Annotated in this window: 101 protein-coding genes and 3 pseudogenes (1 of these 104 running past the window's edge); 48 read left to right on the top strand and 56 right to left on the bottom strand. The window is 71.3% G+C overall.

The window, feature by feature from the left end; genetic code table 11:
• Together Srubr_RS20855 and Srubr_RS20850 are read left to right on the top strand one after the other, a co-directional pair.
• Positions 1–546: the final stretch of an 8-oxoguanine deaminase gene (locus tag Srubr_RS20855; protein WP_189990385.1), read on the top strand. 840 nt of this gene lie to the left of the window's left edge; only the last 546 of its 1,386 coding nucleotides appear in the window; the start codon falls outside the window, past its left edge; it ends in the stop codon at positions 544–546.
• Positions 547–841: 295 nt separating this feature from the next.
• A complete protein-coding gene (locus Srubr_RS20850) occupies positions 842–2,209 on the top strand; it encodes a nucleobase:cation symporter-2 family protein (protein WP_189990387.1) in 1,368 nt (455 codons plus the stop codon).
• A gap of 93 nt (positions 2,210–2,302) precedes the next feature.
• Here Srubr_RS20850 and Srubr_RS20845 read toward each other — a convergent pair whose 3' ends face one another.
• From Srubr_RS20845 to Srubr_RS20820, 6 genes are all read right to left on the bottom strand, one after another.
• The gene (locus tag Srubr_RS20845) at positions 2,303–2,725 is read right to left on the bottom strand and encodes an acyl-CoA thioesterase (RefSeq protein ID WP_189990389.1); all 423 of its coding nucleotides are present in this window, start codon (positions 2,723–2,725) and stop codon (positions 2,303–2,305) included.
• Between the two features lie 146 nt (positions 2,726–2,871).
• Entirely contained in the window at positions 2,872–3,492 is a 621-nt protein-coding gene (locus Srubr_RS20840) for a hypothetical protein (protein ID WP_189990391.1), read from the bottom strand.
• Positions 3,493–3,792: 300 nt separating this feature from the next.
• Positions 3,793–4,392: a histidine phosphatase family protein gene (locus Srubr_RS20835; RefSeq protein WP_189990392.1), complete on the bottom strand. Its 600-nt coding sequence runs from the start codon at positions 4,390–4,392 to the stop codon at positions 3,793–3,795.
• A 78-nt stretch (positions 4,393–4,470) separates the two neighbouring features.
• Positions 4,471–5,076, bottom strand: a complete 606-nt coding sequence (locus Srubr_RS20830) for a DUF4232 domain-containing protein (RefSeq protein WP_189990394.1) — start codon at positions 5,074–5,076, stop codon at positions 4,471–4,473.
• 28 nt (positions 5,077–5,104) lie between these two features.
• Complete coding sequence (locus Srubr_RS20825; protein ID WP_229926452.1) at positions 5,105–6,937, bottom strand: trypsin-like serine peptidase; 1,833 nt, start codon at positions 6,935–6,937, stop codon at positions 5,105–5,107.
• 274 nt (positions 6,938–7,211) lie between these two features.
• Positions 7,212–8,420: a pyridoxal phosphate-dependent aminotransferase gene (locus tag Srubr_RS20820; protein ID WP_189990396.1), complete on the bottom strand. Its 1,209-nt coding sequence runs from the start codon at positions 8,418–8,420 to the stop codon at positions 7,212–7,214.
• 81 nt (positions 8,421–8,501) lie between these two features.
• On the opposite strand from Srubr_RS20820, the gene Srubr_RS20815 reads away from it, so the two are divergent.
• Positions 8,502–9,128, top strand: coding sequence for a winged helix-turn-helix transcriptional regulator (locus Srubr_RS20815; protein WP_189990398.1), 627 nt, complete (start codon positions 8,502–8,504; stop codon positions 9,126–9,128).
• Positions 9,129–9,210: 82 nt separating this feature from the next.
• On the opposite strand, the gene Srubr_RS20810 is transcribed toward Srubr_RS20815, so the two are convergent.
• The 3 genes from Srubr_RS20810 to Srubr_RS20800 form a co-directional block, all read right to left on the bottom strand.
• Entirely contained in the window at positions 9,211–10,008 is a 798-nt protein-coding gene (locus Srubr_RS20810; RefSeq protein WP_189990400.1) for a hypothetical protein, read from the bottom strand.
• Complete coding sequence (locus tag Srubr_RS20805) at positions 10,008–11,270, bottom strand: VWA domain-containing protein (RefSeq protein ID WP_189990402.1); 1,263 nt, start codon at positions 11,268–11,270, stop codon at positions 10,008–10,010. Before Srubr_RS20805 ends, Srubr_RS20810 begins: the two co-directional genes overlap by 1 nt.
• A gap of 256 nt (positions 11,271–11,526) precedes the next feature.
• Positions 11,527–13,098, bottom strand: coding sequence for an IucA/IucC family protein (locus tag Srubr_RS20800; protein WP_189990405.1), 1,572 nt, complete (start codon positions 13,096–13,098; stop codon positions 11,527–11,529).
• Between the two features lie 261 nt (positions 13,099–13,359).
• On the opposite strand from Srubr_RS20800, the gene Srubr_RS20795 reads away from it, so the two are divergent.
• Together Srubr_RS20795 and Srubr_RS20790 are read left to right on the top strand one after the other, a co-directional pair.
• Positions 13,360–15,057 (top strand): IucA/IucC family protein, encoded by a 1,698-nt coding sequence (locus Srubr_RS20795; RefSeq protein ID WP_373313356.1) that lies wholly within the window; start codon positions 13,360–13,362, stop codon positions 15,055–15,057.
• Positions 15,058–15,167: 110 nt separating this feature from the next.
• On the top strand, positions 15,168–17,606 hold the full coding sequence (locus tag Srubr_RS20790) for a DUF6185 family protein (RefSeq protein WP_189990407.1): 2,439 nt from the start codon (positions 15,168–15,170) through the stop codon (positions 17,604–17,606).
• 45 nt (positions 17,607–17,651) lie between these two features.
• Here the strand turns inward: Srubr_RS20790 and Srubr_RS20785 are convergent, their stop codons facing one another.
• Positions 17,652–18,065, bottom strand: coding sequence for a MerR family transcriptional regulator (locus Srubr_RS20785; protein ID WP_189990409.1), 414 nt, complete (start codon positions 18,063–18,065; stop codon positions 17,652–17,654).
• Between the two features lie 405 nt (positions 18,066–18,470).
• On the opposite strand from Srubr_RS20785, the gene Srubr_RS20780 reads away from it, so the two are divergent.
• From Srubr_RS20780 to Srubr_RS20730, 11 genes are all read left to right on the top strand, one after another.
• Positions 18,471–19,964 (top strand): SulP family inorganic anion transporter, encoded by a 1,494-nt coding sequence (locus Srubr_RS20780; protein ID WP_189990410.1) that lies wholly within the window; start codon positions 18,471–18,473, stop codon positions 19,962–19,964.
• Between the two features lie 119 nt (positions 19,965–20,083).
• Positions 20,084–21,358: an MFS transporter gene (locus tag Srubr_RS20775; RefSeq protein ID WP_189990413.1), complete on the top strand. Its 1,275-nt coding sequence runs from the start codon at positions 20,084–20,086 to the stop codon at positions 21,356–21,358.
• Positions 21,359–21,747: 389 nt separating this feature from the next.
• Entirely contained in the window at positions 21,748–22,677 is a 930-nt protein-coding gene (locus tag Srubr_RS20770) for a zinc-binding dehydrogenase (RefSeq protein ID WP_308439877.1), read from the top strand.
• A 12-nt stretch (positions 22,678–22,689) separates the two neighbouring features.
• Positions 22,690–24,090 carry an MFS transporter gene (locus Srubr_RS20765; protein WP_203855044.1) on the top strand — a complete coding sequence of 467 codons (1,401 nt, stop codon included), beginning with the start codon at positions 22,690–22,692 and terminating at the stop codon, positions 24,088–24,090.
• Between the two features lie 56 nt (positions 24,091–24,146).
• Entirely contained in the window at positions 24,147–25,175 is a 1,029-nt protein-coding gene (locus Srubr_RS20760) for an AvrD family protein (RefSeq protein WP_189990415.1), read from the top strand.
• Between the two features lie 10 nt (positions 25,176–25,185).
• Positions 25,186–25,881: an ATP/GTP-binding protein gene (locus Srubr_RS20755; protein WP_308439878.1), complete on the top strand. Its 696-nt coding sequence runs from the start codon at positions 25,186–25,188 to the stop codon at positions 25,879–25,881.
• 57 nt (positions 25,882–25,938) lie between these two features.
• Positions 25,939–27,066, top strand: a complete 1,128-nt coding sequence (locus Srubr_RS20750) for an NADH:flavin oxidoreductase (RefSeq protein WP_189990416.1) — start codon at positions 25,939–25,941, stop codon at positions 27,064–27,066.
• A gap of 52 nt (positions 27,067–27,118) precedes the next feature.
• Positions 27,119–27,652, top strand: coding sequence for a hypothetical protein (locus Srubr_RS20745; RefSeq protein ID WP_189990418.1), 534 nt, complete (start codon positions 27,119–27,121; stop codon positions 27,650–27,652).
• A complete protein-coding gene (locus tag Srubr_RS20740) occupies positions 27,642–28,394 on the top strand; it encodes an SDR family NAD(P)-dependent oxidoreductase (RefSeq protein WP_189990419.1) in 753 nt (250 codons plus the stop codon). Before Srubr_RS20745 ends, Srubr_RS20740 begins: the two co-directional genes overlap by 11 nt.
• Before the next feature lie 45 nt (positions 28,395–28,439).
• Positions 28,440–29,390 (top strand): alpha/beta hydrolase, encoded by a 951-nt coding sequence (locus Srubr_RS20735; protein ID WP_189990421.1) that lies wholly within the window; start codon positions 28,440–28,442, stop codon positions 29,388–29,390.
• A complete protein-coding gene (locus Srubr_RS20730) occupies positions 29,387–30,382 on the top strand; it encodes a beta-ketoacyl-ACP synthase 3 (RefSeq protein ID WP_229926454.1) in 996 nt (331 codons plus the stop codon). The genes Srubr_RS20735 and Srubr_RS20730 overlap by 4 nt, the downstream gene beginning before the upstream one ends.
• On the opposite strand, the gene Srubr_RS20725 is transcribed toward Srubr_RS20730, so the two are convergent.
• From Srubr_RS20725 to Srubr_RS20695, 7 genes are all read right to left on the bottom strand, one after another.
• The gene (locus Srubr_RS20725; protein WP_189990423.1) at positions 30,334–30,630 is read right to left on the bottom strand and encodes a hypothetical protein; all 297 of its coding nucleotides are present in this window, start codon (positions 30,628–30,630) and stop codon (positions 30,334–30,336) included. The genes Srubr_RS20730 and Srubr_RS20725 overlap by 49 nt on opposite strands.
• Positions 30,627–31,277, bottom strand: a complete 651-nt coding sequence (locus tag Srubr_RS20720) for a SigE family RNA polymerase sigma factor (protein ID WP_229926455.1) — start codon at positions 31,275–31,277, stop codon at positions 30,627–30,629. Before Srubr_RS20720 ends, Srubr_RS20725 begins: the two co-directional genes overlap by 4 nt.
• 44 nt (positions 31,278–31,321) lie before the next feature.
• Positions 31,322–32,881, bottom strand: a complete 1,560-nt coding sequence (locus tag Srubr_RS20715) for a sodium:solute symporter family protein (RefSeq protein ID WP_189990425.1) — start codon at positions 32,879–32,881, stop codon at positions 31,322–31,324.
• 83 nt (positions 32,882–32,964) lie between these two features.
• Positions 32,965–33,150 carry a hypothetical protein gene (locus Srubr_RS20710; protein WP_189990427.1) on the bottom strand — a complete coding sequence of 62 codons (186 nt, stop codon included), beginning with the start codon at positions 33,148–33,150 and terminating at the stop codon, positions 32,965–32,967.
• Positions 33,147–35,258 (bottom strand): carbon starvation CstA family protein, encoded by a 2,112-nt coding sequence (locus Srubr_RS20705; RefSeq protein ID WP_189990429.1) that lies wholly within the window; start codon positions 35,256–35,258, stop codon positions 33,147–33,149. Before Srubr_RS20705 ends, Srubr_RS20710 begins: the two co-directional genes overlap by 4 nt.
• A 35-nt stretch (positions 35,259–35,293) precedes the next feature.
• Entirely contained in the window at positions 35,294–36,736 is a 1,443-nt protein-coding gene (locus Srubr_RS20700) for an FAD/NAD(P)-binding protein (RefSeq protein ID WP_189990431.1), read from the bottom strand.
• An 88-nt stretch (positions 36,737–36,824) separates the two neighbouring features.
• Positions 36,825–37,832 carry an AfsR/SARP family transcriptional regulator gene (locus Srubr_RS20695; protein ID WP_189990434.1) on the bottom strand — a complete coding sequence of 336 codons (1,008 nt, stop codon included), beginning with the start codon at positions 37,830–37,832 and terminating at the stop codon, positions 36,825–36,827.
• A gap of 139 nt (positions 37,833–37,971) precedes the next feature.
• On the opposite strand from Srubr_RS20695, the gene Srubr_RS20690 reads away from it, so the two are divergent.
• Together Srubr_RS20690 and Srubr_RS20685 are read left to right on the top strand one after the other, a co-directional pair.
• A complete protein-coding gene (locus Srubr_RS20690; RefSeq protein WP_229926456.1) occupies positions 37,972–38,304 on the top strand; it encodes a tyrosinase cofactor in 333 nt (110 codons plus the stop codon).
• Position 38,305: 1 nt separating this feature from the next.
• Positions 38,306–39,616 (top strand): tyrosinase family protein, encoded by a 1,311-nt coding sequence (locus Srubr_RS20685; protein ID WP_189990437.1) that lies wholly within the window; start codon positions 38,306–38,308, stop codon positions 39,614–39,616.
• A gap of 31 nt (positions 39,617–39,647) precedes the next feature.
• On the opposite strand, the gene Srubr_RS20680 is transcribed toward Srubr_RS20685, so the two are convergent.
• Positions 39,648–40,616, bottom strand: a complete 969-nt coding sequence (locus Srubr_RS20680; RefSeq protein ID WP_189990439.1) for a DMT family transporter — start codon at positions 40,614–40,616, stop codon at positions 39,648–39,650.
• Positions 40,617–40,739: 123 nt separating this feature from the next.
• Here Srubr_RS20680 and Srubr_RS20675 point away from each other — a divergent pair, with 123 nt between their 5' ends.
• The 3 genes from Srubr_RS20675 to Srubr_RS20665 all read left to right on the top strand — a co-directional run bounded on the left by Srubr_RS20675 (position 40,740) and on the right by Srubr_RS20665 (position 43,915).
• Positions 40,740–41,717 (top strand): LysR family transcriptional regulator, encoded by a 978-nt coding sequence (locus Srubr_RS20675; RefSeq protein ID WP_189990441.1) that lies wholly within the window; start codon positions 40,740–40,742, stop codon positions 41,715–41,717.
• 166 nt (positions 41,718–41,883) lie between these two features.
• Positions 41,884–42,702 (top strand): 2-amino-3,7-dideoxy-D-threo-hept-6-ulosonate synthase, encoded by an 819-nt coding sequence (locus Srubr_RS20670; protein ID WP_373313358.1) that lies wholly within the window; start codon positions 41,884–41,886, stop codon positions 42,700–42,702.
• 106 nt (positions 42,703–42,808) lie between these two features.
• Positions 42,809–43,915 (top strand): 3-dehydroquinate synthase II family protein, encoded by a 1,107-nt coding sequence (locus Srubr_RS20665; RefSeq protein ID WP_189990445.1) that lies wholly within the window; start codon positions 42,809–42,811, stop codon positions 43,913–43,915.
• A 180-nt stretch (positions 43,916–44,095) separates the two neighbouring features.
• Here the strand turns inward: Srubr_RS20665 and Srubr_RS20660 are convergent, their stop codons facing one another.
• The gene (locus Srubr_RS20660; RefSeq protein ID WP_189990447.1) at positions 44,096–44,497 is read right to left on the bottom strand and encodes a nuclear transport factor 2 family protein; all 402 of its coding nucleotides are present in this window, start codon (positions 44,495–44,497) and stop codon (positions 44,096–44,098) included.
• Positions 44,498–44,619: 122 nt separating this feature from the next.
• Between Srubr_RS20660 and Srubr_RS20655 the strand changes: the two genes are divergently transcribed.
• Complete coding sequence (locus Srubr_RS20655; RefSeq protein ID WP_189990449.1) at positions 44,620–45,213, top strand: PadR family transcriptional regulator; 594 nt, start codon at positions 44,620–44,622, stop codon at positions 45,211–45,213.
• Between the two features lie 234 nt (positions 45,214–45,447).
• Positions 45,448–46,362, top strand: coding sequence for a HipA family kinase (locus Srubr_RS20650; RefSeq protein WP_189990451.1), 915 nt, complete (start codon positions 45,448–45,450; stop codon positions 46,360–46,362).
• A 57-nt stretch (positions 46,363–46,419) separates the two neighbouring features.
• Here the strand turns inward: Srubr_RS20650 and aceB are convergent, their stop codons facing one another.
• Entirely contained in the window at positions 46,420–48,045 is a 1,626-nt protein-coding gene (aceB, locus tag Srubr_RS20645) for a malate synthase A (RefSeq protein WP_189990453.1), read from the bottom strand.
• A 185-nt stretch (positions 48,046–48,230) separates the two neighbouring features.
• On the bottom strand, positions 48,231–48,839 hold the full coding sequence (locus Srubr_RS20640) for a nucleotidyltransferase family protein (protein WP_189990455.1): 609 nt from the start codon (positions 48,837–48,839) through the stop codon (positions 48,231–48,233).
• 204 nt (positions 48,840–49,043) lie between these two features.
• On the opposite strand from Srubr_RS20640, the gene Srubr_RS20635 reads away from it, so the two are divergent.
• Positions 49,044–49,370, top strand: a complete 327-nt coding sequence (locus tag Srubr_RS20635) for a DUF5955 family protein (protein WP_189990457.1) — start codon at positions 49,044–49,046, stop codon at positions 49,368–49,370.
• A 298-nt stretch (positions 49,371–49,668) separates the two neighbouring features.
• Here Srubr_RS20635 and Srubr_RS20630 read toward each other — a convergent pair whose 3' ends face one another.
• A complete protein-coding gene (locus Srubr_RS20630; protein ID WP_189990459.1) occupies positions 49,669–50,466 on the bottom strand; it encodes an IclR family transcriptional regulator in 798 nt (265 codons plus the stop codon).
• A gap of 291 nt (positions 50,467–50,757) precedes the next feature.
• Here Srubr_RS20630 and allB point away from each other — a divergent pair, with 291 nt between their 5' ends.
• From allB to Srubr_RS20615, 3 genes are all read left to right on the top strand, one after another.
• Positions 50,758–52,095: an allantoinase AllB gene (gene allB / locus Srubr_RS20625; protein ID WP_189990461.1), complete on the top strand. Its 1,338-nt coding sequence runs from the start codon at positions 50,758–50,760 to the stop codon at positions 52,093–52,095.
• 39 nt (positions 52,096–52,134) lie between these two features.
• Positions 52,135–53,250 carry an allantoicase gene (gene alc / locus Srubr_RS20620; protein WP_189990463.1) on the top strand — a complete coding sequence of 372 codons (1,116 nt, stop codon included), beginning with the start codon at positions 52,135–52,137 and terminating at the stop codon, positions 53,248–53,250.
• Positions 53,251–53,373: 123 nt separating this feature from the next.
• A complete protein-coding gene (locus Srubr_RS20615; RefSeq protein ID WP_189990465.1) occupies positions 53,374–54,186 on the top strand; it encodes an AIM24 family protein in 813 nt (270 codons plus the stop codon).
• A gap of 86 nt (positions 54,187–54,272) precedes the next feature.
• Here Srubr_RS20615 and Srubr_RS20610 read toward each other — a convergent pair whose 3' ends face one another.
• Together Srubr_RS20610 and Srubr_RS20605 are read right to left on the bottom strand one after the other, a co-directional pair.
• A complete protein-coding gene (locus Srubr_RS20610) occupies positions 54,273–54,668 on the bottom strand; it encodes a guanyl-specific ribonuclease (protein WP_189990467.1) in 396 nt (131 codons plus the stop codon).
• Between the two features lie 90 nt (positions 54,669–54,758).
• The gene (locus tag Srubr_RS20605; protein ID WP_189990469.1) at positions 54,759–54,959 is read right to left on the bottom strand and encodes a hypothetical protein; all 201 of its coding nucleotides are present in this window, start codon (positions 54,957–54,959) and stop codon (positions 54,759–54,761) included.
• Positions 54,960–55,161: 202 nt separating this feature from the next.
• Here Srubr_RS20605 and Srubr_RS20600 point away from each other — a divergent pair, with 202 nt between their 5' ends.
• From Srubr_RS20600 to Srubr_RS40915, 10 genes are all read left to right on the top strand, one after another.
• On the top strand, positions 55,162–56,424 hold the full coding sequence (locus tag Srubr_RS20600) for a sensor histidine kinase (RefSeq protein ID WP_229926457.1): 1,263 nt from the start codon (positions 55,162–55,164) through the stop codon (positions 56,422–56,424).
• 208 nt (positions 56,425–56,632) lie between these two features.
• Positions 56,633–57,349 (top strand): response regulator, encoded by a 717-nt coding sequence (locus Srubr_RS20595; RefSeq protein WP_189990473.1) that lies wholly within the window; start codon positions 56,633–56,635, stop codon positions 57,347–57,349.
• 197 nt (positions 57,350–57,546) lie between these two features.
• Positions 57,547–58,296: a GntR family transcriptional regulator gene (locus tag Srubr_RS20590; protein WP_189990893.1), complete on the top strand. Its 750-nt coding sequence runs from the start codon at positions 57,547–57,549 to the stop codon at positions 58,294–58,296.
• Between the two features lie 197 nt (positions 58,297–58,493).
• The gene (locus Srubr_RS20585; RefSeq protein WP_189990475.1) at positions 58,494–59,498 is read left to right on the top strand and encodes a sugar ABC transporter substrate-binding protein; all 1,005 of its coding nucleotides are present in this window, start codon (positions 58,494–58,496) and stop codon (positions 59,496–59,498) included.
• Positions 59,495–60,538, top strand: a complete 1,044-nt coding sequence (locus tag Srubr_RS20580) for an ABC transporter permease (protein ID WP_189990478.1) — start codon at positions 59,495–59,497, stop codon at positions 60,536–60,538. The genes Srubr_RS20585 and Srubr_RS20580 overlap by 4 nt, the downstream gene beginning before the upstream one ends.
• On the top strand, positions 60,535–61,305 hold the full coding sequence (locus tag Srubr_RS20575) for an ATP-binding cassette domain-containing protein (protein ID WP_189990480.1): 771 nt from the start codon (positions 60,535–60,537) through the stop codon (positions 61,303–61,305). The genes Srubr_RS20580 and Srubr_RS20575 overlap by 4 nt, the downstream gene beginning before the upstream one ends.
• Positions 61,306–61,376: 71 nt before the next feature.
• A complete protein-coding gene (locus tag Srubr_RS20570) occupies positions 61,377–62,522 on the top strand; it encodes an ROK family glucokinase (protein WP_189990482.1) in 1,146 nt (381 codons plus the stop codon).
• A complete protein-coding gene (locus tag Srubr_RS20565) occupies positions 62,519–63,100 on the top strand; it encodes a sugar kinase (RefSeq protein ID WP_189990484.1) in 582 nt (193 codons plus the stop codon). The genes Srubr_RS20570 and Srubr_RS20565 overlap by 4 nt, the downstream gene beginning before the upstream one ends.
• 95 nt (positions 63,101–63,195) lie before the next feature.
• Positions 63,196–66,081 carry a DEAD/DEAH box helicase gene (locus Srubr_RS20560; protein ID WP_189990486.1) on the top strand — a complete coding sequence of 962 codons (2,886 nt, stop codon included), beginning with the start codon at positions 63,196–63,198 and terminating at the stop codon, positions 66,079–66,081.
• Entirely contained in the window at positions 66,078–68,405 is a 2,328-nt protein-coding gene (locus tag Srubr_RS40915; RefSeq protein ID WP_229926458.1) for an SWIM zinc finger family protein, read from the top strand. The genes Srubr_RS20560 and Srubr_RS40915 overlap by 4 nt, the downstream gene beginning before the upstream one ends.
• A gap of 120 nt (positions 68,406–68,525) precedes the next feature.
• Here the strand turns inward: Srubr_RS40915 and Srubr_RS20550 are convergent, their stop codons facing one another.
• Positions 68,526–69,488: a ScbA/BarX family gamma-butyrolactone biosynthesis protein gene (locus Srubr_RS20550; RefSeq protein WP_229926459.1), complete on the bottom strand. Its 963-nt coding sequence runs from the start codon at positions 69,486–69,488 to the stop codon at positions 68,526–68,528.
• A gap of 583 nt (positions 69,489–70,071) precedes the next feature.
• Here Srubr_RS20550 and Srubr_RS20545 point away from each other — a divergent pair.
• From Srubr_RS20545 to Srubr_RS20535, 3 genes are all read left to right on the top strand, one after another.
• Entirely contained in the window at positions 70,072–70,791 is a 720-nt protein-coding gene (locus Srubr_RS20545; protein ID WP_189990487.1) for an HAD family hydrolase, read from the top strand.
• The gene (locus tag Srubr_RS20540; RefSeq protein ID WP_229926460.1) at positions 70,788–71,561 is read left to right on the top strand and encodes a glucose 1-dehydrogenase; all 774 of its coding nucleotides are present in this window, start codon (positions 70,788–70,790) and stop codon (positions 71,559–71,561) included. Before Srubr_RS20545 ends, Srubr_RS20540 begins: the two co-directional genes overlap by 4 nt.
• A 155-nt stretch (positions 71,562–71,716) precedes the next feature.
• Positions 71,717–72,388: a ScbR family autoregulator-binding transcription factor gene (locus tag Srubr_RS20535; RefSeq protein WP_189990489.1), complete on the top strand. Its 672-nt coding sequence runs from the start codon at positions 71,717–71,719 to the stop codon at positions 72,386–72,388.
• Between the two features lie 139 nt (positions 72,389–72,527).
• On the opposite strand, the gene Srubr_RS20530 is transcribed toward Srubr_RS20535, so the two are convergent.
• Positions 72,528–73,133, bottom strand: a complete 606-nt coding sequence (locus Srubr_RS20530) for a TetR/AcrR family transcriptional regulator (protein ID WP_189990491.1) — start codon at positions 73,131–73,133, stop codon at positions 72,528–72,530.
• Positions 73,134–73,538: 405 nt separating this feature from the next.
• On the opposite strand from Srubr_RS20530, the gene Srubr_RS20525 reads away from it, so the two are divergent.
• Entirely contained in the window at positions 73,539–74,282 is a 744-nt protein-coding gene (locus Srubr_RS20525; RefSeq protein ID WP_189990493.1) for a class I SAM-dependent methyltransferase, read from the top strand.
• Between the two features lie 117 nt (positions 74,283–74,399).
• On the opposite strand, the gene Srubr_RS20520 is transcribed toward Srubr_RS20525, so the two are convergent.
• Entirely contained in the window at positions 74,400–75,674 is a 1,275-nt protein-coding gene (locus tag Srubr_RS20520; RefSeq protein WP_189990495.1) for a glycoside hydrolase family 6 protein, read from the bottom strand.
• Between the two features lie 47 nt (positions 75,675–75,721).
• Entirely contained in the window at positions 75,722–76,687 is a 966-nt protein-coding gene (locus Srubr_RS20515) for a glycoside hydrolase family 6 protein (RefSeq protein WP_189990497.1), read from the bottom strand.
• 362 nt (positions 76,688–77,049) lie between these two features.
• On the opposite strand from Srubr_RS20515, the gene Srubr_RS20510 reads away from it, so the two are divergent.
• Entirely contained in the window at positions 77,050–78,063 is a 1,014-nt protein-coding gene (locus tag Srubr_RS20510) for a LacI family DNA-binding transcriptional regulator (RefSeq protein ID WP_189990498.1), read from the top strand.
• Positions 78,064–78,090: 27 nt separating this feature from the next.
• On the opposite strand, the gene Srubr_RS20505 is transcribed toward Srubr_RS20510, so the two are convergent.
• The 3 genes from Srubr_RS20505 to Srubr_RS20495 all read right to left on the bottom strand — a co-directional run bounded on the left by Srubr_RS20505 (position 78,091) and on the right by Srubr_RS20495 (position 80,587).
• Positions 78,091–79,725: a glycoside hydrolase family 43 protein gene (locus tag Srubr_RS20505; protein ID WP_189990500.1), complete on the bottom strand. Its 1,635-nt coding sequence runs from the start codon at positions 79,723–79,725 to the stop codon at positions 78,091–78,093.
• A 308-nt stretch (positions 79,726–80,033) separates the two neighbouring features.
• Positions 80,034–80,243: a hypothetical protein gene (locus tag Srubr_RS20500; protein ID WP_189990501.1), complete on the bottom strand. Its 210-nt coding sequence runs from the start codon at positions 80,241–80,243 to the stop codon at positions 80,034–80,036.
• Positions 80,240–80,587: an ATP-binding protein gene (locus tag Srubr_RS20495; protein ID WP_373313360.1), complete on the bottom strand. Its 348-nt coding sequence runs from the start codon at positions 80,585–80,587 to the stop codon at positions 80,240–80,242. Before Srubr_RS20495 ends, Srubr_RS20500 begins: the two co-directional genes overlap by 4 nt.
• 218 nt (positions 80,588–80,805) lie before the next feature.
• Here Srubr_RS20495 and Srubr_RS20490 point away from each other — a divergent pair, with 218 nt between their 5' ends.
• From Srubr_RS20490 to Srubr_RS20480, 3 genes are all read left to right on the top strand, one after another.
• On the top strand, positions 80,806–81,048 hold the full coding sequence (locus Srubr_RS20490; RefSeq protein ID WP_229926461.1) for a hypothetical protein: 243 nt from the start codon (positions 80,806–80,808) through the stop codon (positions 81,046–81,048).
• Positions 81,049–81,102: 54 nt separating this feature from the next.
• A complete protein-coding gene (locus Srubr_RS20485) occupies positions 81,103–81,612 on the top strand; it encodes a hypothetical protein (protein WP_189990505.1) in 510 nt (169 codons plus the stop codon).
• Positions 81,613–81,975: 363 nt separating this feature from the next.
• A complete protein-coding gene (locus tag Srubr_RS20480) occupies positions 81,976–82,134 on the top strand; it encodes a hypothetical protein (protein WP_189990923.1) in 159 nt (52 codons plus the stop codon).
• A gap of 12 nt (positions 82,135–82,146) precedes the next feature.
• On the opposite strand, the gene ccsB is transcribed toward Srubr_RS20480, so the two are convergent.
• The 7 genes from ccsB to Srubr_RS20450 form a co-directional block, all read right to left on the bottom strand.
• The gene (gene ccsB, locus Srubr_RS20475; protein ID WP_189990507.1) at positions 82,147–83,259 is read right to left on the bottom strand and encodes a c-type cytochrome biogenesis protein CcsB; all 1,113 of its coding nucleotides are present in this window, start codon (positions 83,257–83,259) and stop codon (positions 82,147–82,149) included.
• Positions 83,256–83,459 (bottom strand): hypothetical protein, encoded by a 204-nt coding sequence (locus tag Srubr_RS41705; protein WP_308439880.1) that lies wholly within the window; start codon positions 83,457–83,459, stop codon positions 83,256–83,258. Before Srubr_RS41705 ends, ccsB begins: the two co-directional genes overlap by 4 nt.
• A complete protein-coding gene (locus Srubr_RS42075; RefSeq protein WP_373319229.1) occupies positions 83,460–83,729 on the bottom strand; it encodes a cytochrome c biogenesis protein ResB in 270 nt (89 codons plus the stop codon).
• A 275-nt stretch (positions 83,730–84,004) separates the two neighbouring features.
• The gene (locus tag Srubr_RS20465; RefSeq protein ID WP_189990510.1) at positions 84,005–85,369 is read right to left on the bottom strand and encodes an NAD(P)/FAD-dependent oxidoreductase; all 1,365 of its coding nucleotides are present in this window, start codon (positions 85,367–85,369) and stop codon (positions 84,005–84,007) included.
• 172 nt (positions 85,370–85,541) lie between these two features.
• Positions 85,542–86,504 carry a dihydrodipicolinate reductase gene (locus Srubr_RS20460; protein WP_229926462.1) on the bottom strand — a complete coding sequence of 321 codons (963 nt, stop codon included), beginning with the start codon at positions 86,502–86,504 and terminating at the stop codon, positions 85,542–85,544.
• A gap of 466 nt (positions 86,505–86,970) precedes the next feature.
• On the bottom strand, positions 86,971–88,368 hold the full coding sequence (locus tag Srubr_RS20455; RefSeq protein WP_189990514.1) for a flavin monoamine oxidase family protein: 1,398 nt from the start codon (positions 88,366–88,368) through the stop codon (positions 86,971–86,973).
• 434 nt (positions 88,369–88,802) lie between these two features.
• On the bottom strand, positions 88,803–89,864 hold the full coding sequence (locus Srubr_RS20450) for a zinc-binding dehydrogenase (protein WP_189990517.1): 1,062 nt from the start codon (positions 89,862–89,864) through the stop codon (positions 88,803–88,805).
• A gap of 249 nt (positions 89,865–90,113) precedes the next feature.
• Here Srubr_RS20450 and Srubr_RS20445 point away from each other — a divergent pair, with 249 nt between their 5' ends.
• Positions 90,114–93,329 carry a bifunctional cytochrome P450/NADPH--P450 reductase gene (locus Srubr_RS20445; RefSeq protein WP_189990519.1) on the top strand — a complete coding sequence of 1,072 codons (3,216 nt, stop codon included), beginning with the start codon at positions 90,114–90,116 and terminating at the stop codon, positions 93,327–93,329.
• Positions 93,330–93,399: 70 nt separating this feature from the next.
• On the opposite strand, the gene Srubr_RS20440 is transcribed toward Srubr_RS20445, so the two are convergent.
• Positions 93,400–94,026, bottom strand: coding sequence for a TetR/AcrR family transcriptional regulator (locus tag Srubr_RS20440; RefSeq protein WP_189990521.1), 627 nt, complete (start codon positions 94,024–94,026; stop codon positions 93,400–93,402).
• Between the two features lie 124 nt (positions 94,027–94,150).
• Positions 94,151–94,756, bottom strand: a pseudogene (locus tag Srubr_RS20435) (ATP-binding protein); the annotation flags it as partial.
• A 303-nt stretch (positions 94,757–95,059) separates the two neighbouring features.
• Here Srubr_RS20435 and Srubr_RS20430 point away from each other — a divergent pair.
• A complete protein-coding gene (locus Srubr_RS20430; RefSeq protein WP_189990901.1) occupies positions 95,060–96,451 on the top strand; it encodes a diacylglycerol/lipid kinase family protein in 1,392 nt (463 codons plus the stop codon).
• Between the two features lie 127 nt (positions 96,452–96,578).
• On the opposite strand, the gene Srubr_RS20425 is transcribed toward Srubr_RS20430, so the two are convergent.
• The 15 genes and pseudogenes from Srubr_RS20425 to Srubr_RS20365 form a co-directional block, all read right to left on the bottom strand.
• Positions 96,579–97,445: a phytanoyl-CoA dioxygenase family protein gene (locus Srubr_RS20425; RefSeq protein WP_189990525.1), complete on the bottom strand. Its 867-nt coding sequence runs from the start codon at positions 97,443–97,445 to the stop codon at positions 96,579–96,581.
• A gap of 373 nt (positions 97,446–97,818) precedes the next feature.
• A pseudogene (locus tag Srubr_RS20420) lies at positions 97,819–98,937 on the bottom strand (sodium:solute symporter family transporter); the annotation flags it as partial.
• Between the two features lie 191 nt (positions 98,938–99,128).
• Complete coding sequence (locus Srubr_RS20415; protein ID WP_189990526.1) at positions 99,129–99,362, bottom strand: hypothetical protein; 234 nt, start codon at positions 99,360–99,362, stop codon at positions 99,129–99,131.
• A gap of 265 nt (positions 99,363–99,627) precedes the next feature.
• A complete protein-coding gene (locus tag Srubr_RS20410; protein ID WP_308439882.1) occupies positions 99,628–100,572 on the bottom strand; it encodes an acyl-CoA dehydrogenase family protein in 945 nt (314 codons plus the stop codon).
• Positions 100,542–100,865 carry an acyl-CoA dehydrogenase family protein gene (locus tag Srubr_RS41695; protein ID WP_308439883.1) on the bottom strand — a complete coding sequence of 108 codons (324 nt, stop codon included), beginning with the start codon at positions 100,863–100,865 and terminating at the stop codon, positions 100,542–100,544. Before Srubr_RS41695 ends, Srubr_RS20410 begins: the two co-directional genes overlap by 31 nt.
• 86 nt (positions 100,866–100,951) lie before the next feature.
• Complete coding sequence (locus Srubr_RS20405; RefSeq protein ID WP_229926464.1) at positions 100,952–102,529, bottom strand: class I adenylate-forming enzyme family protein; 1,578 nt, start codon at positions 102,527–102,529, stop codon at positions 100,952–100,954.
• Between the two features lie 144 nt (positions 102,530–102,673).
• On the bottom strand, positions 102,674–104,212 hold the full coding sequence (locus Srubr_RS20400) for a long-chain-fatty-acid--CoA ligase (protein ID WP_308439884.1): 1,539 nt from the start codon (positions 104,210–104,212) through the stop codon (positions 102,674–102,676).
• A 110-nt stretch (positions 104,213–104,322) separates the two neighbouring features.
• Positions 104,323–105,579 carry an aspartate aminotransferase family protein gene (locus tag Srubr_RS20395; RefSeq protein ID WP_189990534.1) on the bottom strand — a complete coding sequence of 419 codons (1,257 nt, stop codon included), beginning with the start codon at positions 105,577–105,579 and terminating at the stop codon, positions 104,323–104,325.
• Between the two features lie 17 nt (positions 105,580–105,596).
• Complete coding sequence (locus tag Srubr_RS40910; RefSeq protein WP_229926488.1) at positions 105,597–106,208, bottom strand: zinc-binding dehydrogenase; 612 nt, start codon at positions 106,206–106,208, stop codon at positions 105,597–105,599.
• Positions 106,209–106,296: 88 nt separating this feature from the next.
• A pseudogene (locus tag Srubr_RS40905) lies at positions 106,297–106,713 on the bottom strand (alcohol dehydrogenase catalytic domain-containing protein); the annotation flags it as partial.
• Between the two features lie 29 nt (positions 106,714–106,742).
• Positions 106,743–108,101, bottom strand: a complete 1,359-nt coding sequence (locus tag Srubr_RS20385) for an NAD-dependent succinate-semialdehyde dehydrogenase (protein ID WP_189990535.1) — start codon at positions 108,099–108,101, stop codon at positions 106,743–106,745.
• A 26-nt stretch (positions 108,102–108,127) separates the two neighbouring features.
• Entirely contained in the window at positions 108,128–108,832 is a 705-nt protein-coding gene (locus Srubr_RS20380; RefSeq protein WP_189990537.1) for a transporter, read from the bottom strand.
• Entirely contained in the window at positions 108,829–110,223 is a 1,395-nt protein-coding gene (locus tag Srubr_RS20375; protein ID WP_189990539.1) for a flavin monoamine oxidase family protein, read from the bottom strand. Before Srubr_RS20375 ends, Srubr_RS20380 begins: the two co-directional genes overlap by 4 nt.
• A complete protein-coding gene (locus Srubr_RS20370; protein ID WP_189990541.1) occupies positions 110,207–111,142 on the bottom strand; it encodes an alpha/beta fold hydrolase in 936 nt (311 codons plus the stop codon). Before Srubr_RS20370 ends, Srubr_RS20375 begins: the two co-directional genes overlap by 17 nt.
• Entirely contained in the window at positions 111,135–112,670 is a 1,536-nt protein-coding gene (locus Srubr_RS20365; RefSeq protein ID WP_189990543.1) for a flavin-containing monooxygenase, read from the bottom strand. Before Srubr_RS20365 ends, Srubr_RS20370 begins: the two co-directional genes overlap by 8 nt.
• Positions 112,671–113,279: 609 nt before the next feature.
• Between Srubr_RS20365 and Srubr_RS20360 the strand changes: the two genes are divergently transcribed.
• Positions 113,280–114,566 carry an APC family permease gene (locus tag Srubr_RS20360; RefSeq protein WP_189990545.1) on the top strand — a complete coding sequence of 429 codons (1,287 nt, stop codon included), beginning with the start codon at positions 113,280–113,282 and terminating at the stop codon, positions 114,564–114,566.
• Here the strand turns inward: Srubr_RS20360 and Srubr_RS20355 are convergent.
• Positions 114,563–115,168: a helix-turn-helix domain-containing protein gene (locus Srubr_RS20355; protein ID WP_189990547.1), complete on the bottom strand. Its 606-nt coding sequence runs from the start codon at positions 115,166–115,168 to the stop codon at positions 114,563–114,565. The genes Srubr_RS20360 and Srubr_RS20355 overlap by 4 nt on opposite strands.
• Between the last annotated feature and the right edge of the window lie 175 nt (positions 115,169–115,343).

Genomic DNA, 115,343 nt, shown 5'->3' with positions numbered 1-115,343 from the left:
GACTCCGACATCGCCGCCTTCGCCCGCACGAAGACCGGTGTCGCCCACTGCCCCTCGTCCAACGCCCGCCTCGCCGCCGGCATCGCCCGCGTACCCGACATGCTGAAGGCCGGCGTCCCGGTCGGCCTGGGTGTCGACGGCACCGCCTCCAACGAGTCCGGCGAACTCCACACCGAGCTGCGCAACGCCCTGCTGATCAACCGGCTCGGCGCGCACCGCGAGGCCGCGCTGAACGCCCGTCAGGCGCTGCGCCTGGGCACCTACGGCGGCGCCCAGGTCCTCGGCCGGGCCGCGCAGATCGGCTCGTTGGAGCCCGGCAAACTGGCCGACGTGGTGCTGTGGAGGATGGACACCCTCGCGCACGCCTCCATCACCGACCTGGTGACCGCGCTGGTCTTCGGCGCGCCCGCCCCGGTCACCGCGTCCTTCGTCAACGGCCGGCAGATCGTGGCGGACGGCCGCCTGCTGACCGCCGACGAGGACGCCATCGCCGTCAGCACCCGCGAGGAGGCCAGGCGCCTGGCCCGGATCGCCGCTCAGGACTGAGCAGCGGGCCACCCCCAAGACTCCGGCCGGGAGGGACGGCTCCCGGCCGGGACCCGTGGATCCGAGCGGGATCCACGGTCATGCCGTCTCCGGGGCGCGTGTGGACGCACGCCCCCGGAGACGGTCCGCCCCCACAGATCCCGTCACGCCCGACACACCCCCACGCCGCCCCACACCCCCACACACTCGTCACCGCTCATCTTCGCCACCCCCCTGCGAGGGTCCCGCACGACCCCGCACCACCTCCATGAAACCCACGTCGACGATGACGTGTCACCCGCCCGGAGGAGCCGCCGTGGCCGCCCATCCCGTAGACGAGAAACTCCCCGCCCTGAAAATGGCGACCAGCGGACTGCAGCACGTGGCCGCCATGTACGCCGGTGTCGTCGCACCCCCGCTCATCGTCGGCGCGGCCATCGGCCTCAGCGCGACCGAGCTGACCTTTCTCACCGGCGCCTGCCTGTTCACCGCCGGCCTCGCCACCTTCCTCCAGACGCTCGGCATCTGGAAGATCGGCGCCCGGCTGCCGTTCGTCAACGGCGTCACCTTCGCCGGTGTCGCCCCCATGACCGCGGTCGTCGCCGCCACCGAGGACAAGTCCGACGCCCTGCCCATCATCTTCGGCGCGGTCATCGTCGCCGGCCTCCTCGGCTTCGTCGCCGCTCCCTTCTTCAGCAAGGCGATCCGCTTCTTCCCGCCGGTCGTCACCGGCACCGTCATCACCCTGATCGGTGTCTCCCTGCTCCCCGTCGCCTTCGGCTGGGCCCAGGGGCCCGATCCCCAGGCCGACGACTACGGTTCGACCACCTACCTCACCCTGGCCGGCCTCACCCTGCTGATCGTCCTGCTGCTGCGCCGCTTCACCCGGGGCTTCGTCAAGCAGATCGCCGTGCTGATCGGCCTGGTCGTCGGCACGCTCCTCGCGATCCCGTTCGGTGTCACGGACTTCGGCCCGGTCGCCGACGCCGACGTGGTCGGCTTCCCCACCCCGTTCCACTTCGGCGCCCCCCAGTTCCAGCTCGCCGCGATCCTCTCCCTGTGCGTGGTCATGGTGGTCTCGATGACCGAGTCGACCGCCGACATGCTGGCCCTCGGCGAGATCGTCGAACGGCCCGCCGACGAGAAGACCATCGCGGCCGGCCTGCGCGCCGACACCCTCGGCTCCGCGCTCAGCCCGCTGTTCAACGGCTTCATGTGCAGCGCCTTCGCCCAGAACATCGGGCTGGTCGCGATGACCCGCATCCGCAGCCGGTACGTCGTCGCGACCGGCGGCGGCTTCCTGGTCCTGATGGGCCTGTGTCCGATGGCCGCCTCGCTCATCGCGGTCGTGCCCCGGCCGGTCCTCGGCGGCGCCGGCGTCGTGCTGTTCGGCTCGGTCGCCGCGAGCGGCATCCAGACCCTGGTCCGGGCCGGCCTGGACAAGGACAACAACGTGCTGATCGTGGCCGTGTCCCTGGCGGTCGGCATCATCCCGATCACCGCGCCGGAGTTCTACCACTCCTTCCCGGAGACCGCGAAGATCGTCCTGGACTCGGGCATCTCCACCGGCTGTGTCACGGCCGTGGTGCTCAACCTCCTCTTCAACCACCTCGGCAAGGGCCGCGAGGCGCAGGACGTCACCCATCCCATGGAGTCGGGGGAGGAGATCGCCGCCGTCCGCTGACACCGGGCGCCCGGGCTGCCACCGGCACCGGCGCCGGCCCGGCCGGGGGAGACGGGGACACCGTCACCCCCGGCCCCCTTTCCATGCCCGGGGCTACAGGCCGAACAGGCCGGGGTCCGTCGTCAGTTCCTTGAGCACCGCGCGCGGGTCGGCGACCAGCTTGCGCTCGGTGAGGTCCAGGATGCCGCTCACCGCGGTGATCTCGGCCGCGAGCGTGCCGTCGGTCTTGCGTATCTCCTGCCGGATGCGGAACGTCTTGCCGTCGCCCCACTCGAAGGCGCACGTCACGTCGACCTCGTCGCCGGCGAGCAGCTCCCGCCGGAAGCCGATGGTCGTCTCCAGGGCCACCGGGCCCACGCCCTGGCCCACCAGCCGGGCCTGGCTGATCCCGGCGGCCTGGAGCAACGACCAGCGGGCGTGCTCGGCGTAGTTGAGGTATACCGCCTGGTTGAGATGGCCCTGGGTGTCGGTCTCGTAGCCGCGGACGGTCACCCGGACGGAAAACGGTTCGGCCACTGCGTGCCCTTCTCGTGTTCGGTGCTGCGGTCGTTGGGTTCCTGCGGTCGTTCGGTGTCGCGTCGTTCGGTGCTGCGGTCGTTCGGTTCCGCGCCGTTCGGTTCCGCGCCGTTCGGTTCTGTGGTCCACCGATCTTGACACGCCGGTCACACCCGGCGAGGCGAGGCCAGCAGGAAGCGGGTCCTCGTCCTGGGCTCGGTGTACTCGCCCGCCTGCCAGCCGGCCTCCCGAAGCGTCGCCGCGCAGGCCGCAAGCGCCGCGGGGTCCGGCGCGTACACCGCGACCGCCTCCGGCTGCGGGGTCGCCCGGACCCGGTACCCGTCCGTGTCCCCGCCCGCCGGACGGTGCCCGCCCGCCTCCAGCGCCAGCGCCGCGGCCCGCACCAGATGCGTCCGCTCCCAGCCGCACGGCCGGTCCACGGCACCGTCCGGATTCGTCATCCTGCGCAGCTCCAGCAGCCCCTGCCAGGCGCTGTGCACCTCGCGGAGCCGGCCCGGTCCGGACACCGGTGGTTCCTCCTCGCCGCCGACCCGGGCCGTGAACACCCCCGCGTCCGGCGCGGACTCCGCCCGCGGCTCGGGTATCGCCTCCCGGACGCGATGGCCGGCCGGGGTGAGGAAGTGGTCGTGCGGCGGCCGGGGGTGCCGGAAGGCCAGGCCCCGCTTCACCAGCGCCGCGAGCTGGGCCGGCGTACCGCGCAGCCGGCCGGTGACCGGATCGGCGGCCTCGATCACCCGCCGCTGAGCGGCGGTCGGCGGTCGGGTCACGGGCAGCTCCTTCCGGCACCGCTGACTGGGCGGCCCCGCCCGCACGGACGGCCGCAGGGCCCGTCATACGGCCCCAGTCGAAGAGTACGGCCGGGGTCTGACAACGGCCGGTCAGCGGTGGATCACCGCCGGTGGCATGCGGAGGGATGCCACCCGGGACGCGCCCCTTCGCCGCCGCCCGCGGGGGCGCCGGATCGCCGACCGGGACGCCCCCTCACCGGGCCGGTATCCGTGCGTCGTCCGGCCCCCGTCACGAGCCGAGGCGTGCCGGGACCGTCACCCCGTCTCCGCACGCCGTCGCTACTCCGGAGGCCGGATGTTCCAGCCCGCCAGGACGGGGCGGCCGTGTTCCGTGCCGAGGCGGCACAGCGCTCCCGTCGCGAGCTGGAAGAGGGCGCCGTGCCGGGGCGACAGGCCTAGGCGGCGGGCGGTGAGGACGCGCAGGAAGTGGCCGTGCGCGATCAGCACGACGACCCCCTCGGTGTTGGCGAGCGCGGCGTCGGCCTTGGCCAGCATCCGGTCGGCGCGCTCCCCGACCTGCTCGGGACTCTCGCCCGGACGGCCCGGGGGACCGGGCGCGACCCCGTCGGTGAACAGGAACCAGCCCGGCCGGCTCCGCTGGATCTCCGGCGTGGTCACGCCCTCGTACCCGCCGTAGTCCCACTCGCACAGGTCGGCGTCGACCCGCGCGTCCGGGATGCCGATCAGCTCGGCGGTCTCGCGCGCCCGCTGGAGGGGGCTGACGAAGGCCGCTCCGATCCGGTGCGAGCGGATCAGCGGGACCAGCCGGCGCGCCTCGTCCCGCCCGCGCTCGGTGAGCGGCACGTCGGTCCGGCCGGTGTGCCGCCCGGACCGCGACCACTCGGTCTCCCCGTGCCGGACGAGAAAGAGGTCACCCATGACGGCACGGTGCCACAGGGCCGCCGCCGCCCGCAGGACGGACTGCGCCAGACGGCGTTCCCCGGTGTCCCGCCGCCGTCAGGTTCCGGCCCCCGTACGGCGTGGCGGGGCCATGGCGATGGTCTCCCCGCATGCGTCGAGCACGGCCGCCTTCCCGTGCGCGTCGGTGACCGGGACGACCGTGCCGTGGGTGTCGTGCGGCGCCGTGACGGCGGCCTCGTGCTGCCGTACGCACCAGGTGCCCGCGCCCGGCGTGCCGCGTCGGGTGTAGCGGAGGTCCACGCTGACGGCCGCGTGGCCGGGCAGGGCGACGGCCGCGGGCCGTCCGGAACCGGCGCCCTCGATGCCGTCCGCCTTGCCGTTGTGGATCGCCAGGCCCGGGTACCCCGCGAACAGGCAGGCCCCTGAGCCCTTGTTGACGGCGGTGAGGCGCGCCCCGGACCGGTCGCCTCCCCGCTCGGCGCCGTCGGCACCATGGACACCGTCGCCGTCGAGCAGCGACAGCGTCCAGGTCAGCGCGGCGGTCCGGCAGGGCGGTGCGGTGGCGTCCGGTGTGGCGGTCGTGGCGGTGCCCGGTGTGGCGGTCGTGGTGGTGTCGCAGGCCGTCAGCGTCAGGCCGGCGGCGAGCGTGAGGCCGGCCGTGAGCGCGGCGAGGCCGCCGGCCGGTCGGGTGGTGGCGGGCATCGTTCCCCCTGGAAGTGCCGTGGTGTGGTCAGGTGCCGGGGTGGACCAGCGTGTACTCGGTGCCGAGGGCCTTGGTGCCGGTGTCGGCGTACAGCGTGACTTCCCCGTCGGACCAGCACACGACGAGGTCGTCGGCCGGGCCGTCGTGGCGGAAGGCACCGGCGGTCAGCACCCGCGCCCGCTGCCACAGGCTGTTCGGACCGCGCACCCGGTACTTGGTGCTGGGTCCCGCGGCCGAGGTGCCGGCGTACGTGTCGAGCGCGCCGTCCGCCCAGCGCACCAGCAGGTCCCCGGCGGCCGTACCGCCGAAGTCGCCGCCGGTCAGCAGGGCCGCCTTGGTCCAGGCGCCGCCCGCGGGAAGGAGCCGGGTGCCGGTGCCGAGGCCGTCGGCGCCCACCCGGGGGTACAGGGAGAGCCCGCCGTCGGCCCAGCGGACCAGCAGGCCGGTGCCGCCGTCGTCGCGGAACGCCCCGGCGGTGAACTGGGCGGCGTTCTTCCATACGGAGCCGGGCGCCGCCATCCGGATCTCCCGGCCGAGGCCCGAGGGGCCGGGCTGCGGGTAGAGGGTGACCTCGCCGTCGGACCAGCGCACCAGCAGCCCCGCCCGCCGGCCACCGCCGAAGGTGCCCCCGGCCACGGTACGGGCGTGGGTCCAGGTGGAGTTGGCCGGCCGCAGTCGCTTCTCCGCCCCGAAGCCGCCCTTGCCGTCACCCGGGTACAGGGTGACTCCGCCGTCGGACCACACCACCAGCAGATCGCCGTGCCGGTCGCCGGTGTACTCGCCCGACGCCGTGAACGCGGCCTTGCGCCAGCGCCCCGCGCCGCCCGGCAGGCTGCCGCTCAGGCCCCGGTACGGGGGCAGGTCGGCGGGCGGGGCCTTGTCGGCGACGGCGCGGGCGAGGAGGTTCGCGGCGTCGGCGCCGAACGCGGTGGCGTAGCTGATGTAGTCCACGTTGGCGTCGTTGCCGCCGCCGTTGTAGCCGCCGAGGTTGCCGATGACGTGGCCGGTGCGGGCGTCGTCCTTGTAGTCGGTGATCCACGGGCTGCCGGACACCCCGCCGTAGTAGCCGCCGCAGGTCATCGACAGCTGCCGGTAGCCGCGCAACTGGCTGGTGGACACGGTGCACTTGACCGCGCGTCCGGCGCCGTTGTGCCGGTGGGAGGGGTAGCCGACGACGGTGACGCCCCGGTGGGTGTAGCCGGCGGGCCGGGTGAGGGTCAGTCCGCCGCCCACCGCGTCCTGGAGGGACTTGCCCCACTGGTTGGCCGACACCCGGGCGAACGCGGTGTCCAGGTCGGACGCCGCCTTCTTGGTGGTGGACGAGCCCCGGTCGGGCACGTACCGCGGGTCGACGAAGATCCGCTGGATGTGGAAGATGCCGTACGGCTGCCGGTCCGGGGCCGCGCCCTTCACGAACTTCGGGACGAAGACGAAGTCGCCCTTCATGCCCCGCGCGCAGTGGGCCGCGGTGAGCACGATGTTCCGGGCCTTGGTGTCGATGACGCTGCCGGTGCAGTGCCAGGTGGTGCCGCGCGGCCCGTCGGAGCCGAAGAACGTGCCGACCAGCCGGGTGCCCTGGAACAGGGTGCCCTTCGGCCGGGCCGCGGCGGCCGCCGCGGACGACGGCGCCGTCCGCGCCTGCCGCAGCGCGTCGAGCGGTTGGGCGGCGGCCATGCGCTCGGCGGTCCAGAAGCGTGCCGCCTGCCGCGCTTCCTGCCCGGCGGCGGGCGCGGGCGCCGCGGCGGCCCGTGCCTCCGGCCCTGCGGCCGGTCCGGGGGCTCCGGCCCGCGCGGCGGGTACCGCGATCGCGGTCAGCGCCGCGCAGAGCAGGGCGACGACCGCCCCGCGATCGCCGCGCACGGAGGCTCTTTTGGGCGAGTCCGGTCTTTTGGGCGAGTCCGGATGTCCGCAGGAATCCGGGTTTCGGTACGAGAACACTGCTGCTTCCCCCTGGTCGATGGAGCGGACCGGGGCGCGGCGGTGCGGTGTGCCGCGGTGCGGCGCTGGTCGGGCGCGCACCGAGGGCTCGTCGCGGAAGGCCCCCGATCATGCGCGGTGATCTTCGCACAAGCGAGCGAAACGGGCCAACTCTCCCGCCCGGAACGGCTTTCTGCTGTCGCTCCTGACCGGCTTCCTACTGCCGGTACCCGGCGAGGAACCTGCCGATCCGGCCGATGGCCGCCTCCAGGTCCTCCGCATGCGGCAGGGTCAGGATGCGGAAGTGGTCGGGGGCGGGCCAGTTGAAGCCGGTGCCCTGGACCACCTGGATCTTCTCGCGCAGCAGCAGGTCCAGCACGAACTTCTCGTCGTCGTGGATCGGGTGCACCTTGGGGTCGATGCGCGGGAAGGCATACAGCGCGCCCTTGGGCTTGACGCAGGACACGCCGGGGATCTCGTTGAGCTTCTCCCAGGCCACGGTCCGCTGCTCGTGCAACCGGCCGCCGGGCCGGGTCAGTTCGCGGATGGACTGGCGTCCGCCGAGTGCGGCCTGGATGGCGTACTGCGCGGGCGCGTTGGCGCACAGCCGCATGGAGGCCAGCATGGTCAGGCCCTCCAGGTAGTCCTTGGCGTGCTGCTTGGGGCCGGTGACGACCAGCCAGCCGGAGCGGAAACCCGCCACCCGGTAGGTCTTGGACAGCCCGCAGAAGGTGAGGACGACCAGGTCGGGGGCGAGCGCGGCGGCCGAGTGGTGCACGGCGTCGTCGTAGAGGATCTGGTCGTAGATCTCGTCGGCGAACACCATCAGGCCGTGCCGGCGGGCGAGGTCGAGGATGCCCTCGACGATCTCCTTCGGATAGACCGCGCCCGTCGGGTTGTTGGGATTGATGATGACCACGGCCTTGGTGCGGTCGGTGATCTTCGCCGCCATGTCGGCCAGGTCGGGGTTCCAGTCGGCCTGTTCGTCGCACAGGTAGTGCACGGCCTTGCCGCCGGCCAGTGTGGTGGTGGCCGTCCACAGCGGGAAGTCCGGCGCGGGGATCAGGATCTCGTCGCCGTCCTCCACCAGCGCCTGGACGGCCATGGAGACCAGTTCCGAGACGCCGTTGCCCAGGAAGACGTCGTCCACGTCGACGTCCAGGCCCAGGGTCTGGTAGCGCTGGGCGACCGCGCGGCGGGCGGAGAGGACGCCCCGGGAGTCGGTGTAGCCGTGCGCCCGCGGCAGCATCCGGATCATGTCCTGGAGGATCTCCTCCGGCGCCTCGAAGCCGAAGGCCGCGGGGTTGCCGGTGTTCAGGCGCAGCACGCTGTGCCCCGCCTCCTCCAGCGCGTTGGCGTGCTCGATCACCGGGCCGCGGATCTCGTAGCACACCTCGCTGAGCTTGTTGGACTGCCGGAACTCCATGGGCCCCTCCGGAAACTCGTGTTGCTTGGTTTTACCAAGTGAGAGCTTGGAAAGTCCAACAACGCGTCTACACTGCGTCGCATGTCACCTCGCCGAAGCTACGACCAGTACTGTTCCGCAGCCCGCGCCCTCGACCTGGTCGGCGACCGCTGGACCCTGCTGATCGTCCGGGAGCTCCTCGCCGGTCCCCGCCGCTACACGGACCTGCACGCGGACCTGCCCGGCGTGAGCACGGACGTACTCGCCTCCCGGCTGAAGGAGATGGAGCGCGACGGCCTGACCACCCGGCGCCGGCTGCCCCCGCCGGGCGCCGCGTACGTGTACGAACTCACCGGTCGTGGCCGCGAGTTGCTGCCGGTCCTCCAGGCGCTCGGCACCTGGGGCGCGCGGGAACTGGGCGAGCGCAGGCCCACCGACGCCGTGCGGGCGCACTGGTTCGCGCTGCCGCTGCTGCGCGCGCTGGAGGGCGAGGGTGTGCTCGAAGTGCGGCTGGAGGAAGGGGAGTTCCACCTCCACGTCGGCGCCGAGGAGGGACCGGTCTACGGCGACGGGCCCGCCCCCGGCCCGGCCGACGCCCGCCTGGTGATGGACGCGGCGACCTGCGAGGCCGTCGCCCGCGGCGAGCTGACCCTGCCGGACGCGGTACGGGACGGGCGGGTGACGGTGACCGGGGAGGGCACGCTGGCCAAGGCGCTGCGCGAGGCGTGACGCGGTAAGCGGCGGCCGGGGTGACAACGGCGAAGGCCCGCCGGAGCGGCGGGCCTTCGCGTGATTTGTGGTGCCGTGCGGCTCAGGCGCCCGGCGGCACCCGGGACGGCCGGCCCGACCCGCGCGTCAGCGCGTAGCCGCCGATGCCGGCGAGCGCGGCCAGCACACCGCCGATCCCCGTCCACACCCAGCGGTCCGACCACCAGCCGGACGACCAGCCGTCGCGGCCGAAGCTGGACAGCACGGCCCCCTTCGAACCTTCCTTCTCCTGACCGGACTTGACGGCGATGCCCGGGACGAGCGGCTTGCCCAGCGAGCCGTCGACCGCCGCCGCGCCGCCGATGTCCTCGGAGTCGACGCGCACCTCGGCGCCGACCGGCTGGCCGAGGTCGGAGTCGGCGAGGTCCACCACCGTCAGCCGGATGTAGTACGTGCCCGGCAGCGGGTCGTTGGCCCACGGCTCCGACCAGCCGCGCACCGTACGCAGCACACAGGCCAGTTCGACGGAGCCGGCGTCCGGCGCGGCGGTGCGCGACTGGGCGCCGTACTGGCAGGCCTGGCGGCGCCGCAGCCCGTCGTACACGTCGAGCTGCCAGGTCTCGGCGCCGTGCCGGGCCGGGAGCTTCACCGCCGCCTTGACGGTGGGGCGCTGCCCGGTGTCCGCGGGGAAGGACCAGTACAGGTAGTCACCGGTGGAGCCGGAGGCGGTGGCCCGCTCGCCCTGCTCGATCTCCGCCGCCGTACGGAACGAGGTGCCCGCCTGGGTGGGCGCGTCGTCGCCCGCCGAGGCGCCCGGCGAGGGCGAGGAGTCGGCGGCGGCCGGCCCGGCGGCCAGCCCCACCGCCAGCAGCGCGGCACCCAGCACGCGTGTGATCCGCATCAGTTCGTCCTCCAGACCGAGACCCGCCAGCGCGACAGCCAGCCCCACAGCAGACCCGCGAGGAAGCCGGCCAGCACCAGGGCGCCGAGCAGCCACCAGCCACGGCCGAGGCCGAAGGCGGCCACGTCGTGGTGGCCCGAGGGGCCGTCCACCACGTCGATGGTCAGCTCCAGTGGCAGACCCGGCGTGGTCTTCACGCCCGAGGCCGCCGCGAAGGACTGGGTGACCTGGAGGCACACCGTCTCCGCGGGCGCCGAGTCGTCGTCGCTGTCCTGCTTCGGATAGCGCAGGCCGGTGGAGATGACGTCCGTACGGCCGGTGCCCGCGGCCTCACCGCGCACGATCTCCCGGCCGTGCACGGTCACCGCCCGCAGCAGCACCCCGTAGTGGGGGTTCACGGCCCGGTCGTCCGCCACGCTCACCGAGGCCCGCAGCTCCTGGCCGGGCTCGACGTCCACCTTGTACCAGCGCTGCTGCCCGAACTCCTCGCGGTCGGTGTAGAGACCGGACTTGAGGACGGGGGCCTTCTCACACCGGTCGGCGCCCTCGGTGGCGACCGGGGTCACCACCGGGTCCGCCGCCCGGTCCACCAACTGGCCGACCCGGTCCCTCAGTTCGTCCTTGTGCCGGACGTCGGTGTAGGTACCGCCGGTGGCGTCCGCGATGCAGCTGAGCTGGGCGCGGGTCTTGGCGTCGGGCACCAGGCCGAGGGTGTCGATGGTCAGGCCGATGCCCTTGGCCGCTATCTCCCGGGCCACCACGCACGGGTCGAGCGGCTGGCAGGTGTCCTCGCCGTCACTGATCAGCACGATACGGCGGGTGCCGGTGCCGCCGTCCAGGTCGTCCGCCGCCTTCAGCAGCGCGGGCCCGATCGGGGTCCAGCCGGTGGGCGACAGCGTGGCCACGGCCGCCTTCGCGTCGGTCCGGTCCAGCGGGCCGACCGGGTAGAGCCGCGCGGTGTCCTTGCAGCCCTCCTTGCGGTCGTTGCCGCGGTAGTTGGCGCCGAGCGTACGGATACCGAGCCGGACCTCCTCGGGCGTCGCGTCCAGCACCTCGTTGAACGCCTGCTTCGCCGCGGCCATCCGGGTGCCGCCGTCGATGTCCCGGGCCCGCATGGAACCGCTGACGTCCAGCACGAGTTCGACCTTCGGAGCGTCCTGCTCCGTCTCGTCGGCGACCGCGCCGGAGGGGAACGCGATCCCGGCGGTCAGGGCGGCGAACAGAGCACAGACCCCCACCGCCAGCCGTTGTCTTCTGATCATCGCCGGATCTTATTGATCAGACACGCCGGACTCCAAAACGCCGGGTGGGCGCGGGCGGTGGGCGCGGGAGGCGACGGGAGCGGGCAGGGCCGGGCCGGTGACCGAGGACCGCACCCCGCCCACAGGTGACGTACGTGCCCTGGTCCGGCGCTACGGCATCGTGGTGGACGCCCCGTACGAGACCTCGACGGGACACCGGGCGAGGGCAACTCCCTTCCCTCGCTGAGCGGTGCCCCGGCGAACGCAGAGGAAGGGGTCAACGCCGTGGTCCGCCGGCCGGCCCGGCACCCACTCGGAGCGCCGTCGACCGCGGATGCGGCAACTCCGTCCAGAGGTCCCCCGTTCCGGCGGGGGACAGCCGCATCAGGGTCAGCGCCTTCGCGGGGAGCGGGGCCTCGCACAGGGCGGGCAGGTCCGGGGTCGGGGGAAGGTCCGGGAGGGCCGCCTCCAGGGCGGTGGCCAGGGCGTGGGCGGAGCCCGCCGTGCCGGCCAGGGCACCGGACAGCAGGGAGCCGAAGAGCTTGCGGCGCAGGGCCGTGGGGTCGTCGGTGATCAGGCGGCCGGTGAGGGCGGGCGGGGTGATGCCGTGCCGGGACAGCCGGGCGGGGCTGACGCGGATGTCGGCCAGATCGCGGTAGACCAGCCGCAGCGGAGTGCCGTCCGCCGCCAGCACCACCAGGAGGTTCTGTCCGTGCGCCTCCAGCGCCACGCCCAGATCCAGCAGCCGCAGGCCGACCGTGAGCGCCAGCCGCGCGAACCCGGCCAGCCAGCCCGGGCGGCCGGGCAGCGACGTGGTGGCGAGCGCGGCCACCGGCACCACCCGCTCACCCGGCCCCGCGTACACCTCCGGCGGCTCACGCAGCAGCGCGGCCAGGTCGGGGGAGTGCGCGGTGACCGCCCCGAGCGTGCGGGTCAGGTGCAGCAGTCCGTCGGCGCGCGCCACCAGGTCCTCGGCGAAGGCGGACAGCGGCGCCGCCACCCGCACCGAGTAGGCGGATATGTCCCGCACCGACGACGTCAGCCGGGCGCTCAGCGCCGTCTTCACATGCGGACCACCGGGCAGCAGCGCCAGCGTACGCAGTGACATCAGCGGCCGGGCCGGGCGCCACACGTCGTACGACCGCTTGAGCACATGCGCGGCCTGCCAGGGATGCACCGGCAGCAACAGCCGCCCGCCGTCCCGGAGTTCCGCGGGCCACTGCCCGGACACCAGGCAGTCGGCCGCCGGTACCGGCACCGTGCCCAGCTCCACCACCGGACCGTGCTCGGGGCCGTACGCCAGTTGCTCCGCCACCGAGAAACCGGGCCGGGACCGGCAGCCCGGGTGGAACGGGTGCCCGTCGGTCACCCGCCGCTCCCACTCCCAGTCCCGCCCCCGGCCCTCGGCCGAGGGGACCCCCACCGGCCAGTCCGCCGGCCCCCGTTGCTCCGCGCCGGCCCGGGACAGCGCCAGCGACGCCACACTGTGCGCCAGTTCCGCCACGAACCCGGACGCGCCCGGCCCCCCGAGCGCGCCCATCAGCCGGGCCGGATCGTCGTACCGCTCCCGGTCCAGGTGTACGGCGGTGACGTACGCGGCGGTGGCGTACGGGTCCGCGTGCGGCCCGCGCAGCCGCCGCCCGCCGGACAGGCGCACCGTGAGCCCGTGCGCCCCGGACTCCCGGCCGGTGACGAACGGCAGCGGCTCGTACGCCAGCGCCCGCCACAGCCGGGTCAGCACGGCGGCCCGCGCGCCGGGCAGCTCCGCCGCGTAACCGGGCAGCAGTCCGGGCCGCACGGCGGCCAGTTCCTCGGCGATCACGGACTCGGCGGCGGAAGCAGGGGGCACGGTCGGCTCCTGGGGTAGGCGGGGCACGGCACGATTGTCGGGGACCTCCGGGTACGGCAGTGCCGGGAATGGCCGAGACGGCGGTGCGGGGCGCGGCCGGGACGGCTGTGGCGGGACCGGGTGGGTACGGCAATGTCCGTAGCCCCGCGTACGGCAGGGGTGGGGACCGCCGGGCACGGCAGCCATACTGACCGTCCCCGGCTTCCCGCCGACGCGCCCCGCGTGCGCCGGGACGACCGTGGACCCCTGGACGACGGACGAATGGAACGCGTGGACCTCACACCCCCCACCGGCGAGGCCGGCCGGCTGGCCGACGCGTACGCGGCAGCGCCCCTGCTCAACTGCCTGCTGCGGGAGGTGGCCGTGCCGCTCCCGACCGCCGGCGACCGCCGGCCGCACCAGCCGCCGGACGCCGCGGACCGCACGCCGCCCCCGCTGCCGGACGCCGGAGACCGTAGGGCACCCCGGCTGCCGGACACCGCAGACCGTAGGGCGTCCGGGCCGTCGGCTGCCGGAGACCGGGGGGCGTCCCGGCCGCCGGCTGCCGCGGATCGCACGGCGCACCGGCCGCCGGACGCCGGTGACCGCCGGGTGCACCGGCTGCCGGACGGCCGGCTGCTACGGGTGCGCGCCGGGCGCCGGCCCGCCGACCCCGAGCTGTACGCGGCCGGCGCCTGGCACCGGATCGGCCATCCGGAACTGGTCAAACTGGTCGCGGAGGTGCTGCGTCGGCACACCGGGCTGCCCGGCGGCGACCTGCCCGCCGAGATGATCGACAGCCGGGAGGCGGTCGCCGCCCTGCTCACCGCCCGCGCCCGGGCCACGCCCCCCGCGGACCCGTACCTGCGCTCCGAGCAGTCCCTGCTCACCGGCCACCCCTACCACCCGGCCCCCAAGGCGCGCGGCGGCGGCCCGGTCGCGTCCTGGCTGCCCTACGCCCCCGAGGCGCACGCCCGGTTCCCGCTGGCGCTGCTCGGCGTCCGCGAGGACCAGGTGACCGAGGAGGGCGACACCGGCGCCCTGGACGCCCTCGGCACCGCCCCGCCCGGCTACCGGCTGCTGCCCGCCCACCCCTGGCAGCTCGACCTGGTCGCCCGCGAACTCGCCCCCGCCTTCGCCGACGGCCGGCTGCTGCGGCTCGGCACCACCGCGTTCCCGGTCTGGCCGACGGCCGCCGTCCGCACGGTGTACGAGCCCCGCCGCGACCTGTTCCTGAAGTTCAGCCTGGACGTGCGCATCACCAACGACATCCGCCGGCTGTGGCGCCACGACCTGCGCCGGCTGCGCCGCACCGACACCGCCGCCGGGCGCGCCTTCGCGGCGATGGGCCCGCCCGCGGCCTGGCTGAGCGACCGCGGCTACCGCACCGCCGCCTTCGCCTTCGAGGAACTGGCCGTACTGGTCCGCGACGGGCTGCGCGGCCACCTCCTGCCGGGCACCACCCCGTTGCTCGCGGCGGGCCTCGCCGAGGGCTTCGAGGGCAGCCCGCTGGCCGCCACCGACGACCCGGCCGGCTGGTGGGAGGCGTACCTGCGGCAGGTCGTGCCGCCCGCCCTGACCGCGTTCGGCACCCACGGGGTGGTCCTGGAGGCCCATCTGCAGAACACCCTGGTCGCCGTGGACGCGGCGGGCACCCCCGCGCAGGCCCTGTTCCGGGACGCCGAGGGCGCCAAGCTGCTGCCGGACGTGAGCCGCGCGGCCGGCTGGGAACGGCTGGTGTACTGCCTGGTCGTCAACCACCTCACCGAGATCGCCGGCGCCCTCGCCGACCACCATCCCGGCTACGACCCGTGGCCCGCCGTCCGCCGCGAACTCGCCCGCCACGACCTGCCCGAGATCCCCGCGCTGCTCACCGCGCCGACCCTGCCCGGCAAGACCAACCTGCTGCTGCGCTGGACGGCAGCGGACGGCGCGGACGCCCGCTACCTGCCGCTGCCCAACCCGCTGCTGGGCGACTGAAGCCGGGTTTCGGCCAGCACCCCGCCCGACGCATCGGCTGTCGGAGTGGACCTGCCCACGTCCGCTGCGCCGCCGAAAGGCCGATGAGTTCGCCGGGAGATCCTGACCTGGTGATCCGTCGCGCACTTTCCGAGCCGCTGCTCCTGCTGTTCTTGGTGCTGGCCGTCTTCGCCGTGCCGGCCGGCACGGGTATGTCGTCCGCGGCAGCGGACCAGGCGGACACCTGCGGTGTGGAACAGGTTCGCGGTGTCAAAGTCACCGCGCTGGTGGATTTCGATCACCGAGGTCTCGACTACAGCAAAGTCAAGAGCGTCATGGACATCGAGATCCCGGCGAGCTGGAAACACGCAGCGGATCTTCTGCTGGATACTCGCGCGTCCGAGTACCGCCAGGTGCTTCGCTGCCTGCTGGAAAAGGGCCGGGAAGACAATCCGCTCGACTTCGACGAGCGGCGACCCAGGCCGCTCACAGTCGACTCCGACGGGAAGAAGGTGGCGGTTCACTATGAGGCTGTGGTCTCGGTGCGGTGGCTCGGCGAGTTCAAGGTCGGCCCGTGGTCGCTGGAGGCGGGGTCGGACGTCTGGACCGTTCGGTTGGATCCTCCGCGGAGTCTCGGCCAGGCGACGTGGGAGAACGTGGAGGTCCAGACGGGCGGGCCCCGGGCGTGGTCCGTCAGTCCGGAGTCCGCCATCGGTAAGGACGGCACCGTACTGAAGTGGCAGAACAAGAAACCGACTGAATTCACGGTGAGTTTCCGTCCGCCGGCGGCGCAGCAATGGGATGCGAAGACGGTGTCGCCGGACCAGCCATGGGAAGCTGTGGGGCTGGACAGCGGATCCTCTGCGGCAGCCTACGTCCTCGACGGAGTCCTCCTGCTCATCGCAGGAAGGAAACTCCGGCAGGGCCTCGCGCGGCGGCCCGCCGAGGGCGAGAGAAAAGCACTTGGTGCACTGCGCTCCTGGGCGCTCTTGTCGACGGGGCTCGGGGTGCTCGTCTACATGGGCGACAACCTCCTCGATTTCTTGCAGCAGACATTCTTCGGGTCTCATCGATATGGTGCGGTCTTTTACTTGTTCACGCTTCTGTTTCTGGGGGCCGCCCTGTGTGTTTTCGGGAAGCTTCCCAAGCCTTTGCTGGTGATCCCGTGCTGTGTGGTCGTTGTTGTCGCCGGGCTCTGGGCCGGCTCCTGGGTGGCGCCGCTCGCGTGCGTGGCTGCGGTTTCCTTTTTCTGCGTGGGTGCGTTCCTCTCGGCCGGGCGAGCCCTGCGTATGATCGGTCGGTCATTGCCTTCATGGCTGGTCGTTTCTTTGTCCGTCCTCCTGTCGGGTCTGACGGTTCTGTGGGCATACCTGGTCTATCGGAGCTATTGGGACCGCATCAGCTGGCTTGCCGACACCCGATGGCCGACCTACGGGAGCAATCTGCGTCGGCACTTCGACAACTGGTGGTGGGACTTTCCGCGCCTTGTGTTGCCGACCCTGTGGGCTACGGCTTCTTTGGCTCTGCTCGCGCTGGTCCCCTGGGGCGCCCTTCACGTGTGCCGCGCCGAGCGTAAAGATGGCAGTTCGTTCACGCCGACCGCCTCGGAGCGGTTCTTCCTCATGCTCATCTTCACGCTGGTCGTGTCATCCGGAGGAGGAATCTACTTCGGGGTCGATGGTTACTTCGTCAGTGTCCTGCTCGGTCTTCTGTCGGTTTGGACGCTGCTTTCCCTGGGGAGGAGAAAGGCCGTGCTGGCGCGGCCTGCGATCGGGAACCGCCCCTTGGGCCAAGTGATCTCGATGGCCGACCGATCGGGTTTGCTGCGCATGGTCCGGCGTTACCGGGACCTTCAGAACTGCCTTCACCATCTGGGCTCCGGGAACCCTGTCGAGTCGACGGCGGCTCGAGAGGCGATCGAGCGGGACATCGATCAGATGGACCGGTTCCTGCCCGAAGGAGTGAGGCTCGTCGACGTGGCCTTCGCTTGCGGCCCCATGGCCACATGGTGGGCGAACGCCCGCAGGTGCGCGATCATCGCCTGCTTTGTCGGCCTTCCCGGGACGGGGTTGATGTACTGGCATGACGTGGTCGGCGGCCAGGCCTGGGAATCCACCATCACCTACCCCAGCGGTTTCGTCTACATCATGCTGATCATTCTCACATGGCAGCTGACCTGGGTGGGTGCGGCTTTCTTCATGGGAGCGCTGTGGCGGAGCCTCCCCGGCCGGTACGGACCGACGAAGGCGTTTTACGTGGCCATCGTTTTTTCCATTCCCGTCTGTGCCCACCGGCTGCTCGGTGAACTCAGCGGACATGATGTGCAGGAAACGATCGCGATTATCGCCGCCTTCACGTCGGTGATGACATTCACCGGCTTGGTCATGGATGTACAGACATTCACGAGTGAGCGGCGCTACTGGCCCTCCAGGGCGGGTCTGATCCTGTATATCTATCAGATGCGGTTTGCCTCTGTGGCGTTCATGGTCGTCCAGCTCGTAGGGCTTGCCACCAGCATCTGGACGACCTTCCGGCAGGGCGGCCCCAGCGGCCCGCAGTCGACCCCGTAACGGGGTTCGTAGCAGTAAGGGCAGGTCGTTCGCCCGGCCGCGGCTCTAGGCGCGAGCGGTCGGAGCGCTCTGCTCCAGGCGGGCGCCCAGGGTGGCGGCGAAGTCCTCGGCACGGGCCAACTGGACGCGCAGCTTCTCCACCTGCTCGGCCGCGGCCCGCTCGTAGGTCCGTACGCGCTCCAGCAGGGCCTCGCGCTCGCCGGCGTCGAGAGCGTCGCCGCTGTCCAGGCGGTCGGTGGCGTCCAGCAGGTCGCGCATCTGCTCCAGGGTGAAGCCGAGCGGCTTCATCCGGCGGATCACCATGAGCCGGGCGACGTCGGTCTCGGTGTAGAGGCGGAACCCGCCCTGGGAGCGGGCGGAGGGAATGACCAGGCCGGTCTCCTCGTAGTGCCGGATGGTCCGCAGGGACAGCTCCGTCCGCGCGGCGACCTCGCCGATCTGCATGTGCTTGCCGTCCACGCCCGTGTCCCTGGCCCTTCCCGCCGTCCCGGGCCGCGTCCCGCGCGACCCCATCGACCTCTACTCTAACGTTAGGGTAGAGTCGTTGACGGTGAGGGTGGCCGCGCTGCCCCGCTGTTGCCGTTCCGGGGCCGATGGCGCCCCCGGCGAAGATTCCGATTCTTGCAGGAGAGAGCGTGCGCGAGTCCATGACGCCGATCGCCGCCGCCTGCCCGCCGTGACCCTTCGCCCTCCGATGTGAGCCGCCGGGCCGCCCGTGCGCGCGCCGCCGCCTCATGTCTGTCTCCCACGACTTCCGGCCCGTCCCGCGGGCCGTCCGCGGAGTGTCGGCCCGGCCCCGCGCATCCTTCCCGCACGCCCCGGCTGCCGACGGGTGTGCCCGAACACGGACAGGTACACATTTCCTTGTCTTCCGCTGCTGTGACTCCCGCCGCGCGCCTGCGCGGCCTCAAGCCGGACTGGCTGAGCGATCCCAAGGTCTGGCGCACCGAGATCCTGGCCGGGCTGGTCGTCGGCCTGGCCCTGATCCCTGAGGCCATCTCGTTCTCCATCATCGCCGGTGTCGACCCGGCGATCGGCCTGTTCGCCTCCTTCACCATGGCCGTGACCATCTCCATCGTCGGCGGACGCCGTGCGATGATCTCCGCCGCCACCGGCGCGGTCGCGCTCGTCACCGCTCCCATGAACCGGGAACACGGCCTGGGCTACCTCGTCGCGACGGTCATCCTGGCCGGCCTCTTCCAGATCGTCCTCGGCGCGGTGGGCGTGGCCAGGCTGATGCGGTTCGTGCCCCGTTCGGTGATGACCGGCTTCGTCAACGCCCTCGCCATCATGATCTTCATGGCGCAGGTGCCGGAGATGCACGACGTGCCCTGGCCGGTCTACCCGCTGATCGTCGGCGGCCTGGCGCTGATGGTGTTCTTCCCGAAGGTCACCAGGGTGATCCCGGCGCCGCTGGTGTCCATCGTCGTCCTCACCGTGATCACCGTCGCGGCCGGCATCGCCGTGCCGACCGTCGGCGACAAGGGCGAACTGCCGTCCTCGCTGCCGGTCCCGGGCCTGCCCGACGTGCCCTTCACCCTGGACACCCTGACCACCATCGCCCCCTACGCCCTCGCCATGGCGCTGGTCGGCCTGATGGAGTCGCTGATGACCGCCAAGCTCGTCGACGACATCACCGACACCCACTCCTCCAAGACCCGCGAGTCCATCGGGCAGGGCATCGCCAACATCGTCACCGGCTTCTTCGGCGGCATGGGCGGCTGCGCCATGATCGGCCAGACCATGATCAACGTGAAGGTCTCCGGCGCCCGCACCCGCGTCTCCACCTTCCTCGCCGGTGTCTTCCTGATGGTGCTGTGCATCGTCTTCGGCCCGGTCGTCTCCGACATCCCCATGGCCGCCCTGGTCGCCGTCATGGTCATGGTCACCTTCGGCACCTTCGACTGGCACTCCATCGCGCCCAGGACGCTCAAGCGGATGCCGGCCGGGGAGATCGCCGTCATGGTCATCACCGTGATCGTCGTGGTCGCCACCTCCAACCTCGCCATCGGCGTCGTCGTCGGCTCGGTCACCGCCATGGTCGTCTTCGCCAAGCGCGTCGCCCGCCTCGCCCACGTCACCGCCGTCACCGACCCCGACGGCCACACGGTCGTCTACCGGGTCACCGGCGAGTTGTTCTTCGCCTCCTCCAACGACCTGGTCGGCCAGTTCGACTACGCGGGCGACCCGGACGAGGTCGTCATCGACCTCTCGGCCGCCCACATCTGGGACGCCTCCTCCGTCGCCGCCCTGGACGCGATCGAGACCAAGTACAGGCAGCGCGGCAAAACCGTCGAGATCACCGGCCTGAACGAACCCAGCGCCGACCTCCACGGCAAGCTCACCAACAGCCACTGACCGCACTCCACACCCACCGCACAGGACCCCGGACACAGGCCGGGGTCCTGCTGCAACCGCCCGCCACGGGTGGCTGGTTGAGCACCTGTGATCTGCGCGGCCTCCTACAGTCCGTGTTCATGACGATCACTTCGGAAGGGTCAGCGCTGTGGCGTGACCGGCGGTTCGTTCTGCTCGCTTCGGCCCGAACCATCTCGGTTCTGGGCAACGGGTTCGCTCGGGTGGCCCTGGCCTTCTCCGTGCTGGCACTTCCCGGCGCCGGCCCCGGGAAGCTGTCGTTGGTACTCGCCTGCCAGTCGCTGCCCCAACTGGTGTTCATCCTGCTCGGAGGGGTGATCGCTGACAGGATGTCGCGGTCCCGCCTCATGGCCATGGCCGACGGTGTCGGGGCATTCGCCTATGCGGGGCTGGCGGTGATGACCCTGACCCGGCACGCACCCTTGGCTCTGATGTGCGCGCTGGCGGTGGTGGCGGGGCTGGCGACCGCGCTTTTCGCGCCGGCCATGGACGGTGTCGTGCCGCTCGTGGTCCCCGCGGACCGCTTGCAGCGGGCCAACGGTCTGCTGCGGATGAGCACGAACACGTGCCTCTTCCTCGGGCTCGCGCTGTCGGGCGTGGTCGTCGCGTGGGTCGGCGCGGGCTGGGCCTTGGCGCTGAACGCGGTTTCCTTCGTGGTCAGCGCGGTGCTGACGGGACGGCTGCGGTTGCCCGCCAGGCCGGTGGAGGCGTCATCGCTGTGGACGGACCTGCGTGCGGGCTGGCGGGAGTTCACCTCACGGCAGTGGCTGTGGGTGGTGGTCGCCCAGTGCACGGCCGTAGTCGCCGTCTTCAGCGCGACCCTCGGAGTTCTCGGGCCGTTGGTGGCCCAACAGCATCTGGGCGGGGCCAGGTCGTGGTCGATCATCGTGGCCGCGCAAGCGCTGGGAGCCATCGCCGGCGCCGGACTGGCGGTACGGGTCCGGGCCGACCGACCGGTCCTGGTCGCGGTTCTCGCCACTTTCCCGGCAGCACTGCCCATGGTCTTCCTGAGCATCTCGGCACCGGTCTGGCTGATCGCCGCCGCCACCTTCTGCGCTGGTGTCGCCGGCGACGTCTTCAACGTGCTGTGGGCCAGCACCTTGCAACGCGAGATTCCGGAACAGGTACTTTCCCGCGTCAGCTCCTACGACTTGTTCGGCTCTCTGGCCTTCGCCCCGCTCGGCCTGCTCGTCGCCGGCCCCGTTGCCCAAGGCGTCGGTTCGGGCCCGGCTCTGGCCGGCTGCGCGGCTGTCGTCGTAGTGGCCACTCTCGCGGCCCTGGCGTCTCCCCAAGTCCGGGCACTGCGGCGCTCCGCCTCCCCGATCCAGGAATCCGTGGCTGCGAGCGATCAGGCCGGTGAAGAGGTCGCCCGCTGATTCCTGCCCGTCCGAGACACCGTCCGCTGCACGGCGGGCTGGGCGCCGAAGCCGTCGTTCTGGCGGACTGGGCGGTGCCTCATGACACACCGCGCTCGCTCCCTGACACCTGCCACACCCCGCCCGCCGGAATCCGTGGCGCAGGATGCCGCGAACGTGCCACCGAAGGGTGCCGACGAGATGCCCGGAATCCCCCTGGTCTTCCGCGCGGGGTGCGCGCACCCTGGAGCGGGCGTGTGAGCCGGGGCGGCCGGGGCGGGATCGTGATACGCCGGTGATGCGCGCGGGATGTGGTGGGGATAGCGGACCCCCGCAGGATGAGGCGCAGCTCGCCGAACACGGTCCGTCGAGGAGTCGGGCCGGTGGTCCCGCGGTGAGCACTCTCCCTCGTGAAAGGCCCTGCATTGCGCGCGCTGCTGCCAGCCGTCGACGCCCCCGCCGGACTCGTCCTCGGTACCGCCGGTGAACCCGACCCGCGTCCCGACCAGGTCCTGGTCGACGTCCGTCACATCTCCCTGAACTACGGCGAACTGCACTTCCTCTCCCGGCTTCCGGCGGGAGCGGTACCCGGATGGGACGCCTCCGGCGTCGTGGTGCGTGCCGCCGCCAACGGGCAGGGGCCCGCCGTCGGCACCCGTGTGCTCACCTATGGCGCGGGGTTCGGGGCGTGGGCCGAGCGCCGGGCCGTCTCGCTCGACGAACTCGCCGTGGTGCCCGACTCGGTGGACCTCGCGCAGGCCGCCGCCCTGCCCGTGGCGGGCGTGACGGCCCTGCGGGCGCTCCGGGCGGCGGGACCGCTGCTCGGCCGCCGGGTCCTGGTCACCGGCGCCTCCGGCGGCGTCGGGCGGTTCGCCGTGCAGCTCGCGGCCCGCGCGGGGGCCGAGGTCGTGGCGAGCGTGGGCAGCCCGGAGCGCGGCGCGGGCCTGGAGGCGCTCGGCGCCGGCCAGGTGGTCGCAGGACTCGACGGCATCACGCGGCCGGTCGATGTCGTGCTCGACGCCGTCGGCGGTGCCCAGCTGGTCGCCGCCTTCGGACTGCTCGCGCCGGAGGGCGTGCTGGTCAGCTACGGGTGCGCGTCGGGCGAACCGTCCGTCTTCCCGCCGTACTCGACGGTCGGGCCGGGCAAGTCGCTGGTCTCCTTCCGGATCGGGGACCGGCTCGGCGCCGACATGGCCACCCTGCTGCGGCTCGTCGAGGAGCGGCGGCTCACCGTCGACACCGGGTGGCGGGGCCCGTGGGAGAAGGCGGCGGAGGCCGCCGAGGCGCTGCTCGGCCGCAGACTGCTCGGCAAGGCCGTCCTCGACGTGACGGCGGCCTGAGGGCGGTCACCCGTGACGACGACACAGCACACCGACGCCGCCACGACGGCCGGACGTGGCACCGGCGGGGCCGAACTGGTACGGCTGCTCGCGCTCGCCGCCGGGTTCGTCATGGCCACGCTGGACGCGACGGTGGTCAACGTGGCCGGACCCGGCATCCAGTCGCGGCTGGACATGGACCTGTCCGCCCTGGTCTGGGTCGTGGACGGCTACACCTTGACCTTCGCCTCCCTGCTGCTCCTCGCCGGATCGCTCGCCGACCGCTACGGAGCCAAGACCGTGTACGCCTGGGGCATGACGGTCTTCGTCGTGGCCTCCCTGGCCTGCGGCACGGCCCCCAACGGCACCGTCCTGGTCGTCGCCCGCCTGGTCCAGGGAGCCGGCGCCGCCCTGTTCATGCCGGCCTCGCTCGGCCTGCTCGTGGCGACGTTCCCCGAGCCGGGCAGACGCGCCCGCATGCTCGGGATCTGGACGGCGATCGTCTCCACCGCCTCGGGTCTCGGCCCGGTCGTCGGCGGCGTCCTGGTCGACACCCTCGGCTGGCGCTCCATCTTCTGGCTCAACCTGCCCGTCGGAGTCGTCGGGTTCGTCCTGACCGCACGCCTGATCACCGGCCCCCGCCCGGCGCGCGGCGCGGTCGCCCCGCTGGGGCATCTGCTCGGCATCGCCGCCCTCGCCCTGCTCTGCTTCACCCTGGTTCAGGGGCCCGAGTACGGCTGGGGGTCGGCCGCCATCGTCGGCACCGCCGTCGGCTGCCTGCTGTGCGCGGTGCTGTTCGTCGTACGGGAACGCACGAGCGCGGCCCCGGTCATGCCCCGCCAACTGCTGCGGCACCCCGCCTTCGCGGCGGCCAACGTCATCGGCTTCCTGCTCAACTTCGGCCTGTTCGGCGGCGCCTTCATGCTGGGGCTCTTCCTCCAGCAGGTGCGCGGCGCCTCCCCGTTCACGGCCGGACTCCAACTGCTGCCGATGATGATCGTGATCCTGCTGGGCAATCTGCTGTTCGCCCGGATCGCCGCGCGGGCCGGAACGCGCCGTCCGCTGATCGTGGCGCTCGCCGTCGCCGGCACCGGAGCGGCCCTGCTCGGCACGGTTTCCCCGGGCACGCCCTACTGGCTGCTCGCCGTCGGCATGGCCGTGGTCAACTTCTGCGTCGGTGTGGTCGTCCCCGCCATGACGGCCGCGTCGATGGAGGCCGCCGGGCGCGAGCACGCCGGCCTCGCCGGAGCCACGCTCAACGCCAACCGGCAGGTCGGGGCGCTGGTCGGGGTGGCCGTGATGGGCACCGTCACCACCGCGCTCGACGACCGCTACCAGGGCGCCGCCCTCTGCTTCCTCGCCATGGGCCTGGTCTATCTGCTGTCCGGCGCGCTGGCCTGGCGCTACGTGCGCGCCGGACGTGCCGGGGCCTGACCCCGGCGCCACCCGAACTCCCTTACCCGTTACGTAGGTTCAGAGAGGATGTCCGCATGTCCGTGCGGTCTCTGCCGGTGACCAGAAGCGTGGACGACTACCTCGGCCCCGGAGACAACAGATTCTTCGGTGCCGGCTTCCGCCGGATCCGGCACGCGCTGCGCGGCATCACGGTGACCTCCCCGGCCCCCGGCGCGGGCCGGCTGCGGGCCACCGCCGCGCTGAGCTATCCCCCCGACTGGTCGGCGAAGCCCGGCAAGGCGCCCCTGCGCCCGCACCTGAGCAGCATCGACGCACTGGTCCTCGGCGTCCAGCTGTGCGAGATCATGCTGACGCACGCCCACGGCCTGGACGGCGAGCTGCGCAGAGCGATGTGGCTGCGGCACTACGAGATGCGGTCCGGAGCCAGCCCCCAGGAGGAACTGGCGGACTTCCCCGCCGAGTTGCGCCTGGTGTCCACCACCCGTTGCCCGGACCCGCTCTCCTCGGCCGCGCTGTCGGTCCTCGACTGCCGGATCGGCTCCCTGCGGGTGCGCTTCGAGATCGTGCACCCGGGCACCCCGCACCGCGCCGGGGACATGACGTACGCCTCGGTGGAGGAGGCGCTCGGCCCGGCGGCGCAGCGGTTCTACGGCGAGCGGTACAAGCTGCGCGCCCACCGCATCGACGACATCCGTCTGGACCCCGCCGCGCCCCGCCTCACCGCCCTGGTCGCGGTCACCGCGCGGGGCCGCCAGGACGCCCCCGACCCCGGTCTCGGCGGGGCCTTCCCGCACACACTGTCCATGGTCGACGCCACCATCGTCCTCGCCCAGACCGCGCAGATCCTGCTGTACGACCTGGACGGCATCGACCGCGCCGACAGCAACACCCTGTGGATGCGGCGGATCTCGATGACCGCCGGGTCACCGGCGCAGCCCATGCTCCACCCCTTCGTCGGCGCGACCTCCATCGAACGCAGCAAGACCCTCACCATGGCCGGCCGGCCCTGGCGCACGGCCGACTTCGCCGGGGACCTGCAAGGCATCCACGCGGACTACTCCCTGGCGCACCAACTCCCCGGGCCGAACGCCCCCGCACACTGATCGGATCGCCATGATGAAGATCGCCGTCTCCGGCACCTACTCCTCCGGCAAGACCACCACGTCGATCGCCCTCGCCCATCTGACGGGAATCCCGCGCACGCACGCGAAGACCATGCGCGAGATCCTCCCCGAGGCCCTGCCCGGCAAGCGGCTGGAGGACTGCACCGCCCCGGAACTCTTCCAGCTGGGCATGCGCCGCTACGCCGAACGCGCCGTGCACGAGAGCCACCTTCCCGACGGCTTCGTCTCCGACGGGTCCTCGCTGCACGAATGGGTCTACGGAAAGATCCGCGTCCTCGTCGGCATCCACCCGGACGACTCCGTGGCGGCCCCCGCGCGGCGCACTCCCGAACTCGACTTCTTCGAGCAGGTCATCGACAACATGGGCGCGGTGATGAAGCAGCACGCCCAGCGCACGTACGACGTCTTCATCCACCTGCCGGTGGAGTTCCCCCTGGTCGCCGACGGGCACCGGCCGGTGTCCGAGCGGTTCCGCGCCATGTCGGACCGGCTGCTGCTGGACACGCTGGACGAGTACGGCATCCCGTACCACGTGGTCGGCGGCAGTGTGCGCGAACGGCTGGAGACGATCGTCGGGCTTCTCGAACTGCCCGTGCAGATGCAGCCGGACGAGGCGATCCGGCTCGCCGAGCGCGACCTGGCGGGGCTGGACACCCGTTCCGAGAGCGACCGCACGGCGGCCTGACCGCACCGCACGCCACGTACCTCACCCCACCCAGCAAGAGACAGGACATCACCCACCATGCCGGACCACCGCCTCGTCGCCGACGCCGTGCGCCCGCTCTTCGAACCGTTCACGCTCGGCGAGCTGACCCTGGACAACCGCTTCGTCATGGCGCCCATGACGCGTTCCGCCTCGCCGGGCGGCGTACCGGGCCCCGATGTGGCCGAGTACTACGCCCGCCGGGCGGCCGGCGGCACCGGCCTGATCGTCACGGAGGGCACGGTCGTCGACCACCCGGCCGCCGCCAACGGCCCGGGGCTGCCGCGCTTCCACGGCGAGGACGCCCTGGCGGGCTGGCGCCGGGTGGTGGAAGAGGTCCACCGGGCGGGCGGCCGGATCTTCCCCCAGCTGTGGCACGTGGGCGCCGACCGGTTCGGCGACGCGGTGCCCGAACCGCACCACCCGCCGGTCAGCCCGTCCGGGCTGCTCAACCCCGGCCGGGCCAACGGCGAGCCGCTGACCACAGCGCAGATCGACTCCCTGGTGGGGTCCTTCGCGCGGGCCGCCGCCGACGCCCGGCGCCTCGGCTTCGACGGCATCGAACTGCACGGCGGCCACGGCTATCTGATCGACCAGTTCCTGTGGTCCGGCAGCAATGTGCGGACCGACGGCTACGGCGGCGGCATCCGCGAGCGCGCCCGGTTCGCCGCCGAGGTCATCGCGGCCTGCCGGCAGGCGACGGGCCCCGGCTTCCCGATCCTGATCCGCCTGTCCCAGTGGAAGACCACCGACTTCTCGGCCCGGCTCGCCGCCACCCCGCAGGAGTGGGAGGAGCTGCTGACCCCGCTGGTCGAGGCGGGCGTCGACGGCTTCCACTGCTCCACCCGCCGGTTCTGGCTGCCCGAGTTCGACGGGCCCGCACTGAGTCTGGCCGGCTGGACGAAGAAGGTCACCGGGCTGCCCACCGTGACGGTCGGCTCCGTGGGCCTCGACAACAGCGAGTTCCAGACCGCCTTCCTGGAGGGCAAGGGCGCGGCGAACGCCCCGCTCGACAGGCTCGTGGAGCTGTTCGAGGCGGGCGAGTTCGACCTCGTCGCCGTGGGCCGTGCGCTGCTCGCCGACCCCGAGTGGGTGGCCAAGGTGCGCGAGGGCCGCACGGACGAGCTGATCCCGTTCGACGTCAGCGCGCTGGCGACCCTCCGTTGACCGGGAGCCACGCCGATGCCTTCCGTGGAACCCGTCTGAGGAGCGCAGCACCGTGACCACCCTCCCCGCCCGGCTGTGCGCCGGAACCCTGGTCGTCTTCGAAGGCCCCTCGCGGGTGCTCTGGACGCCCGGGGCCCCCGGCAGCCCGGTACCCGCCGGACTGTGGCCCACCGCCGCCGACGCCGCCGAGGTGGCCGCACGCATCGCCCGGCGAGAGCCCGTCCTCGTCGTACTGGAGGAGATAGCCGCCACGGTGAGCGTATGGCGGCACGAACTCGACCGCGCCCCCGCGGAGCTCGCGGAACTCGCCGAGGGCGAGGGCGAGTTGCTGGACCTGCGGGTCCCGGCCCTCGACTGGCTCCCGGAGCCGCTGCGCGAGCGCGGCCTCGCCTTCTGGCACCGGAGCACGGCACGCGCGGCGCGGGAACCCGCGGTGCTGCTGCCCGCCGTCCTGCTCGACGAGCCGGACGAGGGCGCGCCGGGCGTGCGGTTCGCGCGCCGGCTGCTGCCCTTCCCCCTCACCACCACCCGGCTGGCCCATCTGGTCGCCGGCGCCTTCCCCCAGGAGACGCCCCATGCCTGCTGACCCGTCCGACGTGCTGCCCCTCGACGGCATGGTGATCGCGCTCACCGGGGCCGGCCGCGGCCTCGGGCTGGAGACGGCGCGGACCCTGCTCGCCCGGGGCGCCAAGGTCGCGGCCAACCACCGCACCCCGACACCGGAACTGTCCGAACTGGCGGAGCGGTCCGCCGGCCGGCTGGTGACGTGCCAGGGGGACATCGGCGAGGAGAAGGCCGCCGAGGAACTCGTCGCCGCGGCGGCCGGTCTCGGCGGGCTCGACGCGCTCGTCCACAACGCGGGCGTCGCCCGTGACCAGCCCCTGGTCCGGATGCCCGCCGCGGACTGGGACGCCGTCCACCGGGTCAATCTGCGCGGCGCCTTCCTGGCCACCAAGCACGCCCTCCGGCCGATGATGCGGGCCCGGTCCGGACGGCTCGTCTACGTGTCGTCCGTCGTGGCCCGCACCGGCAACGCGGGCCAGGCCGCCTACGCGTCGAGCAAGGCCGGCCTGCACGGCCTCTCCCTCACCGTGGCGCAGGAGTACGCGCGCTACGGCATCGGAAGTGTCGTCGTATCGCCCGGACTGCTCGACGTGGGGATGACCGGACAGATGACGGCACAGGCCTTCGAGCAGAAGACCAAGCGCTCGCTGACCGGTGTGGTCCAGGCCCGGCGGGTGGCCGCGGCCGTGGCGTTCCTCGTCCACCCGGACGCGGCGGACATCAACGGCACCGTCGTCGACATCGACGGCGGCATCGCCTACTGACCCCGTGTCCCGCTGACCCCGTGCTCCTGGGAGGAGACGACTGACATGCCCCTGGATCCCGCCGTACGGGCCATGGTCGCGCGGCTGCCCGCCGTCGACTGGGGCCCCGGTCTGGACCCCCGCGCCCTGCGCGAACGGCGTCGCGGCATGCGGCGCCCGGCGTCCGGCCCGGATGTGCACGGCACCGAGGACCGCGACGTGCCCGGCGCGGACGGCGCACCCGATGTCCGCGTGCGCTGCTACCGGCCGGTCCCCGAACCCGGCCTGCCGCTGGTGATCTTCTTCCACGGCGGCGGATTCGTCCTCGGCGACCTCGACACCCAGGACGCCCTGGCCCGGCGCATCGCCCTGGACAGCCGGGCCGTCGTGGTGTCGGTCGACTACCGGCTGGCGCCCGAACACCCCTTCCCCGCGGCGCCGGCCGACGCGATGACCGTCTACCGCTGGGCCCTGCGGCACGCCGGTGACCTCGGCGCCGACCCGGCCCGGATCGCCGTGTGCGGGGAGAGCTCCGGCGGCAATCTGGCCGCCGTGGTGTGCCAGTCGGCCCGCGACGAGGGCCTGCCGCTGCCGGTGTTCCAGCTCCTGTGGTACCCGAGCACGGACTTCTCTGAGACACCCTCACGCCGGGAGAACGCCGACGCGCCGCTGCTCACCCTCGCCGCGCTGCGCTGGCTGGACGGTCACTACCTGCCGCCGGAGCTGCGCGACCAGCCACCGCCGACGGCCGCCCCGCTGCGCGCGCCGTCGCTGGCCGGGCTGCCCGCGGCACATGTCGTGGTCGCCCAGTACGACCCGCTGCGCGACGAAGGCGTCGCGTACGCACGGCGGTTGGCGGCCGACGGGGTGCCCACGCGGCTGGAGGTGTGCGCCACCATGCCGCACGGCTTCCTCTCCCTGATCGAGGACGTACCGTCCTGCCGGTCCGCCGCCGATCCCTCCTTCGGCGCCCTGCGACGGGCGCTGCACCCCGACCCCGCCCGGAGCGCATCGTGATCCTCAACGCCCCTGTGGCGCAGGCGTTTCCCGCCATCCTCGGCATCGGCTCCTACCTGCCGCGACGCGTGGTGGACAACGACGAGGTGTGCCGGCACATCGACTCGTCGGACGCGTGGATACGGTCCCGGTCCGGCATCGTCACCCGGCACTGGGCGGCGCCCGACGAAACGCTCGTCGACATGGCGGCGCACGCCGCGGCCAAGGCGCTGGCCGCGGCCGGTGTCGACGCCGCGGACCTCGACTGCGTCATCGTGGCCACGTTCACGCACCTCGAACAGACGCCGGCCGCCGCAGCCCGCACGGCCCACCGCATCGGCGCGGTCCGTGCCGCGGCCTTCGATGTCTCCGCGGGGTGCTCCGGCTTCGTGCACGGGCTCGCGCTCGCCGCGGACGTGCTGCGCAGCCGGGGCGGCCCCGTCCTGGTGATCGGCGCCGAGCGCATGACCGACCTGCTGGACCTGGAGGACCGCTCGACCGCGTTCATCTTCGGCGACGGCGCGGGCGCGGTCGTGCTCGGCCCTTCCTCCGCGCCCGGGATCGGGCCCGTGGTGTGGGGAGCGGACGGCTCCAAGGCGGATCTGATCGCGCAGTCCGTGCCCTGGAGCGCGCTGCGGGACGACCCCGGGCAGCGCCCGCCCAGTCTGCGGCAGGACGGCCCGCCCGTCTTCCGCTGGGCCGTGTACGAGATGGCCGACGTGGCCCGCCGGGCGCTGGACGCCGCCGGGATCGCGCCCGGCGACCTCGCCGCCTTCATCCCGCACCAGGCCAACGCGCGCATCATCGACGGTCTCGCCAAGGGGATCGGGCTGCCCGAGTCGGTCGTGGTGGCCCGCTCGGTCACCACGATGGGCAACACCTCGGGCGCCTCGATCCCGCTGGCCATGGACGCGCTGCTGAGCGAGGGCGCCGTACCCGGCGGCGGTACGGCGCTGCTGCTCGGCTACGGCGCGGGACTGTCGTACGCCGCGACCGTGGTGACACTGCCGTGACCGGCGCCGAGACCGTGGAAGATCACATGCTGCGCGGGTGACGCGCCGGACAGGGCCCAGACGCCCGCGACGCACGCCAGCGCGACCAGCACCAGCACCAGGGCGACCATGACGGCCCGGCGCTTCATGTCCCTGCGCTGCCAGTGCCGTTTGGCCTCGTGATACGCGTCGGGTGACTCCTCCACCGTCTCGGCGACGTGGGACAGGGCGGAGCGCAGCCACTCCTCCGTGCCGGTGTCTCCGCTCACGCCTCGACTCCCTTCATGATCGCACCGAGCTTCGCCATGCCGCGTGACGCGTGTGACTTCACCGATCCCGGCGATATGCCCAGTGTCTGAGCGATCTGCGACTCCGTCAGGTCCAGCCAGTAGCGCAGGACGAGCACCTGGTGCTGCCGGACCGGCAGCGAGCGCAGCGCCTGGACCACCATGCGGTGCTCGTCACGCAGGATGACCTGCTGTTCGGCGGAGAGTTCGGCCGTCTCGACATGCCGCTGGGCGTGCCGGCCGACCACCCGCAGGTGCCGCAGCCGCATCCGCGCGACGTTGCACACGATGGACCGCAGGTAGCCGAGGGCGGCCTCGGGGGTTCTCAGCCTGCCCCAGCGGCGGTGCAGCTGGTAGAAGGCCTCGGCGACGACGTCCTCGGCGTCGTCGCCCGATCCCAGCAGGTAGGCCAGGCGCAGCAGGGTCCCGTGATGTGCCGCGAAAAGCCGCGCGATGCTGGTGTCCCGGTCCATGTGCCGCAGGTCGAGAGGCCGCGACGGCTTTCCCTCGCGCTGGTGTGCGTGTGCGTCGTCCGCCGTGGCGTCCGGTGCCGGGGCGGCGGTGCCGGGCTCGGGCAGGCTCCTCGAATCCCCTTGCTCAGGGGGCGTGAGGAACGCGGTGCGTTTCAACGATCGACTCCTGTTCCTTCGTCGGCGGTCGGCGCGGGCGGTGGTCAGTCGACCCGGACGGCGAAGCGCGAACTTCTCCGGGGCAAGGTGGCGTCGGCGGCCAGCGAGTCGGGCCCGCGGGGCACGCCCGCCCGGTCGAGCAGCGGTGTGAGGGCGGTCGCGACGGCGAGGTTGACCGCCAGCGCGGCGACGGCGACATAGACGGCCAGGTGCACCTGGCCGAAGCCGATGCCGACCACGGAGCTGAAGCCGTGTGCCACGGCCACCGCCGTGCCCGAGACCATGCCGGCGGCCCAGCCGGCCAGCAGGGCGCGATGGTGGAACCACCGGGTGACGGCCCCGAGGCCGACCGCGGGAAACACCTGGATGATCCACACGCCGCCCAGCAGATGGAGGTTGACCGCGTCCTGCGGCTGGAGCAGGAACGCGAAGACGAGGGCGCCGAGGGTGATGACGGCCGCGGCGAACCGTGCCACGCGCACCTCGTGCTTGGGTGTGGCCGTGGGGTTGAAGTACTCGGCGTAGACATTGCGGGCGATCGTGGTGGCCATGCCGATCGCGATGACCGCCGCGGGCAGCAGCGCGCCGATGGCGAGGGCTCCGAGCAGCAGGCCGGAGGCCCAGGGCGGGACCAGCCGGTCCAGCAGCGTGGGTACGGCCATCTCGGCGTGGCCCTCGGGGGTGTGGACGCCGAGGGTGAGCGCGGCGAGACCGAGGTAGGCGAACAGGCCCAGGCCGAGCGTCCACAGCGGCAGCGCGAGGACGGAGCGCCGTACCGTGTCGGCGCTGCCGGCCGCGAGGGCCACGGTGAACGTCTGCGGGTACATCAGCTGCGCGAGGACACACCCGAGGGCGAGGGAGGCGTAGGCGGAGTAGGTGTCGTCCGGCGGGATCAACGGCACCTGGTGCCGGGCGAGCCGGAGGGAGGAGTCGCGGAACACCTCCCCGGGGCCCGAGGTGCGCCGCGCGACGAGGACCAGGGTCGCCGCCAGCATGACCGCGAGCAGCACGGCCTTGAAGGAGGCCACTCGCATGCACACGCGCAGACCGTCGGGCAGGACGACGGTGACCAGCACGGCGAGCACCAGGACCACGCCCGTCACGCCGACGAGGCTGGTGGGCTGTACGTCCAGGGCGCGCAGCGCCGCGTGCAGGCCGACCACCTGGAGCGCGAGGTACGGCATCGCGGCGACCACCCCGGTGATCGTGACCGCGAGGGCCAGGGCGTGCGAGCCGTGCCGGGCCCGGGTCACGTCCGCCGCCGTCACCAGGCCGTGCCGGCGCGCGAGTTGGTGCATCAGCGGCAGGACGACCAGGGCGGCGGGCGTGAACAGGATCGTGTAGACGAGGGAGTAGAGCCCCAGCCCCCCGGTCGCGAACGTCAGTCCGGGGACGGCGACCAGGGTGTAGGCGGTGTAGGTGGTGCCGCCGAGCAGCATGGCCATGCCGACGGGGCCGAGTCCGCGTCCGGCCAGTGCCCAGCCCTCGGGGTGCGGCAGTTCTGTCGGGGCCGAACGGCGCGCGAGCCCCCACGCCACGGCCGTCACCCCCACCACGAGCAGGGTGAACAAGGCGAGGGGGCCGCCGTCGAAGGGGAGACGCATGCGTGCGGACACTAGGGCAACCGGATGACCTGATGCAACAAAAATGGATTTTGGTTTCCGCATCTTGGAATAGTCGGGACGGGTCAGCAGCAGCGCGCGGTCTCCCGCGCCGTGCGCCGCGTGTGCTCACGCCACAGCGCCCGGCGCGCGGCGGAGCCGGTCGCCGCATGGGTGCGACAGTGCCGCTCGAACGCGGCCTCACCCGTGACCTCGCGCAGATAGGCCACCGCCTTGCCGAGCGCGGCACGCACCGCGCCGAGCCGGCTCACGTGACGGGCTCCGGCGTCTCGGCCCGCTCCCGGCACAGCTTGGCGGTCTCGGACGTCGGCAGGGGGACCGGCGAGCGCAGGGCCTTGCACCAGATCCGTACCGCGTCCGCCAGCACCACGACCACGAGAAGGGCGAGGATCACGGTGAGCGTGCCGTCGAGCGTGGAGTTGGCGACGATCTGCCGCATCTCGGCCGCGTCGTGCGCCGGTGCCAGCAGCCGGCCCTGGTCCAGCGCGTCGGCGTAGCGCTCGCGCTGGGCGAAGAAGCCGACGGCCGGGTCCGGGGAGAAGACCTTCTGCCAGCTCGCGGTCAGCGTCACCACGACGTCCCACAGCAGCGGCAGCGCGGTGACCCAGGCCCAGCGCACCCGGCCCTGCTTGATGAGGACGGTGGTGCACACGGCGAGGGCGACGGCGGCGAGCAGCTGGTTGGCGATGCCGAAGAGCGGGAAGAGCTGGTTGATGCCGCCCAGCGGATCGGCGACACCGGCCCGCAGGAAGTACCCCCAGGCCCCGACGACCAGCGCGCTGCACAGCCAGATGCCGGGCTTCCAGCTGATGTCACGCAGGGGCCGCCACACATTGCCGAGGGCGTCCTGGAGCATGAACCGGCCCACCCGGGTCCCCGCGTCGACGGTCGTCAGGATGAACAACGCCTCGAACATGATGGCGAAGTGGTACCAGAACGCCCGCATCGCCTCGCCGCCGAACGCCTCCGAGAGGATGTGCGACAGGCCGAGCGCGAAGGTGGGGGCGCCACCGGTCCGGGCCACCACGGAGTGCTCGCCGACCGCCGACGCCACCTGGTGCAGCGCCTCGGGCGTGATGGTGAACCCGAGGTGCTGCACGGCCTGCGCCGCCGACTGCGCGCTCGGTCCGAGCAGCGCCGCCGGCGAGTTGACCGCGTAGTACAGGCCCGGGTCGAGGACACACGCGGCGATCAGCGCCATGAGCGCGACGAAGGACTCCGTGAGCATCGCCCCGTACCCGACCAGCCGGACGTCCGACTCCCGCCGCACCAGCTTGGGTGTCGTCCCGGAGGAGATCAGGGCGTGGAAGCCGGAGAGCGCGCCGCAGGCGATGGTGATGAACAGGAACGGGAACAGGCCGCCGGAGAAGACGGGTCCGCCACCGCCGTGGGCGAACCGCGTGACGGCGTCCGCCTGGAGCCGGGGGAGCGTGAGCACGGCGCCCACGGCCATCAGGCCGATGACACCGACCTTCATGAACGTCGAGAGGTAATCGCGCGGGGCGAGCAGCATCCACACCGGCAGCACGCTGGCCAGGAACCCGTACCCGATGAGGATCCACACCAGCGTGGACGGGGCGAGCGTGAACGCGTCCGCCAGGGCGGGCGTGCGGCTGACCCAGTCGCCGCCGATGACCGCGAGCAGCAGCAGTACCCCGCCGATCGCACTGGTCTCCAGCACCTTCCCGGGCCGTACCACCCGCAGCCAGAAGCCCATGAACAGGGCGATGGGCAGGGTCATCGCGAGGGAGAACGCACCCCAGGGCGAGTCGGCGAGCGCGTTCACGACGACGAGCGCCAGCACCGCCAGCAGAATGATCATGATGACGAAGACGGCGATGATCGCCGCCGCGCCGCCGACCGGACCGATCTCGTCCCGCGCCATCTGCCCGAGGCTGCGGCCGTCCCGGCGCACGGACAGAAAGAGCGTGACCATGTCCTGGACGGCGCCGGCGAACACCGCGCCCACGACGATCCACAGCGTGCCGGGCAGATAACCCATCTGCGCCGCGAGGACCGGACCGACCAGCGGGCCCGCCCCGGCGATGGCCGCGAAGTGGTGGCCGAACAGGACGCGGCGGTCCGTCGGCACGAAGTCGACGCCGTCATCGAGGCGTTCGGCCGGGGTGCGCCGCTCGTCGTCGGTGCGCAGCACCCTGCGCGCGATCCAGCGGGCGTAGAAGCGGTGCGCGACCGCGTACGTGCCCAGCGCCGCCGCCAACAGCCAAGCCGCGCTGATGTGTTCGCCGCGGCTCAGGGCGAGCACCGCCCAGGCCGCGGTACCGGCCACGACCACGCCCGTCCACAGCGCGACGCGCGCCACGGTGCCACGGCCCGTGCGCTGATCCTGCGAAATCATCGAGAACTCTTCCTGGGAACTGGAACACTGCTGCGTCAGGCGGCGTGCAGGGCCGCGACCACGCCCTGGGCCCGGGCCACCAGGCCCGCCATGCTGGAGGTGATGAACAGCCCGCCGCCGGAAAAGTCGCCGAGGGTGTGCACGGTGGGGGAGGCGGAGACCAGGCCGCCCGTCCCGTCGTACCCGGCGACACCCGAGGCGACGAGCGCGGAGAACAGGGGAGCGGCCGTGCTCGGGGCCGAGTGGGGCGCGGCGTTGACCGCGTTCACCACCACGTCCGCCCGCAGCTCGCCGCTCTCCGTGACCACCTGGAACCCGCCCCCGGCCGTGCTCTCGATCTTCTGCAGCCCGGTCGCGAGCGTGAGCCGGCCCGAGTCGAACAGCCGGAGCAGCAGCCGGGCGTTGAGGGGCACCATCGGCGCGCACAGGCTGGACAGGACGCGGAAGTGCCGCTCGCGCAGGGCGCCGAGCGCGGCGGGGGAGAGCAGCCGTAGCGCGGCGGGCCCCAGGGAGCGGACGGCGCGGACCAGGAGGCGGCGGCCCATGTGGGGCGAGTCGATCGCGTCGATCTGCCGCCGCAGCCGGTCGACCGGCGGCTCGGTGTACGTCTCCCTCAGCTCCTGCTCCAGGACGGTGAAGTCCTGCCCGCGCGCCTGGAGCTCGGCCCGCATCAGCGGCGCCAGATCGGCGAGCGTCAGCTCTCCGGCACGGTCGCGCAGCGCGTGCAGCCGCTCCTTGGTGAGGTGCTGGAACTCCACCGGCCTGGCGCGCTGCTGGACGAAGGGGAGGACGCCGCTGCGGGACGCCAGCGTGATGCCGCCGCGGTGGCCGAGCGACTGAAGCGAGGCGACGACGTCGACCGCCGACAGGCCGCTGCCGATCACGGTCACATCCTGGTCCGGGGCCACCGTGCTCAGCGTCGTGGCCAGGGGGTAGGGATCGGCGACGAACCCGTCGAGGCCGGCGAGGCCGTAGTGGTCCGGGGCGGCGGCGGTGCCGACGCAGACGGCCATGTGATCGGCGCGGTGGCGGCCGGTGGCCGTCTCCAGGAACGCCACGCCGTCCTCGTGGCCGTATCCGGTGACCCGCTCCCGCACGATCTCCACGGCCAGGCCCCGTCGGCGCAGCTCGTCGAGGGCCTGTCGCGCGCACTGCGCGAGGTATTCGCCGTAGACGCCGCGCGGTACCAGGGGCTGTCCGAGGTCCTTGTCGCGGTAGTCGTCCGGCGACAGGCCGGGCCGGCGCAGCAGCCACTGTTCGAAGTGCGTGGCGTCGTCGTGCCGGACGGACATCTGCCGCGGCGGCAGATTGACGCGTACGGCCGTCAGGTCGGGCTGGAAGGGGCGTCCGGTCCACAGCTGTGCGGAGTCGTCGAAGACGGTGACGCCGCGCAGCCGGTGACCGGGGGCGAGCGACCGCGCCAGGGCGTCCAGCAGCGCGACACTCGCCGCGCCGCCGCCTATTACTGCCAGGTGCATGAGGTGTCCAAGGGTGTCGTGCCGGCCTGTGCGCCGGGCCGGCCGGGAGGGCTTCGGCCGAAGGCGCCTCGGCCGGGAGGGCTTCGGCTCAGAGGGCTTCGGAGGGGACGCGTGCGTCGTGGTGTGCCATCAGCCGGACCATGAGGCGGCCGATGTACTGCCTTTCGGCGCGCAGCGACGCGTTTTCCCGTTCGAGTGCGGCAAGCCGGGTGCGGGCCTCGTGCGGCAGGACTGAGCCGCCGTCGTGAAGTTCCGGCTGCTGTGCCAGGATCTTCATTTCCAGAGCACGGAGACGCTGCGACGGATCGATTCCGAGTTCTTCGGAAAAACGCCGTTTCACTTCTTGGTAGACATTCAACGCGTCCACCTGGCGGCCCGCGTGATAAAGCGCCGTCATGAGCTGGCAGTGCAGCCCCTCACGGAATGGGTGCTCGGCGGTGCTGGCCACCAGTTCCGGGATGATGCGGTGGTGCCGGCCCAGTTGGAGCTCGAGTGCGAAGCACCGTTCGAGGGCGCCGGCCCGCTCCTCGTCGAGGCGGGCCGCGACGGCCCGGACGAGCGGGCTCGACAGGCCCTCGGCGGCGCGGCCGCGCCACAGGCTGAGAGCCGTGCGCAGCAGCCGCACGGCATGTGCCGCATCGCCGTCCGCCTCGGCCCGGCCGGCGCGTTCCAGCAGGTCTCTGAAGCGGTGCACGTCGACGCGGTCCTCCGGCACGTTCAGCCGATAGCCGTGGGCCTCGGTGCTGATGACGTCCGGCAGGCCGCCGTCGGCGAGGCGGCGGCGCAGCCGGGAGACGCAGATGCGCAGCTGTGCGTCTGCGGTCTGCGGGGCCCGGCCGCCCCAGATGCCGTCGATGAGCCGGGCGCCGGTGAGGGTCCTGCCCACGTCCAGCAGGAGCAGGGTGAGAAGGGTCTGCTGGCGTGCGCCGGAGATTGGTATTTCTTCGCCTGCGGAAGTGAATTCAAGCGGTCCCAGGATATTGAAGGAAAATTCCCGACCCGTCGCGTCCGGCTGCATTTCACTCCCCCTCGGCGATGCGTTCGGCACGTCACGGTACACGCCTACCTGGAAGTAATATGTCGTGACGAGCGTCACATCAACAAGTTGTTGAACCCGGTAAACCGACGGGAGGGACTGAGCAACTAACAAGTCGCGTGAGTTGCATGAAGAGGCCGTTTTCTCGGCTCTCGAAAACGATGGAGGGGGAAGGATGGCAGTGCCAAGGACTTATCCGGTGCGGCGTCGGAGCGTCGTCAAGGCGGCCGTGGGAGGCGGCGTCCTGCTGTCCGCGGCGACGCTCACGGCGGCCGACGCGGCGGCCGAGTACACCGAGCACTACCAGGGCCGGAGGATCACCGTCGCGGGCACCGAGCGGCAACCCGTGGTACGGGTCGACGGCCGGCCGCTGCACGTCATGCGGCTCTCCGAGGGCAAGTACCTCAGCGCCCTGTGCCACTACGAGTTCGCACCGACCCCGCTCGCCGCCGCCCGCCGCGCCGTGGAAGAACTGCGCGGCGCCCAGCTGCTGCCCCAGGCCCCGGGCCACGTCCACGGCGGGGAGGCCTGAAGTGGCCGCGTCGGACGGCGTCGCAGGGGCCGCCGGCGAGGCGGAGCGGGAGCAGGCCGTAGCGGCCCTGCGCACCCACTTCGCCCAAGGGCACCTCACCCGCGCCGAGTTGGACACCCGCCTGGAGACGGCGCTGACCGCGACCACCCGCGCCGAGGTGGCGCACGCCCTCCGAGGCTTGCCCGCCCGGCCCGAGGACGTGCCCGCGGACGAAGGGCGGGCGGATCGCCGGGGTGAGGGGGCGATGCCGCACGCGAAGGCCTTCGGCATCGGGGCGGCGACGGCCACGGCCGGGGCCGCCGGCGCCCTGTTCGGGCTGCGGGTGGCCGAACGCAAGGAGGCCGGCGAGGGGCCCGGGGCGCGGCCCGCGGTCACCTCCTCCGCCCGGGCCGAGCGGCGCGACAAGCCGGTGCGCAAGAACCACCTGGCGCTGACCAAGGAGGAGAAGCGCCGGTTCGTCCAGGCGCTGCTGGAGGTGAAGCGCAAGGGGATCTACGACGAACTGGTCCAGATCCACATCGCCATCAACGGCGGGGACTTCCTCGCCAAGGAGGGCGGAGCGCGAGTGGCCCACATCAGCCCGGGTTTCCTGCCCTGGCACCGTCAGTACCTCCTGGAACTGGAGAACGCGCTGCGCGAGGTCGACGACTCGGTCGCGCTGCCCTACTGGGACTGGACCTACGACCAGTCGCCCGACTCGCCTCTGTGGTCACCGGACTTCATGGGCGGCAACGGCCGGCCCGGCGACCGGATGGTGATGGACGGGCCGTTCGCCCATGCCAACGGATGGGTCATCAGGACCAGCGCGCTGCCCGTGGGCCAGCCCGCGCTGAACGGCCACTACACCGTCGACGACCGCCCCTACCTCACCCGGGACATCGGGGCGAAGACCGACCGGCTGCCCACCGCCAAGGAGCTGGCGGACACCCTCGCCCTGCCGGTGTACGACTGCCCGCCCTACAACCACGAGTCCGGCAGCGAACCGCCGTACCGCAGCTTCCGCAACCACCTGGAGGGGTACACCCGGTTCCCCTGGGAGCCGGACACCGGCAAACTGCACAGCCGCGGACACCGCTGGACCGGGGGTCACATGGGATACATCGCCTCTCCCAACGACCCGGTGTTCTTCCTGCACCACTGCTTCGTGGACAAGTGCTGGGCCATGTGGCAGGAGCGGCATCCCGACGTCCCGCACTACCTGCCCGAGTCGGAGACCGAGGAGGTGGGGGGCCTGCACACCTCGCTGCTGCCCTGGCACACCATGTCGGCGGCCGATCTGATCGACCACACCCGCTACTACACGTACGAGTAGCCGGGCCCGGTGCACCCGCGGGCAGGCGGACTCAGCGGTGGCCGGCCATCGTGCGCCGCGCGGGGGCCGGCGCCGCCGCCCGCGCGGCGCGCCGGGCGCGGCCCCGGCTGTAGGCGTTCGACGCGGCCAGCGAGGCCAGCACCACGCACACCCCGGTGATCTCCCAGGCCGTGGGGCGGTGCCCCCGGACGGCCTGGACGGCGAAGGCCGTCACCGGGACCAGGTTGATGAACAGCACGCCGTTGGAGGGACCGAGCGAGCGGAACGCCATGTTCCAGGTCAGCGTGGCGACCGTGGTCGCGGCGAACACCACATAGCCCAACTGGGGCCACACCGCGACGTAGTCGGAGGGTGAGGGGCGCCCGATGGCACCCGTCACATCACACACCGCGGTGATGACGACGATGCTCGCCGTGCCCAGCAGACAGCTCAGCGTCGTATAGCGCAGCGGCGACCAGGAGGCGAAGCCGGCCGCGCCCGTGGTGTAGAAGACCCACCCGGCCACGCCGAACAGCGTGAGCAGTCCGCCGAAGCCCACGCCACCCGTCACCACGCGGGCCGGGTTGCCGTCACCGAGAACCAGGGCCACACCGAGCAGCGCGCACAGCACGAGCAGCAGCGTCACCGCCGGTGGCGCCTTACGGGTCCGCCCCCACATCACCAGCACGGTGACCAGCGGCATCGTCGCCATGACCAGGGCCGAACTCTGCGCGGGAATCGACTGCAGACCCACGTACGTGCACAGGTTGAAGCCGGCGAACCCCACCGTGGCCAGCCCCCACAGCCGCAGGGCGCGTCCCTCCAGCCGGAACGCGGTCCGGCCTTCCCGGACCCACAGGATCACCGCGAACACGGCGGCGGCGATCACGAAGCGGGCGGCGGCCAGATGATAGGGGTCGACATGCCCGTAGGCCGACTTGGTGATGGTGAACATGCCACCCCACACCAGACCGGTGGTGACGCCGCAGGCGACGCCGACGGCAGTGCGTGACGCTGCCATGCTGTCCCTCCTTCGAACCGGGGCCGGGCCCTGACGCGCCACGGCCCATCGCCCTCCGGAGTGTGCGGAGCACCACCTGGGGCGGGGAAGTTCCGATCGGGCACCGGCCGATACCCTCGGCGCATGAATGGCTCCGACCTCGAACTTCGCGACCTCAGGTACTTCGTGGCGGTCGCCGAGGAGCTGAACTTCAAACGGGCGGCCGAGCGGCTCGGCATCACTCAGCCACCGCTGTCCCGGGCCATTCAGACCCTGGAGCGGCGCCTGGGCGTGGCCCTGCTGATCCGCACCACCCGGCGGGCCGAACTCACCGACGCCGGACGGACCCTGCTGCGCGAGAGCCGCCACGTGCTGGACGCGGCCGAGGCGGCGGTGCGCCGCACCACCCGGGCGGCCCAGACCGCCGGGGAGCTGGTGGTCGCGGTGAAACCGGGCGGGCACGCCGGACTCCTCAAGGACATCGTCGCCGCGTACGAGGCGGTACCGGGCGCCGTCCCGGTACGCATGGCGCTGGGCGGCTGGGGCGAGCAGTCCGCCATGCTGCGCGCCGGACACGCCGATGTCGCCCTGGTCCGGGACCTGTTCGACACCCGCGGCCTCGACCACGAGGTGGTGGTGGCCGAACCACGCCTCGCCGTGCTGCGCCGGGACCACCCGCTGGCCGGCGCCGACGTGCTGACCCGCCGTCAACTCCTGCACCTGCCCGTCCCGTACTGGCCGGGCGCCTCACCCCGCCTGGCCCGCTACCGTGCGGCCCTCGACCTGCTGCCCGGCGCCGAGGAGGCTCCGCGCGGCCCCCGGGCGGCCGATCTGGTGCAGCTCCTGGAGATCGTGGCGATGGGGGAGTGCGTGGCCTTCCTGTCCGCCTCGACGGCCGGCCAGTACCCGCACGCCGACCTCGTCCATGTGCCCGTCGTGGACATCAGCCCGAGCGTCGTCTCGGTCGCCTGGCCGCAGGAGGCGCGCTCCAGGGCCGTGGCGGAATTCGTCGCCGCGGCCCTGCGCGTCGCCGCCCGGGAGACCGGACGCGGTGAGGCGCGCGGTGATACGACCCGTGGTGACGCGCACGGTGATACGCCCCCTGGTGACGCCCCCTGGTGACGCGCCGCGCGGTGATTCGCGTGGTGATACGCCGGGGAAACAGCGGCAATAGGCCGCCCGAGCACAGTGGGAGACGGCCCCGCTCGCCAGCACCACCCACGCCACGGGCGGGGCCGCTTCGGACACGGTCCGTGAGGACCCGACCCCCATGCGAGGAGGACTCGCTGTGCCGCTTCACACGGCGTTCGCCCGTTCGGTCAGGCTGCAGCGCCTGCACCGCCATCACGCCGGGCGCCTGTTCATCGTTCCGCTCGACCACTCGGTCACCGACGGGCCTCTCGTCGCCCCCGCCGGACTCGACCGGCTGGTGGGCGAGTTGGCCGACAACCACGTCGACGCCGTCGTTCTGCACAAGGGCGGACTGCGCCAGGTCGATCCCGCGAGGTTCAACCGGACCTCACTGATCGTCCACCTCAGCGCCAGCACCGTGCACGCACCCGATCCGCACGCCAAGTACCTGGTCGCGGACGTCGAGGAGAGCCTGCGGATGGGCGCCGACGCGGTCAGCGTCCACGTCAACCTCGGCTCGTTGGAGGAGAAGCAGCAGATCGCCGACATGGCGCGGGTCGCCGACGCCTGCGACCGCTGGAACGTGCCGCTGATGGCGATGATGTACCCACGCGGCCCGCAGATCACCGAACCCCGTGACCCGGCCCTCGTCGCCCACGCCGCCGGTCTCGCCGCGGACCTGGGCGCGGACATCGTGAAGACCCTGGCCGTCGAGGACCCGGGGGCGATGGCCGACATCACCCGGTCCTGCCCCATCCCGATCGTCGTCGTCGGCGGGCCCCGGCAGAGCGACCCCGACGCCCTGGACGCCTACGTCGGCCGGGCCCTGGCGGCGGGCGCGGCCGGTGTGGCGATGGGCCGCAATGTGTTCCAGGCACCGGCCCCCGGGGCCACCGCCCGGCGGCTCGCCCGCATCATCCACGAGGAACCGGCCCGGGTGCCCGGCCCGCGCCACGAGCTGACCGGCGTGCGCTGACCCGCCGACCCGACGCCGCGCGGCCGGCGTTCCGCCACCGCGCGAACCGCTCCCCCTTTTTCTGTCACCCGGCCACGCCGGGACCCCTTTCCTAGGAGTTCGTCTCATGAAGCTGTGCTGGCTCGACGTGCGCGCGACCAAGGGCGCCAAGAAGGCCATCGTGGAGGAGGCCGTCCATCAGCGGGTCGACGGCATCGTGTCCGCCAACCCGGCCGACTTCAAAGGGCTTCCGCCCACCGTCAAGAAGGTGCTCCTCCCGCAGGGCAAGGAGCTGCCCTCCGAGCTGGGGGCGGCGGACGTCGTGATCCTCGGCCCCGAACTGATCGGCCGCAAGGCGGAGTTGGCCAAGACCCACCCGGCCGTCGAGTTCGGCCGGTTCGTCGAGATCATCGACGCCCCGACCCTGGAGGACGCCTGTGAGGCGGCCCGGACGGAACGCTGGAGCCTGCTGCTCTTCCGTGACCCGACCAAGATCCCGCTGGAGATCGTGATCGCCGCCGCGGCCGAGGCCACCGGCTCCATCATCACGGTCGCCGCGGACGTCGAGGAGGCCGAGATCATCTTCGGCGTGCTGGAGCACGGCAGCGACGGCGTGATGATGGCGCCCGCCGCGGTCGGCGACGCCACGGCGCTCAAGGCCGCCGCCGAGGCGCAGCCCGGGGAACTGGCCCTGGTGGAGCTGGAGATCACCGAGACATCGCACATCGGCATGGGCGAGCGGGCCTGCGTGGACACCTGCTCGCACTTCCGTGAGGACGAGGGCATCCTGGTCGGCTCGCACTCCAAGGGCATGATCCTGTGCGTCAGCGAGACGCACCCGCTGCCCTACATGCCCACCCGTCCGTTCCGGGTCAACGCCGGCGCCATCCACTCGTACACCGTGGCGGGCGAGGGCGGCCGGACCAACTACCTCAGCGAGCTGAAGACGGGCAGCAAGCTGCTCGCGGTGGACGTCAAGGGACAGACCCGCGTGGTCACCGTCGGCCGGGTGAAGATCGAGTCCCGTCCGCTCATCTCCATCGACGCGGTGGCGCCGAACGGGCAGAAGGTCAACCTGGTCCTGCAGGACGACTGGCACGTCCGCGTCCTCGGCCCCGGCGGCGCGGTGCTCAACAGCACCGAACTCAAGCCGGGCGACAAGGTGCTCGGCTACCTCCCCACCGCCGACCGCCACGTGGGCTACCCGATCAACGAGTTCTGCCTGGAGAAGTAGGACCGGCCGCACGGAAGCCACGCCGACGCGCACACCCCGCGCGTCGGCGTACGGCTTCATGACGGCGAACCGAGCCGGTACGCGCCCGCGGCCTCCCCGCAAGGTGCCTTGCCCACGGCTGCGGGCGGGCCGACCGGCGCGCCGGAGCCGCGGTGACGGTGGTCGGGCCGGCGCCGCCGGTCAGCGGCCGGCCACCTCGGTGGCTTCGCGGGTGATCCGGTCGAACTGGGCGCCCATGGCTTCGGAGAGGGCCTTGGCGGCGGAGAGCGGACGGACCATGACGGTGAAGTCGTCGATCTTGCCTTTCTCGTCGAAGTGGAGGAAGTCGCAGCCCTGGATCTGCCTGCCGTCGATGGTGGCGGTGAAGACGAAGGCGTGGTCACGGCCGTCGGGGCCGGCGATCTCACGGACGTAGGCGAAGTCCTGGAGGACGCGCAGCACACCGCGCAGGATCGCGGCGGTGATCGCCTTGCCCGGATACGGCTTGAAGGCTATCGGGCTGGTGAAGACCACGTTCTCGGCGAGGAGGGCCTCGACGGCCGCGTGGTCACGGTTCTCGACAGCCTGACGGAACGGATGCACTCCGTCCTCCATAGTCAACTATGCGAATAGGTGCCTGAGAGAGTATGGGCGGGTGGCTCACGCTGTCCACCTCCTCAGCTAGTCACTTTTTCGAGTAATCACCCGCGCGCTACCGTGATGCGATGGCATTGCGCAACGCGGTCATGGCCGCCCTGCTGGAACGCGAGGCATCGGGATACGACCTCGCCAAGGAGTTCGACGCGTCCGTCGCCAACTTCTGGACGACCACGCCGCAACAGCTCTATCGCGAGCTGGAGCGCATGGAGAGCGAGGGACTCGTCGCCGCCCGGGTCGTCGAGCAGGAACGCCGCCCCAACAAGCGTCTTTTCTCCCTCACCGACGCCGGCCTGGCCGCCGTCCGCGCCTACGTCGCCGAACCGCCCCGCAAGCCCACGGCGATCAGGGACGAACTCCTGGTCAAGGTCCAGTGCGCCGACTTCGGCGACATCGAGGCCGTCCGCGCCGCGGTACGGGACCGCATGAGGCACGCGGCGGACAAGCTCGCCCGCTACGAGCGCCTTCGCGAGCGGCTCCTGCAAGGCCGGAGCGAGGACGACTACTTCGCGGAAGCCGAACGGATCGGCCCCTACCTGACCCTGCTGCGCGGCATGTCCTTCGAACGCGAGAACCTCCGCTGGGGCGAGCTCACACTCCGCAGACTCCAACAGCGCGCCTCGGCAGGGGCCTCCTCCGCCGGGCCGGGAGACACGCCCTGAGCTCTCGGGCCGCGCGGGGCCGCCGCGTACCCGGTTCGGCGATCCCGGGCAACCGGTCATCGCGAAGCCGGACGAGCCCGGCCCGGATACGCGCAGACCGGCCCGCCCATCCACTCACCACGTCGTCGGCGCCGGGACTTGGGCCCCGGCTGTCACCCTTCGTTACTATGCTCACTTCATGCCGGAGGCCGGGAGCAGGAGGCGTGCCGCCATCGACGGACTGCTGGGGAGACGATGCTGAGAGAAGTCACCGCCACCCGCTACATCCAGCCCCTCCGCTCCGGCGGCTCCGTCCCCGGTGTCGTAGAGGCCGATGATCTCGGCACGTATGTCGTCAAGTTCACCGGCTCCGCGCAGGGGCACAAGGCGCTGGTCGCCGAGGTGATCGTCGGGGAACTCGCCCGGGCGCTCGGGCTGCGCTTTCCCGAGCTGGTGCTCGTGCGCTTCGACCCCGCCATCGCCGCCGCCGAGCCGCACCAGGAGGTGCGGGATCTGCACGGTGCCAGCGCGGGGGTGAATCTCGGGATGGACTATCTGCCGGGGGCTCGGGACTTCACGCCGGAGATCGCCCGGACCTTCCCGGTGGACCCGCTGGAGGCCGGCCGGATCGTCTGGCTGGACGCGCTGACCGTCAACGTCGACCGTACGGTTCACAGCTCCAACCTGATGGTCTGGCCCACGCTCGGCACCGCGCCGGCCCGGCTGTGGCTCATCGACCACGGTGCCGCGCTCGTCTTCCACCACCGCTGGGACACCACGACCCCGGGTCGGCGGTACGACTTCCGGCACCACGCCCTCGGCCACTACGGCCCCGATGTGCGCGCCGCCGACGCGGAGCTCGCGCCCCGGGTGACCGAGGAGCTGCTGCGCGGGATCGTCGCCGAGGTGCCGGACGCCTGGCTCGCCGAGGACGCCGCCTTCGCCACGCCCGACGACGTCCGGGACGCCTACGTCGGCTATCTGCTGGACCGGGTGCGGCTCTCGGCCGAGTGGCTGCCCACCGACTTCCCGAGCCGCGAACAGCTGGCGGCCGAGGAGGCCGCCCGCGCGGCCCGGACCCAGGCGGGCCGCCCGGACTGGCTGAAGCGCGTCCCCGACCTGCACGGCAAGCCGGCGGCCGAGCAGGACTGGTCGGCACATCTGGGCTGAGCCGGGACACGGCGAAGGGCCCGGGGAAGCCCCCGGGCCCACTCGTGGCCGTGACGGTCAGCCGCGCAGCCGCTCGTACGCCGGCAGGGTGAGGAAGTCGGCGTAGTCCTCGTCCAGGGACACCTGGAGCAGCAGGTCGTGCGCCTCCTGCCAGTGGCCGGCCGCGAAGGCCTCCTCGCCGATCTCCTTGCGGATGGCGTCGAGTTCCTCGGCGGCGACCTTGCGGGCCAGCTCCGGGGTGACCTTCTCGCCGCCCGCGAACTCGACCCCGGCGTTGATCCACTGCCAGATCTGCGAGCGGGAGATCTCGGCGGTGGCCGCGTCCTCCATCAGGTTGAAGATGGCGACGGCGCCGAGCCCGCGCAGCCAGGCCTCGATGTAACGGATGCCGACCTGGACGGCGTTGACCAGGCCGTCGTACGTCGGCTTGGCGTCGAGGGAGTCGATGGCGATCAGGTCGGCCGCCGTCACGCGCACGTCCTCGCGCAGCCGGTCCTTCTGGTTGGGCTTGTCGCCGAGGACCTTGTCGAAGGACTCCATGGCGATGGGCACCAGGTCGGGGTGGGCGACCCAGGAGCCGTCGAAACCGTCGTTCGCCTCCCGGTCCTTGTCGGCGCGGACCTTCTCGAAGGCCACCTTGTTGACCTCCGGGTCCTTGCGGGACGGGATGAAGGCCGCCATGCCGCCGATGGCGTGCGCACCCCGCTTGTGGCAGGTGCGGACCAGGAGTTCGGTGTACGCCCGCATGAACGGGGCCGTCATCGTGACCGCGTTGCGGTCCGGGAGGACGAACTTGGCGCCGCCGTCACGGAAGTTCTTCACGATGGAGAACAGGTAGTCCCAGCGGCCGGCGTTCAGCCCGGAGGCGTGGTCGCGCAGTTCGTAGAGGATCTCCTCCATCTCGTACGCCGCCGTGATCGTCTCGATCAGGACGGTGGCGCGGATGGTGCCCTGCGGGATGCCGACGTAGTCCTGGGCGAAGACGAACACCTCGTTCCACAGCCGGGCTTCGAGGTGCGACTCGGTCTTGGGCAGGTAGAAGTACGGACCCTTGCCGAGGTCGAGCAGCCGCTGGGCGTTGTGGAAGAAGTACAGGCCGAAGTCGACGAGGGCACCGGGGACCGGCGTGCCGTCGGCGTCGACGAGGTGGCGCTCGGTCAGGTGCCAGCCGCGCGGACGCATGACGACGGTCGCCAGCTCCTCGTTCGGCCGCAGCGCGTACGACTTGCCGGTGCGCTCGTCGGTGAAGTCGATGTTCCGGGTGTAGGCGTCGATCAGGTTGAGCTGGCCGAGGACGACGTTCTCCCAGGTGGGTGCGGAGGCGTCCTCGAAGTCGGCGAGCCAGACCCGGGCGCCCGAGTTGAGCGCGTTGATGGTCATCTTCCGGTCGGTGGGCCCGGTGATCTCGACGCGCCGGTCGTTCAGCGCGGCCGGGGCCGGGGCGACCTTCCAGGAGTCGTCCGCGCGGATGGCGGCCGTCTCCGGCAGGAAGTCGAGGGTGGAGGTGCGGGCGATCTCGGCGCGGCGCTCGGCCCGGCGGGCGAGGAGTTCGTCACGGCGCGGGGTGAACCGCCGGTGCAGCTCCGCCACGAAGGCGAGCGCCGCGTCGGTGAGGACCTCCTCCTGCCGGGGCAGGGACTCGGCGTCGACGATGGCCAGCGGGGACGGCGCTGGTGCGGACATGAGCTGTCACTTCCTTCAGCGGTGGCACCGGGTGCCAAGAGGCACGAAATAGGACAGACAGCGCCCACTGTGCGGTCGGACGCTTCTGAACAGTGGATAATAGTTTCCTCATCGTGGAACTTCAATGGTGTGTTGACGTCGAGATTCTCTGAGTCGAGCGAAGGTGGCGCTGGGTGCCACCCCGTTCACTCAAGGTGGCTCAGGTCCGCCTCGGTGTCGATGTCGTACGGCTCGGCCACGTCCCCGCACTCCACGAGCCGCAGCTCCGCCCGGTGCGCCTGGAGATAGGTCCGGGCCCCGCGGTCGCCGGTGGCCGTCTCGGCGATGCCCGCCCAGTGCGCCGCCCCGAACAGCACCGGATGGCCGCGTACCCCGTCGTAGGCGGCCGAGACCAGCGACCGCTCGTCCCGGTAGGCACCCAGCACCCGGGCCGCCGCGGCCGGTCCGATGCCGGGCTGGTCGACCAGGCCCGCCAGCGCCGCGCGCGCCCCCGTGCCGGCGAGCGAGGCCAGTCCCGCGCGCAGCGATGAGCCCATGCCCTCGGCCCAGTCCGGGTTGTCCACCAGCACACAGCCGACCAGTTCGGCGCGGGCCCGCACCTCGTCCGCCGCCGCGCCCAGCACCACGTGGATCCGCCCGCACCCGGCCGCGCGCAGCACCCCCACCGCGTGCTCGACCAGGGGCCGGCCCCGGTGTGTCAGCAGTGCCTTGGGGCGTCCGCCGAGCCGTCTGCCGCCGCCGGCGGCGAGCAGCAGCCCCGCGACCTCCCCGTGAAGTTCCCGGTTCTCCGTCATGGCTCCTGCATACCCGGCGGTGCCGGAAACCGGCCGCGTTCCCGCGGGCAGACGGCGACGCGAACCGGCCGCGCTGCCGCGAGCCGGTGGCGACGGAATCCGGCCGCGTGCGCGGTGCCGGTGCCGTTGGGCTGAATTTCGGTCCGCGCTGTGGCGCTCGGGCCCGAAGGTGGCGTTTACTGGCCCGCGCACAAGGGCGTGCCGATGGGGAGGGCTGTGTTGCGGAGCTTGGGGCAGAGGCCGGTGACCGGCGTCGACGAGGACCCGAGAGTGGCGGAATTGCGTACCGCCGTGTCCCGGCTGCGCCGCCAACTCGCCGCGTTACGGGCGGACTTCCCCGACCGGGCGATAGCCGAGGACGAGCTGGCGGCCCTGGCCGCGATGGCCGCCGCAGGCGTCCCGGAGATCCCGCGGCTGCGCGCCTCCCTGCTGCTGATCGCCGGCGCGATCGGCTCGATGAGCGCGCTGGCCCGGGGACTGTCGCAGGTGCGCGCCGCCGTCGACCTGTTCGGCGAGCCGCCCCGCGGCTGACCGGGCGTGACTCTGACCCCGATCGTGGCCGGGCTCCGTCGCCGTTCCGGCGGGGCGCACGAGTACGGGCCGCGGGTGCTCGGCCGTCGGGCCGGGGTGCGTCTCATCCGGGCCAGGAAAACGTCCCCCGGTACGAGAACTCCCGCTCCGGCCGACGTGCCGGGGGCGTCCATGCTGTCGCCCCCGAGGTGGACACCCCGGAGCGTCGTACGGATCGGCTCCCGGCCGTGCGACGCGAAGACGACCTCCCGCGCGCCGCGCCGGTCGGTCTACCGGCCCGGCCGGGGCTGTAAGCCGCTCATCCCTGGTTCTGGCTGGCCAGGGCCGCGGAGAGTTCGCGGGCGATCTGCTGGAGCACGGGCACGATCTTCTCCGTGGCCGTCTCCGTGACCCGTCCGGCCGGCCCCGAGATGGAGATGGCCGCCGCCGTGGGGGAGTCGGGCACGGACACCGCCAGACAGCGCACCCCGATCTCCTGCTCGTTGTCGTCCACCGCGTAGCCCATCCGCCGCACCTCCTCCAGCGCCGAGAGGAACCCCTCCGGCGTGGTGATGGTCTTCTCGGTGGCCGCGGGCATGCCGGTGCGGGCCAGCAGCGCGCGCACCTCGTCGTCCGGGACCCCGGCGAGCAGCGCCTTGCCGACGCCGGTGGAGTGCGGCAGGACCCGCCGGCCCACCTCGGTGAACATCCGCATCGAGTGCTTGGACGGCACCTGGGCGACGTACACGATCTCGTCGCCGTCGAGCAGCGCCATGTTGGCCGTCTCGCCGGTCTCCTCCACCAGCCGGGCCAGATACGGCCGGGCCCAGGTGCCGAGCAGCCGGGAGGCGGACTCGCCGAGGCGGATCAGGCGGGGGCCGAGCGCGTAGCGCCGGTTGGTCTGCTGGCGCACATAGCCGCAGGCGACCAGTGTGCGCATCAGCCGGTGGATGGTGGGCAGCGGCAGGCCGCTGGCCGCGGACAGTTCGCTCAGGCCCACCTCGCCGCCCGCGTCCGCCATCCGCTCGAGCAGGTCGAAGGCGCGCTCCAGGGACTGCACCCCGCCGGCGGCGGAGGGCTTGGCGGAGTCGGTGGTGCTGGCGCTGGACGTCGGCACGGCGCGTTCCTTTCGGGACTGGCGGGAGAGCAGAAGCCTACCCGGCAGTCGGTTGACTCCCCGCTTGTACGTAGCTACGTTCTGCTTGTTGGAATTCTAATTCCGCTTTGTGGAAACGTCCAGAGCGGGTGTGCCTCGCATGCCACCTCGAAGGGTGCCCCTTGACGACGGAGTAGGGGAAGTGAAGACTCCTTCAACAGAACGTTGAAGTCCGTTACATGGGCGTAAATCCCGTTTCCTGGGCGTGAACGACGACGGTCGTGAGTAACGGCGGTATAGAGAGGGGTTCGGGTGTCCGACGCTGAACTGGTGCTGCGCTCGACGCGAGTGATCACTCCGGAGGGCACGCGGGCGGCCACGGTCACCGTGTCCGGCGGGAAGATCACGGCCGTCCTGCCGTACGACGCCGAGGTCCCGGCCACGGCCCGGCTGGAGGACGTCGGCGACCACGTGCTGCTGCCCGGCCTGGTCGACACCCACGTGCACGTCAACGACCCGGGCCGCACCGAGTGGGAGGGCTTCTGGACCGCCACCCGCGCGGCGGCGGCCGGCGGCATCACCACCCTGATCGACATGCCGCTGAACTCCCTGCCGCCCACCACCACGGTCGAGCACCTGCGGATCAAGCAGGACGTGGCCCGGGACAAGGCGCACATCGACGTCGGCTTCTGGGGCGGTGCCCTGCCCGACAACGTCAAGGACCTGCGCCCGCTGCACGACGCCGGGGTCTTCGGCTTCAAGGCCTTCCTCTCCCCGTCCGGCGTGGACGAGTTCCCGCACCTCGACCAGGACCAGCTCGCCCAGTCGATGGCCGAGATAGCCGGGTTCGACGGGCTGCTCATCGTGCACGCCGAGGACCCGCACCACCTGGAGAGCGCCCCCCAGCACGGCGGCCCCAAGTACGCCGATTTCCTCGCCTCCCGCCCGCGCGACGCCGAGGACACCGCCATCGCGAACCTCATCGCGCAGGCCCGGCGCCTCAACGCCCGCGTGCACGTGCTGCACCTGTCCTCCAGCGACGCCCTGCCGCTGATCCGCGCCGCCCGCGCCGAGGGCGTGCGCGTCACGGTGGAGACCTGCCCGCACTACCTCGCCTTCACCGCCGAGGAAGTCCCGGACGGCGCCAGCGAGTTCAAGTGCTGCCCGCCCATCCGCGAGTCCGCCAACCAGGACCTGCTGTGGGAGGCGCTGGCCGACGGCACCATCGACTGCGTGGTCACCGACCACTCGCCCTCCACCGCCGACCTGAAGACCGACGACTTCGCCACCGCCTGGGGCGGCATCGCCGGCCTCCAGGTGAGCCTGCCGGCGGTGTGGACCGAGGCCCGCAAGCGCGGCCACACCCTGGAGGACGTCGTCCGCTGGATGTCCGCGCGGACCGCGGAGCTGGCCGGCCTGACCCACAAGGGCGCCATCGAGGCCGGCCGCGACGCCGACTTCGCCGTCCTCGCCCCCGACGAGACCTTCACCGTCGACCCGGCCGGCCTCCAGCACCGCAACCGGGTCACCGCCTACGCCGGCAGGACCCTGTACGGCGTCGTCAAGTCCACCTGGCTGCGCGGCGAACGCATCGTCGCCGACGGCGAGTTCACCGAACCGAAGGGGACGCTGCTCAGCCGGACCCGCTGAATCCCATCCACCGAGCCCCGAAAGGAAGAACTGATCACCGTGACGGCGATACCCAGCTTCACCGGCGACGCGAACCCCTACGGAGGCGGCGACCCGTACGCGGACTACCGCACCGCCGACTTCCCCTTCACCCAGTACGCCAACCTCGCCGACCGGCAGCTCGGCGCCGGTGTCATCGCCGCCAACGACGAGTTCTTCGCCCAGCGGGAGAACCTGCTGGTGCCCGAGCGGGCCGAGTTCGACCCCGAGCACTTCGGCCACAAGGGCAAGATCATGGACGGCTGGGAGACCCGCCGCCGCCGCGGTGTCTCCGCCGAGCACCCCTGGCCGACCGCCGAGGACCACGACTGGGCGCTGGTCCGCCTCGGCGCGCCCGGGGTGATCCGCGGCATCGTGATCGACACCGCCCACTTCCGCGGTAACTACCCGCAGGCCGTCTCCGTCGAGGGCGCCTGCGTACCCGGTTCGCCGTCGCCCGAGGAACTGCTCGGCGACGACGTGAAGTGGACCACCCTCGTCCCGCGCACCCCGGTCGGCGGCCACGCGGCCAACGGCTTCGCGGTCACCGTCGAGCAGCGCTTCACCCACCTGCGGATCAACCAGCACCCCGACGGCGGCATCGCCCGCCTGCGGGTGTACGGCGAGGTCGTCCCGGACCCCGAGTGGCTGGCCGCCCTCGGCACCTTCGACGTGGTCGCGCTGGAGAACGGCGGCCAGGTCGAGGACGCCTCCAACCTCTTCTACTCGCCGGCCACCAACACCATCCAGCCGGGCCGCTCGCGCAAGATGGACGACGGCTGGGAGACCCGCCGCCGCCGCGACCAGGGCAACGACTGGATCCGCTACCGGCTCGTGGCCCAGTCCGCGATCCGCGCCGTCGAGATCGACACCGCCTACCTGAAGGGCAACAGCGCCGGCTGGGCGTCGGTGTCCGTCCGGGACGGCGAGGACGGCGAGTGGACCGAGGTCCTGCCGCGCACCCGGCTCCAGCCCGACACCAACCACCGCTTCGTCCTGCCCGAGGCGGCGGTCGGCACGCACGCGCGGATCGACATCTTCCCCGACGGCGGCATCTCCCGGCTGCGCCTGTTCGGCTCGCTGACCGAGCGCGGCGCGAGCGGCCTGGCCGCCCGTCACCAGGAGCTGGGCGGCTGATCCCCGCTCACGCGCGTGGGGCGCCCCGGCCGGACAGCACCGGGGCGCCCCACGCGTCACCCTCGCGGACCCGCGTACCGCCGGTCCGGAACTCTTCCGTCCACCTGACGCGTTCTCCCTGACGTGACCCTTCAGCAAGAGATCGTCGGCAACGCCATGCAGATGGCGGTCGTCAACCTGCGTCCCGGCCAGACCGTGTACTGCGAGGCCGGGAAGTTCCTGTTCAAGACGGCGAACGTGACCATGGAGACCCGGTTGTCCGGCCCGTCGGGCGGCGGCGGACAGCAGCAGGGCGGCTCCGGCGGCATGGGCGGGCTGCTGCGCCAGGCCATGGGCACCGCCATGCAGGTCGGGCAGCGCATGCTCGCCGGTGAGTCGCTGGCCTTCCAGTACTTCACCGCCCAGGGCGGCGAGGGCACGGTCGGCTTCGCGGGCGTGCTGCCCGGGGAGATGCGCGCCCTGGAGCTGGACGGCACGCGCGCGTGGTTCGCCGAGAAGGACGCCTTCGTGGCCGCCGAGTCCAGCGTCGAGTTCGGCATCGCCTTCGCCGGCGGGCGCACCGGCATGAGTGGCGGCGAGGGCTTCATCCTGGAGAAGTTCACCGGGCAGGGCACGGTGATCATCGCCGGCGCGGGCAACTTCATCGACCTGAACCCGGCGGACTTCGGCGGCCGGATCGAGGTCGACACCGGCTGTGTGGTCGCCTTCGAGGAGGGCATCGAGTACGGCGTGCAGCGCGTCGGCGGCCTCAACCGCCAGGGGATCATGAACGCCGTCTTCGGCGGCGAGGGCCTGTCCCTGGCCACCCTGGAGGGCAACGGCCGGGTGATCCTCCAGTCCCTCACCATCGAGGGCCTGGCCAACGCCCTGAAGAAGGCCCAGGGCGGCGACAAGCAGGGCCCGACCGGCGGACTGTTCTCCACGCACGCCGGCTGAGGCGCCCGCCCGCCGGGGCCCGGCCGCGGCGGGCCGGGCCCCGGGGTGTCGCGCCGTTCCTCGGACCGGCCCCGTGGGGGAGGGGCTCAGCAGCCGTAGTCGATCAGCTTGAACGAGGCGTAGTGGTCCGCCGTGTAGTAGTCCTCCTGGTACTTCTGACCGGTGACGATGCGCCGGGCGCCGCGGGTGGAGGAGCCCGGAGTGATCACGGTGTACTCGTGGTAGTAGCCGGCCGTGTGGCTGGGCAGGATGCCTTCCCGGTTCTGGAAGACGCTCCCGTCCTGGGAGTACGGATAGGGACCGCCCTGTTCGATCAGGTCCAGGGTGTCGTGCGCCTGGGAGGGCAGATTGCCGTAGCAGATGCTGCCGACCGCGGCCGTCGCCGCGTCCGCCGTGGTGGCCGTGACGGTGCCGCCCACGAGGAGGGCGGACAGGAGGGCGGCCGCTGCACCGATGCGCGTCGCGCGTGGGGGGAATCTCATGACGTCATCATGACGCGCGTAGAACATGGCATGTCAATGTCAATCACGCAGAGTTTTCCAGCACGTCCGATGATTTTTCCGGGGGTTAACCTACGGCCGTTTCCGGCTGTCCGCCGCCGCGAACAGGGCGAGCGCCAGCACCACGAGCGCCACGCTCGCGTAGACCTCGTAGCCGTCGAGGAAGCCGATGCGCCGCACCAGGCCCACCCGCCAGTCGGTGAACTCGTGCACCAGGCCCATGACCCCCTGCACCAACGCGATGAATCCGAGAAGTTCCAGTAGCTGCTTCACCCGGCGACTCTCGCCCGGCGGCGGCCTCTCGCGCATCGGCCGCGCGGCCGGCGCGCGCCGCCGAAAGACCCCGTTCCGCGGCGGCGGACCGCGCCGAAAGTTCCCCGGCGGTGCGACTTCGGTCGGTGCCGCCGGTCGTACGGTCGCCGATCCACGGTCCGGGGCGGCGGCGGAGCGCGGTCCCCGCATAGATTTGCCGACCGTGAGCAACGACGAGCAGGCGCGGGCGCCGGGCGGGTTCACGGGGCGCCGGTGGCTGTTCCCGTCCGCGCTGATCCATGAGCTGGACCCGGACGCCGGGTCCCCAAGGCGACGGCCCCGGCGCACCGCGCGGGACTGGGCCGTCGACTTCTCCTGCTTCCTCCTGGCCGTCCTCATCGGCCTGCTGGCGGCGCGGTCCCTGCCCGAGGAGGCCGGCCTGCCGCGCTCCCTCGCCGTCCTCGACCAGGTGCTGGGCGCCCTGTCCTGCGCCGCGGTCTGGCTGCGCCGCCGGTGGCCGGTCGGGCTCGCCGTCGCGATGGTCCCGGTCGGCCTGCTGTCCAACTGCTCGGGCGGCGCGGCCATGGTCGCCCTCTTCACGCTCGCCGTGCACCGGCCCTTCCGGTACGTCGCCTGCATCGGCGGTGCCGACCTCGCGCTGGTGCCGGTGCTGTACTGGGTGCGGCCCGACCCCGACCTGCCCTACGCCGGCGTCATCGTGTTCACCACGCTGCTCACCGTTTCGGTCACCGGCTGGGGCATGTTCGTCCGCTCCAAGCGGATGCTGATGCTGAGCCTGAGGGACCGGGCGCACCGGGCGGAGACCGAGGCCCGGCTGCGCGCCGAGCAGGCGCAGCGGCTGGCCCGCGAGGCCATCGCCCGCGAGATGCACGACGTGCTCGCCCACCGGCTCACCCTGCTCAGCGTGCACGCGGGCGCCCTGGAGTTCCGGCCGGACGCGCCCCGGGAGGAGATCGCGCGGGCCGCCGGGGTGATCCGGGAGAGCGCGCACGAGGCGTTGCAGGACCTGCGGGAGATCATCGGCGTACTGCGGGCCGGTGACGCCGAGGAGCCCTCCGGCGGGCGGCCCCAGCCGACGCTGGCCGCGCTGGACACCCTGGTCGCCGAGTGCCGCGAGGCCGGGATGAAGGTCACCCTGGACCATCGCGTCGCCGACCCGGCCGCCGTCCCCGCCTCTGTCGGCCGCACCGCCTACCGCATCGCCCAGGAGGCCCTGACCAACGCCCGCAAGCACGCCCCCGGCACCGAGGTCACCGTCCGCCTGACCGGCGCCCCCGGGGACGGCCTGACGATCACCGTCGCCAACCCGGCACCGCCCGCCGAGGTCCCGCCCGTCCCCGGCTCCGGCCAGGGCCTGATCGGCCTCACGGAACGCGCCACCCTGGCAGGCGGCAGGCTCCGCCACGGCGCCCGACCCGACGGAGGCTTCGAGGTCCGGGGGTGGCTGCCGTGGCCGCGGGGGTGAGGGGGTGCCTGGGGGATGGGCCGGTTTCGGGGACGGGCGCGTCTCGGGGGCCGGTCGTCCCGGCCGTGGGCGCCTCGGGGACCAGCCGTCCCGGGCCGCGGGCCCTCGGGGAGCCCGTTCCGGGCCACGGCCCTAGGGTCTCCGTCCCGGACCGGGGCTGCCTCGGGGATCCGCCGACCCGGCGCGCCGGTCGTGATTACGTAACCCCATGACTGCGACGCCGATCAGACTGCTCCTCGTGGACGACGACCCCCTGGTACGCGCCGGTCTGGCGCTGATGATCGGCGGGGCCGGGGACATCGAGGTCGTCGGGGAGGCCGCCGACGGCGCGGAGGCCGAGGAACTGGTGCGGCGGACCCGGCCGGACGTCGTCCTCATGGACATCCGGATGCCGGCGGTCGATGGGATCACCGCGACCCGGCGGCTGCGCGCGCGGCCGGACGCGCCGCAGGTCGTGGTGCTCACCACCTTCCACGCCGACGAGCAGGTGCTGCACGCGATGCGCGCCGGCGCCGCCGGCTTCGTGCTGAAGGACACCCCGCCCGCCGAGATCGTCGACGCCGTGCGCCGGGTCGCCGCGGGCGACCCGGTGCTGTCGCCCGCGGTCACCCGGCAGCTGATGCGTCACGCGGCCGGCACCGCCGCCGACGCCCGGCAGACCCGGGCGCGCGAACGGCTGGCCGTCCTGGGCGACCGCGAGCGCGAGGTCGCCGTCGCCGTCGGGCGCGGGCTCGCCAACGCGCGGATCGCCTCCGAGCTGTTCCTCAGCGTGGCCACCGTGAAGGCCCACGTCTCCCGCGTCCTCGCCAAGCTCGGCCTCGACAACCGGGTGCAGATCGCGCTGCTGGTCTACGACGCGGGGCTGCTGGACGGCGAGGGCGAGGGCGACGGCGGCGAGGGCGGGGGCGCCGACGGGTTCCGATAGGGCGCCGCCTGAAACCGGTCGGCTTCCGATAGGGCGCCGCCTGGAACCGGTCGCCTTGCCATAGGGCGCCGCCTGGAACCGGCCGCCGGAGATCGCCGCCGGAACCGACCGGCCCCGAATATGTCCGGACAACCTGACTACACGACTTCCCGTCAACCAGGCACCGGACTACGCTCGGCCCCGTGCCGAAACCAGATGTGGGCCCGACCGCGGCGCTCGACCTCCGCGTGGACCGTAGCTCCCCGGTGCCGTTGTACTTCCAGCTCTCCCAGCAGCTGGAGTCCGCCATCGAGCACGGCGGTCTCACCCCGGGCAGCCTGCTGGGCAACGAGATCGAGCTGGCCGCGCGGCTCGGACTGTCCCGGCCGACCGTCCGCCAGGCCATCCAGGCCCTCGTCGACAAGGGGCTCCTGGTCCGGCGCCGGGGCGTGGGCACCCAGGTCGTGCACAGCCAGGTCAAGCGCCCGCTGGAACTGAGCAGCCTCTACGACGACCTGGAGGCGGCCGGCCAGCGCCCCGGCACCCGGGTGCTGGTCAACACGGTCGTACCGGCCCCCGCCGAGGTCGCCGCCGCACTCGGCGTCCCCGAGGGCGCTGACGTGCACCGCGTCGAGCGGCTCCGCCTCGCCCACGGCGAACCCATGGCCTACCTGATCAACCACCTGCCGACGGGCCTGCTCGACCTGGACACCGGCCAACTGGAGACCACCGGCCTGTACCGGCTGATGCGGTCCGCCGGGATCACCCTGCACAGCGCCCGCCAGGCCATCGGCGCCCGGGGTGCCACCGCCACCGAGGCCGAGCGGCTGACCGAGCCCGAGGGCGCCCCGCTGCTGACCATGCGGCGCACCACCTACGACGACACCGGCCGCGCGGTGGAACTGGGCGACCACACCTACCGCCCGAGCCGCTACTCCTTCGAGTTCCAGCTGCTGGTGCGGTCCTGACCGGGTCCCCGCATTCGATGAGATGTCCGGACAAAGCGACCGTCCCCCGGTCCCCGGTCGTGCCATACGCGGTCGGCATGTCCGATACTGAAGTGTTTGGGGCAGGTGAAATCGCCGCCGGGACGCGCCCACGGTGAGGTCGCCCGCCCCTTGTGTACGTCGGAGCACAGCAGAAGCGGCAAGAAGGGCACGGCCTCGTGGCACGGTTTCGGACCTGGGTAGGCATAGCGCTGGCGGGGGCACTCTCCGTGTCCCTCGCGGCGTGCAGCAGCACCGGAGGAAAGCGGGCGGAGGACGCCCGCAAGGCCGCCGCCGCCCAGGGCAGGGCGGCGGTGAACACCCCGCGCTGGACCTTCGCGATGATCACCCACTCGGGGGACGGCGACACCTTCTGGGACATCGTCCAGAAGGGCGCCGAGCAAGCCGCCGTCAAGGACAACATCAACTTCCTGTACTCCCACGACGACGAGGCCCAGCAACAGGCCCAGCTGGTGGACGCGGCCGTGGACAAGAAGGTGGACGGCATCATCGTCACCCTCGCCAAGCCGGACGCCATGAAGGACGCCGTGGCCCGCGCCCGGAAGGCCGGCATCCCCGTGATCACGGTGAACTCCGGCTCCGAGGAGTCCAAGGCGTTCGGCGCCCTCACCCACATCGGCCAGGACGAGACCATCGCCGGCGAGGCCGTCGGCGACGAGCTGAACAAGCGCGGCAAGAAGAAGGCCCTGTGCGTGCTGCACGAGCAGGGCAACGTCGGCCACGAGCAGCGCTGCGACGGCGTCGCCAAGACCTTCCGCGGCACCCTGAGCAAGCTCTACGTCAACGGCACCAACATGCCCGACGTGCAGTCCGCCGTCGGGGCCAAGCTCCAGGCCGACACGTCCATCGACTCCGTCGTCACCCTCGGCGCGCCCTTCGCCGACACCGCCGTCAAGGCCAGGACGGACGCGGGCAGCAAGGCCGAGATCGACACCTTCGACCTCAACCCCAAGGTCGCGGCGGCGCTCAAGGAGGGCACCCTCGGCTTCGCCGTGGACCAGCAGCCGTACCTCCAGGGCTACGAGGCCGTCGACCTGCTGTGGCTGTACAAGTACAACGACGACGTCCTCGGCGGCGGCAAGCCGGTGCTGACCGGCCCGCAGATCGTCACCAAGGACCAGGCCGCCGAGCTGGCCGAGTACACCGAGCGGGGTACCCGATGAGCACGGTCACCGACCACAAGCCGCTCGACGAAAGGCTGCTGCCCACCTCCCCGCTGCGCAAGCTGCTCGCCCGCCCGGAGCTGGGCTCGGTCGTCGGCGCCCTGGCCGTCTTCCTCTTCTTCGCCTTCGTCGCCGACGGCTTCCTGCGCGCCACCAGCCTCAGCACGGTGCTGTACGCCTCGTCGACCATCGGCATCATGGCCGTACCCGTCGCGCTGCTGATGATCGGCGGCGAGTTCGACCTCTCCGCGGGCGTCATGGTGACATCGTCCGCGCTGATCTCCTCGATGTTCAGCTACCAGATGACGGCGAACACCTGGGTCGGCGTCGGCGTGTCGCTGCTGGTCACCTTGGCCGTCGGCGCCTTCAACGGCTTCATGCTCACCCGCACCAAGCTGCCCAGCTTCATCATCACGCTGGGCACCTTCCTGATGCTGACCGGCATGAACCTCGGCTTCACCAAGCTGATCGACGGCACGGTCTCCACCAAGACCATCGGCGACATGGAGGGCTTCTCCAGCGCCCGGGCCGTCTTCGCCTCCACGATCACCGTCGGCGGCGTCGACGTGAAGGTCACCATCCTGTGGTGGCTCGGCCTGGTCGCCCTCGCCTCCTGGATCCTGCTGCGCACCCGCACCGGCAACTGGATCTTCGCCGTGGGCGGCAACGAGGACGCGGCCCGCGCGGTCGGCGTCCCGGTCGCCCGCACCAAGATCGGCCTCTACATGGGCGTCGCGTTCGGCGCCTGGATCTCCGGCCAGCACCTGCTCTTCTCCTTCGACGCCGTCCAGTCCGGCGAGGGCGTCGGCAACGAACTGATCTACATCATCGCGGCCGTCATCGGCGGCTGCCTGATCACCGGCGGCTACGGCAGCGCCGTCGGCTCGGCCGTGGGCGCGCTGCTGTTCGGCATGACCAGCAAGGGCATCGTCTACGCCGAGTGGAACCCCGACTGGTTCAAGTTCTTCCTCGGAGCGATGCTGCTCCTCGCGACCCTGCTCAACGCCTGGGTCCGCAAGCGCGCGGAGGCGACCGCATGACCCTCGTCGAGCTGACCGACGTCAGCAAGCACTACGGCACCGTCCGCGCCCTGGAGGGCGTCTCCCTGGAGGTCCACGCGGGGGAGATCACCTGCGTCCTCGGCGACAACGGCGCCGGCAAGTCGACCCTGATCAAAATGATCGCGGGCCTGCACCGGCACGACGGCGGCACCCTGCGCATCGAGGGCGAGGAGACCACCCTCGCCTCCCCGCGCGAGGCCCTGGACCGGGGCATCGCCACGGTCTACCAGGACCTGGCCGTCGTCCCCCTGATGCCGGTCTGGCGCAACTTCTTCCTCGGCTCCGAGCCCCGCAAGGGCGTCGGCCCCTTCAAGCGCATGGACATCGACCTCATGCGCCGCACCACCCGCGAGGCGCTGCTGCGCATGGGCATCGACCTTAGGGACGTCGACCAGCCCATCGGCACCCTCTCCGGCGGCGAACGCCAGTGCGTGGCGATCGCCCGCGCCGTCCACTTCGGCGCGAAGGTCCTCGTCCTGGACGAACCGACGGCCGCCCTGGGCGTCAAGCAGTCCGGTGTGGTCCTGAAATATGTGGCCGCGGCACGTGACGAGGGCCTGGGTGTTGTCTTGATCACCCACAACCCGCATCACGCGTATCTCGTAGGCGACAGATTCGTGCTCCTGCGGAGGGGCACGATGGTGGGCAATTACACACGGGACGAGATCACCCTGGACGAGCTGACGCAGCAGATGGCCGGCGGCTCCGACCTGGACGCCCTGCGCCACGAACTGCAACGAGACTGAAGGACGCGCACCCCCTGCCTCCCCCGCCCCGCACGGCACCCGGCGTGAGCGTGCGGCAGAATCGACCAACGATGAGCACCTACCGCGACCTCGCCGCCCCCATCGGCTCCCGCCGAGCCCCCGTCCTGCGCACCGTCGGCACCAGGGAGCGCCGGTCCCACCTGACCGCCCCCCGCGTGCCCACGGTCGGTATCGACATCGGCGGCACCAAGGTCATGGCGGGCGTCGTCGACGCCGACGGCAACATCCTGGAGAAGCTCCGCACGGAGACCCCGGACAAGTCCAAGAGCCCGAAGGTCGTCGAGGACACCATCGTCGAACTGGTCCTGGACCTCTCCGACCGGCACGACGTGCACGCGGTCGGCATCGGCGCCGCCGGCTGGGTCGACGCCGACCGCAACCGCGTCCTGTTCGCCCCCCACCTGTCCTGGCGCAACGAACCGCTGCGCGACCGCCTCGCCAGCAGGCTGTCCGTGCCGGTCCTGGTGGACAACGACGCCAACACCGCCGCCTGGGCGGAGTGGCGCTTCGGCGCCGGCCACGGCGAGGACCACCTCGTGATGATCACCCTCGGCACCGGCATCGGCGGCGCCATCCTGGAGGACGGCCAGGTCAAGCGCGGCAAGTTCGGCGTCGCCGGGGAATTCGGCCACATGCAGGTCGTGCCCGGCGGCCACCGCTGCCCGTGCGGCAACCGCGGCTGCTGGGAGCAGTACAGCTCCGGCAACGCGCTCGTCCGCGAGGCGAAGGAGCTGGCCGCCGCCGACTCCCCGGTGGCCTACGGCATCATCGAGCACGTCAAGGGCAACATCGACGACATCACCGGCCCGATGATCACCGAGCTGGCCCGCGAGGGCGACGCGATGTGCGTGGAACTGCTCCAGGACATCGGCCAGTGGCTCGGCGTCGGCATCGCCAACCTGGCGGCGGCCCTGGACCCGTCCTGCTTTGTCATCGGCGGCGGCGTCTCGGCCGCCGACGACCTGCTCATCGGCCCGGCCCGGGACGCCTTCAAGCGCCACCTCACCGGGCGCGGCTACCGCCCCGAGGCCCGCATCACCCGCGCCCAGCTCGGCCCCGAGGCGGGCATGGTGGGCGCCGCCGACCTGGCCCGGCTGGTCGCCCGCCGGTTCCGCCGGGCCAAGCGGCGCCGGGTGGAGCGCTACGAGCGTTACGAGCGCTACGCCCAGGCCCGCCGCGACCGGGACACCGCATGACGCCCTCGCTGCCCCACCAGGCCGGTCCGCCGACCCGGCCGGACCAGCCCGCCGAGGCCCCCCGGCACAAGGCCCGGCGCCGGGCCCTCACCCTGCTGATCATCGTCCTGCTCATCGGCGTACCGGCCGGCTATCTGGTGATCTCCGCCAACCAGAGCCGCGACAGCGGCAAGGACAAGGAGGCCAAGTACTCCGCGACCGGCCTCACCGCGGGCTGGCCGTCCAAGGTGCAACGCCGCCTCTACCAGGTGTCCGTCCCGCACCCCGCCGAGGACGTCGCCTACTACGAGACGAACAACTGGAAGACCAGCCGCCTCTACGTCCAGTTCCGCACCAACCCCGCCGGCCTCGACAGCTTCCTGGGGGCCATGGGCGTACGCCGGGAGCAGCTGCGGAAGGGCGAGATCACCATCGGCGAGCGCGACCGCGAGGTCAGCGGCTGGACCTTCGGCGGGCGCGGCCCCTGGTGGGGACTGACCCACGCGCAGAAGAACCCCGCGCCCACCCAGGACGTGGTCGTCGACCTGTCCGACCCCCGGAACCCCATGGTGTTCGTCGTCTCCCGCACAGTCCCCTGACCAGGACCCCGACCGGCTCCGCAGCCGATTGTCAGACCCCGCCCGTAGAGTCGAGGACGACTGGTGCGACGCATGGGCGGGAGGTGGCAGGACGGATGACGAGCGAAGCGGCCGCGGTGGCCGAGCGCACGGAGGGTTCCCGGGAGACGCGGGCCGGGCACCCGGCCTGGGCGCGCCTCGCGTGCGTCTATCTGCCCGCACCCCTGCCCCGCGACGGCCGCCTCGCCTTCTGGGACCCCGCGGGCGACCCGCTGCCCCAGGCCCCCGCGGGCGACCCGCTGCCCGAGGCCCCCGCGGGCACGACCGAGGAGCTGACGGTCGTCCGCCGGCACGGCGCCGGAGCGCGCCGCCACCGGGTGCCCGCGCTGACCCTGCCGCTCGCCCGGGCCCTGCCGCTGCTGGTCCGCGCCCGGCGCGACCCGGCCGCCCACCCGGCCACCGCCTGCTGGGGCGCCGCCGCCCTGCACGCGCTGCGGCTCGTCGCCCGCGGCCGGCTGCTGCCCGGCCTGACCCCGGCCGGCCACGACGCCTGGCGGGCCGGCCCGCTGGACCCCGACGACCTCGCCCACCTGCGGGCGATCGCCGCCGCCCTGCCCCCCGAGGGCCACGCCGTGCCCCTCCCCGGACCCGGCGCGCTGCGGCTGCCCGAGCCCGAGGCCCTGGTCCGCTCCTTCCTCGACGCGGTCGCCGACACCCTGCCGCGCACCCCCGCCGCCCCCCACGCCTCCGGCCGGCCCTTCGCCGCCCGGGCACCCCAGAGCCTGCCCGCCGCCCAGGAGTGGGCGGCCGAGGTCGCCGCCGGGATGGACGCGGGCGTCCGCGTCTCGCTGCGCCTGGACCTGTCGGCGTACGACGTCTTCGACACCGGCACGAGCGAGGGCGCCCGTGCCGCCGGCGCCGCCGTCGTGCAGGTCCACAGCCTCGCCGACCCCACGCTGGTGGCCGACGCGGCGGCCCTGTGGGCCGGGGAGGCCGACCCGGCGTTCGGGCCCCGCGCGCGCGTGGACGCCGCCCTCGCCGTCCGGCGCGCCGCCCGGGTGTGGCCGCCGCTGGACCGCCTCGCCGAGCAGGACGTGCCCGACGTCCTCGCCCTGTCCGAGGAGGAGCTGAGCGACCTGCTCGGCGTAGCGGCGAGCCGGCTGGCCGCCGCCGGGGTCGCCGTGCACTGGCCCCGGGACCTCGCCCGCGACCTGACCGCCACCGCCGTGATCCGCCCCGCCCCCGGCTCCGCCACCGACGGCACCGGCTTCTTCGACAGCGCCGAGCTGCTCGGCTTCCGCTGGCAGCTGGCGCTCGGCGGCGAACCCCTCAGCGAGGCCGAGATGGACGCCCTCGCCGAGGCCCACCGCCCGGTCGTACGGCTCCGGGACCGCTGGGTGCTGGTCGACCCCGCGCTGGTCCGCAAGGCCCGCAAACGGGAACTGGGCCTGCTCGACCCGGTCGACGCGCTGTCCGTCGCCCTCACCGGCACCGCCGAGGTGGACGGCGAGACCGTCGAGGCCGTCCCCGTCGGCGCGCTGGCCGCCCTGCGCGACCGGCTCACCGCCGGCCTGCGCCCCGCCACCCCACCCCCCGGCCTGGACGCCACCCTGCGCGACTACCAGCTGCGCGGGCTGGCCTGGCTCGACCTGATGACGTCCCTCGGCCTCGGCGGCTGCCTCGCCGACGACATGGGCCTCGGCAAGACCGTCACCCTCATCGCCCTGCACCTGAAACGGGCCCGCACCGAACCGACCCTCGTCGTCTGCCCCGCCTCCCTCCTCGGCAACTGGCAGCGGGAGATCACCCGGTTCGCGCCCGGCGTCCCGGTCCGCCGCTTCCACGGCCAGGACCGCACCCTGGACGGCGTCGCCGGCGGCTTCGTCCTCACCACCTACGGCACGATGCGCTCCGCCGCCGCCCACCTCGCCGCACAGCCCTGGGGCATGGTCGTCGCCGACGAGGCGCAGCACGTGAAGAACCCGTACTCGGCCACCGCCAAGGCGCTGCGCACCATCCCGGCCCCCGCGCGCGTGGCGCTCACCGGCACCCCGGTGGAGAACAACCTCTCCGAACTGTGGGCCCTGCTCGACTGGACCACCCCCGGACTGCTCGGCCCGCTGAAGTCCTTCCGCGCCCGGCACGCCCGCGCGGTGGAGAGCGGCGAGGACACGGAGGCGGCCGAGCGCCTGTCCCGGCTGGTCCGGCCCTTCCTCCTGCGCCGCAAGAAGTCGGACCCGGGCATCGTGCCGGAGCTGCCGCCCAAGACCGAGACGGACCACCCGGTGCCGCTCACCCGGGAACAGGCCGCGCTGTACGAGGCGGTGGTGCGCGAATCGATGCTGGCCATCGAGACCGCCGAGGGCATGGCACGGCGGGGCCTGGTGCTCAAGCTGCTGGGCGCGCTCAAGCAGATCTGCGACCACCCGGCGCTGTATCTGAAGGAGCGGCCGGACCCCGAGCGGCTGGCCGCCCGCTCCGGCAAGCTCGCCCTGCTCGACGAACTGCTGGACACCCTCCTCGCCGAGGACGACTCGGCACTCGTCTTCACCCAGTACGTCGGCATGGCCCGGCTGCTCACCGCCCATCTGTCCGCCCGCGCGATCCCCGTCGACCTGCTGCACGGCGGCACACCGGTCGCGGAGCGCGAGCGCATGGTCGACCGCTTCCAGAGCGGCGAGACCCCGGTCCTCGTGCTGTCCCTGAAGGCCGCCGGCACCGGCCTGAACCTCACCCGCGCGGGCCATGTCGTCCACTTCGACCGCTGGTGGAACCCGGCGGTCGAGGAACAGGCCACCGACCGCGCCTACCGCATCGGCCAGACCCAGCCCGTCCAGGTCCACCGCCTGGTCACCGAGGGCACGGTGGAGGACCGCATCGCCGAGATGCTCGCCGCCAAGCGTGCCCTGGCCGACGCCGTCCTCGGCTCCGGGGAGGCGGCCCTGACCGAGCTGACGGACCGCGAACTGTCCGACCTCGTCTCCTTGCGGAGGACGCCATGACGCCCCCCGGCCGCCCCCACCCCGCCGACGCGGCCCGCCGCGCCCTGCGGGAGGCCCGCGAACGGGCGCACACCGAAGGGGAGCGCACGGCGCCGGGTTCGGTGGAGGCGGAGGACACGGTGCAGGAGGAGCATGCGGGGACGGCTTCGCCGGACACCGGACTCGAGAGCGCCGCCCCCTCTGTGCCTACGGACGCACCGGACGGTGGCGACCGGGTACGGGGAGCCGAACCGGACGGTGCCGGTGCGCGTACCGGAGGTGCCGTCGGCCGGCGTCCCGGTGATGTCGCCCGGGAGGCGCTGCGGGCGGCGCGCCGGGAAGCGGCGCGCGCGGAGGCGGAGGCCGCGGAGGCCGCCGGGTCGCGGCGCGAGCGACGGGTGACCGGGCCGGCCCGGTCCGTCGCGTCGCACACCTCGTCCGGCTCCGGGCGTGAGGAGGGGACCGCCCGGGCCAAGGCCGTACAGGACATGCGGCATTACCTGGCGACCGCCTTCCGCATGCCTTCGTGGACCGACACCCCCGACGAAGCCCCGGAGGACATCCCTCCCGCCACCACCCGGCCCACAGAGCCGGCCCCGGAGCCAACGGAGACCGGCCGTACGGCGGAGAGGGGCCGTGCGGTGGGGGCGGGCCGTTCGGCCGAAGCTGGTCGTCCGGTGGGAACTGGCTTTGCGGCCGAAGGCGGCCGCTCGGCGGATGCTGGCCGATCGGCGGAAGACGGCCGTCCAGCGGAGACTGACCGTTCGGCGGGGACCGGCCTTGCGGCGGGAGCCGGCCGTTCGGCGGATGCTGGTCGCTCGGTGGGAACCGGCCGTCCGGCGGAAGCCGGCCCCTCGGCCGGAACTGGCCTTGCGGCAGGAGTCGGCCCTTCGGCGGAAGCTGGTCGCTCGACGGAATCCGGCCGCTCCACGGAATCCGGCCGCTCGGCGGAATCCGGCCGCTCGGCGGAGACGGACCGTCCTGCGGAGGTGGGCCGTCCCACGGAGACCGACCGTTCCACGGAGACCGGTCAGATGGTGGGCGCGGTGGTGCGGTCGCAGTTCGGGGCCGGGACCATGGGGACTCCCCACCGCGACGGTGAACTCCGCCGTACCTTCCCGGCGTTCCCCTCCCGGGAGGGTGGCGGCGCCGGGGAACCGTTCGCCGGGACCTGGTGGGGCAACGCCTGGGTCGGTGCGCTGGAGCGGGGCGCGCTGGACGCCAAGCGGCTGGCGCGCGGCCGGGGTTACGCCGACCAGGGCCAGGTGGACGCCATCACCGTCACACCGGGACTGGTGCTGGCGTACGTACGGGGCAGCCGGCCCCGGCCGTACCGGGCGCAGGTGCGGGTGCGGACCCTGGAGGACGCGGACTGGGAGCGGTTCCTGGACGCCGCCGCCGACCGGCCGGGGCACATCGCGGCGCTGCTCGACAAGGAGCTGCCCGAGTCGCTGGCCGACTGCGGTGTGCCGCTGCTGCCCGGCCCGGGCGACCTCGTTCCGCGCTGTAGCTGCCCCGATTCCGGTCACCCGTGCAAGCACGCCGCCGCCCTGTGCTACCAGACGGCCCGTCTGCTCGACGCCGATCCCTTCGTCCTCCTCCTGCTGCGCGGCCGCGGCGAGAAAGAGCTGCTCGACGCGCTGTCCCGGCGCAGTGCGGCCCGCGCGGCCCGCGCCGCGAGCGAACGGCAGCCGCGGACCCTGCCGGGCGTCCGGGCCGCCGATGTCCTGGCGCCCCGGCAGCTTCCTCCCCTTCCACCGCCGTTGCCGGTGCCGCCGCACGCCGAGCAGCCCCCTGTGTACCCCTCGGCGCCCGGCGGCCCGGACCCCTTCGCGCTGGACCAGCTGGCGACCGACGCCGCCGCTCGTGCCCACGCGCTGCTCGCCACCGGAAACGACCCGGTCGGTGAACTGTCCTTGTGGCAGGACGCGGTGCGCCTGGCCGCGGCACGTCCCGGTTCCGGGCTGACCGCGGCCACCCGCACGCTGTACGCCTCGCTCGCCGAGGCCACCGGCCGTACGCCGGCCGATCTCGCGCGGGCCGTCGCGGCCTGGCGGCAGGGCGGGGAGGCGGGGCTGGCCGTACTGGAGGAGCCGTGGGACCCGCCGGCCGGCCGTTTCGACCGGGCCCGCCCGCTGCTGCTCGCCGCCGACCTGCCGGCGTTCCGCCCCTGGCGCAACCGCCTCACCCATCCGCGCGGCCATGTCCAACTGCGGCTGGGCCGCGACGGACTGTGGTACGCCTACGAGTCGGAGCCCGGCCGGGAGGACTGGTGGCCCCGCGGCACCCCGGACTCCGACCCGGTAGGCGCCTTGACCGGCCTCGCCCTACCCGACGACTTCTGACCGCCCGCACCGAGCCGGCCGCTCCGGTGCGCCGACCGCCCCGTGACTCCGGTGCCCGGGACGTCGTAGTCGGGCCCTCGACGGGACCGGACGCCGTGCGGGACCGGGTGGTGTACGGGGTCAGGCCGTGGCCGGGTGTGTCGTCACCGCGCACTCGAAGGCGAGCGCGTCGTGCTGCTCGACGGTCACGCGGACGCGGCCGTCGGCGGCGGTCTCGGCCGCGACCCAAGCGGGGGCGTCCAGCTCCGCGTACCGGTGGAAGGCCGCGTCCAGGCCCGTGGCGAGGACCGGCTCCGGACCGAGGTGGTGCTGGGCCGCCTGGCGGGCCGCCTCCAGCAGCAGCATGCCGGGGGCATGGTCGTTCGGGTGGTCGAAGATGATCGGGTGCAGGGTGTTCACCCGCAGCTGCCAGCGGCCGTCGGCGGCGCGGGGCGAGAGCACCACGTCGTGCGGGCGGTCCCGGCCGACGAGCCCGGGCTGGAGCGACGGCGGCAGTTCGACGGCCGCCGCCATGGCCTGCTCGGCGTCCGCGTAGGCCCCGCGCAGCCGCTGGTACAGCGCCCTGCTGTGCGAACTGAACGAGGTCGACGCCGTGCCGAGGCGCTGCCCCTCGCGGGTGGCGGTCACCTCCATCCGCATCCCGCGCAGTACACCGGCCCGCCGCTCGACGTCCGAGCAGCGGATGCTCAGTTCCACGTCGGCCGGGGTGAGCCCGGCGCGCAGCGCCGCCGGGTCCAGGGCGACGTGGAGGTCACGCCATATCTGCTTGTGGTCCATGGGCGCGCCGAAGACCGCGTGGGACAGCAGCGGCACCGTCTGCCGCAGTGTCTCGCTGAACAGCAGCGGGTCGTGGAAGCCCTCGGCGGGTCCGTAGAAGGTGTGGGCGCGCGGCCACTGGGCCGTGACCGTGCAGGTGTCCGCGTCCGTCTGGCGCCAGCCGGTGAGGAAGACTTCGGTGACCACCGAGCGGTGGACGTACTCCTTGGGGACGGTTGTCGTCAATGTGGTCAGTCCGACGGGTGTGGTGGGCAGGGCGGCCTGGAAATCCGTGATCATACTGTCGATGGGCGCAAACGTGGTCATCTTGCCTCTCCCCCTGGGCAGTCGAGGACGGAGTGCTGCCGGAACGCAGGTCAAGCCGTGAACCGGGTCGGATGGAGCGCGGATTGAGCTGAGTGCTGTGCGACGGGCGCCACTGTACGGACTGACCGGTTTTCTTTCCAGCCTTCCCCGTCCGTCCCGGCCGGTGGCCGCCGGGCGTGTCCGGGCGGGCGTGAGCGCGTCGGACAACGCGCCGCCGAACCCGGCGGACGAGGGCGGACGCCCCTGTGCGCACGTGCTGTCCCAGCGGTCAACTCTGCACGCTCCCTCGGGAATTGCAGCTGATCCCGGACAACCGCACACGGCCGTCCGGCCCGCTCCGCGCGCCCGTGCGGGCGTCCGGAAACCGGGTCCGGCCAGCCTACTCGCGGCCGGTCGCGGGTGACCCACCGGTGTGACGATCAGGGCACTGTGCGTGGACACCTGATCCCGGGACCCGAGACGCCCGAACATGATCCATGGACTATCGACGGCACCCCGTGTGAAGATCTCAACCGGTCGTCAGGTTTACTCGATTCGCTGTCCACGCGAAGCGCCGGCGGATCGCGGGAGGAGAGATGAATCCATGACCGAGCAGCTCGAAAAGCTCCGCATGGTCGCGCTCAACATCGACGGAGTCCTGCTGAACGACACGTTCAGCCCCGTCATCCACCACTTCGTCACGAGCCGGGGCGGCACCTACTCCGCCGACCTGGAGCGCCGGATCTTCTCCCAGCCGCAGGCGGTCGCGGGCAAGATCCTCGCGGAGGTGTGCGGCATGCGGACCTCCCCGATGGAGACGATCGCGGTCTACTTCGAGGACCGGGCGCGCTACCTCGCGGACCACCCGGTCCGCGTCCTCGACGGCGCGGCGGAACTGCTGCGCAGAATACGCGCCCTGGGGCTGCGGACCGTCTGCTACGGCGGACTCGACGCCTCCCACTTCGACCGCTACCTGGGCCACCTGACCGACCTGTTCGACGAACCCCGGTACGTGTGCACCAACGACATCCGTCCCGGCCTGTACGAGATCGCCGTCGACTTCGCCGGACTCGCCTGCGACGAGGTGCTGTTCGTGGACGACGTGGCCCGCGTCGCCGAGGCGGCCCGCGAGCTGGGCGCCCCGTTCATCGGGCACCCCAGCGACTTCGAGCACGGCTACCAGCGGCAGCTCATGGCGGAGAGCGGCGCGCGCCACGTCGTCGGCTCCCTCGACGAGATCGACGACGCGCTGCTGCGCACGATCGACGCGGAGGCGCGGGCCGGCACCCTCTGGGCCGGCGCGCCCGGAAAGGCGGTGGCGTGACACCGGAAGGCGGACTGCTCGCCGGCAAGGTCCTGTTGGTCACCGGGGCGAGCAGCGGCATCGGCGCGGCGGCGGCCCGGGTGGGCGCGCGCAACGGCGCCTCGCTGGTACTGATGGCCCGCCGGCTGCACCGACTGGAGGAGCTGGCGGCCGAGTTGCGGGACAAGGGCACCGAAGTGGCCTGCGCCGGCGGCGATGTGACCAGCGCCGAGGACGTGGAACGAGCGGTACGGCTCGCCGTCGACCGGTACGGCAGGCTCGACGCGGCGTTCAACAACGCCGGTACGACGACCGAACCGGCGCTGCTGCACGAGACGGACGACGCCGACTACGACGCGGTGCTCGACGTGAACGTCCGTGGCGTCTGGCTCTGCATGAAACACGAGATCAGGGCCATGCTCGCGAACGGGACGGGCGGCGCGATCGTCAACAACAGCAGCATCGCAGGGGTCCGCGCGACCTCGCAGGGGGCGCCCTACGTGGCCGCCAAGCATGCCGTGCTCGGCCTGACCAAGTCGGCCGCGGCCCAGTACGCGGGGCACGGCATCCGGGTGAACGCGCTGGCCACCGGACTGACCCGGTCGGAGATGTCCGAGGGCGTCTTCGCTCGTGACCCGGCGGCCGAGGAACGCATGCGCCGCCGCAATCCGCAGGGGAGAGTGGCCGATCCGGAGGAGGTGGCCCAGGTCGCGGTGTGGCTCTGCAGCGACCAGGCCAGCTTCGTCACCGGTGCCACCATGGCGGTGGACGGCGGCGCCGGAGCCTGGTGAGTCCCGGCGTTCGGCCACGGGCGGCCCGGCTCGGCAGATTGGTAAAGTACCAATCATCTGGTTTCTTTTGTCTCCCGGCCCGCACCCGCGGGCCGGGATCAGGCATCCGCGTCAGCTCGGAGGGGGTGGCGTGGCGCGGACGAGAGGACGAACACATGGCACAGCAGTTGCGCGCGATCCGAACCCGTGGCGCGATCCTGAACGCGGCGGCGGAGGTCTTCGCGCAGCACGGCTACCACGGTGCCAGCATCGCGCAGATTCTCGACAAGGCCCAGGTCACACGAGGGGCCCTGTACTTCCACTTCGCTTCCAAGGAGCAGTTGGTCCAGGGCATCTTCGCCGAGCAGGTGACGGAACAGGGGTATCCGCCGCGCACCTACAAGCTCCAGGAACTCGTCGACGAGGCCATGGCACTGGCCTGTCGGCTGCCGCAGGAGATCATGCTGCGGGCCGGCGCCAAGCTGGCGATGGAGCCGCAGCTCCAGGAACTGACCGAGGGCGGCCCCTGGGAGGCGTGGGCGCTGCGGTTCGCCTCCATGGCGTTCGCGGCCAAGGAGCACGGTGAGGTCTATCCGCACGTGGTGCCCGAGGAACTGGGCCGCTTCCTGGTCAGCTCCTGGGTCGGCGCCCAGATAGTGTCGGAGGTGACGTCCGGGTGGCAGGACCTGGAAGAGCGCATCTCCTCCATCTTCGCCTACACGCTGCCCAGCGTCGCGATGCCCGCGATCTTCGCGCAGCTCGACTTCGGACCGGACCGCGGGACCCGGGTGCTCGCCGAGATGCGGGCGGCGGACGCCGCGGCGCTGGTGGCGGAACCGGCGAGCTGATCTCACGGGGCCGGACTGGTACGGGCTTCCGTACCGGGTGAGCGGGAACTCCCGCGCCGGTCGCCATCGGCGTGGACGTCCACCCGATGACGACCGGCTGTCGTTCCGCCCCCGGGCCGCGACCAGTGCCCCCCCTGCATCAAGAAGATGTCGGCGTGAGCGGGTCGGAGAAGGCCGGCGAGGCCAGCGCGGGGAGCAGCAGTTCCCAGACGTCGGTCAGCCAGGCCTCCCGGTCGCGGTTCGCGGGAACCGCCTCCTGATGGAGCGCGAGGGCCAGCGCCAGCTCCACGACGGACTCCACGTCGGCGCCGGGCAGCAGGCTCCCTTCCTCCCGCGCGCGCAGCACCGTCTGCCGGAGCACCGCGCGCCAGGCGAGCCGGCAGTCCATGGCCGCTCCCGAGGACGGTCCTCGCTCCCGGGCCAGCCTGAGGCCGGCCCGGGTCAGCGGGTCGGTCGCGAGCCGGTCGGCCAGTCCGCGCACCATGGCGCCCAGCGCCCGCAGGGCCGGGACCCCGGGGTCGTCCAGGGCCTTCAGCTCGGTGCGGGAGCGCTCGCACGACACGTACTGCACGGCGTCCGCGAGCGCCGACTTGCTGCTGAAGTGGAACGAGAGCGCGCCCTTGCTCACCGCCGCTCGGTCGCTGATCGTCGCCAGCGTGGTGCCCTCGTAGCCGTCGCGGTCGAAGGTCTGGGCCGCGGCCAGCAGCAGGGCGTTGCGGGTCTCTTCGGCCCTCACTTGCCTCATGCGGCGGACCCGTTTCGCAGCATATCCACCGTAACTCCGTTCAATGATCACTTGCTGACGGTCAGTCGTAACAGGACGGATCTCCATCTTGCCGCCGCATCCTGGCATGCCCATGGTGCAGAGCGTCGACGGCGCGTCGACCGTCATGTGCCCCGCCTCTTCCGGTAAAAGCGCAGTTCATATGGGTTTTCCGAGTGCGTGCGGCCTTCTGGGGCCTTGATTTTCCGACGATGAAACTCGTCTTGTAAACCGAACCCCCGGTTTGTATTGTGCCTGAACTCCATCTTTCGCGCGCCCATTTGGCCGGGTTCTGAGATGAGGGCCCTCGCTGTGTTGTGATCCGCGGGGCGGGTCGCGCCGGAAAATCGCGGGCTTCGGCCCGGGTGGTCGTCGTACCGTCGGCACATGCTCGATGAGGACGGGTACTTCGGGGAGTCCGTCGCCGCGTCGTACGACGAGTCGTCGGCGGAGATGTTCGATCCGCGGGTCGTGGAGCCCGCCGTGGATCTGTTGGCGGAACTGGCCGGGGACGGCGGGCGGGCGCTGGAGTTCGGGGTCGGGACCGGGCGGATCGCCCTGCCGCTCGCGGCGCGTGGTGTCGACGTGCACGGCATCGACATGTCCCGGGCGATGGTCGGCCGGCTGCGGGCCAAACCCGGCGGGGACGGGATCGGTGTCACCATCGGGGACTTCGCGACCGCGCGGGCCGAGGGGACCTTTTCGGTCGCCTACCTCGTCTACAACACGATCATGAACCTGACCTCGCAGGACGCCCAGGTGGACTGCTTCCGCAACGCCGCCCGCCATCTGGAGCCCGGCGGCTGTTTCGTCGTGGAGGTGGGCGTGCCCGACCTGCGGCGGCTGCCGCCGGGGCAGAACGCCGTGCCGTTCCGGGTGGGCGAGGGGCGGCTCGGGTTCGATCTGTACGACGTGGCCGGCCAGTTCGTCAGCTCGCACCACGTGACCGTCCGCGACGGCCGGGGCGAATACCAGGCGTTCCCGTTCCGCTACGTCTGGCCCGCCGAGCTGGACCTCATGGCCCGGCTGGCCGGGATGCGGCTGCGGGCGCGGTGGGACGGGTGGACGCGGGAGCCGTTCACCGGCGAGAGCCGGCAGCACGTGTCCGTGTGGGAGAAGGCCGCGGACTGAGGCGGCCGGTGCCCCAGCGTCGTGGGAGCACGGAACCGGCAGGCAGGGACCGGGCGGCGTACCCGCTCGGTCCCTGCCCGACACGGGGGAGCCCCGGCATCCCGGCCGGGGCTCCGCTCAGTGGTTGAAGGTCAGGCGCGGTACCGCGTTGCGGGCCAGGGCGTGCGCCTGGTCGGGCCACCAGGCGCCGGCGGGCGGGTCGACGATGCCGTACTCGGGGTCGATCGTGCCGCCGGTGCCGCGCGTGCAGCTGCCGTCGGACTCGCCGGGGACCTTGACCCACAGGTAGGCGTCCACGAGCGGGACGCCGGTGTCGGCGGTGGGGCGCGGGCCGAGGCCACGGCCGGGCGCGTTGCACCAGGGCTCCGGGTCGCCGCTGTACTTGCCCGGCTCCGGCGTCCAGGCACCGCGGCCGTTGCGGCTGGTGTCGATGACGAAGTGGCTCAGCGCGCCGGCCGGTGGCGTGCCCGCGTTCTGGTCGTACCAGGCGTCGGTCCACCGCCAGGTGGCGGGGTCGGCGGAGGAGACGCTGTTGCCGGGGGTGCCGTCGTTCGGCGCGGCGGACGAGTAGTACTGGCTGGCGCACCAGTCGGCGTGGCCGCGAGCCCACTCGGGGCCCTCGGTGGCGAACCACATGCACTTGGCCACCCAGGTGCCGTACCGGGCGTTGTGGTCGGTGGGGTGCATGTTGGACACGTTCAGCGAGAAGCCGTCGCCCTGGCGGACCCCGGCGTCCAGCAGCCGCTGGGCGATGTCGCCGACGGCCCGCCACTGGACGTTGCCGGCGTCCAGGTAGACGGCGGTACGCGGCCCGGCCTTCAGGGTCCTGACGGCGTAGGCGAGGTCGGCGACGCGCAGGGCCGTGAGTTCGCCGGTCGGGTCGGTGGCCGGTCCGCAGTCCTTCGGGAGCAGGGCCAGGCCGTCGGGTTCCACGACGACCACCGCGTCACGGTCGCCGATGCCGGCGGCGAAGGCGTCGATCCACTGCCGGTAGGCGGCGGAGGAGGCGGCCCCGCCGCTGGAGTACTGGGAGCAGTCCCGGCCCGGGACGTTGTACGCGACCAGCACGGGGGTCCGGTGCGCGGCGCCGGCCCGGCGGACCAGTGCGTCCACCTTGCCCCGCACCTCTTCGGGCGTGCCCTCGGTGAACCACGTGGCCTGCGGCCAGCTGGCGACCTTGGCCATGTTCGCGGCGTTCGTCAGGTCGCCGTTGCGCAGGTCCACGAGGGCCTGCTCGGCGGCCTTGCCGTGCGGGTCCGCGTAGAACCTGGTCGCCGGGGTGAGTTCGCCCGGTGCCGGTGCCGCCTCCGCCCGTGTGGCGGTGAGCGCCGCGCAGGCGGCGAGCGCGGCGAGGACGGTGGCCGTGCCGCGTCTCAGGCTGCGTGCTGTCATGAACTGCTCCTGGTGGATGGGTGGATGGAGGAGGCGCACGGACCGGATCAGTAGCCGTAGATCATCTTGTAGGCCACCTCGGGGAGGAACTGCCCGGCCGAGGAGCCGGTTCCGACACCGCAGTTGCCGTCGGACTCGCCCGGGACCTTGATCCACAGGAGCATCTCCGCGCCTCCGCCCAGCCGGGTCGGGGTGCCGGTGCGGCGGCCCGCGGGGTTGCACCACTGGCCGTTGGAGCCGTTGCCGTTGCGGCTGGTGTCCACGACGAACGGCTTCGTATAGCCGTAGCGGCGGCTCAGTTCGCTGTTGACGGCGTTGCCGTAGGCGGTGTTCTCGGCCGTGGTGAAGTAGTTGGAGATGTTGAGCGAGAAGCCGTGGGCCTGGCGGAGGCCGGCGTCGTTGAGGCGCTGGGCCATGGTCGCCGCGCTCGCCCAGCCCGGGTTGCCGGCGTCCAGGTAGACCCAGGTGTTGGGGGCCTGGCGGCTGAACTGGGCGAGGGCGCCGGTGAGCATGGACTGGCGCTCGGCGATCTGCGCCTGCGTCATGCATCCGTAGTCCCCGAGGGAGTCCGGTTCGAGGAGCACGACGGCCGGGCGGCCGGCGATGCCGCCGGCGAACTGGGAGATCCAGGTCGCGTACGCGGACGCCGAGGAGGCCCCGCCGGCGGAGTGCCCGCCGCAGTAGTCGCGGTTGTAGATGTTGTAGGCGACGAGGAGGGGCAGCTTGTCCTGGGCGTCCGCGGCCCCCGCGTACGCCCCCGTGGCGGTGCCGATGCTGCCGCTCCAGGAGCCGAACCAGCGGGCCGTCGGCGTGTTCGCGATCGCGGAGTCGATCGCGGCGGCCCGGCCGTCACCGGAGTTGGCGGCGACCCACCGTTTCGCGCTGGAGTCGGGGTCCGTGTAGAACCCGCTGGTCATGGTGGTCGGGTCGGCCGCGTGGGCGGACGGGGCGACGGCGAGTGCCAGCGGCAGAGCGAACAGGCCTGCCACCAGGGCGCGGATTCTGCGGCGCATGGACGGTACCTCGGTTTCCTGGCAGGGACGCGCGCACGCCCTCGTCCCGGGCGTGCGACGCGCTGAGGAAGTGCGGTGGTACGACACCCTGCTGGGAGCGCTCCCACTGGAAGCGGTCCCATAGCGCCGTACGGCCTGCGGGGTGTGGTGGGTAATCGTGTGGCGGGCCGCCGGAGCTGTCAAGAGCCGCTGCACACAGCGCAGTTCACAGCCGTACCCGGCCCTTCACGAGACGTGTCGCAGGCTCTAGAGTCCTGTGCGTACCAGGCTCCGAAGGCGGGGAACTGGAAGCGTTTCCAGTTCCGTTCGCCGCTCCCGGCCCCCGGGCCGGAGGCCCCTCCGCAGCGAAAGGCTCACAGTCGATGGCACAGGGTGCGCCGCGTCGGCAGCCGACGCTGGACGAGGTGGCCGAACACGCCGGTGTCTCGCGCTCCGTGGCCTCCCGGGCGCTCAACAACGCCCCGCACGTCAGCCGCGCCAAACGCGAGGCGGTCGAACGGGCCGTCCGGCAACTCGGTTACGTACCCAACCCGACAGCGCGCGCCCTGGCGACCCGGCAGACGGGAGCCGCCGCCCTGGTCGTCTCGGGAGAGGACCCGTCGATCTTCGCGGACCCGTTCTTCGCCCAGGTGATCGTCGGGGCCTCGGCCGCCCTGGAGGAGGCCGACCTGCACCTGATGCTGTGCCTGGCCGCGTCCGAGCGGGGCCGGAAGCGGGTGGCGGAACTCCTGCGGGGCAAGGGCGCCGACGGCGTCATGCTGATGGCGCTGCGCGAGGACGACCCGCTGGCCGAGGCGGCCGAGCAGGCCGAGATGCCCGTCGTGTTCGGCGGCCGCCCGGTCGGCTCCACGCCCCGCTGGTACGTGGACGCCGACAACACCGGCGGGGCCCGCGAGGCGACCGAGTACCTCCTCTCCCGCGGCTGCCGGCGCGTAGCCACGATCTGCGGGCGGCTGGACACCGAGGCCGGGCGCGCCCGGTACCGCGGCTACCGGGACGCCATGCTGGGCGCCGGTGTCGTCCCCTTGCCGGCCCAGGAGGCCGACTTCACCGAGGCCGGCGGGGCCGCCGCCATGGCGGCGCTGCTGGCCGGACACGGGGACGTCGACGGGGTGTTCGCGGCCAACGACAACATGGCGGTGGGGGCGCTGCGCACGCTGCGCGAGGCGGGCCGGGCGGTCCCCGCCGAGGTGGCGGTGGTCGGCTTCGACGACCTCGCCGCGGCGCGGGTCGCCGATCCGCCCCTCACCACCGTCCATCAGCCCGTCACGGCGCTCGGCCGGGAGATGGCGCGCATGCTCGTCGCGGTCGTGGGCGGGCAGGACCCCACCCCGCTGATCCTGCCCACCCGCCTGGTGGTCCGCGCGAGCGCCTGACGGCCCCTGCCCGCCGCCGGGGCCCGGTCAGGGCGTGGACAGCTCGAACCGCGTGACGCGGACCGCGCCGCCGAGCGCCTGCGTGGCGTGGTTGAAGAGGGCGAACCGGTAGCCCATGAAGAACCGCCAGTCGTTGCCCATCGTGAAGTCCGGCCCGAGGCGGGTGAAGTTCGTGCCGTTGGTGCTGTAGGAGAAGGTGCCGGGGCGTGCCGCGCCGGGACGGATGTCGGCGCTCGCGCGCAGCCAGATCCGGCTTCCGGAGACGGGCGCGCTCGCCAGTTCGGTGCCGGTGCCGGTGGTGTTCCAGTTGGTGTCCATGGTCAGTCCGCCGACCATGGCGATCCGGGTGACCCCGCCGTCGCGCTTGAGGCCGATCCACGCGGAGGAGTCACGCAGCAGCGCCAGTCCGGCCCGGTCGCCGTCCCGCATCGCGGAGTGGTCGAGCTGGACCGTGGCCGTGGAGGTGGGGCCCTGGACGCGGTGGGTGAGGGTGTTGCGGGCCCAGTAGAGGTCGTTGGTGACGGTCGCCGTCCGCAGGGTGAGGCCGTTGCCGGCCGACCACTTGGTGTTGTCCGGGTTGTGGTTCCACTCCCATCTCGGGGAGAGGGTGGTGTTGTTGAAGGTGTCGACCCCGGTCATCGGGGTGACGGGGCGGGGCGGAGCGGGCACGGCCGGACTGGGATAGGTGGTGCCCCAGGCGCCGTTCACCAGTTGTACGACGGGCCAGCCGTCCGATGTCCAGGTGACCGGCGCCAGCGCGGGCATCCGGCCGCCGGGGTAGGCGTCGACGAAGGCCAGGTAGTACCAGGCGCCGTTCTGGGTCTGCACCAGCCCGCCCTGGTGCGGGACGCCACCGCCGGGGATCGGACCGCGCAGGTCGAGGAGGACCTGTCGCATGGTGTACGGGCCGAAGGGGCCGCTGGACGACTTCAGGATGTACTGACCGTTCGCGGGACGGGTCAGGAAGATGTAGTACTGGCCGTTGATCTTGTAGAAGCGCGAGCCCTCTAGGGTGCCGACGCTCGACGGCGTGGTGAACACCTGCTGCGTACGGACCTGGGTGCGGCCGTCGGCCGACAACTGGGCCACGTTGATGGTGGTGTTCCCGTACGCCACGTACAGGGTGTCGTCGGTGTCGACGAGCAGCCCCGCGTCGTAGTAGGCCGTGCCGATCGTCGTGAGCCGGCTCCACGGCCCCTCGGCGGCGGTGGCCGTGTAGACGTACGTCTTGGCGAAGTCGATCTGGCCGAGCCAGTAGAAGGTCCTGTTGCCCGGCCGGTAGGCCAGCGACGACGCCCAGATCCCGCGGACGTAGCCGCGGGCGCCGTTCAGGTCGTACTTGGCGCCGAAGTCCAGGACGGGCACCGAGTGGCCGGCGATCTCCCAGTTCACCAGGTCGTACGAGCGCAGCACGGGCGCGCCCGGCGAGTAGTGCATGGTCGAGGCCGAGGCGTAGTAGGTGTCACCGACGCGGATGACGTCGATGTCCGCGAAGTCCTGCCAGATCACCGGGTTCGTGTAGGTGGCGGCGGAGGAGGCGGAGGTGGCGGCGGCGTCGGGGGCCACCCCGCCCAGCGGGAGGACGGCACCGGCGGCCAGACCGGTGGCGGCCGTCAACGCGCTGCGACGGGACAGTGGTTGGTGCGGCCATGACGGAACCATGGGCGTACTCCTTGCGGCTCGGCCGTTGCGGGGGGCGTTACCTGGAGGTGCCTTGCGTGGAGCAGGTTCGGTACGTTCGGTATTGCGAACGCCGGTCGACTTACCGGCAGCCTGGATGATCGGGGGGCGGTGGACCCCCGTCAATCCCTCTCGCAGGATTCGCTCGGGGCGGCGAAACATTCACACCCGGCCGCTGCTCCGGGTAGCCGCAAGCCGCGGTGAACGTGTCTCACGGGATTGAGGAGAGGGCCGGCGGTTCATGACGCGACGGAGCCCCGGCCGGCGCCCATCGCCGGCCGGGACTTCCGTCATCCGGCGTTCCGCTCGCGCGGCCGCTCCTCCCGAGCCTTGATCACTCGTAGCCGGTGCGGCTGCCGGGGGGAGGCCCACCGGCCCGGCCCGCGCTCCGGCACCCAGGTCGTCCCACCGTAGACGTCCGTGACGATGCCGTGCCGGTCGGTGTCGTCGCCATGGATCAGGTCGCCTACCCACGCGCGTCGCTTCTGCTCGTCGGTCATCCGTGTGCCTTGCGCAGTTCCGCCCAGACCCGTTTCCCCCACGGCAGCGGATCGGTGCCTCGTTCCTCGGCCGGCTCTCCCACCGACGCGAGACCGCGCCCGCCGTCGTCATCGAGGCCCCGCACCTCGCGCTCCGGCCGGGCCTTCGGGAAGTCCACGACGCCGATGCGCGCACGCACCCGGTCGGGGCGGTCCATGACGACCCGGATGGAGTCCCGTCGGGTGTGCTGGACCGCATTGGTCACCGACTCGGAGACGATCAGGGCACCGTCGTCGGCCAAGTCCGACAGGTTCCACACGCTCAATGCCGCGCGGACCAGTTGTCGGGCCCGGGCGGCGCTCACGGGCTCGCGCGGCGAAGTCTCGCCGGGGTGACCCGTACCGCCAGCCCGCGTTGCAGTTTCCGGCATGTCGGTCTGCTCTCTCGGATCGGCCGGGCCCCGGGGCCGGTCGCACGGTCGCCGGGGCGCTGTGCGTACAGGTAACCGGGAGGACGTGATCACGCGGAGGAGCCAATGAGGGGGCCACGGAGGGGCCACACTGGATGCGGAAGGGAGTCGGCATGAGCGGCACCACCGGGCGCCGCCATCATTCGGCGCCCACCTCGCCGGCCTGCGGCGGCGGAGCCAACGAGCCTGAAGAGGCTGCCGAAGAAGCTCGTCGGGTCATCGATGCGTCCGGGGATCTCTCCTCGGAGCGCACGGCGCACCGTGCCCGGACGGTCCTGCGCCGACTACAGGCGTACGAGGACGTACCCGAGGCGCGTGCGGTGCTCGCCGACCACGGGCAGCTGCTGTTCGCCTGAACTCCCGCCGACCCCGCCGCTTTCCGGAGCGGGCGGCGTAAGCATGATGAACGCATGGATTCAGGACTCGCGGCGGTGCTCGGCGCCGGCATCACCGGCTCCGTCGCGTCGCTGGGCGCGTTGCTCACCTACCGGCAGACGAAGGTCCAGCTCAGGAGCAACGCCAAACTGGCGCTGCGGGAACCGCGCCGGAAGGTGTACCGCGACTTCCTGACCGGCAGCCGGGAAGCCGTGCAAGCCGTGCTGGATGTCGTCGACGAGGACACGGGAGAGGCCGCCCTCGGGCCGCTCGGCCTCGCCTTGGACGAGCATTCCCCGGTGCTCATGCGCCTGCTGGCCGAAGTCGACCTGGAAGGGCCGCAGGCGGTGAGCGACGCGGCGAACGAGGTGGTCGAAAAACTCGTCGAACTCCATTCCACCGCCCTCGCCGCGGATCTGTCCGGTCCGGTGGACGACGAGGGGCGGCCTGCCCGTATCGGCGGTGACTTCCTGGCCGAGGTCCGCACGGCGATGAAGGAGTTCGTGGTGGTGGCCCGCGCCGCGCTCGCGACCGATGCCGACTGAGAGCGGAGGCTGGACAGCTCGGCGGGAGGCCGGCCCGCGCGGGGTCCGTCGGTGCGATGCTCAGACGTCTTGCCTGACGTATCTTGCCTACGATGGCGGGCCCGGATCACCCGCCCGCCATCGGACGGCCGTCGAGGTGATCGTCCTGGGCGCCCCCACACCCGCGACGCGGAACCGGCGGGCTGTGGCACGGACCCTCAGCTGAGACCGCACACAGAACTCGGAATCGCCGAAGACGACTCGACTTGTGTGCGTGCGGCGCTCACGTATTCGGCCAGTCGGGTCACGTGGCGCCATGCCGCTTCCTGTGCTTCGAAGTGCCTGACACGGTAGGCCGCGGCGTATTGCACGCGGGCCTGTTCCATGGCGGCTTCCCAGCGGATGCGCTTCTGGCTCCCGGAGGGCCTGTGGTTCGCCAGCCGCTCTCCGGACACCGATGTCGCCCACAAGAACCTGCGGCCGTACGTCGAACGGCTGCGGGACGTCGTCACGGGCGTCGCCCGCGGTGACGTCCCGCGGTAGGGATGGGCCGGTTCAGAAACCGACCGGCTGGAGGGCGCCGAGGCCGACGTCGGCGTAGGAGTGCTTGCCGGAGACGAAGATGTTGACGCCGTAGTAGTTGAAGATCCAGCAGGCGAAGGCGGCCAGGGCCAGGTAGGCGGCCTTGCGGCCCTTCCAGCCGGCGGTGGCGCGGGCGTGCAGGTAGCCGGCGTAGGCGACCCAGGTGATGAAGGACCAGGTCTCCTTGGGGTCCCAGCCCCAGTAGCGGCCCCAGGCGTTGCCCGCCCAGATCGCGCCCGCGATGATGGTGAACGTCCACAGCGGGAAGACGGCGGCGTTGACGCGGTAGGCGAATTTGTCGAGAGAGGCGGCGGAGGGCAGCCGGTCCAGGACGGAGTTGGCGAAGCGCCCGGGGGTGCCGCCGGAGGCGAGCTTGTTCTCGAAGCTGTCCTTGAAGAGGTACAGGACCGTGCCGACGGCGCCGACGTAGAAGACCGCGCCGCAAAAGATGGCGGTGGAGACGTGGATGTACAGCCAGTACGAGTGGAGGGCGGGCACCAGCTGGTCGCTCGCCGTGTAGAGGACCGTGACGGCGAGGCCGAGGTCGAGCAGGACGGTGGTGGCCAGGGGCAGGCCGAGCCAGCGGACGTTCTTCTTCAGCGTGAGCAGGACCAGGTACACGCCGACGGCGACCGTCGTGAGCGTGATGTTGAACTCGTACATGTTGCCCCACGGCGCCCGCTCCACCGACAGGGCACGCGTGAGTACGCCGCCCGCCTCGATGGCGAAGGCGAGGACGGTGAGGGAGACGGCGATGCGTCCGTAGAGGTCGCCCATCTCGGTGCCGCCGTGTGCGCCGGGCCCGTCGGGCACGTCGCGGGAGCCGGCGGCGGAGCGCACCACGACCTGCGGGCGTTCCAGTACGGCGGTGGTGCGGGCCTTCTTCACGGTGGCGGCCGGGCCGGACGCGGCCTTGGCGGCGTCGGCGGTGAGCGCGGCGGCGGTACGGCCGACCTTGCTGCGGCTGCCGAAGAGCCACTCGGCGATGTGCGCGAAGAACGCCAGGGTGTAGACGGCCATCGCGGAGTAGATCAGCGTGTTGCTGACGTTCGCGAGACGCTCGTTGGTCGCGGCGGCGAGATTCACTTCTTCTCAGCCCCTTCGGCAGTGACGGCGTGGGTGTCGGGGGATTCGGGGGTGGCGCGGTTCTCGGGGTTCTCGGACGCGGCGGGCGCCCGGTCGTACAGGGCCTCGGCGAGGTCGCCGAGTTCCGCGGGAACCTTCGCGGACTCGCTGCGGTCGAGGCCGGCGATCTCCATGACGGTCACGCCGTCGGCGCCCCGCACCTAGATGCGGTGGCGCTGGATGAACAGGGAGCCGGCCAGGCCGAAGACGGCGACGACGGCACCGCCGAGCGCCCAGCCGCTGCCGGGCGGCCGCGTGACCTGGAAGGCCGGCCCACTCCTGGACGCCGTCGAGGTGACAGAGCCCGCGCCGCCTGGGAGGTTCATGGTGTCGCCGACCTTGAGCTGCTGCTTGCACAGCTTGCCGTCGGAGCCCTTGAACTCTCTTCCAGGTTCCTCTTGTCGAGCTGGTAGATGCCCTGCGACCGCGATGAGACGGGGGTGCGGAGCCTGTCCCCCCGCTAGCGGTACCAGGAGCCGATTCGGCGGCGTTCTCGCCGTCGACGCAGCCGCCTGCTACGCCTTCCCGTTCGGCCTGCCGAGATCGGGGCTCCCCGCAGCGCTGCCTACTAGGTTGTGTCGTCAAATGTCGGATCCACACAGGGAGTGATGCGAGGGCGACGGCTGCTTCGTAGGACTCGGCGGTCTTGTTGTAACGGATGGCGATCCCACACCACGCCGTCACAGATCAAACGCCACCCAAACCTTCAGGAGCCCCCGCGCCTGCGACGACGGAGCGTCCGCCGGGCCAGCGTCTTGCTGCCGTTGAAGAAGTCGTTGAACCGGTCGAGCCCCCAGACGGCTCGAAGGACGAGCGGCTGCATCAGCAGCGACATCGACGGCGGGTATTTCGAGGCGTCCGACCAGATGCCGGCTAGGTCATCCGGCATCTCACCGTCGACGATGTAGTCGGCGAGCTGGTGGGTCACGTACGGCACCTGGCAGAGGCCGTGGCCGTTGCAGGCCATCGAGTAGAAGACGTTGTCACCCACCTGCCCGGCGATCGACAGCCAGTCCGGGCTGATGCCGATCCAACCGCCCCAGGCCCGCTCGATGGCCACGTCGGACAGCGACGGGAACCGACGGGCCAGATCCTTCCCCATGTCCTGCACGACAATGGGGTCCGGGACCCGGTCCGGGAGCGGATAGGTCTGGCCTCGCTGCGCTTGGCGGACCCCGCAGACGATGGTGTTGCGCTCGGTGAGCCGGTAGTGGGTCATCAACTGGTGCTGGGTGATGATGCCGGACCGACTGGTCCAGCCCAGCTCGGCGAGCCGCTCCGGCGCGATGGGTTCCGACTCGATCTCGATGACATACAGCGGCGTCGCGAGGTTCTTGGGCCAGATGTCCCACTCGCCGCCGTAGACGTTGGTTGCGAGCAGCACCTTGTTGGCCCGCACGGTGCCATGCGGTGTCGTGAGCTCGACGGTGCGGCCTGTCCGCCGGACATCGCTCACCCGCGACTGCTCGAAGACCTTGGCCGACGAGGCGAGCAGCGCGCGACGCACACCACGAGCGAGCTTGCCCGGGTTCAGCATCCCGCCAATGGATTCCCGCATACCGCCCACGAAGCCGGCAGGAAGGCCGAGTTCCTCCCTGCTGCCGACAGTCCCATGCCCACCGTAGGCGCGCAGGATCGCCGCCTGGGTGCGCACCCTGAGCATCATGAGGGGTGAGACCGCACCCCACACCAGGCCGTTTGCCACGTAGTCGCAGTCGATGTCGTGCATCTTGATGAGGTCTTCCACGTAGCGGCCCGCGTGCTCCGCCAGTTTCGCCATGACCGGCATCTTCTTAGGGGACTGGATGCTGAGCATCCGCAGGTCACCGCCCGGCGCCCCGGCGATCTGACCGCCGTTGCGCGAGGCTGAGCCGTAGCCGCAGAACTCGGCCTCCAGCAGGACCACGTCCTGGTCGCGCTCCGCGAGGCGCAGCGCAGCCGCCATGCCGCCCATGCCGCCGCCGATGACGGCGATGTCACAGGTGAGGTCGCCGTCCAGTGCGGGCTGCACGTCGTCCGGTCGGTCGATCCAGCCGGTGAAGTTGCTGTATTTCGTTTTGTCGGTCCTCATACCGCTCCTTCAGGTGGGGGGTTTGTTCTATTTCACGGTTTACGTCAAGACTTGCTCGGCATGCGCCACAAGCCTTCGCTCCGGTCCAGCGGATGAACCGTGACGGGCGTCTCTTCGGCGAGATGTGTGAAGACGGGTGGGCAGGAGGTTTTCCGTCTTGCGTGTCTTCGTCTCAGTCCGGAGAAGTCGTGGCCCCGCGCGAGGCCCGGGCTGCCCGTTGCTCTCCCTTGGCCGTGACCGAGCGGGCCGGGAGGTCTCCCATCGACAGGAGACCGGGACGCGCCTCGACGACCGCGGCGGCGGCGTTGACCGCCGTCGCGATCGTGCTGGGGAAGGAATCGAAGCCCACGGAGGAACGAAGGTCGATGACCTGCTCCTCACCGACGATCCGGTAGTCGTCGCCCGCGGCCACCTCATCGGCCGGCTCGAAGAACCCGAACGTGATCTCCAGGTCGATCACCGGTTCGCCCTTGAGCACGCCCCGGGCGGCATGAGTGACAGCCGTGATCTGTCCCGGTTCGATACGCAGATGGTCCCCGACGCGCGGCGACGTCGTCACGACAGCGGGTTCGACCTCTGGCACGTCCACCGAGTCGAGATCCCACCCGAGCCCTGCCGCGAGCGCCCCGATGGCCTGCTCGAAGCCGTAGTGCCCGACGACCTCGCCCCGGCTGCGAGCCGTCGCGAACTCCTCTGTGGTCAGACCGAGGCCGAACTTCGACAGGATCGCGCCGTAGCGTGACATGTTCGTTCGCCGGCGGATACACACGCTTTCCACGCGCTGGGTCAGTGCAGACAGCAGGAGAGGAAGGGTGTCCATCAGGAGGCCCGGGTTTGCCCCGCTGCCCAGGACGGTCACGCCATGTGCCTTCGCCGTGTCGTCGAGCCTTCGGGCCAGGCCGGGATGGCTCTGCCAGGGATAGGCCAGCTCCTCGCTGACGCTCAGGACGTTGTACGAACGCTCCAGCAGCGGCAGCAGGGTGTCGGCCACCCTGTGCAGACCCGAGGTGGTCGCCACGATCGCGAGGTCGGCGGCGGGCAGGTCGGCCGGGTCGCTCACGATGACGACACCGTTCGCGGCGCCACCAAGTAGCACCCCGAGGTCTTGACCAGCCACACGGGTGTCCTGGTCCACTGCTCCGACGATCTCCACGTCCGCGCGTTGCAGGAAGGAAGAAGCGATGGCCCGGCCAGTGGCACCGAGACCCACAAGGACAGTCCGAATACTCAAAGTCACTCCCCTAGGCGGGGCGCCCCAGTCGGCACGCCCACGACACGGTGTTCTTGCCTGTGGCGGTTACCTCGTACCTCACTGTCACCAGCCACGGCCGCGGTGAGAACGACACTGAGCACCTGCTTTATCTGGGTATGGTGCACGGTGCACGGGCCGGTCGAGCATTCGTTCACGTCGGCGATCTGCCTCGATCCTGCGGCTGCGCAAGTTGCGTTCGGGCTCATTTCCGCAGCCTGAAGACCGAGGCGCGGACATCCCCTCACCAGCATTGCCAGGAGCCAATTCGGCGGCGTTCTCGCCGACCGCCGCAGCCGTCTGCTACGTCTTCCCGTCCGGCCTTGCCGAAATCGGCTCCCCGCAGCGCTGCCTACTGGGCACCCGTGTCGGCGCGCTTCCCAAGCCGCTGTGCGACCCGCTCGGCGGTCTGCTGACCCGTAAGCACGGCGCCGTTCATGGTTCCGGCCCACTCGCCGGCGGTTTCCACCCCAGCCCAGTGGATGCGCCCGTGAGGCTCCGTGAGGGCGCTGCCGTAACTGACGGATGCATAGGGGGCTACAGCAGGGTTCGGCCCTCCCGGGGCGAACGGTTCGGACGCCGGGCCCCAGCAGTGGTCCACGTAGTCGATGGGGGCGCTCGCCTGAGCGCCGTACAGCTCGACGAGCTGGTCGATCACCCGGCGACGTCGATCCGCCGGGTTGAAACCGTCGAATACGCGAGGGTCGCAGAAGGCCATCAGGACGCCTGGTCCGTTGTCATCGGGCGAAACGTCGAAGGTGATGAAAACGGTCCCGGTGTCGGTCAGTGCCTCACCCGAAAGCCCGCTGCTTCGCCAGAAAGGCTTCTCATAGGCGACGAATGCCTTGCTCAGCGTGCCCAGACGCCACGTCTTCGCGAGCCCTTCCGCCTTGTCAGGCAGGGCAGGCTCGAAGTCGATGTCGGCGCGGTGCGAGGGGGCGGCAGTGACGATGGCGTACTTGGCGTTGATCACTTTCGAGTCGGTGCTGACCGTGACGCCGCTGTCGTCCTGGGTGATGCGTCGAACAGGGGCACCGACGACAACCCTGTCGCCGAGTCGCTCGGCGAGCCTCACGGCGATCTCCTGAGTCGTTTCGGTGATTCGCTCCTCTTGCTGACCGCCCTCGACGCTGAGCATGTGCTCCACGCCCCCGGCAGCGCGAATGTAGCGCAAAGCGTGCAGCAGAGAGACGTCCCCCGGGCTGCAGCCCCACTGCACCTTGGTGAGGATCGTCATCAGGGCCCGGGTGCTCGTCGTCGCCTGCTGCTGGTCGAGCCATTCTCCGAACGAGATTGCGTCGAGCTGCCCGGCGTCCGGGGATTCCCAGGCTGAATCGACGTTGATGGTCGAAGTCAGTTCCGCCACCGCCATCTGGATACGGGCCAGGTCTTCCACGGCTTCAGGTGAGACCGCGGGGAAGGTGCCGGTGTAGGTGCTGCGCTGTCCGTCCATCCACAGGACGTTGTGGCCCTCGTCGAACTGACTGGTCGTGGTGCACCCCAACCGGCTCGCGAGGTCCCGGATCGCAGTGTGCCGCCGTGCGACCCACGTCGCCCCGAGGTCGACCTTTACCCCGGCCACTTCGCCCGAGAACGCTCGGCCTCCGACGCGGTCGCGACCTTCCACAACCAAGACCGACACGCCCATGTTCACCAGCCGTTCTGCGGCGGTCAGGCCGGCGAAGCCGGCACCGACGATCACGACGTCGACTGCAGTTTCCTCGGTTCCGCCTTCAAGAGAGTTCGACATGCTTTTCTCCTTCAATTACGCGGTCTGCGTATGGTGAGATGTAATTGGGTGACCGGGCCGGTAAGGGATTCGATAATGCTATGTGCCGTGCCAGGTATGCACCTGTCTCGATCGGAGCGAGTGCATGATGCGCCGACTCCTGGGTCCGGGGCATCACCGATTGGCGAGCTTCATTCGAATAATTCGGCGATCGTGAACGTGCTTGCCGTCCGACCTCGTAATCGAACACCGGCTTCGGCTGCTTTCTGTTCCCTCGAAAGATGTCAAAACAGAGAAGGATCTCAGCCGGGCAGGTAGTCGTCGCATTTGAGTGGCTGCCCTGTCAGCGCGGGGTGGCCGAATATCCGGGGTGTCGCTGACCTTCGGGCGGTGGTGGGGGTGGAGGCGGAATCGGCCGCGTCGTGCCTGGTGATCCGGACTCCACCCCGCTGTGCTCAGGGGGTGAGTACGAGGCGGATCGGGTCTCCGACCTTCTTCTCCAGCCGGGCGACGGCGTCCGCGGCTTCGGTCAGGGGGACGTGGGCGCTGACGGAGGGGCCGAGGTCGATCCGTCCGGCGGCGGCCAGCGCGACGAGCTGTTCCACGTGCTCTGGTTCGGAGCCGTAGTGTCCGCGGATCTGCCGGACGTTGAAGCAGAAGTCGATGCTGTCGGCGACGCTGACCGGCTCCGGGGTGAGGCCGGCGAGGACCAGGACGCCGTTCGGGCCGAGCACGGTCGTGGCCTGGGCGCGGGCCGCTCCGACGCCGGCGAAGTCGAAGGCGACGTCGATGCCCCGGCCTGCCGTGGCTTGGTGCACCGCCTCGGTGAAGTCTCCGGCTGTGGGGTCCAGCGCGTGGTCGGCGCCGAAAAGGAGGGCGCGCTCGCGGGCCGAGGCCAGCGGGTCGACAGCGATGACTGGGGCGGCTCCGGCCAGGCGGGCGAGCCGGATGCCGTGGGCGCCGAGACCTCCGGCTCCCCAGATGCCGACTGCCTGCGCGGGGCGGACCGCGCCGGTGTCGACGATCGCGGCGTACGGGGTGGAGACGGCGTCGGGGATGATCGCGGCCTGGTCGAACGGCAGGTGGTCCGGGATGGGGAGCAGCGTGTCCTCCCGGGCGAGGGCGTACTGCGCCCAGCCGCCGTCGTAGTCCACTCCTCGGGTCAGAGGCTGGCGGCAGGTCATGTGGCGCAGGCAGTCGGCGCAGTCGCCGCACGCCTGACCGGCCTGTAGTACGACGCGCAGGCCGGGAGTCCAGTTGCCCTTGACGTCGGGGCCGACGGTGTGGACGACACCGGCCACCTCATGGCCGGGGGTCAGGGCGCCGGAGTCCTTGACGGTGTCCACGGGGTAGAAGGGGCTCAGGCTGCCGTCGATCAGATGGATGTCGGACAGGCAGACGCCGGCGGCCCGCACTGCGACGAGGACTTCGCCCGGACCGGGAACCGGGATCGGTACCTCTTCGACGGCGAAGGTACGGGTGTCCAGGCGAAGCCGCCCGGCCAGCATGGTGTCCATGCGCAAACCTCGATGTGCTCGGGAAGAAGCGCACGTCTATGACTCAGACGCACGACTTGGTCAGACGACCATGTCGGTTAACCGTGTCTGCTGACGGGGTCGCCTGTCAAGCTGCGGCCGCCGAACTTGTGTGGGACTCCAGGTTCCCTCCGTCGACTGTGTCCTTCGATACAGTCATTTGACATGTTCGACTGACAAAGTCGCGTGTACGTTGGTTGTGACCGCTGGAGAGAAACGAAAGGCACGCTCATGACTCAGGTGTCCGTAGGTGCGGCGCGGGCGATCCCCGAGCGCCCCCCGCTGCCCCTCGTAGGCCACGCGTTGAACCTTCCCGCGGGCGCGGACTTCCTGGCCTACCTGCTGAAGGAGTTCAGGGAGTTCGGGCCTCTGTACCGGCTGCGGGTCTTCGGGAGGAACACCGTCATGATCGGCGGCCTGGACCTCGTGACCGAGCTGTCGGACGAGACCCGCTTCCGCAAGCACGTTCACGCCGACCTGGTCGAGGTTCGGGCCCTGGCCGGGGACGGTCTGTTCACCGCCTACAACCACGAACCGAACTGGCGCAAGGCCCACGACATCCTGATGCCCGCGTTCTCGCTCGGTGCGATGCGGAGCTACCACGCCCCCATGCTCAAGGTCGCCCGCTCGCTGATCGGCAAATGGGACCGGCTCGCCGGGGTGCAGTCGGTGGATGTCCCCGACGAGATGACCCGGCTGACCTTCGACACGATCGGGCTGTGCGGCTTCGGCTACGACTTCCAGTCCTTCCGGCGCAATGACCTGCACCCGTTCGTCGACGCGATGGCCCGGGCTCTCGTCTTCGCCCAGGAGAAGGGTGAGTCCATCCCGGGCTCCGAGTTCTTCAAGAGGAAGAAGGTCGAGCAGTTCCGGAGGGACGTCGACCTGATGACGGACCTCGTCGACGACGTGATCAAGGAGCGCCGTACCTCCGGCGACACCAGCACGGACGACCTGATGGGGCTGATGCTGCACACCGAGGACCCCGCCACCGGCGAGCTGCTGGACGACGTCAACATCCGCCACCAGGTGATCACCTTCCTGATCGCCGGCCACGAGACCACCAGCAGCGCGCTCTCCTTCGCCCTCTACTACCTCACCAAGCATCCGGAGGTGCTCGCCCGGGCCCAGGCCGAGGTGGACGCCCTGTGGGGTGACACCGACGACCCGGATCCCGGGTACGGCGACATCGGCAAGCTCACCTACATCCGCCAGGTGCTCAACGAGAGCCTGCGGTTGTGGCCGACGGCTCCCGCGTTCGCCGTCGAGCCGATCGAGGACACGGTCATCGGCGGCAAGTACCCCGTACGCAAGGGCGAGTCGCTGATGGTGATCACCTCGGCCCTGCACCGTGACGCGGCTTGGGGGGAGAACGTCGAGCTGTTCGATCCCGAGCGCTTCACCCCCGAGCGGGAGGCGGCCCGCTCGGTCCATGCCTTCAAGCCGTTCGGCAACGGCGAGCGGGCCTGCATCGGCCGCCAGTTCGCCCTGCACGAGGCCACCCTGCTGCTGGGCCTGCTGGTGCACCGTTACCGTCTGATCGACCACACCGACTACCAGCTGAAGATCAAGTCGACGCTGACCATCAAGCCCGACGGGTTCAGCCTCCGGATCGCCCGCCGCACCAGCGACGAACGGCGCCTGCCCGCCGTGGCGGCGGCGGATCCCGTCGCGGGCCGGACCGCCACCGTGACGCGTCGTGCGAGCGGCACCGCGCTGACCCTGCTGCACGGATCCAACCTCGGCACCTGCGCCGGCATCGCCCGCGACCTCGGCGGCGACGGCGAGGAGTACGGCTTCACCCCGTCCGTCACCCCCCTCAACGAGTACACGGAAAGGCTGGCCGGAACCGAGGGCCCCGTCGTCATCGTCGCCGCTTCCTACAACGGCCGCCCCACCGACGACGCAGCCGAGTTCGTCGCCGCTCTGGAGAACCTTGCCCCCGGCTCGCTCGCCGGCCTGCGGTACGCCGTCCTCGGTGTCGGCGACCGCAACTGGGCGGCGACCTACCAGCGCATCCCCACCCTGATCGACGAGCGTCTGGCCGCCGCCGGGGCCGTCCCGCTTCTGGAGCGCGGCGCCGCCGACGCCTCGGGTGACTTCGGCGGAGTGGTCGATCAGTGGACGGAGGACCTATGGTCGGTCCTGCTGGACGAGTACGGTGAGGCGGTCGCCGGTGAGGCGGCGGGTCCCGCACCGGAGGCGGAAGCAGAGGGGCTGTACGAGCTGGAGGATGCCTCGGAGTCGGTCCTCGGTGGTCTTGCCGAGCGCCACGGCGTCCAGCCGATGGAGGTTATCGAAGCGTACGAGCTCGTCGACACCGACCACGAACTCGGACGCTCCAAGCGGTTCCTGCGGCTCCGTCTGCCCGAGGGCGTCAGCTACCGCACCGCTGATCACCTGGCCGTCCTGCCCAGCAATCCCGAGGCCCTCGTCCAGCGCGTCGCCGACCGCTTCGGCCTCGACCTGGACCGCACGGTCCGGCTGCGCGCCCGCCGTCGGAGCCGGGGCGCGCTGCCCGTCGACCGGCCGCTGACCCTGCGCCGCCTGCTCACCGACTTCGTCGAGCTGCAGGACCCGGCCACCCAGGAGCAGGTCGCCGTGCTCGCCGAGCACACGTCCTGCCCGCCTGAGAAGCAGCCGCTCACCGTCTTCGCCACCGCCGATGCCGAGACCTTCCGGGAGCAGGTGACCGTCGCGGGGCTCAGCGTCCTGGACCTCGTGGAGCGCTACCGTGCGTGCGAACTGCCCTTCGAACGCTTCCTGGAAATGCTGCCGGTGCTGCGCCCCCGGCACTACTCGATCTCGTCGTCCGCCGCGGCCCGGCCGGGCGAGGCGGACCTGATGGTGTCACTGCTGGCGGCGCCCCACCGGTCGGGGGAGGGCACCTTCCGGGGCATCGCCTCGCACTTCCTGCAGACGGTGAACGCGGGCGACGTGATCCAGGCCCGGGTCCTGCCGTGCAGCGAGTCCTTCCGCCTCCCCGAGGACACCTCCGTACCGGTGATCCTGATCAGCGCGGGTACCGGTCTCGCGCCCTTCCGCGGCGCGGTCCTCGACCGCCACCACGCCGGCTCGACCGGGACCCTGCTCTGCTACTTCGGCTGCGACCATCCCGACGTGGACTTCCTCCACCGGGAGGAGTTCGAGGCAGCCGAGGCGGCCGGCGCCGTCAGCATGCGCCCCACCTTCATGCACGCGCCCGAGAACGGCGCCCGCTTCGTCCAGGAGCGCATCGCCCGTGAGAGCGAGGAGGTGTGGTCGGTCCTGGAGTCCGACGGACGCGTCTACATCTGCGGCGACGGCCGCCGTATGGCACCGGCCGTACGGGAGGCGTTCATGGCGCTCTACCGTGAACGGACCGGTGCGAGCGATGAGCAGGCCGTGGCGTGGCTCGCGGGGCTCGTCGAGTCCGGGCGCTACGTCGAGGACGTCTGGGCCGGCTGAGTCTCACGAGTAGGCAGAGACGGTTGGGGGCGCACCTTCCAGGTGCGCCCCCAACCGTCTTCACGTCGTGTCAGGCCGTCGGCACGTCCGGGAGGTCGAGGCTCCCCTTGGCCAGCGCCACGGTCGCGGCTACGAGTGCCCTCAGGCCCGTCCGCTCCGTGGCCTCGTCCGGCGCGCTCAGCAGGACCTGCATGGTGAGTCCGTCGAAGCCGGAGAGGAAGAACCGAGCCACTGTTTCCGGGGACTCGGCCAGTTTCTGTCCCGTCCTGTCCGCGGTTTCGGCGATCACCTGTGCGGTCACCTCGATGACCCGCTGGTAATGGCTCTGCCGGGCCTCGTTGAGCCCGGGCACACGCAGGGCGAACATGGTCAGTTCAGTGAGCAGCTGCTGGTGTGACGTCGGCTCACGCAGGGTGCCCCACAAAGCCCCCGCCAGGGCGCTGAAGGTCTTCTCGAAGCCCGCGTCCTCCGGCGCCGCCCGCTGCACATGCGCGACCAGCTCGTCGGTGATCTGGTCCATCACCGCCCGGTAGAGATCCTCCTTGGTGCCGAAGGTGTAGTGGACGGTGGCCTGTGCGACGCCGAGCTCCGCGGCGATGGCACGGGTGCTTCCCGCGGCGACGCCCTCCCGCGTCATGAGGTCGATGGCCGCCTTGATCAACTGGGGGCGGCGCTCCGCCGCGGAAACATGAGCCATACGCCAACTATATCGACTTAGTCGATCGATCAAGTCGGTCCGATCGAGGGCTCTGCCACCGGCCGGGGCGAACGCCCTGGTCGCACGCCCCTCGCCCTTGAGGTGCGAGCGGTGTTTCGTTCGCTCAGTGGTCGGACCCGCCGGTGGCGGGGAGAGCCTGCTCGGCCCGGATGACTTTTCCCTCACGACCGTGTCGTGCGCCCCAGCGATCGGTGAGCTGGGCCACCAACAGCAGGCCCCGGCCGCCTTCGTGGAAGATCCGGGCGCGGCGCAGATGCGGGGCCGTGCTGCTGGCGTCGGAGACCTCGCAGGTGAGCGTCGACTGGAGGATCAGTCGCAGTTGGATGGGGCTGTTGCCGTAGCGGATCGCGTTCGTCACCAGTTCGTTGACGGCCAGCTCGGTGGTGAACGACATCTCCTCCAGCCCCCAGGCCGCCAGTACGTCGGACGCGAAGCGGCGGGCTCCGGAAACGGCTGCTGGATCGGACGGCAGGTTGATCGCTGCGACATGGTCGGGATCGAGGGCTCGGGTCCGGGCAATCAGCAGAGCGACGTCATCGGCGGGTCGGCTGGGCAACAGTGCGGCCAGCAGCTGGTCGCAGGTCTCCTCCAGCGACTCCGGCGCCGAGGTGAGGACATCGTGCAGTGTGGTGAGTGCGACATCCACGTCACGCGTGCGATCGGCGATCAGCCCATCGGTGTGCAGCACCAGCAGGCTGCCCTCCCGCAGTTTGGGGAGCTCGCCGTTCAGGCGCTGGAGCAGCAGGTCGGCCAGATTCTGCACCTGGGTCCTGAGGTGGCGGGCCAGCTGGCCAAGGAACGCATCGACGTCGGTTCCCATAGTGTGAATGCACGGGAAGCCCTCGGCGTACGCCCCTCGTCAGTGGGGGCCAGCCCCTCAGCTGTCTCGCGCCGGGGTTCCACGCGCTCGACCGACCGGCTCACCCGTACGGGCGTCCGGGACGCACTCGGCCAGGGGCACTACGCCAGGCTGGTGAGGCAGAACGGATCAGAGCCCCTTCAGGAGAAGGCCATAGACAGGACACGAAAGGCACGGTCGCGGGCCGGGCTGGCAGCCCGGCTGCTCGCGCGGTTCGCCGTGGTGGCGGCAACCGCCGCCGTGGCGGTGCTGCTGCTCGCGCTGAGCGGGGGCGGACTGCTCGTGGTCATGGCCGGGATCCTCGGGCTCGTGGTCTGCGCCGCAGGCATCTGGTGGCTCGTGGCCCGGCGCGGTCTCGTGCGGCTGCTCGGCGCGTTCGTGGCCGTCGGGGCGCCGGCCGGAGTGCTCGTGTTCTACGCGCGGAGCGGTCTGTGGCTGATCGCGTTGATCTCCAGCCTGTGCTGGGCGACGGCGGTGACCTGCGGCCGCACGGCGCTGCACCGAGCGCGGCCGCCCCGGTCGCAGCGGTCCGTACGCGCACGTCCGCCGAGGCGGGCGGTGCTGATCATGAATCCGAAGTCGGGCGGTGGCAAGGTCACCCGCTTCGACCTCGTGAAGCGGGCGGAGCGACTGGGCGCGCGGGTGATCCTGCTGGACCCGTCAGTCCCGGTCGACGTGGGCGGACTGGCCCGAGAGGCCGTAGAAGACGGTGCCGACCTGCTCGGTGTCGCCGGTGGCGACGGTACTCAGGCGCTGGTCGCGGCCGTCGCCGCCGAACACGGACTGCCGTTCCTCGTGATCTCCGCGGGCACTCGCAATCACTTCGCCATGGATCTCGGCCTCGACCGCGCCGACCCGGCCCGCTGCCTCGATGCCCTGACCGACGGCGAGGAGATCCGGGTCGATCTCGGCGACGTCTCCGGCCGTCCCTTCGTCAACACGGTGTCCTTCGGCGTGTACGCGGACATCGTGCAGAGCCCCGAGTACCGCGACGACAAGACGGGCACCGCACTGAAGCTGATGCCGGACCTGCTGGCCAGGGAGGGCGCGGGACGGATCGACGCGTGGGTGGACGGTACCCGACTCGCGGACCAGCAGGCGCTGCTGATCAGCAACAACCCGTATGTCTCTCCCGACGAGCTGAGCGGCGGCGGGCGCCGGCCCGCGCTCGACGGCGGTGAGCTGGGTGTGATCGGGATCAGGGTGGCGAACGCCGCACAGGCGGCACAGCTGGCCCTGTGGGGCTCACAGGCGCCGGGACTCACCGTGACGACCGCGCGGCGGGTCGAGGTGACGGCCAAAGGCCCGCAGTCCCCGGAGACGGGGGGCGGCGAGGAGGTGCAGATTCCGGTGGCGGTCGACGGGGAGGCATTGTGGCTGCGCACACCGGTCGTGTGCTCGGTACGGCCCCGCGCGCTACGGGTGCTGCTGCCACGCGACCGCCCCGGCGCACCGCCACCAGCACCCCCGGTCGACTGGCGGAAACTGCTCGCCCTAGCGTGCGGTCCCGTCGAGCGCACAGCATCAGGCGAGAGCCGCACCTGACCACAGCACGGTCCCTGCCTTCCTCGGTGAGACCCGTGCCTCGCTGCGACACCGTGCAAGCCCCTCGGGCCCGTCCATTCCACCGGCAGAGGGTGCCGGCCAGGGCGCGTGAGTCGATCGGGTCGGCTCAGAGACCGAGGTAGTCGCCCAGGTCGGCGTAGTCGACCTGCCACAGGCCAGGAGAGCCCGTCGGGTACTGGGACCGGAACCCGAGTATGCGTTGGACACGCGGCGAGAGCGTCTTCGCGACCTCCCTGTCGACCAGGAAGGGGTACGCCTCCTCGCCGGTGAGGAAGCCCGGATTGAGGGCGAAGGCCACGGCTCGCCGGTACTCGTCGCTGGTCTGGTTCGCGCCGCCACCGTGCGCGGTCTTGCCGCTGAACAGAAGGGCGTCTCCGGCGTTCATGATCGCGGGAACTGTCTGCTCAGGAGTCCCGCGGTCCTCGAAGTCGCTCCAGTGGTTGCTCCCGGGGATGACTCGGGTGGCGCCGTTCTCCTCCGTGAAGTCGGTCAGGGCGATCAGGAAGTTGAGGGTGACCTCCGGACCGTCGGGCCCCATCCCGATGAAAGGGAACCAGTTCTCCAGGTCCCTGTGCAGCATCTGCGCCTGGCTGCGGGGGCCGATCTCGATCACCTGCGCGGTGGTCATCCAGTACGTGCCCGACTCCGGGAGGAAGGTCCGGTCGCAGACCTCGTGGACCAGGGAGTGTTCGAGGATCTCGTTGCGGAACGTGGCGCTGTGCGTGACCAGGTTGGTGAGTCGCTTGGTGTTGCTGCCGTGGAACGCGGCCACCATTTCGTTCTCGTGGGTCGAGCCCGGGCGAAGCGCCTGCATCGGCGGCTCGATCTCGGCGTTGAAGCGGTTCATCTGCTCTTTCGTCAGGAAGTTCTTGACGATGACGCCTCCGTCGCGGGTCAGGAGCTTGAGGATCTCGTCCGTCGGCGTGTCGGTCTCCACCGACGTCAGGGTCTGGCGTTGCTTCTGTGTCGTCATGTGCCTTCTCTCCCTCAACGTCCTTGCTGTTCCTGTGGCTGGTGGCGCTACTTTCGCCAGCCACGACCGTCGGCGAGAACGACAGCGAGCACCTGCCTTGTTCGGGCCCGGTGCACGATGCACACGCCGGTCGCACTGCCGCTCTCCCACGGTTGTCGAGGCAGGAGTCAGGACGTGTCACTGACTCCGTGCCTCCCTCAACGCCGTGCGCCGGGCTCGTGCGGCCCTTTCCCACGGTCGCGCGCTGCCGAGCCATCCGAGGAGGAAGGCTGCCGGGACGGAGGAGTGTGCAGAGGGACAGCCCTCCGTAGACGAGCCACAGCAGCCCTCGGCGGTCGAAGCCGGCCCACAGGAAGGAGTAGACGAGTGCGGGGAACACACAGGTGGCCGCGAGGCTCAGCGAGAAGGCGAGGAGGAACTCGATGGGGTAGCGGTACAGGGCGGTGGCGAGGAGAAGGCTGACGGCGCAGAGCGCGACAACGGACAGTCGTGTGACGGCCGGCTCTCCGATGCCGATCCTGGAGCGGCCCTTCTGCCCGAACAGGTCGCGGGCCACGGAGACGGCGGCGGCGAAGGTCACGCTTGCCACGGCTGTGAGGACGGCGAGAAAGGCGACACAGGCCACGAGGACGATGACCACGACCCGGCCCGTGGAGTGGTGGGGGAGGACCTCCGATGCCAGGAGGATCGGGGCTCCCTGTCCCTTCACGTCGACGACTCCGATCTGTCCGCTGCCCACCACCGCGGCAGCGGCGATACCGGCCGTGATCAGGAGCAGGTAGAAGGGGCCGGTCAGCCCTACGGCGACGCTCAATGAGCGTCGCGCGGCGGACGCGTCCCGACTGGCGCTGACGCGCAGGAGCAGGTGGGGCATCATCGCGGTGCCGAGGACGACGACGATGTGGTCGCTGATCGTGCCGAGCGGACCGAAGTCGGCGGTGTGCGCCCACAGCCCAGGGCTGAGGTAGTCATCCGGCGACATGCTCTTGTCCATGGCGGCCGACAACAGCGATTCAGGACTCCAGTCGAACAGGCGGAGCGCCAGCAGGGTCAGTGCGGCGAGCGTCGCCAGGGCTATGGGCACCTTGGCGACCTGTATGAAACTGGTGCCGCGCAGATCAGCCACTCCTGCGAAGCATGTGATGAGGAATCCCATCAGTACCGTGCACACCACCTGGGCCGTCTCGGTCGGCATGCCGATCAGGAGAGCGGCGGTGATGCCGCCGGCACGCAGTTGGACCATGAGCAGGGGTACGGCGATGCACAGCGTCACCACCGCACCGGCGACCCGCGTTCCCGGTCCCTCGGCACGCAGGGCGAACAGCTCACCGAGGGTGTAGCGACGGGTCGCGCGAATCCTGGAGGCGAGGAGCAGGAAGACACCGAGTGCGAGGGCACTGTCGACGGCGGTCGAGACACCGTCGTAGCCGAAGAGGGCGATCGCTCCCGGCAACGAGACCAGGATGACGACCGTGATCTGTTCCCCCGCCATCGCGACACCGTTGAAGACGGGCGGGAGAGACCGGCCGACGACGTAGAGGCGTTCCGGATCGTCGTCCTGAGTGGCGAGGGTGAAGACCCACAGAAGGCAGAGGCCGATGAAGACGAAGAAAGCGGTGATGACCGCGCCCCTCGCGGCGGAGCCGATGAGGTCGGGCGAGCCGACGCTCAGGAGGCACGTCGTCACCACGTGCCTCCGACCGAACGAGAGGCAGCGGTCGTCACCGGGGTCGGCTCGCACGAGGACGCGGCCCGGCTCTCGTGCCACCACGTCCCGCCGACGAGGACGACGAGCTGCGTGAGCGCCCACGCCATGCCGAGGGTGAGACGTCCGTACACGGAGGTCTCTCCGAGGGTCGTGGAGCAGGAGAGCAGGACACCGACGGCGAGCGGCAGCGCGTTGACAGTGACCAGCACTCGTGTGTCACGGGGGGAATGCCGGGAGGAAGCGGAGGACACGAGATCTCTCTCTGGCCGGCGTATCGCCCCGCCTGCTCCAGCAGTCGGGGGACACCCGTTTCGAGCGACGGCCCGAAGGTCTTGTCGTGGGGACGCTCCCCACGCTGCCAGCGGGTGTAGATGGCCTCGCAGAAGATCGCTGCCGGCAGGTAGATGATGTTGGAGTGGCCGTCGCCGATGCGCTGCCACGCGAGCGGGCCCACGCCGTCGGGGGCGGTGTGCATCACGAGCCTCCGTTCCGGCCCACGACAGCGTCGCCCCGGTACCGCTCACCGGCCTGGACCGCCGCGCTGCGGCCGGCCGATGCCCGGCGGGCGATGGCCCACCGGTGGGTCTCGTTGGAGCCGTCGTAGATCCGGAACGGGCGGACCTCGTTGAGGTACTGCGCCAGTGGGAGCCCGTCGCAGACCCCGTCCCCTCCGCAGATCTGGACGGCACGGTCGACCACCCGGAAGACCGCCTCCGAACAGTGCACCTTCGCCACCGACGACATCGCCGAACCCGCCTTCGGGTCACTGTGCAGCAGAGCCGCGGTCTTGGTGATGATCGCGTCGGAGGTCTCGATGTCGATCACCGACTCGGCGATGAGGTGCTGTGCCAGGCCGAGCGAGTCGATCGGGCCGCCGAACAGCTCACGCCGCGCGGCCCGGTCCAGCGCGATGTCGTGCGCCCGCCGCGCCAGCCCCAGCCACCGCATGCAGTGTGTGAGGCGCGCAGGTCCGAGCCGTACCTGTGCGTACCGGAATCCCAGCCCCACCTCGCCGAGCACCGCGTCGTCGGCGACGAAGCAGTCCTCCAGGTGGACGTGCGGGTGACCGCCGTCGATGGAGCGGTCGACAGTGTGGATCGCCTCGCCGACCCGGATTCCGGGGTTCGTCATGTCGACGAGGAACATGGTGGCCCCTTCGGGGGAGCCGTCGACGGCCGGCGTCCGCGCCATCACGACGCAGAACCCGGCACCGACAGCCCCGCTGGTGAACCGCTTGTGGCCGTCGATGATCCAGCCGCCGTCGGCCCGCACGGCCGTGGTCCGCAGCGCCGCCGGGTCGGACCCCGCTCCGGGATGGGGCTCGGTCATGCCGAAGCACGACCGGACGTCCCCCGCCGCCAGAGGCGCGAGACAGCGCTTCTTCTGCCTCACGGTCGCGATCTGGTTGAGCACGTGCATGTCCCCTCGTCGGGTGCCATGCAGTTGAGCGCCACGGGACCGATCGGCGAATAGCCGGCCTCCTGCAGGATCGGTGACCAGTGCTCGATGGGCAGGCCCCACCCGCCGTACTCCGTCGGCACGAGTGGCGCGAAGACACCGGCCTCCTTCGCCGCGGCCTGCAGCCGGTCACGGGTGGTCTGGTCGAGACGTCCGCCCGGTGCGGGCTCGGCGTCGATGACGACCTCGCGAATGAACCGGCGAGTGCGCTCACGCAGCTCCGCGATCTCCGGCGGGAGGTGAGGGAAAGTCATGGTTGTCCTTTGTCGGATGGGCGCGGTCGTCACGCGGTACCGCCGGCGACCGTGAGGCCGCCGTCGACGGTGAGGATGCTCAACGATCAGTCCTTGGAGGGTGGTATCGGCCCGGCGACGTCGATGCGGCGCAGCTCGGCACGCCGGATCTTGCCGCTCTGCGTCTTGGGCAGGTCGGCGAGGAAACGGATCTCACGCGGGCACTTGTAAGCGGCCAGCCGCTCACGGGAGAAGGCGATCAACTCCTCTGCCGTGGCGTGCAGGCCCGCCTTGAGCGAGACGTAGGCGACGACGGTCTCGCCGCGGTACGCGTCCGGCTGCCCGACGACGGCTGCCTCCAGCACCGACGGGTGCTCGTACAGAGCGTCCTCCACCTCACGCGGCCAGACCTTGTACCCGGACACGTTGATCTGGTCCTTGAGCCGGTCCACCAGGTAGACCCAGCCCTCCTCGTCGATGACGGCGACATCACCGGTACGGAGCCGGCCGTCCGGCATCGTCTGGCGGGTGACCTCGGGCTTGCCCCAGTACCCGGGCACCACCTGCGGCCCGCTCAACTCCAGTTCGCCCTGTTCCCCGCTCGGCACCGGGTCACCGTGCGGGTCCACGACGCGCGCGGTGAGGTGCGGCAGGGGCTTGCCGATGGAGAGCGTGCCGCTCGGCAGATGCACGGGGGCCCTGTCCCCCGGAGGCACGGCGATGACGGCGGACGTCGTCTCGGTCATCCCGTAGCCGTTGTGGAGGTAGACGCCGAATCGCTCCTGGAACCGCTCGACCGTCGCCGGGGGGATCGGCGCGCCGCCGGAGTACAGGGCCTTCACCGACGCGAAGTGCTCAGGTCCGGCCTGCGGCAGCTCGTAGAGGGCGTTGTACGCGGTGATGGAGCCGATGGTGTAGGTCACCCCGTGCTCGGCGAAGGCGTCCAGGGCCACTGCGGGGTGGAACCGCCCCGTGAGGACGAGCGTGGTGTCGGTGAGCAGGGAGATCGTGGCGTTGACCACCGCGCCCGTGATGTGGAACAGCGGGGCCACGGCGAGCACGACGTCCCCGTCGCCCACACCCATCCACGACGCGCACGTCGCCACCACGCTCAGGACGTTGCCGTGGGTGTTCATGGCACCCTTCGGCGGCCCCGTCGTTCCCGAGGTGTACGTCAGGAACGCGACGTCGTCGCGGGTCGGCTCCACGGGTGAGGGACTGCGGCCCTCGAACTCGCCGATCAGGGCCACCAGGTCGCCGTCCGGTGCCGCAGCGTGGCGCTCCGTCGTCATGAAGACCCGCGGATCGTTCCTCGACTGGTAGTCCAGTGCCGACGTGCTGACCACCCATCGGACCGTGCTCCCCGCCAGCGTGCCGAGCGTCTCGTGGACGTCCGAGTCCGCACAGACAATCCCGACCGCCCCGGAGTCGTCGATGATCCGGCGCAGTTCCTGACGCCGGTACATCGGATTGAGCCCCAGTGCCGTGGCCCCCAGTTTCCACAGGGCCAGCAGCACCAGCGCGTACTGCGGGATGTTCTGCAGGTACACGCCGACGCGATCACCCCGGCCGGTTCCGCGGGCCTCGAACGCGGCAGCCAGGGCGTCCGACGCCGCGTCCACCTCCTGCGCGGACAGAGCGCCGTCGAAGAATCGGAGCGCTGTGCCGTCCGGGTTCCTCGCCACGCGTGTCTTCCAGACGGCCACGAGCGAGTCGGGAACCGCATCCGTCCCCGTGCCGGACCCGTCAGGGGACGTGCCCGTCCGCCGGCTGTCATCCACTGCCATCTGCCGTCCTTCCCACCCATGTCCATGCGCTTGGCGTGCCGGTCACGTGAGTCCGCGCTTGAGGATCTTCCCGGTGGACGTCATCGGCAGGGTCTGCACGATCTCCACGATGCGCGGGTACTTGTAGCCGGCCATCTGCTCCCTGCCCCAGGCGATCAGCTCGTCGGGACGGGCCTCGGCGCCGCGGTCGAGGATGACGAACGCCTTGATCTCCTCACCGTGGCTTTCGTGCGGCACGCCGACGACCGCGGCGAGGCTGATCGCGGGGTGCGTCATCAGGACCTCCTCGATCTCGCGCGGGTACACATTGAAGCCACCACGGATGATCAGGTCCTTCGCCCGGTCGACGACGTAGTAGAAGCCGTCCGCGTCCCTGCGGGCCAGGTCACCGGTGCGGAACCAGCCGTCCCTGATGGCATCGGCGGTGGCCCCGGGGCGGCCGTGGTAGCCCTTCATGACGTTGTGGCCCTTGACCGCGATCTCCCCGATGGCACTCCCTGTGCCGTCGTCCTCGACCTCCGACCAGTCCGGCGTGACGAGCTTGACCTCCACGCCCCAGATGGGCACGCCGATGGAGCCGGGCCGCGGCTCTCGCGCCGGATCGCTGAAGGTCACCACCGGCGAGGTCTCGGAGAGGCCGTAGCCCTCCAGGACCCGGACGCCCAGTCGTTCCCTGACCTGCTTGATGATCTCGGCAGGGAGCGAGGCACCGCCGGAGACACCGACGCGCAGGTTCCGGGCGATCCGCGCGACGTCGACGTCCTCGGTGAGCGCCTGCAGCAGGCCCCACCACATGGTGGGGACGCCCGCGAAGAAGGTGATGTCCTCCTGCCGCATCAGGGACACCGCCTGCCGGGCGTCGAATCGTGGCAGCAGCACCAGGGTGCTCGCCGTCGAGAAGCCGGCGTTCATCTGCACGGTCGCGCCGAAGGAGTGGAACAGCGGCAACACGACCAGGTGAGTGTCCAGGGCGGGCCGGTTCTCCAGCAGCCGGTTGCACGCCAGGGCGTTGAGAACGAGGTTGGCGTGGCTGAGTTCGGCGCCCTTCGCCTGTCCTGTCGTACCGCTCGTGTAGAGGAGCACCGCCGGGTCGTCCCCCGACGTCGCGATACTGTCGAACGTCGTCGCAGTACCCTGCAGCGCGGCGCCCATGGTCTCGACGCCCTCGATCGGGCTTTCCGCCTCGGGGCCGGCGGTGACGAGGAAGAAGTGCTCGCAGCCCGTGGTCTCGTCGAATCCGGCGCGTCCCTCCGTGCCCATCGGCAGGCCGGCGTCACCCTCGAAGCAGAAGTACGCCTTCGCCCCCGAGTCGGCGAGGTGATAGGCGATCTCCCGGCTCTTGAGCAGGATGTTGAGTGGTACGACGACGGCGCCGGCCTTGAGGATCCCGTAGTAGACGATCGGGAAGTAGGGCACGTTCGGGCAACTGATCGCGACCTTGTCGCCGGGCCGGATGCACCGGTCGACCAGAAGGTTGGCGACCTGGTTGGCGGCTGCCTCGACCTGAGCGTAGGTGAGTCGCGTCGTGCCGAGGACGATGGCGTCCCGGTCCGGGTGTGTGCGGGCGGATTCCTCGAGCATGACCGAGAGGTTCAGCATGGTGTCTTCCGGGAAGGTGGGCCGGCCGCCGGGAAGGGACCACGCGGACCGGCTCGGAGCGGTTGGGGATTACGCGCGGCTGGACGCGGACGTCACAGCCGCCGCAGCAGCCGGTCGAGGGCCTCGGCTGTCGCCTCGATGTCGGCGGTGGTGTGTGCCGTGCTGATGAAGACCTTGCCGGACGGCATGAACAGGAAGCCTTGACGCAGCATCTCTTCGAGGATCACGGTCCAGAGCCCGCTGGTCCCGTGGAGTTGGGTGGCTCCACCGGCGGGGACGTACTGGAGGAGCGAGCCGACCCGGTTGAAGCGGCCGAAGTCGGCAGATGAACCGAGGGCGCCGCCGACGAGGGCTTCGAACTCGGACGAGGTCCGTTCGAGCAGCTCATACACCGAGGGATCGGCCAGGACGCGCATCGTCGCCGTGACGGCTGCCAGTGCGACCGGGTTGGCGTTGAAGGTTCCGGCGTGCACGACGCCGGCCGTCACCTGATCGACCAGTTCGGCCCGGCCGACGACGGCGCTCTGGGTGAAGCCGCCGGCCATCGCCTTCCCGAAGACGGACAGGTCGGGCAGCACACCGTACTTCTCGGCCGCCCCGCCCCGTGCGATCCGGAACCCGGCGATCACCTCGTCGAAGACGAGGACGACACCGTGCCGGTCGCAGAGGGTTCGCAGCGTCGACAGAAACTGCGGTGAGGGTACTTCGACGCCTGCGTTGCTCATCACCGGGTCGACCAGCACGGCCGCGATGTCGCGCTCGGCGGACTCGCTCAGCAGGCGCTCGGCCAGCTGTACGTCGTTGAAGCGCGCCACGACCAGATCGTCCAGCACGCTGGCCGACTGCCCCGGTCCGCCGGGGGTGGCGGGGCGGTCGCAGTCGTCCTCGGACATCCCGGCGTACACGGTGTCGTGCCAGCCGTGGTAGCTCTTGGCGAACTTCAGGACGCGGCGCCGCCCGGTGGCGGCCCGCGCGAGGCGCAGCGCCACCTGCACCGCTTCGGTCCCCGTGTTGCTCCACAGCAGTCGCTCGCCGTGCGGCACGGCCTCGAGAACCGCTTCCGCAGCGAGATACTCGAGCGGGTGGCCAGTGCCGACGACCTGCATCTTCGCCGCGACCTCGGACACCGCGGACACCACGCGCGGGTCGCCGTGACCGAGGACGAGCGGGCCCCAGGCCATCACGTAGTCGACGTACCGGTCGCCGTCCAGGTCCCAGACGTACGCGCCCCGCGCCTCACGCACGAAGAGCGGGTGGGGAGGCATCGCGGCGCGCAGGCCCGACCCCACACCCCCGCCGACGCTGCGGCGGGCTCGCTCGAAAGCCGAGCGTGATGATTCCAGGGCCATGAGATCTTCCCTGCCTTTCAGTACGTGATCACCGAGCGGATGCCGATGCCGCGCTTCATCTGGTCGAACGCCTCGTTGATGTCCTGGAGACCGATCACGCTCGTCACGAGGGAGTCCAGGTCGATGCGGCTGTTCATGTAGTGGTCGATCAGCATGGGGAAATCGGTGTCCGGCTTGCTGGAGCCGTAGTTCGAACCGATGAGCGACAGTTCCTGATCGGACATGACGAACGGGTCGATGGAGATCCTCATGCCGTCCGCCACTTGCCCGGCGACTACCGCCGTGCCGCCTCGGGCCAGGACCTCGTAGGCCGACTCGATGGTGCGGGGCAGCCCGATGGCCTCGATGGCGATCTCCACGCCGCGTCCGTCGGTGAGTTGCCGCACCCTGTCGGCGAGATTCTCGCGGGCGCTGTTGATCAAGTCGGTCGCACCGAAGACGCGTGTCTGCTCGAGCTTCTCGTCGGAGATGTCCGCAGCGATGATCCTCCGGGCGCCGGCGAGCCGGGCCCCCTGGATCGCGTTCAGCCCGACGCCTCCGCAGCCGAGGACCAGCACGGTGTCGCTCGGCCGCACGCCGGCGGTGTTGACGGCCGCGCCGACGCCGGTCGTGACGGCGCATCCGACCAAGGCCGACTGCGGGAACGGGGGCGTCGTCCCGGATGGTGATCGCGGCCGATTCGGGTACGAGGGTGTACTGGCCGAACGTTCCGAGGCCCGCGAAGCTGTAGACGTCGCCCTCGTCCACGGACGTGATCCGGGTACGACCGTCGAACGAGAGGTGGTGCGCCGAGTGCCGGCTGACCATGTCACACAGGACGGGTCTGCCGCTGATGCAGTAGCGGCAGCGGCGACATGAAGGCGTCCAGGACAGCACGACGTGGTCGCCCTTCTTCAGCGTCGTGACGCCTTCGCCGACGCTCTCGACGATCCCGGACCCCTCGTGGCCGAGGATCATCGGCGAGGGAACTTCCCATTCGCCCAGGAGCACGTGCAGGTCGCTGTGGCACACTCCGCTCGCCTTGAGCCGTACGAGTACCTCGCCGGGCGGAGGCGTCGAGGGAAGGGTCACTCGTTCGACGGTCAGTGGTTCGTTCGGCGTCCTGAAGACAGCGGCGTCGAATTCGATGGTCATGGCGGGTTTCCTTCTGCGCGGTGCGGCGATCACGCCCGGGCGGTGCGGATGAGCTTCTTGTTGGCGAACTCGTCGATTCCGGCCCGGCCCAGTTCGCGGCCGAAGCCGGACCGCTTGACCCCGCCGAAGGGCAGTTCCGCGCCTTCGAGGCCGACACCGTTGATGAAGACCATGCCGGCGTCGATCCTGTCGGCGACGCGCAGCGCCTGCTCGGCGTCCGTCGTGAACACGTAGGAGCCCAGTCCGTACGGGGTTGTGTTCGCCAGCTCGACGGCCTCGTCCTCGGAGGCGACGCGGTAGACGGTCGCGACGGGGCCGAAGAGCTCCTCGGCGGCCGACGGCGACGTCGGCGAGACGCCCGACAGAACGCCAGGCGGGAAATAGGCCCCTTCGCGCCGGCCTGCGGAGACGAAGGTGGCCCCGCCATCGACGGCTCGCTCGACCTGTTCTTCGACGTACTCGGCAGCGGCGACCGAGGAGAGCGGCGCCAGGCCGTCGGTCAGGGCGAGCACCTTCTCGGTGAACCTGTCGAGGAAAGCGTCGTAGATGTCCTCGGCGACGATGAAACGCTTCCCGGCGTTGCACACCTGCCCGCTGTTCTCGAATCGCGTCTCGACCGCCGCCTGTACCGTGGCGTCGAGGTCGTGGGTCGACAGCACGATGAACGGGTCCGAACCGCCCAGTTCGAGCACCACCTTCTTGAGGCTGCGCCCGGCCGTCTCGGCGATCTCCGCGCCGGCCCGCTCCGAACCGGTGAAGGAGACGCCTTGCACCCTGGGGTCCGCGATGGCGCGAGCGATCTGCTCGCCGGTGGCGTGGACATTGACGTAGCAGCCCGGGGGGAAGCCCGCGTCCGTGAACAGCTGCTGGAGCGCCTCGGACGACTCCGGACACTGCGATGCGTGCTTGAGCACGATGGTGTTGCCCAGCACGAGATTGGGCGCGGCGAATCGGGCCACCTGGTAGTACGGGTAGTTCCAGGGCATGATCCCCAGCAACACGCCGACCGGCTGGCGACGGATGAAAGCGGTGCCCTCTCCCGCGAGAAGCTCGATCGGTTCGTCGGTGAGGAACTTCTGCGCGTTCTCGGCGTAGTACCTGTAGATCGAGGCGCTGAATCCGACCTCCGCGACGGCCTCGTCCACCGGCTTGCCCATCTCCCGGTGGATGATCTCGGCGAGCTGCCCGCTGCGCTCGCTGTGCAGGGTGGCAACGGTGTTCAACAACTGGGCGCGTTGTTCCACGGAAGTCTGCCTCGACCACTGCGCGTGGGCTTCTGCCGCCGCGTCGAGCGCTCCGTCGACGGCCTCGTCCGTCGCGGTGGGGTACTCCTTGACCAACTTGCCGCTGGCGGGGTCCACGACCGCGTACACGTGCCTCTTCGCCATGCTGACTCCTTCTTCGTTTTCGGGATTCACGCGAGGGTTCCGGTTGCGTGGGCCGGGTTCGCGTCCACGGCCGCGTTGTGGTCGTGCAGCGCGCGGTAGGCGCGGAAGTAGACGAAGCCCTGAGTGCCCCACGTCGCCAGCGCGGCGGTGTAGAAGATCGTGCGGTCCGCGTCGTCGAAGGGCAGGGGGAAGAAGTCGTAGGTCAACGCGATGGCTGTTCCCGCGGCCGTGACCAGGCCCGTCCAGATCGCGGGCCACTTCGCGCCCGCGTTCCGGAGCCGCTTGGCGAAGGACCCGAGGAAGACCGCCGTGAGGAGATTGGCGACCACGTAGAAGACGGCGACCCAGAACGCGGACGGGTCGGTGTGGAGGTCTGCGCCGTGGAACTGCCGGAGGAAGAGGCCGGCCACGATCGCGACTCCGAACACGGCGACGTCGACGCCGCGGCTCGGCTTGTAGCGATGGGTGACCTTCATCAGGCCCATGACCAGGATGAGCGTGATGCCGACCGCCCGGGAGAACGCGTCGAAGAAGTACGCCACGTCGTACAGGACGCTGCCGCTGTCGGCTCCGGACAGTGACCAGAGCAGGAAGTTGCTGCCCGATGTGGCGACGACCATCCACTCGAGGCCGAGGAGGTGGTTGCCGTACCGGCGGATGAACTTCCAGCCGTAGAAGTAACCGGCGAAGATCATCCAAAGGTCGGCCAGCAGGAACAGCGTTTCCTTCATCGCAACGCCCCCTCTCGGACGTCGCGGGACAGGAGGGCGATGATGCTCTCGGCGGTGCGCTGGCCGGTCAGAACCGCGCCGTTCATGGTGCCGGCCCATTCGCCGGCGGTTTCGCTGCCGGCCCAGTGGATGCGCCCGTGGGGCCTGGACAGCGCCTTGCCGAAGCTCGTGGTCGCGTAGGGGGCGACAGCGGGATTGGGGCCGCCCGGGGCGAAGGGCTCCGCTCCCCAGCAGTGGTCCACGTAGTCGATCGGGGTGCGGGCCTGCGGACCGTAGAGGTCGGCGAGCTGCTGGACGACCCGGTCGCGTCGGGACTCAGGGCTGAAACCGTCGAAGACGCGCGGATCGCAGAAGGCCATCATGACGCCCGGTCCGCTGTGGGCGGGGGACACGTCGAAGGTGATGAACACGGTTCCGGTGTCGGTCACCGCCTCACCGGAGTATCCCTCGGCCCGCCAGAACGGCTTCTCGTAGGCCACGAAAGCCTTGCTCAGCACGCCCATGCGCCAGGTTCGCGTGAGCCCTTCACCCTGCTCGGGCAGGGTGGGCTCGAACTCGATGGCGGCGCGGTGCGCCGGCGAGGCCGTGACGACCGCGTACCTGGCGTGGATCTCGCCGGAGTCGGTGCGAACGGTGACACCATGGTCGTCCTGCGTGATGCGGCGCACCGGTGTCTGCAGGCGCACGCGGTCGCCGAGCCGCTCCGCCACCCGATTGGCGATCTCCTGGGTGGTCTCGACGATCCGGTCCTGCTGCTGACCGCCGTCGACGTCCAGCATGTGGTCGAGTCCGCCCGCCGAGCGGATGTAGCGCAGTGCGTGCAGCAAGGAGACGTCTCCCGGAGTGCATCCCCATTGCACCTTGCTGACGACGGTCATCAGCGCGCGGGTGCTGGGCAGTGCGTTCTTCCGGTCGAGCCACTCGCCGAACGAGATGGCGTCGAGCCGGTCGGCCCCGGGGGTCTCCCAGGCGGCGTTCACGTCGACGGTCGCGACCAGCTTGTTCACCGCCGTCTGCATGCGGGCCATGTCCACCAGGGCCAGGGGGGAGACCTTGGGAATGGTGCCGCTGTAGGTGCGGCGCCGACCCGCCATCCACAGCACGTTGCGGCCCTGGGCGAACTGGCCGGTCGTGGTGCACCCCACCCGGCTCGCGAGGTCTCGGACGGCGGTGTGGCGCCGTGCCACCCACGTCGCTCCGAGGTCGACCTTCACGCCCGCCACCTCTCCGGAGAGCGAACGTCCTCCGACCCGGTCGCGGCCTTCCACGACCACGACGGACCGCCCGATGCTCACCAGCCGCTCGGCAGCGCTCAGGCCGGCGAAGCCGGCACCGACGACCACGACGTCGACCGTGGTGCCCGTGGAGCGGGGCTCACGAGATCCGGACATGGTTTCCTCCTTCGCCCACGCGGTTCGCGTGCTGCGCGATGTAGCTCGTGATGGGATCGACGAGGGTCTCGGGAATGTGATGGCCCATGCCGGGAATGACCACGTGCTGGGCCGAGCGGATCGCCTGGACGGTCGCGGCGCCGCCGCTCGGGTCGACCAGCGGGTCTCGGTCGCCGTTGATGACCAAGGTCGGGGCCGTGATCTTGCTCAACTGGGCTGTCCGGTCTCCGGAGCGCTGGATGGCCTGGATCTGGCGCGCGGTGCCGGCCGCCAGGTCACCGGCGCCGCGATCCCATCCGCGCGCCGCGATGGCGGCCTCGGCCGCGTCGTCGATGGGATGTTCCGTTCCCGCGATGTGCCGGGTGAGCCGCAGGTGGGCACGGACCGCCGCGGTTCTGGTCCTCGCCGGCGGGGCGGCAAGGAGTCGGATCGTTGACAGAGCCGGTTGGCCCACCTTCTTCGCTCCGGTGGTCGAGTAGAGGGAGGTCAGTGACAAAACGCGCTCGGGCGCCGTGGCCGCGATCGTTTGCGCGATCATCCCGCCCATTGACCGCCCCACCAGGTGCACTCGCGAGATCCCGAGATGGTCGAGTACGCCGATGCCGTCCTGGGCCATGTCGGCCAGCGCGTACGCGTCGTCGCGCGGACGCCCGGCGATCTGACGCCAGAGCCCGGGAGGGGGAGCGGTGACGAACGTCGACTGGCCGACGTCGCGGTTGTCGATCGCGACGACCCGGAAGCCGCGGGTGACGAGTGAGCCGACGAACGAGTCGGTCCAGAAGGTGAGGTCCTCGCCCAGTCCCGCGACGAGCAGCATCGCGGGGTCGGCCTTGTCGCCGTAGTCCCGGAAGCAGATCCTGATCCCGGACGGTGAGGTCGCGTACTGGTCGACGCCCTCGGCGCCGCTCGTCTCAGGCATGGGTGGCTCGCCTCCCACCGGGCGCCTGTGCGGCAGTCCGACGGGCGCCGAACTCGAGGTGCTCGTCGGCCACCGGGCCGCGGAGGGCCTTGGCGTCCTCGGGGTAGGACATCGCCATCCGCCAGGGCTTCTCGGGGCCCTGCTTGGGCATGCGCTTCTCGGCGCGCTTGGCGTACCCGGCCTGAAGGTCCATGACGGGCTTGCGCTCGGTCCCCGCGGGTGCGACCGGAACGACCGTGTCGTATCCGCGGGTGTCCATGTGCCTGACCAGGTCGATGAAGTAGCGACATATCAGGCCCACCTTGAGCGTCCAGGACGAGGTGGTGTAGCCGATCGCCATCGCCCAGTTCGGGATCCCGCTCAGCAGCATGCCGCGGTAACAGAGCGCGTCCGCGATGTCGACCTGACGTCCGTCGACCACGATGGGCATGCCGCCGAAGAGCTGCAGGTTCAGCCCCGTCGCGGTGACGATGACGTCGGCTTCCAGCTCCTCGCCCGACGTCAGGACGATTCCGCGCTTGCTGAACCTCGCCACAGTGTCGGTGACGACGGAGGCCCTGCCCTCCTTGATCGCGTCGAAGAAGTCGCCGTCCGGTGCCAGACACAGCCGCTGGTCCCACGGGTCGTACGGCGGGTTGAAGTGCTTGTCGACGTCGAATCCCTTGGGAAGACGCTTGATGTTCTCGCGCCGGATCAGCGCCCGTCCGGCCTTGGGGAAGGTCCGCAGACCCTTGACGACGGCGTGCTCGGTCCAGATGTTCTTGAACCGCGTCACGGCGTACCCGCGCTCTTCTCCGAGCAGCTTCGTGAGCGCCAGGGCGACCCTGTCGACACGGGGAAGCGCCATGACGTAGGTGGGGGTGCGCTGCAGCATCGTCACGTGCCGGGCGGCGCCCGCCCCGGTGGTCATGGCCGGCACCAGCGTGATCGCGGTCGCGCCGCTCCCGATGACGACGACCTTCTTCCCGCTGTAGTCGAGGCCCTCGGGCCAGTGCTGCGGGTGAACGATCTGGCCCTCGAAGTCGTCCCGCCCAGGGAACTCCGGGGAGAATCCCTCGTCGTACCGGTAGTAGCCGGTGGCGGCGAAGACCCATCCCGCGCGGATCGTCTTGACCTGGGTCGCTCCTGTGGCGGGGTCCGACGTCTGGACGGTGAGAGTCCATTTCGAGTCCGCTGAGGACCACTCGGCGCGGACGACACGGTGGCGGAGCCTGAGGACGTGCTCCAGGCCGTTCTCCTCGACTGTTTCTTGGAGGTACTCCCTGATGAGGGGAGCGTCGGCGATCGCGGCTTTGTGGCGCCACGGTTTGAACTCGTAACCGAATGTGTGGAGGTCGGAGTCCGAGCGGATGCCGGGATAGCGGAACAGGTCCCAAGTGCCCCCGATGTCGTCGCGCGCTTCCAGCACGACGAGCGACTTGTCGGGGAGCTCTCGGCTGAAATAGGTGGCCGCGCCGATCCCGGAGATCCCTGCTCCGACGATCACCACGTCGAACTCCTCGACGGCGTCCAACACCTCAGCTGTCATGGCGTTTCCTCGCTGTTCCTGTGGCGGTCGCTTCACTGTCCCCAGCCGTGACCGCGGTGAGAACGACAGTGAGCACCTGCTTCGCCCAGGCCCGGTGCAGGATGCACAGGCAGGTGTACCGGTGCGCTCATACGGTGCGGACGTCCGAGCAACGACCTCGGTCGAGATCGTGTTCGGCTCTTCGAGGAGCAGAAGACCTGAGCGGCGCCTCCGCAGGGGCCGGCCTCGCCGTAGCCGTTGCGGTGCCATCACCGGCGTGATAGACGTTTGCCGGTGTTTAGTGTCACTAAACACCTCGTCGCGGCTGCGTGGAGAGGTCGTCCTCGTTGTCGTCACGCCTTCACCGCGCTTCGGGCACCACATGCGTATCGAGCCGAGGCGGATCGCGGCTGTCACTCATGCTGTCGCGGCCGAGGAAGCGACGAGCAGCCCAGTTCTCGCTCGGGGTCACGACTTCTCAGAACTGAGCCGGAGCAGCAGAAGTCGGGTCCCCTCGCCCTGCTGCGGAGGTGCCGCGCAGGTTCGCTTCGTGTGGCCGTACCACCTCACGTACTCATTCATCCACCCATGACGAGCCGGTACCGGCCCGGGAGCTGAAAGGTGGTCGACATGACCGACCTCTCCAAGACAGGGCACGTCGAAGCACCTGGCGGTGAAGCGGGATCGGGCAACCCGCTCAACCGAGGGCTCGGCGTATCGCAGATCGTGTTCATGGTCGTCGCCGCAGCGGCGCCGCTCGGACTGGTGGCCGGCGGGGTGCCGCTCGCCTTCGCCGTGAGCGGCAGTCCGGGGATGCCGCTGTACTTCGCATTGACCACCGTGATGCTGCTGATCTTCGCCGTCGGCTTCACGCTGATGGCAGGACGGGTACGCAACGCGGGCGCCTTCTACGCCTACGTCCAGGCGGGGCTGGGCCGCATACCCGGTCTCTCGGCCGCGACCCTCGCGCTCTTCTCCTACACGCTGCTTCTCGTCGGGGTGAACGCCTATGTCGGCGTCGCGACGAGCAATGTCATCGAGCGGTACGCCGACGTCGGCTCTCCGTGGTGGTTGTGGGCATTCGTCTCGCTGGGCATCATCGCCTTCCTCGGCCTCGGCGTCATGTTCGCCATCTTCGGGTTCATCGGCTTTGAGGCGACAGCCGTGTTCCGCAACGAGGCCAAGGATCCCGACGTCACGGTCCTGCGGGCGACGTACGTCGCGATCCTGGTGATCGGGGTCTTCTACTCGTTCACCGTGTGGGCGATCGTGGTGGGTGTCGGCGTCGACGCGGTGACCGGCGCCGCGAAGGCCGACCCAGAGGGCCTGGTCCTCACACTGGCGCGGAGCTACGTCGGGTCCGTCTGGGCCGACGTGATGCAGGTGCTCCTGATCACCAGTCAGTTCGCGTGCGTGCTGGCCTTCCACAACGTCGTGACGCGCTACCAGTTCGCGCTGTCCCGGGCCCGCGCCCTACCCGCGCCGCTGGGCGTCGTTCACCCCCGGCACCGCGCGCCGTCGTCATCCTCGGCTGTCGCCTCGGCGGTCGCGTCCGTCACCACACTTGTCGTCGTCGCGCTCGGCCTCGACCCGATCGGGGACCTCTACACGTGGTTCTCCGGCGCCGCCACCCTCGGCGTCGTTCTGCTGATGGCGGCCACCAGTCTCGCGGTGATCGGCTACTTCCGGCGCGCCGGTGAGCAGCAGTCGGTGTGGCGCGTGGTCGTGGCCCCGGCCGTGGCCTTCCTCGGTCTGGCCTGTGTGGGCTACCTGATGGTCGCCAACTTCCCGCTCCTCGTCGGCACCACCGAGGGCGCCTGGGCCATCGGTGGGTTCGTCGCCCTCTCGGCCGTGGTCGGCGCGGTGCAGGCCCTCGTCCTGCGGGCGCGCCGACCGGCCGTCTACGAGCGGTTCTAGGCCGGTCCTCGTGCGACGCGCAGCAGCGGAGGCGACAGGACCCACAGCACCTCGCTCACCGACGTACCCGGGTTGTCGAACTGGTGAAGCGTCTGACCGGAGAACGAGGTGGACACGCCGGCTGACAGCATCCGGGTCTCGCCCCCGACGATCAGACGGGTCGAGCCACTCAGTCCCATCGCGAAGATCGTGGTGTCGAGCCGATAGGAGCCACCGGTGCCTCCGCCTGGTTCGATCACGGAACGGAAGACCTGGAAGGCCGTGGTGTCGGCGGGCGTGAGCAGGTACTCGGCTACGCCTTCACCGCCCATGTCGATCAGGCTTCCGCCCTCCACGACCTGCTCGTGGGGGTACGCGAACAGCTCGCCGACCCCGATCTGCAGCACATCGCAGACGCGCAGCAACGTCGGGACGGACACGCTGGTGAGCCCACGCTCCAACTGACTCAGGAAGCCCTTGGTGACCTCTGCCTGGTGCGCGACCTCCGTCAACGACAACCCGCGGCTGAGCCTGATCTTCCTCAGCTGCGCGCCTGTGGATGTTTCGGAGGCAGCGGAGCCCTTGGCCGCTCCGTCTGCCCTCCTGCTGTCATCGATGGACATCCCGCTCACCGCCCGTCCCGTGGCCGAGGTCGTGTGCCCGTCTGGTGACAGGCCGACCCAGACGAACCCCCTCCGTGGCACGAGGCTAAGGCATGCGCGTCACGGGCGGCTGGCGTGCCCTTCCGCGGACAACGGCGCGAAAACCCTTGCGGCCCCATCGACGGCCTGGTAGACC

This window comes from Streptomyces rubradiris (assembly GCF_016860525.1).
Lineage (GTDB): Bacteria > Actinomycetota > Actinomycetes > Streptomycetales > Streptomycetaceae > Streptomyces > Streptomyces rubradiris.
The sequence above is the reverse complement of the archived record's forward strand: the minus strand, read 5'-3'. Positions and strand labels throughout refer to the sequence as shown.

Bases quoted from the DNA above. Each gene is read 5' to 3' on its own strand.
- Srubr_RS20835 (WP_189990392.1), bottom strand. From the start codon at position 4,392: ATGGGTGACCTCTTTCTCGTCCGGCACGGGGAGACCGAGTGGTCGCGG.
- Srubr_RS20830 (WP_189990394.1), bottom strand. From the start codon at position 5,076: ATGCCCGCCACCACCCGACCGGCCGGCGGCCTCGCCGCGCTCACGGCC.
- Srubr_RS20820 (WP_189990396.1), bottom strand. From the start codon at position 8,420: ATGGAGTTCCGGCAGTCCAACAAGCTCAGCGAGGTGTGCTACGAGATC.
- Srubr_RS20815 (WP_189990398.1), top strand. From the start codon at position 8,502: ATGTCACCTCGCCGAAGCTACGACCAGTACTGTTCCGCAGCCCGCGCC.
- Srubr_RS20810 (WP_189990400.1), bottom strand. From the start codon at position 10,008: ATGCGGATCACACGCGTGCTGGGTGCCGCGCTGCTGGCGGTGGGGCTG.
- Srubr_RS20805 (WP_189990402.1), bottom strand. From the start codon at position 11,270: ATGATCAGAAGACAACGGCTGGCGGTGGGGGTCTGTGCTCTGTTCGCC.
- Srubr_RS20795 (WP_373313356.1), top strand. From the start codon at position 13,360: ATGGAACGCGTGGACCTCACACCCCCCACCGGCGAGGCCGGCCGGCTG.
- Srubr_RS20775 (WP_189990413.1), top strand. From the start codon at position 20,084: ATGACGATCACTTCGGAAGGGTCAGCGCTGTGGCGTGACCGGCGGTTC.
- Srubr_RS20760 (WP_189990415.1), top strand. From the start codon at position 24,147: ATGTCCGTGCGGTCTCTGCCGGTGACCAGAAGCGTGGACGACTACCTC.
- Srubr_RS20755 (WP_308439878.1), top strand. From the start codon at position 25,186: ATGATGAAGATCGCCGTCTCCGGCACCTACTCCTCCGGCAAGACCACC.
- Srubr_RS20750 (WP_189990416.1), top strand. From the start codon at position 25,939: ATGCCGGACCACCGCCTCGTCGCCGACGCCGTGCGCCCGCTCTTCGAA.
- Srubr_RS20740 (WP_189990419.1), top strand. From the start codon at position 27,642: ATGCCTGCTGACCCGTCCGACGTGCTGCCCCTCGACGGCATGGTGATC.
- Srubr_RS20735 (WP_189990421.1), top strand. From the start codon at position 28,440: ATGCCCCTGGATCCCGCCGTACGGGCCATGGTCGCGCGGCTGCCCGCC.
- Srubr_RS20715 (WP_189990425.1), bottom strand. From the start codon at position 32,881: ATGCGTCTCCCCTTCGACGGCGGCCCCCTCGCCTTGTTCACCCTGCTC.
- Srubr_RS20705 (WP_189990429.1), bottom strand. From the start codon at position 35,258: ATGATTTCGCAGGATCAGCGCACGGGCCGTGGCACCGTGGCGCGCGTC.
- Srubr_RS20700 (WP_189990431.1), bottom strand. From the start codon at position 36,736: ATGCACCTGGCAGTAATAGGCGGCGGCGCGGCGAGTGTCGCGCTGCTG.
- Srubr_RS20680 (WP_189990439.1), bottom strand. From the start codon at position 40,616: ATGGCAGCGTCACGCACTGCCGTCGGCGTCGCCTGCGGCGTCACCACC.
- Srubr_RS20675 (WP_189990441.1), top strand. From the start codon at position 40,740: ATGAATGGCTCCGACCTCGAACTTCGCGACCTCAGGTACTTCGTGGCG.
- Srubr_RS20665 (WP_189990445.1), top strand. From the start codon at position 42,809: ATGAAGCTGTGCTGGCTCGACGTGCGCGCGACCAAGGGCGCCAAGAAG.
- Srubr_RS20655 (WP_189990449.1), top strand. From the start codon at position 44,620: ATGGCATTGCGCAACGCGGTCATGGCCGCCCTGCTGGAACGCGAGGCA.
- Srubr_RS20650 (WP_189990451.1), top strand. From the start codon at position 45,448: ATGCTGAGAGAAGTCACCGCCACCCGCTACATCCAGCCCCTCCGCTCC.
- aceB (WP_189990453.1), bottom strand. From the start codon at position 48,045: ATGTCCGCACCAGCGCCGTCCCCGCTGGCCATCGTCGACGCCGAGTCC.
- Srubr_RS20640 (WP_189990455.1), bottom strand. From the start codon at position 48,839: ATGACGGAGAACCGGGAACTTCACGGGGAGGTCGCGGGGCTGCTGCTC.
- Srubr_RS20635 (WP_189990457.1), top strand. From the start codon at position 49,044: ATGGGGAGGGCTGTGTTGCGGAGCTTGGGGCAGAGGCCGGTGACCGGC.
- Srubr_RS20610 (WP_189990467.1), bottom strand. From the start codon at position 54,668: ATGAGATTCCCCCCACGCGCGACGCGCATCGGTGCAGCGGCCGCCCTC.
- Srubr_RS20595 (WP_189990473.1), top strand. From the start codon at position 56,633: ATGACTGCGACGCCGATCAGACTGCTCCTCGTGGACGACGACCCCCTG.
- Srubr_RS20580 (WP_189990478.1), top strand. From the start codon at position 59,495: ATGAGCACGGTCACCGACCACAAGCCGCTCGACGAAAGGCTGCTGCCC.
- Srubr_RS20575 (WP_189990480.1), top strand. From the start codon at position 60,535: ATGACCCTCGTCGAGCTGACCGACGTCAGCAAGCACTACGGCACCGTC.
- Srubr_RS20570 (WP_189990482.1), top strand. From the start codon at position 61,377: ATGAGCACCTACCGCGACCTCGCCGCCCCCATCGGCTCCCGCCGAGCC.
- Srubr_RS20565 (WP_189990484.1), top strand. From the start codon at position 62,519: ATGACGCCCTCGCTGCCCCACCAGGCCGGTCCGCCGACCCGGCCGGAC.
- Srubr_RS20560 (WP_189990486.1), top strand. From the start codon at position 63,196: ATGACGAGCGAAGCGGCCGCGGTGGCCGAGCGCACGGAGGGTTCCCGG.
- Srubr_RS40915 (WP_229926458.1), top strand. From the start codon at position 66,078: ATGACGCCCCCCGGCCGCCCCCACCCCGCCGACGCGGCCCGCCGCGCC.
- Srubr_RS20550 (WP_229926459.1), bottom strand. From the start codon at position 69,488: ATGACCACGTTTGCGCCCATCGACAGTATGATCACGGATTTCCAGGCC.
- Srubr_RS20545 (WP_189990487.1), top strand. From the start codon at position 70,072: ATGACCGAGCAGCTCGAAAAGCTCCGCATGGTCGCGCTCAACATCGAC.
- Srubr_RS20535 (WP_189990489.1), top strand. From the start codon at position 71,717: ATGGCACAGCAGTTGCGCGCGATCCGAACCCGTGGCGCGATCCTGAAC.
- Srubr_RS20530 (WP_189990491.1), bottom strand. From the start codon at position 73,133: ATGAGGCAAGTGAGGGCCGAAGAGACCCGCAACGCCCTGCTGCTGGCC.
- Srubr_RS20525 (WP_189990493.1), top strand. From the start codon at position 73,539: ATGCTCGATGAGGACGGGTACTTCGGGGAGTCCGTCGCCGCGTCGTAC.
- Srubr_RS20520 (WP_189990495.1), bottom strand. From the start codon at position 75,674: ATGACAGCACGCAGCCTGAGACGCGGCACGGCCACCGTCCTCGCCGCG.
- Srubr_RS20515 (WP_189990497.1), bottom strand. From the start codon at position 76,687: ATGCGCCGCAGAATCCGCGCCCTGGTGGCAGGCCTGTTCGCTCTGCCG.
- Srubr_RS20510 (WP_189990498.1), top strand. From the start codon at position 77,050: ATGGCACAGGGTGCGCCGCGTCGGCAGCCGACGCTGGACGAGGTGGCC.
- Srubr_RS20505 (WP_189990500.1), bottom strand. From the start codon at position 79,725: ATGGTTCCGTCATGGCCGCACCAACCACTGTCCCGTCGCAGCGCGTTG.
- Srubr_RS20500 (WP_189990501.1), bottom strand. From the start codon at position 80,243: ATGACCGACGAGCAGAAGCGACGCGCGTGGGTAGGCGACCTGATCCAT.
- Srubr_RS20490 (WP_229926461.1), top strand. From the start codon at position 80,806: ATGAGCGGCACCACCGGGCGCCGCCATCATTCGGCGCCCACCTCGCCG.
- Srubr_RS20485 (WP_189990505.1), top strand. From the start codon at position 81,103: ATGGATTCAGGACTCGCGGCGGTGCTCGGCGCCGGCATCACCGGCTCC.
- Srubr_RS20480 (WP_189990923.1), top strand. From the start codon at position 81,976: ATGGCGGCTTCCCAGCGGATGCGCTTCTGGCTCCCGGAGGGCCTGTGG.
- Srubr_RS20465 (WP_189990510.1), bottom strand. From the start codon at position 85,369: ATGAGGACCGACAAAACGAAATACAGCAACTTCACCGGCTGGATCGAC.
- Srubr_RS20455 (WP_189990514.1), bottom strand. From the start codon at position 88,368: ATGTCGAACTCTCTTGAAGGCGGAACCGAGGAAACTGCAGTCGACGTC.
- Srubr_RS20450 (WP_189990517.1), bottom strand. From the start codon at position 89,864: ATGGACACCATGCTGGCCGGGCGGCTTCGCCTGGACACCCGTACCTTC.
- Srubr_RS20445 (WP_189990519.1), top strand. From the start codon at position 90,114: ATGACTCAGGTGTCCGTAGGTGCGGCGCGGGCGATCCCCGAGCGCCCC.
- Srubr_RS20440 (WP_189990521.1), bottom strand. From the start codon at position 94,026: ATGGCTCATGTTTCCGCGGCGGAGCGCCGCCCCCAGTTGATCAAGGCG.
- Srubr_RS20425 (WP_189990525.1), bottom strand. From the start codon at position 97,445: ATGACGACACAGAAGCAACGCCAGACCCTGACGTCGGTGGAGACCGAC.
- Srubr_RS20410 (WP_308439882.1), bottom strand. From the start codon at position 100,572: ATGCACGTGCTCAACCAGATCGCGACCGTGAGGCAGAAGAAGCGCTGT.
- Srubr_RS41695 (WP_308439883.1), bottom strand. From the start codon at position 100,865: ATGACTTTCCCTCACCTCCCGCCGGAGATCGCGGAGCTGCGTGAGCGC.
- Srubr_RS20400 (WP_308439884.1), bottom strand. From the start codon at position 104,212: ATGCTCGAGGAATCCGCCCGCACACACCCGGACCGGGACGCCATCGTC.
- Srubr_RS20395 (WP_189990534.1), bottom strand. From the start codon at position 105,579: ATGGCCCTGGAATCATCACGCTCGGCTTTCGAGCGAGCCCGCCGCAGC.
- Srubr_RS20385 (WP_189990535.1), bottom strand. From the start codon at position 108,101: ATGGCGAAGAGGCACGTGTACGCGGTCGTGGACCCCGCCAGCGGCAAG.
- Srubr_RS20380 (WP_189990537.1), bottom strand. From the start codon at position 108,832: ATGAAGGAAACGCTGTTCCTGCTGGCCGACCTTTGGATGATCTTCGCC.
- Srubr_RS20375 (WP_189990539.1), bottom strand. From the start codon at position 110,223: ATGTCCGGATCTCGTGAGCCCCGCTCCACGGGCACCACGGTCGACGTC.
- Srubr_RS20370 (WP_189990541.1), bottom strand. From the start codon at position 111,142: ATGCCTGAGACGAGCGGCGCCGAGGGCGTCGACCAGTACGCGACCTCA.
- Srubr_RS20365 (WP_189990543.1), bottom strand. From the start codon at position 112,670: ATGACAGCTGAGGTGTTGGACGCCGTCGAGGAGTTCGACGTGGTGATC.
- Srubr_RS20360 (WP_189990545.1), top strand. From the start codon at position 113,280: ATGACCGACCTCTCCAAGACAGGGCACGTCGAAGCACCTGGCGGTGAA.
- Srubr_RS20355 (WP_189990547.1), bottom strand. From the start codon at position 115,168: ATGTCCATCGATGACAGCAGGAGGGCAGACGGAGCGGCCAAGGGCTCC.